The organism is Salinigranum marinum (genome assembly GCF_024228675.1).
GTDB classification, from domain to species: domain Archaea; phylum Halobacteriota; class Halobacteria; order Halobacteriales; family Haloferacaceae; genus Salinigranum; species Salinigranum marinum.
Genome location: NZ_CP100461.1, coordinates 1238789 through 1352237, shown reverse-complemented (window position 1 = coordinate 1352237; position 113449 = coordinate 1238789). Strand labels below are relative to the sequence as shown.

The following is a 113449-nucleotide window of genomic DNA, read 5'->3' as shown; positions in this document are numbered from 1 at the left end:
CGGGCCGGAGATGCTCGACGAGGAGCCCGACCCGACCGACGCCGAAGCGGCCGACACTGGCGGGACGGGCGGAGTCTCGTTCGACGATCTCAAAGCCGAGTACGAGGACGGCGACGGCTGGGAAGACACCGACGAGGACGCGGCGGACGACGCTGGCGAAGCCGACGATGCCGTCGACGGCCACGAGGACGACGGTGACGCGGTCACAACCGAGACGGCTGACGAGGAGAGCGACGCCGAGGCGACCGACGAGGAGGACGACCCCGATGACGGTGCCGGCGAGGTCGCTGACGGGACGGCCGCACCCGAGAGCGGTGCCGGTCGATCCGAGCTGGTCAGCGTTCAGTCGGACGACGAACCGGCTGATGCGGACGTGTCAGACGAACCCACCGACAGCGTGCACGACCCGGACGGCGACCGCGAGTCGGTCGAGGCGGCCGAAGCCGTGACCGACGACGAGATGTTTCACGACGCCGGGGCGGGCTCCGCGGACTCCGGGACCGACTCCGCGGACTCCGGGACCGACTCCGAGCGTGCCGACGAGGTCGGACGGGAGAAGCGGGGTGCCGCGAGAGCGGACGACTCGGCCGCCCACCTCTCGACGCTCCCGTCGACGTACGTCGCCGAGTCCGTCGCGATGGAGTGGGTGCGTTTCCTCGTCTCGGCCGGTGGCCCCCTCGGTGCGTCCCGCGCGCTTCGGCTCTACCAGGACTTCGGCTGGATCTCGGCCGACGTGCGATCGAAGCTCGACACGTACGTTCGCCTCGCCGCGAGCCCGCGGGACGACGAACAGCACGCGCAACTGGCCGTCGACCACCACGAGACGAGCCTCTCGTACGTGAGTCGACTCGGTGGCCACGAGCCCGATCCGGCCGCGCTAGAGGCGCTCGTCGCCGACGGGGGGAGTGACCGTGGGATTCGGCGTTAGCGGGGCGACGGCGATCGTCTTCCTCGGGCTGTTCATCGCCGCGGGGACGATGTTCACGACGACCGCGACGACGTTCGAGCAGGTCGACGAGGCCCGCGACGACCGCCAAGAGCAGTTGCTCGACCGCCGGAATACGGCGATTGCCGTGACGAGCGCCGTCTACAACAACACGACGAGCACGCTGAACCTCTCGGTGGTGAACGAGGGGTCGACGACGCTGTCGGTGAACGGGACGACCGTGCTCGTGGACAACGAGTACGACTCCACGGCGTCGGCACGGGTCGACGGAACCGCGGCGACCGACCTCTGGGAGCCCGGCGAGACGATGACGCTGAACGTCTCCACGTCGGAGCCCGCTCGGGTGAAAGTCGTCACCGAGTACGGCGTCGCCGAAACGAGCCAAGTCACGGTGACGTAACATGGCGGAGATATCCGTGCCGACGCTCATCCTGTTCATCGCGAGCATCGTCATCGCGGCTGGCGTCGCCGGGGTGCTCATCGACACGGTGAGCGGCATCTCGAACGCGGTCGACGATCGCGGTGGGGACGTCTCGAAATCGATCAAGACCGACGTGGAGATCATCTCCGATCCCGAGGCGGGCGTCTACGACGACGCGAACGGAACGATCACGCTCTACGTCAAGAACACCGGGGTCCGGACCCTCCCGGCCGACGCGGACGCCGTCGACCTCTTCGTCGACGGGCAGTACCAGACCGCCACGTCCCTGCAGGTGGTCGACGGCACCGAGTGGACGCCGAACGGGGTGGTCGAACTCACCGTCTCGGGCGTCTCGCTGTCGCCCGGTGACCACCGCGTGAAACTCGTCCTCGACAGCGACGAGGAGGTCTTTCGGTTCAGAACATCATGACAGACTCTACGCAATTCCCGATCGGGCTGGACGGACACGACCGCCTGAAGCAGGAACTCGGCGGGGGAATCCCGCGCGGCGCGATCGTCCTCATCGAGGGTGATTACGGCGCGGGCAAGAGCGTCATCTCCCAGCGACTGAGCTACGGCTTCACCGACGAGGACATCACCGTCACGTTCATCTCCACGGAGTTGAGCGTGCGGGGCTTTCTCGATCAGATGCACTCGCTGGAGTACAACATGGTCAGACCGCTGTTGAACGAGGAGATCCTCTATATCCACGCCGAACTCGACTCCGGCGGGGCCCTCAGCGGCCAAGAGCGCGACCGAAAGGAGCTGCTCCGGCGCCTGATGGAGGCCGAAGAGGTGTGGAACGGGGACGTCATCATCGTCGACACGTTCGACGCGATCCTCCGGAACGACCCGCAGTTCGAGGCGCTGGTCCGTCAGAACGAAGAGCGGCAGGCGGCCCTGGAGATCATCTCCTTCTTCCGGGAGGTCACCTCGCAGGGGAAGACGGTGATCCTCACCGTCGACCCGACGACCGTCGACGAGGAGACGATGGGACCGTTCCGCTCGATCGCGGACGTCTTCATCGAACTCGAGATGGTCGAGGTCGGCAACGACGTGCGCCGGAACATCTTCGTCAAGCGGTTCGCGGGGATGGGTGAGCAGGTCGGCGACCGCATCGGCTTCTCGGTTCGCTCGGGCATCGGAATTGTCATCGAATCGAGGAGTGTGGCCTGATGGCGACGGAGCACGGCTCGGCACGGATCTCGGAGGAACTCAAGCGGCACGCGTCCCGCTGGGACCACCTCAGGGATCACCTCAAGCGGTTCAAGCAGATCACCGGTGAGTTTCCACTCCTCGTGGACGAACCGTCCGACTACGAATCGCGCCGTCCGAACGTGCTCTACCACCTCGGCGGGCCAATCTACTGTCAGATATACGGTAACTTCGGCGAGACGACCAAGTACTATACGATCGAACCAGAGCTCGACGAGTCCGAACGCGCCGTGTTCGACGACGTCAAGGACAAGATCCTCGAGTACAGCGTCCGGAAGCCCGCCCCCGAGTCCGACGCCGAGTACGAACAGCGGATCGAGGAACTCCTCGAGGAAGTCGTGACCGTTCGTGAGCCGGTGCCTGAGGACGAACAGACCACGATCCAGCAACTGAAAGGGAAACTCGACATCGGGCGGGTCGCCGTCCCGGAGTCGACGTACGAGAAGATGCAGTACCGTCTCGTCCGCGACATCGTCGGGCTCGGGCCGCTCGAACCGATCATGCGCGACCCCGAGAACGAGGACATCCACGTCATCGGACCCAACCAGGTCGACGTCGATCACGGAACGTTCGGCCTGCTCGAGACGAGCGTCGAGTTCGACTCGGTCGAGCAGTTCGACAACTGGCTCCGGAACATGGGCGAGCGGATCGGCGACCCCGTCTCCGACGCCCACCCCATCGTCGACTCGACGCTCCCGGACGGCTCGCGTATCAACATCATCTACTCCGACGACATCTCGCTGAAGGGTTCCAGCCTGACGATCCGACAGGGCGACGACGTTCCGCTGTCGATTTACCAGATCACGAAGTGGGGGACGCTCTCCCCGGAACTCGCCGCGTACCTGTGGGTCGCCCTGGAGAACGAGCGGACAATCTTCGTCGTCGGCGAAACGGCGTCCGGGAAGACGACGACGCTGAACGCGATGCTGTCGTTCATCCCCCGCGACTCGAAGATCTACACCGCGGAGGACACTGCCGAGGTGCTCCCGCCGCACAACACTTGGCAGCAACTGCTCACCCGCGAGGGACGCGGGAGCGACTCCGAGGTCGACATGTTCGACCTCGTCGCCGCAGCGCTCCGGTCGCGCCCCGACTACATCATCGTGGGGGAGGTGCGTGGCGAGGAGGGGCGGATGGCGTTTCAGGCGGCGCAGACGGGTCACCCGGTCATCCTCACCTTCCACGCGTCCGACATCGTCTCCATGATCCAGCGCTTCACCGGCGACCCGATCAACGTCCCCGAGACGTTCATGGACAACGCCGACATCGCACTGTTCCAGAACCGCGTTCGGCGGGGGGACGACATCCTCCGCCGCGTGACGAGCGTCGTCGAGATCGAGGGCTACTCGAAGGAGATGGGCGGGGTCGTCACCCGCGAGGTGTTCTACTGGGATCCCGTCGACGACGAGATCGTCTTCCAGGGGATGAATAACTCCTACATCATGGAGGAGAAGGTCGCCCAACTGCTCGGCTACGCCGACACGCGCGACATCTACGACGACATCGAGTTCCGCGCGGAGATCATCAGACGCGCGATCCAAGAGAACGTCGTCGGCTACCACGACGTGAACGAACTGATCGAGGACTTCCAGCGTGACGGGGTGGAGGGCCTCCCCTTCGACATGGCCTCACTGAGACGATGACAGATGGGATCGAACACGAACGTCGCGACCGGCACCGCCCGCTTCAAGGAGTTCGCCGACTCCGTCTGGGAGTCGTACCAGCGGATGCCGATGCGCGTCGAGCGCTACCTCCTGCTCGTCGTCTCGCCGGCCGCGCTGTTCTTCCTGCTGTCGACGCTCGGGTCGGTCGTCCTCCCACTTCCGCTCCTCGTCCGGCTGCCGATCTTCTTCTTGGGCGTCCTCCTGGCCGCGACGGCGCTTCTGTACCCGCGCCTGCTCGTCGAACAGCAGCGCCGCGGCCTGGAGAACCAGCTCCACCTACTCATCACCCACATGACGGTGCTGTCGACGACGAACATCGACCGCGTCGAAGTGTTCCGCGCGCTCTCGCGCGAGGAGGAGTACGGCGAACTCGCGACCGAGATGAACCGGATCGTCCAGCTCGTCGACGCCTGGAACCAGTCGCTCGACGACGCGTGCAAACGGCGGGCCCGGGAGGTGCCATCGAAGCCGATGGCTGACTTCCTCGATCGGCTGGCGTACGCGTTGAACGCGGGTCAAGGAATCGACGACTTCCTCCTCGGCGAGCAGGAGGCGATGATCCAGTCGTACGTCACGGTGTACGAGGGTGCCCTGGAGAACCTCGAAGTGATGAAGGACCTCTACCTGTCGATGATCCTTTCGATGACGTTCGGGCTGATCAACGCGATCGTCCTCCCGATCCTCACGGGGACCGACGCGACGACGACCATCCTCGCGGTCATCATCCTGTTCGTCTTCGTCCAGCTCGGCTTTTACTTCGTCATGCGGACGATGTCGCCGTACGACCCTCTGTGGTACCTCCAGGAGGAGTACCGCACCCGGCCGGTCCGCCAGGTGGACATCAGCCTCTACGGCGCGGTCGGGCTGTCGTTCATCCTCATCTTCGCGCTCGCGCTCGGGACGTTCGGCCTCACGCCGGTCGGCCGGGCGATGCGCGGCGTGTTGGAGGGCGTCCCGATCCCGATCCTGATGTCGGCACCGCTCACACCGCTTGCGATCCCGGGGATCCTCGCGCGGCGACACGAGAACTCGATCAAGGGCCGCGACGAGGAGTTCCCCGGCTTCATCCGCGCGCTCGGCTCCTCCGAGAGCGCGAAGCAGGCGACCACCTCGGCGGTGCTCAAGACGCTCCGGAAGAAGGACTTCGGCACGCTCACGGCGGACGTCAACCGGCTGTACACCCGGCTGAAGATGCGGATCGAACCGACGAAGGCGTGGTTTTACTTCACCGCCGAGGCCAGCTCGTACCTCATCCAGAAGTTCTCCGAGATGTATCTCGTCGGCCGACAGATGGGCGGGAGCCCAAAGCAACTCGGCGAGCTCATCAGCCGGAACATGAACGAGGTGCTCCAGCTCCGTCGCCAGCGCCAACAGGCGACGATCACCCTCATCGGCGTCCTCTACGGGATCACTGCCTCGGCCGCCTTCGCCTTCTTCATCGGACTGGAAGTGGTCGAGATCCTCGTCGGGATCTCCGCACAGATGGACCTTACCGGGACGAACGTCGGCACGATCATCCACGCCGGTGTGTACGACGTGCCCACGATCGAGTACCTCCTGACGCTCATCATCCTGTTCAACGCCCTGTTGTCGTCGCTGATGATCCGCGTCGTCGACGGTGGCCACAAGGCCAACTCCTACCTCCACTTCGTCGCGCTCGCGTGGATCGGGAGTATCCTCGCCGTCGTGACCTCACACCTCGCCGGAGCGCTGATCTCCGCGTGAGCGACAGTTCGTCGACCTCGAACCCGGACGCGGATGCGGACACCGAAACGACCGAGGGGGAGCGAAAACAGCAAGCAGCGACCGAGGCCGCACGGGGTGAAGACGAGGCGAGACGGCGGCTCACCCGGACCAAATCGGGGGAGTCAATCGTCGTCGACTTCGTGGCGAACTTCGTCGCCGGGGGGTCGGGGACGTTCGACCCGCTCAAGGGCCGCGTGTTGATGAGCGAACAGCGGCTCATCCTGGCGACGTCGGACTCGAAGACGGTCGTGCCGCTCACGTCGATCTTCGACGTCGCCGTCGGACAGGTCCCGCCGGAGGTCGAGCAGTTCTTCGACCACACGGTGATGGTCGGCTACGTCGTCAACGGCGTCCAGCGGACGACCGTCGTCGGCGGTGACCGCGAGACCATCGAGAAGTTCTCGCTCATCCTCTACCGGGCGACGCTCCACGGGTCGACCGTGGCGCTCAAACACCCCGCGAAGATCGGAGGTCGGTTCCAAGAGGAGTCCATCCGCGAGGTCGGACTCCACCTCGACACCGACTGTGTCGCCTTCCCCGGGACGGAGGAGCTGACGATCGGCGATGGGGTGTTCGAGATCGACCTCGGTAGCGTCGTCTTCTTCGAGGTGCTCGAACGGACGATCGAGGACGAGCCACGGCTCGTGCTCTCCGTCCAGCACGTCACCCAGACCCAGACCGTCACGACCGAGGTGTCGATGTCGTCCCGACGCAAGATGAACATCCTCGGACGCTACCTCAGACAGATGTACCACTACCTCGCGTCGGACGTCCGCGACATCGACCTCTCCGACGACGCCCTCGAAGTGCTCGTCGGCCTCTACTCGGCGGGCACGGCGGCGAGCGGTGTCGACCTCGCCGCGTTGCTCGACGTGGACGAGTCGGTCCTGGACGACCACCTCGAAACCCTCGACGACAACGGGCTCATCGAGTCGATCGATCCGCCGCACGAACTCACACCCCAGGCGCAGTTCCTGATCAACGAGCGGTTCGAGGACATCAACTTCTGAGGAATCTTTCAAAGGACTTCTGCAGAACTTTCAACAGACCTCTACGGAACTCCCAAGAGACATCTGAGCGTCGAATCGACGATCGCCCGTCCTCGACCGTGGTTAGCCGGGGTTACTGGTCGGAGATGACGTCGCTCGCGATGCTCCGGCCACGGGCGTTCAGCGTCACCTCGTGTCGGACCCTGACCTCGTTGAGGACGTCGTGGTCGATGAGCCTGACGTACAGCTCCTCGACCTCGTCGACGTCGAGGCCGAGAAACGAGGGAATGTCGAACGGCGAGACGCCGGAGTACAGCGCCGTGAGCACCTGTTTGTCGGTTTTCGACAGCTCCAGCGACGTCTCGGACTGCTCTTCGCCCTTCCGGAGCACCGATTCGAGGAACGACATCTGGCGGTCGGTGCCGGAGATGTACGTCTGGACGCTCGTCTCCTCGTCGGAGTGTTCGACTTCGAGCACCAGGCGGTCGTCGTCGATGATGGTCCGTCGGCCCGTGGTGATATCGCCGATGTCGTCGAGGCGGATCTCGACGAACGTCCCGCTCACGGTCGCCATGCTCACCGCCTCCGCTTCGACCTTGAGCCGCGACCGCTCCCACTCCGTGTTCTGGACGACGCCGCCTTCGACCGCGGGATGCCGCGCGAGGAACGTCCCCTCGTTCAGGACGGCCCCGTAGAACTCCTGCTCGAACGTCTCGTACTCCGTCGGTGCGACCAGGACGACGCCGTTCGGGATCCGGAGCGAGAGGTAGTTCGAGACGCTCGCGACGTCCTGGTTGACGTCGTAGCGCCCCTCGACCCCCTCGATCGTCGAGAGGGGGAACGTCCGCTTGCCGCCCGATCCCGCGAGGATGAGCCGTCTGTTCGACAGGAGGATCCGTCCGCTCGTCCACGCCGCGTCCTGCAGTTCCCGGCCGTTCCGTTCGGCCCTGAGAAAGCGGCCGTGCGTGTCGGACAGCTTGTACTCACCCTGCTTCATGTCAGCGTGTGCTTCGGTAGATCCGGAGCCGCTTCTCCACCGGTTCGAACCAGGACCGACAGGCCGACGGGACGGTCTCTGTCATTCCGATCGTGAGGTAGCCGCCCGGCCGGAGCCCCGACCCGAGCGTCTCGAACACCGCGCGCTTGGCGTCGGCGTCGACGTAAATGAAGAGGTTCCGACACAAGACGAGGTCGAACTCGTGCGGTGGCGACTCCCTGATGAGGTCGTGCCGGCGGAACTCGACCATCCGTTTCACCGGACGCGAGACGCGGTAGCAGTCCTCGTCCCGCTCGACGTACCGCTCGTAGTCGCCGATCGGGGCGAGTTGGGACTCCAGATCGTTCGTCTCGGAGGCCAGGTACTCGCCGCGTTTCGCCGCCTGGAGGATGGATCGTTTGATGTCCGTCCCGACGATCCGGATCCGGTCCGCGCGGACCTCCGGATCGTCGTGTGCGAGCATCGCCAGCGAGTACGCCTCCCTGCCGTCCGAGCAGGCCGCACTCCACACCTTTGTCCGTCCCGCGGCCGTAAGCTCTCTGAGGACGGGACGGAGCGCCTCCCACACGTCGGCGTTCCGGAAGAAAGAGGTGACGTTGACGCTCAGCGCGTCGAGGAGGGCCTGCTGTTCCTCGTCGTCCGATTCGAGCCGCCGCTGGTACGCGCGGTAGCTGTCGGCGTCGTTTCGGCGCATCCGTGCGGAGATCCGCCGGTCGAGGTACGCGTTGTTGTACATCGACGTGGCGAACCCCAGCGACTCTTCGATGTAGTCGAGGAGTCGGTCGAACGCCCGACTCTCGGTCGTGGCCATCAGTCGGCGCTCCCCCCGTCGGCGGCCAGTCCACCGTACTCGCTCGCGGCGCTCCCGCCCGCGTCGGCCCCTTCGAGCGTCCCGATGTCGAGGATGGGGATGACGTTGCCGTCGCCGATGACCGCCGTTCCGGACAGCCCGTCCGCGCCCGACAGCGGGCCCTGCAACGGCGTGACGACGACCTCCTCCTGCCGCGTCACGCCGTCACACCGGAGCGCGACCTGCCGGTCCTGTGGGCGGATCCGGACGACCATCCCCGTCTCGGGACCGGGCTCGCCGACGCCGAGAGCGTCCCGGAGCCGGATGAGCGGGAACACCTGATCGTCGTGGACGACGACCTCGGCCCCGTTGATCGTGTCGATGCGCGTCTCGCGGCCGATCTCGTCGATGTACTTGATCGGGACGCCGAACTGGCGGTCGCCGACCGTGACGAACAGCACCTTGATGATCGCCACCGACACCGGCAGCCGGATCCTGAACGTCGTCCCCTCGCCGAGCGTCGAGGTGACGGACACCGACCCGTCGAGCGCCTCGACCGTCGTCTTCACCACGTCCATCCCGACGCCCCGGCCGGAGACGTCGGTGATCTCCTCGTTCGTCGAAAAGCCCGGGTGGAAGACGTAGTCGAACACTTCCTCGTCGGGGAGCGACGAGACCGCCTCGGTCGACGCGAGCCCCTTCGAGACGGCCTTCTCGCGGATCCGGTCGACGTCGAGCCCGCCGCCGTCGTCGGCGACTTCGATCACGACAGTGTCGTGCTCTCGGTGGGCCGACAGTTCCACGACACCCTGTTCGGGCTTGCCCGCCTCGGCTCGCTCTTCGGGCGGCTCGATCCCGTGGTCGACCGCGTTCCGGAGCACGTGCATCAGTGGATCGGAGATCTCGTCGAGGATCGTCCGGTCGAGCTCGATGTCTTGACCCTCGACGCGGAAGTCGACCCGCTTGTCCTGCTCGCGGGCGAGGTCACGAACGAGGCGCGGGAACTTGTCGAACACCTTCTTCAGCGGGATCAGCCGCATGTCCATCACCGTGCTCTGGAGGTTCGACGAGATCTTGTCCAGTTCGTCTAGCGTGTCGACGCCCCCGGTTTCGTCCTCGCCGATGGCCTGTCGGAGCTTGATGCGGGAGGTGACGAGCTGTTCGACCAGCTCGTGGAGTTCGTCGAGCTGGTCGACGTCCACCCGGACGGATTTCACCTCGGCGATGCTCCGCTCCGACCCCGTATCGCCACCACTCCCGCCGTCGCCGCCCGCGTCCTCCTCGACGTCGTCGGTCGCCGCCCCAGCCACAGTCGCGGCCGTCGACGCGTCGCCTTCGTCCCCGTCCGTCCCATCCGCGTCGCCGCTCCCCTCGCCCGCCGGTCCGCTAGCGGTGTCGGTCCCGCCGTCTCCGAGCCGCCCACCCGCCCGGGTGATCGCCGTCGAGACGTCCGTGACCTCGCAGTCGGTCACCCCCCAGAGCTCGCCGACCGTCCGCGCGACCGCGTCCGAGTCGGTGTCCGCCACGAACAGTTCGACGCCGTCGTCGAACGCGCCCGCTTCGATGTCGGTCAGCGGCGGGATCGCTCCCGGAATCGCCAGGTCCTCGGGGATCCCCTCGAGGAAGAGGCCCGCGTCGACGCTCTTCATCTCGCCCGTCGAGAGCGCGACCTCGACGTGGTAGAGGGCGTCGGAGCCGGCGAGCACATCCGTCGGAACGGTCTCGACCGCTGACTCGATCAGCGCCGCCCGGGACGCGGGGACGTCGTCGCCCTCTCCATCCCCGGCGTCGACGGTATCGACCGGCGCGGACGGCTCCGACCCGGCGGCGTCGGCCGCGTCCGGGTCGTCGACGTCTCCCTGGCTCTCGGCTCCGTCCGTCCCCTCGTCGCCCTCGGCGGCGGCCCGGAGGGCACTGACCGTCTCCTCGGGATCGATGGTCGTCTCGCCGTTCGCTTCGATGTCGTGGAGGATGTCGACGATGAGATCGACGCCCTCGAACACGAGATCCATCCGTTCGGGCGTCACGTCGAGTCCGCCCTGCCGCACCTCGTCGAGGAGGTCCTCGATGGCGTGGGCGACTGTCGCCGCCGCGTCGAAACCCATCGCGCCGAAGTTCCCCTTCAGCGTGTGAGCCCGGCGGAAGATGTCGTCGATCGCCTCGTCGTCTTCTGGGTTCGACTCCAGCGTCAACAACGAGTTGTTCAGTTGGGTGATGCTCTCCTCGCTTTCGGTGATGAAGGCCTGGTACAGTTCCTCGTCCATGTTAGTTCCTCAGTGTGGCGACAATGCCCTCGGCGATCTCCCCGGCGGGGAGCACCTCGTCGGCGTGTCCCGCCTGGATGGCCCGCTTCGGCATGCCGAAGATCGCCGACGTTCGCTCGTCCTGTGCGACCGTCGCACCGCCGGCCCGTTTGACCGCGCTCATCCCCTCGACGCCGTCGCGACCCATCCCCGTCAGGAGGACCGTCGTCAGCGGCCCGCGGACGGCCTCGGCGGCCGACGACATCGTGACATCGATCGCCGGCTTGACGCCGTGGATCCGGTCGCCGCCACGCAGTCTGAGCCGGAGTTGTCCGGCTCTGTCGTCGTCGACGACCAGGTGTGAACCGCCGGGGGCGACCCGGGCCTGACCGGCACCGATCCGCTCGCCGTCGCGCGCTTCGGCGACGTCGTAGCCGCTGCGGGCGTCGAGTCGCTTGGCGAAGCGCGCCGTGAAACCCTCCGGCATGTGCTGGACGATCAGCACGCGTAGGCCCGCCTCCGGCGGGAGCCCCCCGAGCACCCCCTCGACGACGGCCGGCCCGCCCGTCGACGCGCCGATGACGACCGTCGCGCCGTCGGCTGAAGCGGGCACGGCCGGTGCGATCGAGCCAGGGGTCGCCGCTTGCGGCCGCGCCGTCGGTGGCGAGGACCGCCGCCCGGCCACCGAGAGGTCGACGACGGCGGCCGACTGGACCTTGTCGACGAGTTCGCGTTTCACGCGCGGCATCTCCGAGGTCACCTCGCCGCCCGGCTTGGTCACGAAGTCGACGGCCCCGCGGTCGAGCGCCTCGAACGTCACGTCGGCGTTCTCCTCGGCGTGTGCCGACAGCATCAACACGGGCGTGGGACTGTCGGTCATGATCCGCTCGACGGCCTCGATGCCGTTCATCCGCGGCATCTCGATGTCCATCGTCACCACGTCGGGCATGTGCTCGGCGACCGTCTCGATCGCGGCCTCGCCGTCTGCCGCCTCGGCGACCACCTCGACCCCGCCCTCTTCGAGGAGGTTGCGGATGAGCGTCCGCATGAACCGCGAGTCGTCCACGACGACGGCCCTCGTCCCGCCGGCCGTCGTGCTCATCGCCACCTCCGGCTGAGGTCCACAGCCGGGTGGGTGCGGTTCGAACGGGGCCGAGCCAACGATCCGATTCGCATCTCTGTCCGTGCTTCGACAGTGTGATACATAAACGCATCTCGGCGATAATCAGGCGTGATAACGCGAGGAGTAAGTTTACGTACCGTTTGGCCGACCGCAGAAGTAACAGGCGTCACCGGGAGCCGAAAGACATGCACTCGCAGAAGACACCGAAGACCCCACAGCCCGTACCGCACGACGACGAGGAGAGCGAGGGCACCACCGAGATTCAGGTGCTCGAGTTCAAACTCGGCTCGGAGACGTATTGCGTCGACATCGACTACGTCTCGGAGATCGTCGACAAGGGCTCGCTCACGACGGTCCCGAACGCGCCGCACTACGTCGACGGCGTGATGGATCTCCGCGGCCGGACCACCTCGATCGTCAACCCGAAGAGCCTCCTGAACATCCGCGAGGAGAGCGAGCCCAAGCGGATCGTCATCTTCGACTCGGGTCGGTTCGCCGACGACGCCGCCATCGGGTGGGTCGTCGACGAGGTGTACCAGGTCGTCCGCGTGTCGATGGACGACGTGGAGAAACCACCCCTCGAAAACGACGAGTCCATCGAGGGCATCATCAAGCGCGACGGCGAACTCGTCATCTGGATCTCGCCGGTCGCGGCGCTGTCCTGATCCGATTCCGCCGACGATCCCCGGACACGCGTCGGTCGCCTAGCCGACTACGAGCCGCACGAGCGGCCGCGTCACGATCCGACCGAGCCCCACGGCCGCCACCGAGAGCCAGACGAGATACGCGAGACAGATCCCTCGCCGGCCGCGGCGGGCGGCCGCGTCGCGAACGTCGACGTAGACGTAGCCACCGAGCGCGACGACGAGGACGAACGCAGTCGTCGCGGCCACCGACACGGGATCGGTTCCGGGAAGCGTCAGCAGTGCGACCGACGTACCGACCCACTGGACCGCGAACGCGGCCGGTGGCGTGAGCCGATCGGAGACGGTCGGGAGCGTCGCGGCGACCCGCGGGAGACGGTGCAGCCACGGTGTCGCGAACGACGCCGCCAGGAGGAAGGCGGTCGCCGCGAGCGCCGGTCCCGGCCCCAGTCCGAGAGCCACCCCGAACCCGTCTGTCGGCCGCCCTCCCGGAGAGAGCGTCCCGAGCGCGGCGACGAGCAGGAACGCCTGCGGCACGAGGAGTCCGGCCGGACGGTCGTGCGCGGCCGTGTCGTTCGTGCGGAGTCCCCCCGTCCGTCGGTCCCGGTCCGCCGCGACGAACGCCGGGAGCCACCGAGCCGCTCGACACCAGAACTGGGTGACAGAGACGGTGTATCCGAGCAGGGCACCGGCGACGACCCACTCGGTGAGCACGCCGATCGGCGGAACGACGACGCCGTCGAGCGGCGTCCGGTGGGCGGCGGAGACGGCGACGGCGACGGCGAGGCCGCCGGCGCTGGCCCCGAGGAGGACCCCGGCCGTGACGAGGAGTGCCGACGTGGCCCCCCGGAGGTCGGTGAGCAGCCTGCGTGCGGTCCACAGCCGCCGGCGGGTTCGTCGCGTGGCCCGGGCGTACCGCAGCCGCCAGCGCGTCGGGAACGCGGGGAACAGGCGGTGACCGAGGCCGACCGCGAGCCCTCCGAGCGTGAGGAGTTCCAGCGCCGGGAACGCGAGCGTCGGCAGTGCCGACAGCGCACCCGTGACGAGGACGAACCCGACGGTGGCGACACCGAGCAGTGCCTGGCAGGCGACCCGGACTCGCGAATCGACCGTGCCACGCCGGAACAGCGCGGCGAAGCCGGGGACGCGGTCAGTCGGAACGAACGACGCGAGGACGGCGAACGCCGGGCTGACGTACGGCGTCGCGAAGCGCCAGCTGTCCGTCACCGAGGGGACGACGACGGCCACGGTCAGCGTCGCCGCGACCAGCACCAACAGCGCCGCCGGGGAGAACTGGCGCGTTATCGAGAAGAAGACGACGACCGAGGCGGCTGTCGTGAGTCCGGCGACGGCCACCCGGAACGGGAGCGCCGCCGTGAGCCGGCGCGCACGCGAGGGGTACAGCTCGGGGAGAGCGGCGAAGACGAGCGCCCAGACGAGCAGGAACTCCAGGGCCAGTCCGACCTGGGCCGTGGACGGAAGTCGGCCGAGTAACCACCCGACGGGTGCGTCACCCACCGGCACGTCGCCGGGGTCGACGCCGAACCGAACCCACGGGAGCCGTCCGACGAGCGCACCAACGGCGAGTCCGCCGAGGACCCAGGCACGCCTCCCCGTGACGACCCACCCCGGATGTTGCGCCATCGACTAGTCGGATCCGATGGAGTGACATGAAATTTTTTACGAAGTCTCGTGACTGTCAGAAACGCTGATATCGCCCCGCCCGTCGCCGGCTCAGGCGGTGACGCCGGCGCCCGGCGACGTCGAACCGTCGAGTCCGCGGGCCGCTGCGAACCCCTGCCCGACGACCCTCATCGCGACGATCAACGCGTAGAACAGCACGGCCTGCCCGAGGATCGGGATGCTGCCGACGACGCTGGCGACGATGAGCACTAAGACGCCGACCGCCCAGGGGATCGCGTACGCGCCGTCGGTCCCGACGTCGATGATGACGCCGACGTCGAACCCCGCGCCGATCGTTCCCTCCCGGGCGTAGTTGGCGACGCCGACCAGCCCGACGTAGCTGAACACCAGCGCGAGGACGACGCTCAGGGCGAGGCCACCGAAGAGCCCGGCCATCCCGACCCCGGCACCGACCCGACTCCCGGTGGCGATCGCGGCGAGCGATCCGCCGACGGTCACCGCGAACACGACGAGCGGGATCAGCTGGTAGACGAACAGGATCACCGTCGCGACCAGCCCCTCGACGAACAGCGATCCCCAGTCGCCGAACGCCGGCGGTTCGGGCGCGTCGTCCATCCCGGCGCGGAGCACCCGGACGAGATAGCCGTACACCAAGATGCCCGGGATGATAAAGACCGACAGCAGTGTCAACACGGTGCCGATGAGCACCGTCACGAGCCAGTCGTCCGACTCCATCGGATACGTCAGCAGTGCTTCGATGTCGAGCGCCATGACATCCCACAATCACTTGGGCGGTGGATAACTGTTTCTGCACACCCGCTCTCACCGGATCAGCCACGGAGGCGGCTCAGCGCGACGATGAACAGGTAGCCAACGACGCCGAGCCCGAACAGGACGGCAGGAATGAGGAACGGACCGAACGTGGAGACGAGCGCGTCGACGAACATACCGTCACTGTGGGTGGCCGCCTAACAGGCCTTGCGACTCGTTGTCGCGATTCGTTCGACGCTGGTTCCGGGAAAATAACTGTCTCCAGTGTCGATCCGCCGACGCGATGGACGAAGCACTCGAAGCCCTCGAACTCGTCGCGGAATCGGAGCTCGAAGGGGTCGTCACCTGGCTCCTGCGCGTCGTCGGAACCGTGGTCGTCCTCGCGGGCCTGGGGCTCTGGCTGTTCACCGACGCCGGGCTTTTGATGCTCCCGGCGCTTTTGATCGTCGTCGGAGTCGTCCTCGTGGCCGCCCCGAGTGTCCTGCTCGCGCTCGCGGATCTGGCCTAATCGCGGCCGCCGTCGGTCTCGCTCCGGACCGGTTCGGGCTCGCCGTCGAACGGGGGCTGATGCGCGGCCGTCTGATCGACCGCCTCCATCCCGTTCGTGACCGTGAGATCCCGTTTGGGGTACGGGATCTCGATCCCGCGTTCCGCGAGCGCCTTGTAGATCGCCCGGTTGAGCTCGTGGGTCGCGCGGGCGCGACGGGTCGGGCTCGCCACCCAGCAGAGGAGCTCGTACTCCAGGGCGCTGTCGCCGAACCGACGGAGCCGCATGCGTGGCTTCGGCGAGTCGAGCACGAGCGACTCCGCCTCGGCGACCTCGACGACGAGCTCCTCGAAGTCGTCGACGTCGGTGCCGTATGCGACCCCGATGGGGACGCGGATGCGGCGGCGGCGCTGGGGGGCTGACTCGTTGACGATCTTCGCGGCGTTCAGCGCCGAGTTCGGCACCGTCACCAGCACCTCGTCGCGCGTCAGGAGCGTCGTCGACCGGATGCCGACCGCGACGACCGTGCCGGCCTCGCCGGAGTCCAACACGATGTAGTCGCCGAGCTTGTAGGTGTCGTCGAAGTAGAGGGCGATCCCGCCGAAGAAGTTCGCGACCGTGTCCTTCGCGGCGAAGCCGACGGCGATTCCCGCGACCCCCGCCGCGCCCAGGAGTGGGGTGATGTCGATGTCGTACAGGCGGAGGAGCGCGGCGACGGTCCCCACCGCGACCACGAGCGTCCAGACGTTCGAGAAGACGGGGGCGAAGTCGAACCGACTACCCTTCTCTTTGACCACTTCGACGCTCTCGTTGACCAGGTTGTTGAGCGCCCACGCCCAGGCGACGATGATGATGGCCAACGACGGCTTGCCGAAGAACGTGTCCAACTGCGCGGCGGTGACGAGCGTGCTCTCGACGACCGCGGGCGTCCGCGTCAGGACGTAGATCCCCGCGAGCGCGACCGAGACGACGAGCGGCCACCGGACGTTTCGGACGGTGATGTTGTCGAACTCCGTGTCCGTCCGCCGCACCAGCCGGGACGCCCCGCGGATGACGACCATCTCGACGAGGAGGGCCGCACCCAGCGAGAGCACGACGACGACGAGCGTCGCTTGCCAGGCCGAAAGCCCGTCGAGCAATCCAGTCACCGCGTCTATCACGGGACCTATCGTTCGTGCAGAGGCTTAACCGTTTTCGACTGTCACGGAGTCCGTCAGCTACTCGTGGCCCGAGGTCCTCTCGCGACTGTGTACCGAAACGGCCACTACGGCGTCGCACTCCTCGCCTTCGCCCCGGTCGGCGTCGCGCTCGTCTCGGCTGGGGCCGTAGAACTCGCGCTCGTCGTCGGCGCGGGGACGCTCTGGCTGGCGATGCTGCCCGACGTCGACCACCGCGTCCCCGGCGTCACACACCGCGGCCCGACCCACACCGTCGGCTTCGCGCTCCTCGTCGCGGCCGTCCTCGGCGGAGTCGGTCTCCTCGTCGGTCGCGTGGGCGGTGCCGCACTGTCCGCTCCGGCGACGCTCGGCGCGGTCGGTGCCGCGGTCGGTCTCCTCTCGGTCGGCGCACACCTCCTCGCGGACGCGTTGACGCCGATGGGGATCAGGCCGTTTTGGCCGCTCTCGAACCGGAAGTTCACCCTCTCGGTGGTCACCGCCGACAGCACGCTCGGCAACTACGGCCTGCTCTCGCTGGGCGTCTTCGTCACGGTGGCGTGGGTCGCGCTGGTGGTCGGTCCCTGACCGGGGTCGCCGTTGCACCTTTTACCGCCGGCGGCGAACCGGGTGCTATGACAGACTCCCCGGCCGACGGCTCCGACCCCGACATCGAACTCGACGACGACGCCATGCGGCGGTTCCCCGTGCCCGACTACGACGACCTCCCCGCGGACCTCCGCGAGCGCGTCGCCGCCGAAACCGACCGCGCGGGCTTTACCCCCAACGTCTTCTCGGCGTTCGCGTACAAGCCCTCGCACTTCCGCGCCTTCTTCGCGTATCACGACGCGCTCGTCGAGGATACGGCCCTGGACCGGGAGGAAGTCGAGATGATCGTCGTCGCCGTCTCGGGCGTGAACCACTGCTACTACTGCAACGTCGCCCACGGCGCGCTCGCGCGGATCTACGCGAAGGACCCGCGTCTCGCCGATCAGTTGGTGGCCAACTACCGCACAGCCGACGTCTCCGACGAGCGAATGGCGATGCTCGACGTCGCCGTGAAGCTCACCGAACGGCCCGCCGAGGTCGGCGAGGACGACATCGCCCTGCTCGAAGACGCCGGCTACTCCGAGGAGGCCATCTGGGACATCGCCGCCGTGACCGCCTTCTTCAACCTCTCGAACCGGATGGCGATGTTCGCGGACATGCGGCCGAACGACGAGTTCCACGCGATGGGACGGTAACACTCGATCCAACAGACGAGGCCGACAGCCGAACGTGTGTCAGAGGAGTCTCACCGGCCAGTCGGCACTCATACGCCATCTCTCCTCGCTCCTGTGGTGGTTTCCATCGACGGTCGCTCTGTTGGGCCCACGCGCCGAACGTCCGCTCTCCCCTTCCCATCAGCACTCGCTCGTGTGGTCCGTTCGAGCTAAACGACCAGTTACTCGGAGATCTCGATCTCGAACTCGACCCGTGCCAAGTCGTTCGAGAAGTTTGTTGGAGCGTTGGCGTTGTGAAACACGACGTAGTTGCTTCCGGAATGTATCGGTCCGCTGATCGACCCTCCCCCGTCGTCCCACTGAGACAGCGAGTCGTACTGGAGGTAGTTCTCACCGGCCTCGAAATGTTCGAACTCCTGTGAAGAGAGGAAGATCACGTCTATGTCTGGCCCCTCGCGGACGACGTACTCCATCTCGACGTAGCCGTTCTGATCCAGAGAGAACGGATAGTAGTAGTAGTGATCCTCCTCGATGTTACGCGTATCCGAAGCCGACTCGACCAGCCTGGACCTGGCCGGGTCCGTCGGGTAGTCGTCGTACCCGTCGACGACTCCATCGCCGTCCGAGTCCGGGCGAGGCGTTCGTGTCGGCGTCGCGCGTCTCTCGGTCTCACCGCTCCCATCGGTGGTGTCAGTCGTCGCGCTTCCAAGGCAACCCGAAGACAGCAGAACTCCCACGGTGGCGATGCACCCCCGACGGGTAGTATTACTCATAGGCAGAATGTCAGCTCTAGGTGAATATATGTGTGGGACTCGTTATCAAATTCGGTATTTGAATCGCAACACTCGCCTGACAAGTGGGGCCGTCGCACGCTAACACGCGAGGCGCGCAGGTGGGGGAGCGTCGAACCGACCGATCGGCGTCCCAGAACGCTCTGCTCACAGCTCTCCCTCGCGCGCCTGCTCCCGGACCTCGCTCGCCCGCTCGCGGATCTCCCGCCACTCCTCGTCGTCTTTGTTGTCGACGTGCGAGTACATCAGCCCCATCCGGCCCGTTCCCCGGAGGGTCTCCTCTTTTTCCTTCAGGAAGTCCCAGTACAGCGCGTTGAACGGACAGGCACCCTCGCCGGTCGTCCGCGACACGGCGTACGGACAGTTGGAACAGAAGTCACTCATCTTGTTGATGTAGTTGCCCGACGAGGCGTACGGCTTCGACGAGAGCACGTCGGTCGCAAAGGAGCCCATCCCGACGACGTTCGGGGTCGTCACCCAGTGGTAGGCGTCGACGAAGCCGAGGTGGAACCAGCGGTTGAGTTCGTGCGGGTCGGCACCGTAGACGAGCGCGAAGTTCGACAGCACCATCAGCCGCTCGATGTGGTGGGCGTAGCCCCGCTCGTGGACGTGCGAGACCGCCTCCGAGAGGCAGTTCATGTCGGTGCCGCCGTCCCAGTACAGCGGCGGCAACTCCCGGGTCTGGTCCAACTGGTTCGCCTCGTTTAGCTCCGGCATCGCCCGCCGATAGACGTGGCGCATGAACTCCCGCCACCCGATGAGCTGACGAACGAACCCCTCTACGGAGTTCAGCGGGGCGTCGCCCGTCTCGTACGCCTCGACCGCGGCGTCGACGGCCTCCCGCGGGTGGAGGAGCCCGAGGTTGAGCGACGACGAGAGCAGCGAGTGCGAGAGCGCCCACTCTCCGTCGACCAGCGCGTCCTGGTAGTCGCCGAACTCGGGGAGCCGCGTCGCGACGAAGTGGTCGAGCGCCGACCGCGCCTCCTCGGCGGTGGTGGGCCAGACCATCGCCGCCAGCGAGTCGTCCCCCCAGTGGTCGTCGTACCGCTCGGTCACCCAGTCGTGGGCCTCCTTGGTGATCGCGTCGGGCTCGAACGTGGGTACGGGCGGCGGCGACCACTCCTCGTCGGGCGTCTCGCGGTTCTGGTCGTCGTAGTTCCACTCGCCGCCCGCGGGCTCGTCGCCGTCCATCAGGACGTCGAGCTCGCGGCGGACGAAGCGGTACCACCGCTCCTGCCGGAAGCCGTCGTCGACGGTCCGGTCCCCGGCCCACTCGTCGAACGTCTCGGGGCTGGTCAGGAATCGGTCGTTCTCGACGCGTGTCAGGCTCCCGCCGCGGGCGGCGACCAGTTCCTCGAAGCGGGCCCCCGCGCCGTGGCTCGCCGGCTCCATCATGAGGAGCGAATCGCCGGGAGCGGCCGCGAAGTACTCGTCGAGCCCGTCGCCGAACGTCTCGGCCTCGATGTACGTCACCTCGTACCCCCGGTCGCGGAGGGCGTCGCGGCAGTGACGCATCGCCGAGAAGACGAGCGTGAGCTTCGCCGGGTGGTACGGCAGCCGCTCGGCGAAGCCGTGGGCCTCGATCATGAGGACGTGATCGGTGCGCTCCAGCGGCCGGGCCGCGGGCGAGAGCTGGTCGCCGAGGAGCCAGACGGTCATGCGGCCCCCGCTCGATGGGGTGGTTCGGGCGGTAACACACCGATCGTTAGTAGCCGGTCGGGTAATCCGTTATGGCCACGGCCGCTCGCCCGGCCACTCCCGGCGGGACGCGTCGACGGACGCACGGCGAGGTGTGCGGCGCGCGGGCATCCGAGTCGTCGTACCGCACGCCGTCCAGCCGGGTCGCTCCAGCCGGGACACATCGATCCCGGGTGTGAACCCCGCGCGAGGGGACGGCCGCCCTCGATCGGACACCGCCGCCGGCGCAAACGCCGTCACCATGATATATGAGGAGCGAGAGAGTGTCACCGAAGACAGATGGTAGGCGAAGACAGCGACGGCCTGCCGGTCGTCCTGGTCGCAGACGACGAGGCCGAACTCGCGGAGCTGTACGCCCACTGGCTCGGCGAGTCGTACGAGGTGATCGTCGCGACGGGCGGCGAGGCGGCGCTCGATCTGGCGACCGAGGACATCGACGTGGCCCTCCTCGACCGCCGGATGCCCTCGATGACCGGGGACGAGGTCCTCTCGGCCCTCCGCGAACGCGACATCGACTGCCGAGTCGCGATGATCACCGCGGTCGAACCCGACGTCGACATCGTCGACATGCCGTTCGACGACTACCTGGTCAAGCCCGTCTCCCGCGAGGAACTCCACTCGGTCGTCGAGGTGCTCTTGTCGCGGGCGCAGTTCGACGACCGTACCCAGGAGTTCTTCGCGCTCGCCTCCAAGAAAGCGACCCTGGAGAGCACCGCCAAGGACGATCCCAGCGAGGAGTACGACCGACTCACGAGGCGGATGGGCGAGATCAGAGAGGAGCTCGACGAGACGCTCTCGCAGTACTCCAGCGAGGACTTCGAGGCCGCCTTCCGGGAACTGCCCGGCGAGGAGAGCTTCGACACGCTGGAGTGAGCCTTTTCGCGCCGTCGCCCGGTCGAGCCTTTCCTCGTCGACATCGGGACCGCCGGCGGCCTAGTCGCCGAACGTCGCCTGCTCCTGCTCGCGGAGTTCGATGCGTCGAATCTTGCCCGAGGAGGTCTTCGGGAGGTCGTCGACGAACTCGATTCGGCGGGGATACTTGTACGGGGCCGTCTCCTCTTTCATGAACGCCGTGATCTCGTCGGCGAGGTCGTCGGAGCCTTCGTACCCCGCCGCGAGCACGACGTACGCCTTGACGACGTTGCCGCGCTCGTCGTGGGGTGACGCCACCGCCGCGGCTTCGGTGACGGTGGGGTGAGAGACGAGCGCGTCCTCGACCTCGAACGGGCCGATGCGGTAGCCCGCCGAGATGATGATGTCGTCGGCCCGCCCCTCGAAGAAGAAGTAGCCGTCGTCGTCCCGGGAGGCGAGGTCGCCGGTCCGGTAGTACTCCCCGGAGAACGTCTTCTCGTCGAGGTTCGGTTTCTGGTAGTAGCCGTCGAAGATTCCGGGACAGTCCACGGGAACGGCGATCTCGCCGATCTCGCCGTCGTCGACCGCCGCTTCGTCCATCGTGTCGATGATCGTCGTTCCCATCCCCGGCGTCGGCTTGCCCATCGAGCCCTCTTTGACCTCGATACCGGGGTAGTTGGTCACGAGCGCGACCGTCTCGGTCTGCCCGTAGCCGTCGCGCGGTGTCACTCCCACCGCCTCCTCGAACGCCTCGATCGGTTCGCGGTTGAGCGGTTCCCCGGCCGAGAGCGCGTCGGTGAGCGCGAGATCCCACGTCGAGAGGTCCCGCTGTGCGAACAGGCGGTACTGGGTCGGGACGGCACACAGCCGGGTGACGCCCTCGTCGGCCATGACGTCGAGGAACGTCTCGGGGTCGAAGTCGCCGTCGTACAGCAACTGCGTCGCGCCCGTCGTGAGCCCTACGCCGACGGGGCTCCAGAACCACTTCGCCCACCCGGTCCCCGTCGTGGCCCACATCAGCTCGTCGGAGAGGTCCTCGTCGCCCGACAGGCCCCACCAGTACGGCCCGTTGACGAGCTCGAAACAGCGCATCCAGCGGTGCCTGTGGAGGACGGGCTTCGGCTGGCCCGTGGTGCCGGAGGTGTAGTTGATCGACATCGGGTCATCGGCACCGACCATGGGCCCGTCGTGGTCGGCGGCCCGGTCCGCGAGGAGTTCCGCGAAGGAGTGCCAGCCGTCGGGGTCGCCGTCGAGACAGATCGTGGTCGACAGCGGCGTCTCGTCGAGCACCGGCTCGACCATGTCGGTGAGCGACGCGTGGGCGACGACCGTCGACGCCTCGCAATCCGACGCGCGGAACGCGATGTCCTTCGGCTTCAGCATCGACGAACACGGGACCAAGAGCGCGCCGCGTTTCAGCGCGCCGAGTTGGATCGCGAACGCGTCGGGATGCCGCGGGAACAGATGCATCACCCGGTCGCCCGACCCGACCCCGAGATCGGCGAGCGCGTTCGCGAAGCGGTTCATGTCCCGCCGGAGGTCGTCGTACGTCCGCTCCGTGCGGTCGCCCGCCTGCGAGAGGAAGCGGACGGCGACCCGGTCACCGAAGGCGTCTGCGTGCGACTCGATCACGCTCGGGAGGTTGTACGCCTCGGGGATGTCCCACTCGAACGACTCACATGCCGTGTCGTACTCCAGTACCATACCCAACATATCGAAAACACGTCGAATAATAATTTGGGTCGACTGTCGGTCGATTCGGACCCGCGAGAGGCGGATCGAGTCGACCGAAGCAGCGTCCGGTGACGGGCGCTGACCGTCGACGATCAGGGCCGCTGCTCCAGACGAAGACCGTGGGGGTTCCGTCTCACGTCGCCGCGGACTCGTCCTCGCCGGTGCCGAAGACGAGGCCGCCCTCCTCGTCGCCGCGCGCGCCGCGCGCCGCGAGGACGAACGCCCCGAGCCCCATCAAGAGCACGAGGAAGCGGACGACGCCGCCGACGAACGAGACGGCCCCGACGAGCGAGACCGCGACGACGCCGACGAGGAGGACTGTGAGTAGCTTCGTGGACATCTGAATCACTGACGGAGACACCGCTCGCGTCGGATAGTCGTTGAACGGCTGACAGGGTAAACGTCGTCCGTGCTTCTCTCGGGGTGAGAACGTGCGGCTGTGATCGACGGCCTCTGTACGGCTGCCCGCTTCGAATCGGGCGCTTCCGCAGCCACCTCACTTTTGAGCCCTCGCCGAGAGCGGGTGAGCATGGAGTACACCACCCTCGGTGACACCGGCATGGAGGTCTCCCGCATCTGCCTCGGCTGTATGAGCTTCGGCACCTCGTCGTGGCGCGAGTGGGTGCTCGACGAGGAGGAGGGGATCGAACTCGTCGACCGCGCCATCGAGCTGGGGATCAACTTCTTCGACACCGCCAACATGTACTCGATGGGCGAGTCCGAGCGCGTCCTGGGGAAGGCGCTGGAGGGCCGCCGCGACCAGAACGTCGTCGCCACCAAGGTCTACTTCCAGATGGACGAGGACGATCCGAACTCGGGCGGACTCTCCCGCAAGGCGATCGAACAGGAGGTCGAAAACTCCCTCGACCGGCTGGGGATGGACACTGTCGATCTCCTGCAGACCCACCGCTGGGACGACGACACGCCCATCGAGACGACGATGCGAGCGCTCGACGACGTCGTCAGGCGGGGGCAGACGCGCTATCTCGGCGCGTCGTCGATGTGGGCCCACCAGTTCGCCGAGGCGCTGTCTACCTCGGCTGCGCTCGGTCTCGATCGCTTTCTCACGATGCAGAACCACTACAACCTCCTCTACCGCGAGGAGGAACGCGAGATGCTCCCGCTGTGTGCGAAGGAGAACGTCGCCGTCATGCCGTGGTCGCCGCTGGCGCGGGGCTATCTCGCCCGCCCCCACGAGGATTTCGAGGCGACGACCCGCGGGGCGACCGACGACTACGCCCGCCAGCACCCCTACTTCGAGAGCGGGGGCCGGGAGATCAACGAGCGGGTGGGAGAACTGGCGGCCGAGAAGGACGTGAAGATGGCGCAGATCGCCCTCTCGTGGCTGCTGCACAAGGAGTGGGTCGACGCGCCCATCGTCGGGACGACGAGCATCGAACACCTCGAAGACGCGGTCGAGGCGCTCGACATCTCGCTGTCGGAGTCGGACATCGAGTGGCTGGAGGAACCGTACCAGCCGGTGCGCGTGTCGGGCCACGAGTGAGGCGACCGACGCGGCGGGCGCGAGAGAGCGGGGCTACGGCTTCGTGAGTGCCGCGCGGTAGTACGACCCCTCGTCGGCTCGCCGGACGTCCGCGACCCGCCACCCGGTGCCGACGGTCGCCTCGCGCAGGCGGTCGGGGCTGAACAGCCGGAACTGAAGCGTCTCGCTCACCGCGCCCTCGTACGCGAAGTGGAAGGTGCGGTGGGCGAGCCCCGGCGTCGGGTCGGGTCGGTACCCGAGCAGTTCCGCCGCCGCCTCGTGGCCCGGATCGTAGCCGTCCACGACGGCTGTCGCGTCGGCGTCGGTCACGAACGCGAGGTCGCCGAGCAGCCCACGGAGGCCCTGCATCGATCCCGCGAGGCTCAGTTGGGTGCCGACGACCAGCGCCGACCCGAACCGGTCGCGGTCGAACCGCGACGGGAGCGAGAACATGTCGGCGACGCGGGCGTCCGCGACCCCGCGGTCGGTCATCACCGCCACCAGTGACTCGCTCACGTCGACCGCGACGGTCTCGACGCGGGCACCGAAGACGAGCGCGTGCCGGCCGGCCCCCGCCCCGACGTCGAGGAGTGGGGCGCGAACCCACGACGAGAGCCACCGACCCGCCTCGCTCTCGGGGTCGAACGGCTCGAAGTAGAACGCCTCGATCGGATGCTCCTGTGTCTCCGCGCCGTCTCGGACGAGGAGCGGCTCGTCCATGCGGTCGTGGTAGTGGTCGGCGACTGCGCGGCCGAACAGCTCGGTCATCGCTTGGGGGGAGCCGCTCGCGGGGCAAAAACCCTCGACCGACGGCCGCGCTCAGCCGTCGGCGGCGTGGACGCCCTGCTCGGGATCCGCGAACGGTTCGAGGCGACGGACCGCCCGGAGCGCGACGACCGCGATGGCGACCTCCAGCCCGCCGACGACGAGGAAGGACGGGAGATACCCCAGCGTGTCGGCGGCGAGGCCACCGACCAGAAAGCCCGCCAGGAAGCCGAGCGAGCCGGCGACGTTGAAGCCGCCGAGCGCGACGCCGCGTTCGTCGTCGGGGACGAGGTCCGTCGCGAGCGCCATCGTCGCGGGGGCGACGAGCGCGCCGAAGACCCCGACGACGGCCATCAGCCCCGCCGCGAGCCCGAGCGACGGCGCGAGACCGACCCCGACGATGGCGACGCCGTAACAGACCGACCCGACGACGACGGGGTAAAAACGGCCGACGCGGTCGGAGACGACACCGAGGGGGTACTGCAGCAGCGCGAACGGGAGGAAGAAGAGAGCGAGAACCACCCCGGCACCGGCGGCGTCGAGGCCGAACTGCGTGCGGAAGTAGAAGACGCCGACGAGCGCGAAGAAGCCGGCGGTGAGGCGGTCGACGAAGCCGAACGCGTACGGGACTGCGAGCGCCGGTCGCGTCTTCAGGCCCGTGACGACGGCCCGGAGCCCCATCTCCCGACACGTGGGGGCGCGCTCTGTGACCGTCGCGGCGAGGCCGGCGACGAGGAGGAGCAACCCCGCCGCGGCGACGACCGGCGCGAGCGGGTCGACCGTCGAGAGCCGTCCGCCGACGACCGCCCCGAGCGCCGCCCCGAGCCCGATCGCGAGCCCGGCGGCACCCATGTTCCGGCCGTTGCCCCCGCTCAGGTCGGCGAGCGTCGTCACCGCGAGCGAGAACGCGCCGATGGTAAAGGCCCCGCCCACGACGCGGACGGCGAGCGCGACGCCGAAGCCGACGCCGAGGGCGGGCAGTGCGGCGAGGAGGAGGTACGACGCGGCACCCCCGACCGCGCCGGCGACGATCCAGCGGAGCCGCCGACCGGTGGTGTCCGACAGCGCCCCCCAGACGGAGGCGAAGGCGACGAACGCGGCGACCTCCGCGACGAGGAATGCCGTGGCGGCGTCGATTCCCGACGCGCCGAGGGCGACGACGAGGTCGGCGAGGCCGGGGTACAGAAGCACCTGCGAGACGAGGACGCACCAGACGACGACCGCGAGCACGACCCGATCGCGGCGCTCCGAGCCCATGACTGGTGTAAAGACCCACTCGAACAAAGGGTTGCCGCGCCCGTCGGGGACGGGGGGTCAGCCCGTGAGGACGACCGTCCCGGTCTCGAGGAACGCCGTCTCGTACCCCTCGTGCCGGGCGACCTGCGGCGGGATCTCGACGGTGAGTTCCACCTCGTCGTCGCCGGCGAGTCGGGGGGCGGTCGCGCCGTAGTGAAAGCCGAGTTCGGGGTCGAGCGCGGGATCGAGCCGGCCTGCGAAGGCGGCCCGTCCGTCCCCCGGGACGCGAGCGGACAGCGCCATGCCGGGCACGACGAGGTCGTTGTACGGGGTGCCCGCGGTTACCACGAGGTAGGGGTCGTCGCCGAAGCGGTCGGCCTCGGCGGCGTACCCCCGGAGCACGAGGTCGCCGATGGTCGCTTGGCCGAGCGGCTCCCCGGCGACCGAGTCGGGGTTGGGGACGCGGCCGACCGGGGTCATCTCCATCGACATGGGCGGGATGGCGTCGCGCTGGCCCCGCCGTGACTCCTCGAACACCGTGTAGTCGATCTCGTTGCGCGCGGCCTCGCGGTAGTCGAAGGAGACGGTCGCCGCCGCGGGCTCCTCGAGCCGGTCCGACAGCGAGCCGAGTCGTTCGACCGAGGTCGCGCCGACGCTGACCCGGACGTCGTACACGTCGTTGCCGTCGAGCGGGAAGTTCGCGCCGTAGTGAAAGCCCATCTGCTGGGAGAGCATCGGGTAGACGACCTCCTCGCTGACGAGGCCCTCGTCGGTCGAGATCTCGATCGACAGCCCCGTGTTCGGGACGACGACGCCCGTCTCGGGCTCCCAGACGGTCGCCATCAGGTGCACTGTGTCGTCGCTACCGATGTCGACCTGCTGGGTCTCGAACGCCGTGCCGTCCTGCTCGACGGTCCAAAAGCGGTGGGGGTAGCTGTAGGAGACGGCCACCTTCGCGTCGCCCGCGTCGGCCATGCCGACCATCTCCATCCCCTCGACGTGCGAGGGAACGTACACCGCCGCCGGCGGGTCCTCGACCAGCGGTGGATCGGCGCTGTACGCCGTGGTCGAAAAGCCCGCACACCCGGCTACGAGCGTCGACGACGCACCGGCGGCGGCCGCCAGGAACGTGCGTCGGTTCATGTCTCTCTCACCCGCTGGAGGTCCGCGATCAGCTGTCCCTCGTCGGGCTGTTGGCCCCGGTAGGCGCGCTCGACGTAGCCGTCGGCGTTCACCAGCAGGATCAACCCGAGGTGGACGAACATGTCGGGACCGTCGTCCATCTCCTGTCGCTGGAAGACGATACCGAACTCGTCGGTGACCGTCGCCTTCGCGCGCGCTTCGTCCTCGGGCCGGAGGAACTGCCAGTTGCCCACCCCCGCGTCGACGTTGAACTGCTCCAGTTCAGCACGGAGGGCCGCCTCGTCGTCCCGTGCCGGGTCGAACGTGATCGGGTAGAAGTCGACGGCGTCGGCGTACCCCTCCTCGACCGAGTGGATCTGTACCTCCCGGAGCGCCGAGAGCAACACCGGACAGGTCGTCATGCAGTTCGTGAAGAAGAACGTGGTCAGGAAGGGTCGACCGACGTCGCGGAGGGAGACGGCTCGGTCAGCGAGCGGGGCGGGGAGGGTGACGTCGGGGACCCGCTGGCCCCACGCGGGGTACGGGAGGTCCTCGCTCGACACGTCGGCGGTCCGGTCGGGTTCGCCGAGGACGACGTTCGGGTTCTCGTCTCCGAGGCCGAGCGTCCCCAGACAGCCGGCGGCCGCCGTCGTCCCGAGCGCCGCGCCGCCGGCGAGGAACGTGCGTCTGTTCATCGGTTTCAGGTAGGGGTGCCAGATTAAATAGGCCTGTCCCGTTCTCACCGCGTCGAAAGCGGCGACAACTGTTTGTCGCTCCGTTTCGTAACCTCCGCGTGTTCGACCGCGACCTCTCCCGACGGGAGGCCATGAAGCTCGCGGTGGCGACGGGCGGTGCGACGGCGCTGTCGGCCTGTCTGAGCGAGGCCGACGAACCCGTCCCCCGTGGCACCGCCCCCGACGAACTCCCCGTCGGACAGCACCGCTGGAACGACTTCCTGGCGCGCGACGACGCCGGGAACCACGAACTCCCGCGGCACCACGTTTTCCTCTCGCTCGAACTCGACGACGGTGTCCCGACCGACGACGACCGCGCCGCGGTCGCGTCGGCGATGGCGACGCTCGACCGCGCCTACGAGTGGAGTCACCAGGGGCTGCTCTCGTCGCTCGCGTACACGCCGGCGTACTTCGCGCGGTTCGACGCCGACCTCAAGTATCCACTCCCCGAGCCGCGCCGGCTGTCGGCGTTCGAGACCCCCGAATTCGACCACCAGGACGCCCTCCTCCATCTGGCCTCGGACCGTCCTGACGCGCTGCTGGAAGCCGAGGAGGCGCTGTTCGGCGACCGCGAGACGATGAACGGCCGCGCGGTCGACGATCCCCTCGCGGGCGTGTTCTCGGTCGTGAACCGGCGGACCGGCTTCATCGGCGCGGGGATGCCCGCCGAACGCCAGGGCGAGGTGAAAGGGATCCCGTCCGGCGGCCCGGTCCCCGAGGATTCGCCGCTGTTCATGGGGTTCATGGCCGGCTTCCGGCGAAACCAGGCGACAGAGTCGGCGGTCACCATCGACGAGGGGTCCTTTGCGGGCGGGACGACCAAACACCTCGCGACGATCCGCCAGCGACTCGACGACTGGTACGGCGAACAGGGGTTCGACGAGCGTGTGATGGAGATGTTCTCCCCGCGGCACGCCGAGCGCGGCCTCGTCGAGGGCGCGGGCGCGAACCTGGGCGACTTCAGCGGCGTCGACGACGAGATCGTCGACACGATCCGCGAGCAGGCGCGCGACTACGGCCGCGTGGGCCACGCGCAGAAGGCCGCGCGAGCCAACCGCGATTCCGAGGGAGCGCCGCTGTTGCTCCGGCGACACGTCGAGTCGACTGACGACGGCGAGGCGAGCCTCCACTTCCCCACCCTCCAGACCAGGATCGAGTCGTTCGAGGCGGTCCGCGAGGCGATGAACGGCGCGGACCTGACTGACATCCCGACGATCCGCCAGCGGGTCAACAACGGCATCCTGGAGTACATCTTCGTCAAGCGCCGGGGGAACTACCTCGTCCCGCCACGGCCGCTGCGGGCGTTGCCGACGCCGACCGGGGACGCCGACTGAGACGGTCCGGTCGACGCTCAGAAGTCCAGCGCCACGACCGTCCCGTCGGCGTAGACCACGACCGCGTCGTCGTCGCCGTCGCCGTCGAGGTCACTGAGCGTCGCCCGCGCGAAGATCCGGTCGCCGCCACGGTCGTTCGCCGCCCCCATTGGCGCGTAGCGCGCGACGACGTGGCCGTCGGCGGGGTCGAGTTTCGAGACGCGTCCGTCGTGGGCGGGGACGACCAGGTCGGCCGCGCCGTCGCCGTCGGTGTCGCCGAGCGACGGTGGGGGCATCATCTGGACCGGACCGTCCGTGACGCGCGTCACCCACTCGTCGTCGCCCGTGGCGGCGTCGAGCGCACGGACCTGGCCGGTGTGGTCGGCGACGTACACCTCGCTGTCGCCGTCGGCGTCGCCGTCACCGAAGCCGCCGACGGCGGCGAGCGACCCGACCTGCCGGCTCCACTCCACCTCGCCCGTGGCCCCGTCGACGGCGTAGACGCCGCCGTCGACCGTGGCGACCACGAGTTCGCGCGCGGGGTCGCCGTCGGCCTCGCCGGCGGCGAGCCACGAGATATCGGGGCTGTCCCCGACGGCCGTCGACCACTCGACGGCCGGGCCGGCCGTGCCCGCGTCGTCGGCCGCGTCGTTCCCGCTCGTAGCCGCTCCTGACAGGAGCGTGAGCGTGCCGTCGCGCGGGGCGACGAACACCTCGCCGGAGCCGTCACCGTCGACGTCGCCGACGACCGGCCGCGCCCAGACGTAGTCGTCGAGCGCGTACTGCCACACCTGCTCCCCCGCGGCGTCGAACACGACGACGCTCCCCCGGACGTCGACGACGACCGTCTCCGGCCCGTCGCTGCCACCGAGATCGGCGACCGCCGGGCGGGTGTAGCCGTAGTCCGAGAGGGTGCTCCGCCGGAGGAGGTCGCCGTCGCGGCTGTACGTCCGGAGGTCGTCTTCGGTGGTGGCGACGAGCACTTCCGCGACGCCGTCGCCGTCGCTGTCGGCGACCGCGGGATCAGCCACCGCGTGGATCGTACAGTTGGTCTCGACGGGGGCTCGCCACACCACGCCGCCGTCCGTTCCGTGGAGGGAGACGAGCTCACAGCCCGCGGAGGTACCCGGACCGCTCAGCGGGGCGTACACCCGGCCGTCGGCGACCGCCGCCGCGTGGTGGTTCCCGCCGATGTCGCGACCGGTTTCGCTCACCCAGAGGGGCGTCTCGGTCGAGGGGCCACCGGGGAGGCCGACGCCGGTCGCGCCCACGACGGCGACGAGCAGGCTCCCGGCGAGGAGGACGACCGCGACACCGCCGACGGCCCGGGTCGCCCGTCCGAGGCCGCGCCCGACGGCCGCGACGCCGAGCGCCACGAGGGCGAGCCCCAGAGCGACTCCGGCCCACGTCGGCACCTGATCGACCGGTGAGGACGGAGCCGCGGCCGCCCCGCCGTGTGCTGCCGCGGGTCCGACGGCACCCGCGAGCACGCCAGAGAGCACCACGCCGAGGCCGACGAGGCGTCGACGAGCACGCGGGGACGGTCGACCGCAGTTCATACGCTCGGTGCGGGAGTCCGCGGTAAAACGAGGTCGGTTCACGGCTCAGACCACGCCGAGATACGACAGCGAGACGCCGACCTGTGCGACGCCAGCGACGATCATCACGAGGGCAGCGAGGCGCTGAACGGAGCCGACGTGACGGGAGAGCCCCCGGAGCGCGTCGCTCCCGACCGCCGAGAGGAGCGTCACGCCCAACAGCGGCAGTGAGACGGCCGCGGCGTAGACGCCGACGACCGCGGCCGCCTGCTCCGTCGGCAGGGTGAGTGCCTGCGTCACGACGCCGAGGACGATCGGAACGACGCAGCCGGCGGCCGCGACGGCGTAGACGCCGCCGAAGAGCGCGAAGCCGCCGACAGACGAGCGGTACTGAGGGAGGAGCAGGTGGACACTCGGCGTCCGCCCCGAGAGGACGACGAGGCCGAGCGCGACGAGGCCGACGCCGACGACCGGTTCGAGGACGGTGAGCGTCGAGACGACCCGGGTGCCGACCGAGACGAGCACCCAGCCGACGAGCGTGAGCACGGCGAGGGCACCGGCGGTCGCGGCCCCACCGCGGACGACCGCACCACCGAGGTCGGCCTCGTCCCGGCTGAGGTAGTAGCCGACGTATCCCGGCAGGAGTGGGTACGCACAGGGGGCGAAGAACGTGGCGACGCCGGCACTGAGCGCGAAGGCGAGGGTGCCCGTGAACGCCGCGTCCACCGACACCATCAGACGACGGCTCCGAGTTCCGCGCGGAGCGTCGAGGCGTCCGCTACCCCGCGGTGCGTCCAGACGATCTCGCCCGAGGCGTCAGCCAGCGCGAGGAACGGCAGACCGCCCGCACCGAGTTCGCTCATCAGCCGGCTCTCGGGGTCGTGCCCGACGGTCCAGCGGCCGTCGTGATCGGCCCACCACTGCCGGACGTCGTCGAGCGTGAGGCCGCCGCCGACCCGTTCGTTCGTCACGGAAGCGAACGCGACGCGCTCCCCGAACTCGCCGTGGGCCTCGCGGAGGCTCCGCATCTGTGCCTCGCAGGGGACGCACCAGGTCGCGAAGAGGTCGATGAGCGTCGGTCGGTCCGGTACCGGGAGGCGTCGGCGACCCGCCGTCGACCCCGGAGCGTCGATGGTGTCGACCGTGACGGCGGTGCTGTTGCCGCCCAGTCCGTTGAACGCGACGTATCCCCCGCCGGCGGTCATCGCGAACCCGCCGAGCGCGGCGAGCGCCCGTCTGCGGTTCACGCGCGCGACCCTCCCGTGACGGCGTCGTTCATCGCCGTGTGTGTTCCCGTGCGGGCGATAAAACCAACGTGGTGTTGTGCGCCGCGGATGCGCATGACCGGCTACCGTTCGCTCTCGACGGCCGCGCTGATCTCGTCGAGCGTCGCGCCGACTTCGCGACCGTTCACGAACACGGTCGGCGTCCCCTGGACGCCCATGTCGATCCCGCGCTGTCGGTCGGCCTCCAGGACGGGCCGGTAGCGGTCGTTCGTCGCGGCGGCGCGGACCTCGCAGCCGTCCGCACCCACCTCGTTCGCCTGGGACTCCACGAGCGACATCGAGTAGGAGTTCTGGTTCTCGAAGAGCGCCTTCGCGTAGTCGAAGAAGGTCGCGTCGTCGGTGGCGTCCTGCACCGCGCGTGCGGCTCCCGCGGCGGCCCACGACCACTGCTCGCTCACCGGGATGGGCAGATCGTGGTGCTCGTACCGGACGTCGTCGCCGACGAGTTCCGACTCGATCGACGGGAACGCTTCGAGGTGGTACGTCCGGCAGTGCGGACAGGCGAAGTCCTCGAACGCCATCACGGTCACCGCGGCGTCGTCGGGGCCCAGCGACGGCGCGGGGAGCGACTGGATCGGCTCCCGCGCCGAGAGGTCGCAGTCGGTGTCACCGCCGCCGGCGCCGCTGCTCCCGCCGGTGAGCGAACCGAGACAGCCGGCCGTGCCGGCAACGGCGACGCCGGCACCCGCGAGGAGGGCACGTCGGGTCGTCTGCATGGTCGACTTGTAGGGACTCGACTACTTAGGGGCCGTGGTCGTGATCGGGGGCCAGCACCGATTTACTGCGCCCGTTCCTTCGATCAGATATGCCGACAGTTCGCTTCCGTGACCGAGAGATCGACTGTGACGCCGGTGCGGTGCTGCGGGACGTCCTCCTCGCCGCCGACGAGACGCCACACAACGGTCGGGCCCGACTGGCGAACTGCCGGGGGCTCGGCTCCTGTGGAACCTGTGCGGTCGCCGTTTCGGGTGATGTGTCGGGGCGGACGCGACGCGAGCGGCTCAGGCTAGCCGTCCCCCCGCACGACCCCGACGGGGGGCTCAGACTAGCCTGTCAGGTCCGCGTCAACGGCGACGTCACGGTCGAGAAGTTCGACGGGTTCTGGGGACAGCACGTTCCCGAGGGCGGGGTCGACGATGCGACCGGCGACGAAGGCTAGCGCCGTGGCGCGTGAACCACCGGGAACCCCGTCTCGCAGGCGTCGCAGGTCGCGTCCATCGTCTCTCGGACTCCTCGCTCGGGGTCGTCTCCGTCGCCGGGTTCGGCGGTGACGAACCGGTGTCCGGTCGGGAGCGAGACGTACGTCGCGGCACCGCAGGCGGGACAGGTGATGGAGATCAGCGGCACGGTTGCGGGAGGGACGCGGGGCGGTTATACGCGTCGGTCAGACTGGGGTCTGGATCCGGCCCTGTCGTCCGCCGGAGTCAGGGTCGGCGCTCGGAACGGACCCACTCTTCCAGCGTGAATCCCTCGTACTCGGTCTCCGAGGCGAGCGTCCACGCCGACTCGTCGAACGCCGGGTAGTAGGAGTCGCCCTCGTACTCGCCCGGGACGCGGCTCAGGAGCATCCGGTCGAGGTGCGGCTGGAACAGCTCGTAGATCCCGGCCCCGCCGATGACGTACGCCGTGTCGGCACCGCGGTCGGCCGCGATCTCGACCGACTCGTCGACGCCCGCGGCGTGGACCGCGGTGTCAACCTCGAACGTCCTGTCGGAGCGACTGAGGACGATCTGAGCCGCTCCGGGGAGGTCGTCGAGCATCGATTCGAACGTCCGCCGACCGAGGATCACCGGGGCGTCGGCGATTCGGGCGCGATACTGTTCCTTGTCTGCCGGGATCGACGGCCACGGCAACTCGCCGTCGTCGCCGATGACGTGGTCGGCGGTGAGCGCGGCGACTGAAACCAGTTCCATACACGGCGTTCGACCGCCGTGTGAAAAGCCGTTCGCTCGCCCGTGACCGGGCGTGAGCGTATCACGGAGTTTTTATTCGGCCCCCGCCGATGACCCGACATGAGCTTCGAGAAAGACGACGCCGTCGTCCTGCACGACAAACACAGCGAGTTCGACGGCGAGGTCGGCACCGTGACGCAGGTGATGGAGACGATGTTCGGCGATGCGACCTACACCGTGAGCTTCGAGGAGGGCCAGGAGACGGGCGTCCCCGAGGACCAGCTCGAAGCGAGCGACGAAGCGGACGAGTAAGCGTGGCTCGCGTCCCGTTCCACTACGTCGACCTGCGGGCATTCTCCTACGAGACGGAGGACGAAAAGCGGGTCGAGGCGGCGCTCCGGACGTTCCTCCCGGAGGAGTTCGAGGTGGAGCGGAGCGAGAGCCGCGGGCACCACGGCGACCGGATCGTCGTCCGCTCGGCGCGGGTCGAGCGGGCGGATGATCTCCGGCACGTGCTCGCACGGATCGGGGCGGCTCCCGACTACGACCGCGTCTTCGACGAACTCGACGATCGCATCACCGACAACTGCGAACTGTTCTTGCGGTTCGACAAACAGGTCGCCTTCAGGGGGGAGGTTCGACTCGGCGACGGGATCACGTTCCGCGCGAAGGTCGAGGCTTACCCGGCGAAACGCGAGGCGGCCGTCGAGAACGCTCGCGAGGCGCTCGACGCCGCCCACGAGGAGACGGAGCGCCCGGACTGACGCGCCGTTTCTCCTGTCGAGGCTGGCAGGTGGCTCTCACACTGCGGCGAGACGACGAGCCACGCGACCACGACACGTCCCGCCGTATCGGTCACCGCACGCGTCTCGCAGGCCGCGCTTTCGTATTTCAACGTTCGTGTGGCGTGGCCGAACTCCGCGGAGAGCCCGGACGTCTCGGTCCGCTCGCCTGCCGTGGCTCGACCACACGCGTCGCCGGGAGGGACAGATGATTACGTGGGCACGCCGTACAAGGCGGCATGGTTGCGATGGAAAGCGGACACGTTCTGGACGAGGGCGACGAGGCACCGGACTTCGAACTCACCGGGACCGACGGGGAGACGTACTCGCTCGCGGCGTTCGACGGGTACGACGCGCTGTTGCTCGTCTTTACCTGTAACCACTGCCCGTACGCGAAGGCCAAAGAGGCGACGTTGAACGACATCGCCGCCGCGTACGACGACGTGGCCGTGGTCGGGATCAACCCGAACGACGAGGAGCAGTACCCCGACGACTCCTTCGACAAGATGGTCGAGTACGTCGAGTCGGGCCGGATCGGCTACGACGCGTACCTCCACGACGAATCGCAGGCGGTGGCGGCGGCGTACGGCGCGGTCTGCACGCCCGACCCGTTCCTCTTCGAGAACGACGACGGGGCGTTCCGACTGGCGTACCACGGCCGCCTCGACGACGCACTGAACCCCGACGACGACCCGTCCGGCGAGCCGGGGTTCGAGGTCCGACAGGCGATCGACGAGGTGCTCGCGGGCGAGGCCGTGACGGTCGAGGAGAACCCCTCGCGCGGCTGTTCGATCAAGTGGGCGGCCGGAAACGAACCCGACTACTGGGACGAGGTGTGAGGGGCGGCTCCGGCCGGCGGGTTCGGACCGCCGACCTCAGGGCGGGGTAATGACCGCGCGACCGTCGATCTCGCCGTGTTCGAGCCGCTCGGCGACGGTGTTGATGTCGCCGAGGTCGTACCGTTCGGTGTGGAGGTGGACGTCGCCGCGGTCGACCAGCGCGACGAGTTCCTGGAGTTCGGTGTAGCGGCCGACGAGCGTCCCCCGGAAGGCGAACTCACCGTTGACGAGCGCCTGGGCCGGCTCGTGGATGTGTCCGCCGTAGCCGATGATGTGGTGGTCGCCGCCGGCGGCCGTGATGTCGGGGGCGAGCGCCGTCGTCTCGTCCCGGCCGACGAAGTCGAGCACCTGCTGTGCGCCGACGCCGCCCGAGAACCCCTCGATCGCGGCGGCGACGTCCTCGGCCCCGGGGTCGATGGTGTCGTCGGCTCCCAACTCCGACGCGAGGTCGCGCGCCGACTCTTTGAGGTCGATCGCGACGATGTCGGCGGCGGACATCGCCCGGAGACACTGCAGGCCGATGTGGCCGAGACCGCCGACGCCGATGACGACCGCCGTGTCGCCCGGGTTGAGTTCGTGTACGGCCTTCTTCGCTGCGTGGTAAGCCGTGATGCCGGCGTCGGCGTGCGGCGCGATGTCGGTCGGGTCCACGCCGTCGGGGAGCGGGATGACCGCCCGGTCGGAGGTCTGGAGATACTCGGCGAAGCCGCCGTCGTGTGTGAGTCCCCTGAACTTCGAGTCCTCGCAGTACATGTCCTCGCCGAGCCGGCACGGCCGGCAGGTGCCGCAGGTCTGGACCGGATGGCAGATGACGGGGTCGCCGACCTCAACGGTCGTGACCTCGTCGCCCACCTCGGCGACGATGCCCGCGTTCTCGTGGCCGAGCGTCAGGGGAAGCTCCTGTGGGACGTACTCGGTCCACATCCCTTCGATGATGTGATTGTCCGTTTGACACCATCCCGCCCCCTTGACCTCGACGATGACGTCGCTCGGTCCCTCGACGGTCGGGCGGTCGATCTCGTCGATCGACAGCGCCTCCGTCATGTCGTCGGTGTACTCGTGCAGACGCGCTGCTTGCATAGTGATTAATAGTGATGGTCCCCGGACAAAAGTCCTCGCATCGAGGAGAACTGCCCGCCGGCTCCGGCCGCCGGACCGCGACGCCGTTCGACGACGCTCACCCGAGAGTCACGTCCGATGCGTACAATATTCGCCCCGTGAGTCGTGAACAAATATGTTAATTATTTATTCAACAAATACGCAGGGCAACTCGCATGTACACACACGAAGGCGAGGACGTGTTCGTCATCGACGGACACACCCACATGTGGGACGCGACGGAGGAGAACATCAAACACGAAGGTGGCGAGCAGTTCATCCAGTGTTTCTACGACTACCACACCGGCTTTACGCCCGAGGAGCGCGTCCGCGACATGGACGACTACCGGAAGTTCACGCCCCAGGAGATGAAAGAGGATCTCTTCACGAACCACGTCGACATGGCGGTGTACCAGCCGACGCACCTCCACGAGTTCTACACGGAGGGGTTCAACACCGTCGACGACCTCGGGCAGACCCTGTATCAAGAGCACCCCGACCGGTTCGTCCTCAACGGCCGGTGGGACCCGCGTGACGGCGAGGCGGGGCTGAAGGAACTCGAACGACAGAAGGAGGAGTACGACGTCAGGGGCGCGAAAGTGTATACCGCGGAGTGGAAGGGCGACTCGAAGGGGTGGCGGCTCGACAGCGAGGAGTCGTACGAGTTCCTCGAGAAGTGCGTCGAACTGGGGATCGAGAACATCCACCCGCACAAGGGGCCGACCATCCGGCCGCTCAACAAAGACGCGTTCGACGTGGGCGACGTGGACGACGCCGCGACGAACTTCCCCGAACTCAACTTCATCGTCGAACACGTCGGCCTTCCCCGACTCGACGACTTCTGCTGGATCGGCACCCAGGAGCCGAACGTCTACGGCGGCATCGCCGTGGCCGCGCCGATGGCGCTCGGCCGGCCCAAGAAGTTCTCCGAGATCATGGGCGAACTGCTCTTTTGGCTCGGCGAGGACCGGATCACGTTCGGCTCCGACTACGGCATCTGGGACCCAGACTGGCTCATCGAGGCGGTGATGAACACCGAACTCTCCGACGAACAGGTCGAGGAGTTCGGCGTCCAGTTCGACCTCCAGGCGAAAAAGAAGGTGATGGGCGAGAACATCGCCGAACTGTACGACATCGACATCGAAGAACGCAAGAAGCAGTTCCGCGACGACGCCATCAGCCAGGAGTTCGGCCTCGGCGACTCGTACGGCGCGCCGGCCTCCGCGGACGACTGATGTCGACGACGCCCACCGAGGTCCGTACCCGTCTCGACCGGGTGACAGACCCCGAACTCGACGAGTCGATCGTCGAACTCGACTACGTCGACGAGATAGAGATCGGTTCCGACGAGGTGACCGTCCGATTCACGCTCCCGACCGCGTGGTGCTCGCCCGCGTTCGCCTGGATGATGGCGACCGATGCGCGCGACGAACTGGAATCGCTCCCGGACGTCGAGACGGCCCACGTCTACCTTCGCGACCACATGCACGAGACGGAGATCAACGAGGGCGTCAACGAACGACGCTCGTTCGGCGAGTCGTTCCCCGACGCCGACGGCGGCGTCGCCTCCGTCCGCGCGACGCTCGACGACAAGGCCCGGCTCTCCCGACAGTACGCCGCCGTCGAGACGCTCCTCGACGCCGGCGTCTCGGCCGAACAGCTCTGTGGGCTCACCCCGGGGGACCTGGAGATCGACGCCGAACCGCGGGCCGACGGCGCGCGGGCCGCGGTCTACCTGGCCGGCGACGCGTTCGCGGTCACGGTGGCCGCTCGACCCCTCGACCGCTATCTGGTCAAGGCCCGCGAGGTGGGTGCGATCGAGGCCAACGACGACCCGCTGTTCCGTACGCCCGAGGGCGGGCCGATCGATCCGGACCAGTTCGAACTCGTCCACCGGCGCGGACGGCTGGCGCGGACGAACATGACCGGCCAGGGCGGCGTCTGCGACGCGCTCAACGAGAGCCGCCGGCGGAAACTGGACCGCGAGAGCACGGAAGTCGTCGACGCCGACTGAGCCGAGTCGACCCCACCTGCCGGGGCGAGGGACCCCTCTTTCCGGGCCGAGGGCGTGTGCAAGGCTACACATTGAAAGTTAGATCGACAATTACCCTATCCGATCGAGTGAAGAGTTATACACACAGTAAGAGTAAAAATTATTACTTATACCGTATGTTCAGCAACAAAAACAGCGAGATAAGTTATCGAACGACACTCCTATCGAGGGAATCGAACTCACTGTATCCAAATATATCTATCGCAGAGGTGCCGATTGGCTGATCGACTCCACTGACACCCGTCAGAGCCGAGTGGTGGTGAGTACCGGCCGAATTACACCGATATGCGTGTAATCCCGGGCGTCCTCAGAGGTAGGTGATGTTGAGTTCGATCACGTTGGCAGCGCTCCGCAGTTGTTCGGGGAGCGCCGACCGGAACCGCTCGCCGCGCATACGACTCGTCGGTCCGGCAACGCTGATGGCACCGAGCACCTCCCCGTCGTCGGTACGGAGCGGGACCGCGACGCTTCGGAGCCCGTTGATCCGCTCCTCGTCGTCGAACGCGACGCCCTCTTCGCGGATCCGGTCGAGTTCGTCCCGTAGCACGTCCTCGTCGGTGATCGTGTGGTCGGTCAGCGCGGGGAGCCCCCGGCGGTCGATGACCTCGCGGACGCGCTCGTCCGGGGCGAACGCGAGCATCGCCTTGCCCAGCGCGGCCCCGTGGAGGTGGATCCGCTTGCCGACGTGGGTGTCGACCCGGACCGCCTGGTCGCCCTTCGCGCGGTGGAGGAACACGCCGTAGCAGTGCTCTTCGACGATCAGGCCCGACAGCTCCCCCGTCTCCTCGGCGAGTTTCGTCACCTCGTCGCGCGCGATGCGGTAGACGGGCTGTCGATCCCGCGTCATCGAGCCGAGTTCCAGAAACCGACAGGCCAGTCGGTACTCGTCGTCCGCTTTGACGACGTAGCCGCGCCGCCTGAGCGTGTCGAGGTGGTTGTACACCGTGCTCTTCGGCTGATCGAGCGTCCGGGCGAGTTCGGTCACCCCGGTCGCCCCGGCGTCGTTCAGCGTCTCGACGATGCGAAGGCTGGTGTCCACCGCCCGGATGAGCCCGTCGTCCGGTTCGTCTCGTTCCATGTGTACGACTATCACAGTCGTCCCCCATCAAAAAACGATCGTTCTGTTGGTCTGAACATACTGTCGATATCCTCCCGCGTCGATTTATACTGACACGACACTCGTTCGGGAGTAGTGAACATGTAGTCAGCGACACGCCGGGCCGAACGACCGGCTCGGTCGCCCGTACGGAGCGGGGTTCGCGCTCGCCAACAGCACCAGAGCCCGGCACCCGCTCGCTCGGGACCGACCCACGGCACCCGAGAGAATCGGCGCTCGCTGTCGTTCATCTCTGTGGAACACTCTCGCACGTCGCCGGAACGACGTGAGCCGGACCTGGCAAGGTGGCGAGAACAACACTTATCATGCTCCTGTGGGAGGACCAGGTGTATGCTTGACGGATACGAGATGCACGAGCTCACACAGCCGTGGTGTTCCGACACGCCCGCGTGGCCGACGTACGACAACCCGAAGATCTGGTACGAGAAGTCCCTCGACACGGAGAAGGTAAACGGGCAGAAGATCGAGTTCATGAACCACACGGGGACGCACCTCGACGGCGAGAAACACTTCATCGCTCACGGGCGCGACATCGAGTCGATGCCGTTCGACGAACTCGTCGGCGACGCCGTCGTCGCCGACATCTCCGACCACGTCGGCGAGTACGACGTCTACACGTCCGAGATGATCGAGGAGGTCTGTGACGTCCGCGAGGGCGACATCCTCTTCATCCACACGGGCTTCCAGAAGTACGCGTGGCACCGTGAGGAGGCCGACCCACACGCCTTCTTCTGCAAACACCCCGGCCCGAACCTGGAGTTCGCCGAGTGGTGCCGCGAGATGGATATCAACTACATCCTCGTCGACTGCGGGAGCGCGGACCACCCGATGAACACGGTCATCCGCGACGTCCGCCCCGAACTCGCCGCCGAGGCAGCCGACCACCTCGGCGTCGACGACCTTGACGAGATATTCCCGCCCGAGGGCTACCAGCTCATGCACACGGAGCTGTTCCCCCACGGCATCGTCCACGTCGAGAACGCGCAGGTCCCCGAGGAACTCCTGAACGAGCGCGTCCAGATCGGCACGTTCCCGTGGCGGTTCCGCGGCGGGGAGTCGTCGGTCTGCCGCTGTGTCGCGTTCACCGAGGCGTAGGCGCACCCGCCAGCGCCCTCGCGCGCCCTCCGGCGACGATCAGCGGTGGAAGTCCACTCGGCGTTTTTCGCCCGACCGGTGGACCACTGTTTCCCGCGGTTCGGTCTCCGCGACGACGCGGCCCTCCCTCACCACGACTGTTCGTGCGGCCCGGGTCCGGAGCGCGTTGAACGGATCCGGGCTGTCGTAGACGACGAGCGATCCTTCGTTTCCTTCGGCGAGTCCGTAGTCGTCGGCTCCGAACACCTCGGCGTTCGACTCAGTGAGCATCCGCCAGAGCGTGCCGACATCCCCCCGGCCGCTCATGTGCGCGTAGTGCAGGAGGACGAACGCGGCGTCGAGTTGGTCGCCGACGCCGTAGTGGTACCACGGGTCCATGACCGAGTCGTGGCCGATGGCGACCGTGACGCCCGCGTCGTGCAACTGATCGATCCGCGTGTGTCCCCGCCGTCGGGGGTAGTCGTCGTACCGCCCCTGCAGGACGCTGTTGTCCGGCGGGTTCGTGACGATGCTCACGCCGCTTTCTCTCAACAGGGAGAGCAACTTGTCGGCGTAGGCGTTTGGGTACGAGTGCATCGCCGTGGTGTGGCTCGCCGTCGTCCGACCGCCGAGGCCGCGCTTCAGCGCCTCGCTCGCCAGCACCTCGGTGAAGCGGGAGCCGGGGTCGTCCGTCTCGTCGATGTGGAGGTCGGCGGGAGCGCCGTACCGCTCGGCGAGGTCCATCGCCACCTCGACGGAAGAAACGCCGTCCTCCCGGGTGTGTTCGTTGTGCGGGATCCCGCCGACGAGATCACAGCCCATCGACATCGCCTCTCGCAGGAGCTCCTCGTGTCCCGGTCGGGTGAACACCCCGTCCTGCGGGAACGCGACCACCTGGAGGTCAACGACGTCGGAAACCTCCTCGCGCAGTTCGAGCAACGCTTCGACGCCGGTCAGCGTCTCCTCCGTCGTGTCGGCGTGGGTGCGCACTCGGGTGATCCCGTTCGCGGCCATCCACTCGATCGCCTGCGTCGCCCGGGCTTTCACGTCCGCCGCGTCGAGCGACTCCTTGTGCTCGGCCCAGACGCGGATCCCCTCCGCGAGCGTGCCCGTCTCGTTCCAGCGTGGGTCCCCCGCGGTGAGCGTCGCGTCCAGATGGAGATGCGGCTCGACGAGCGGGGGCGTGACGAGACGCCCCCCGGCGTCGGAGTGTCGGTCGCGGTCGAACGCCTCGGGGTCGCCCTCGCCGGCCGGGACGATCCGGTCGATGCGGCCCGAGCGGATCTCGATATCGATCCGATCCCCGGCGAGCGTGGTCGCGTCGGTGACGACGTAGTCCATGTCGGGGAGGGTTCGAGGAGCGACATAACTGTTCCCCGGCCGGCGGGCGACCGTCGATACGGAATTAAATAATCGAAGGACTGCGGTGGTGTCCACGGGTGTATTATGACAAGAATTATGTCTGGATCCCGGACACGTCGAGCCATGGCAACACGAGATACGGAGTCCGGCTGGCGAACGTTCGTCTTCGGCGACGAGGACCTCCCCGATCCGGACTGGCCGGTCGACCACGTCCCGAAATCCGAGCGCAAGGGCCTGGTGAGCATCTCGGCGGTCCTCTTGGGGTTCGTCTTCTTCGCCGGCACGCTGTGGGCCGGTGCCGAAGTCGGGGCCGCGATGGGGTTCGTGCCGATGCTGACCGCCATGGCCGTCGGGTACGCCATCCTCGGCGTCTACGTCGCCCTCCTGTGTGCGATCGCGGCGAAAGCCGGACTGACCACCGTGTTGCTCTCTCGGTACACGTTCGGTCGCACCGGCGCGAAGTGGGCCGATCTCCTGCTCGGCGGAACGCAGGTCGGCTGGTTCGGCGTCACGATCCCCCTCATCGCCGTCCCGACCGCGACGTTCCTCGGCGTGGACACGCCGATGTTCGTCTCCGCGCTCGTCGTCGTCTGGGGCGTGCTCCACCTCGCGACGGCGTACTTCGGCTACGAGGGGATGGAGCGTCTCTCGTACGTCGCCGTCCCAGCGCTCGTCGTAGTGGGCCTCCTCTCGATGGGAATCGCCGTCGCCGACACCGGAGGCATCGGGGGTCTCGTATCACAGGTCGGCGGCGGTGAGATGGCGTTCGGCGCCGCCGTCACCATCGTGGTCGGGACGTTCATCAGCGGCGGGACGCAGGCCCCGAACTGGGCGCGGTTCGCCGCGAACAAGCGCGTCGCGTTCTGGGCCGGTCTCGTCGCGTTCCTCGTCGGCAACGGCTTCCTCTTCCTCTCGGGTGCCGTCGGCGGCGCGGTGTACGACGTGACGCCCGCGGGCGACCTCTACGCCGTCCTCTCCGCGCAGGGACTCGCGTTCGTCGGCCTCGTGGCGCTCGTGTTCAACATCTGGACGACGAACGACAACGCAGCCTACGCCTTCGGCGTCGCCGGGAGCGAGGCGTTCGACTTCGACCGCAAACGGCCGTTCGTTCTCGCCGGCGGGCCGTCGGGATCGTCCTCGCGTTGGCCGGTGTCGACAGCCTCCTCCTCCCCTGGCTGGCCACGCTCGGGCAGTACATCCCGCCGATCGGCGGCGTCATCATCGCGGACTTCGTCGTCGTGTGGGGACTGACCCGCCTCCCCCGGATGGACGACGTCGCGTTCGCCAGCGTGCGGTGGGTCGCGGTCGTCGCGTACGTCGGCGGCTGCGCCGTCGCGGTCCTCACCGCCGGATCGCTCGTTCCCGGGGTCGACGCGCCCCAACTGCTCCCCGGCATCACGTCGCTCAACGGCATCGTGGCGGCCGCGTTGATCCACGCGGTCGGCTACTACACGCTCGAACGAACCAGGATCGTCGCCGGCCACGCGGTTGACGACGACGCAGAGTACGTGTAACCGTCTCTCCCGTCCTGCTCGCTCGCTCAGTCGTCCGCGCTCTCTTCGGCCCCGACGGCCGCGACCGCGGAGACCGACTCCCCGTCGGACGGCAACACGACGTTCAAGACGAGCGCGGTCACGCCCCCGGCGATCAGCCCCGACCCCGCGAGCAACCGGAGATCCTCCGGCAGACTCGACAGGACGTCGGGTCGAACCTCGACGCCCACCCCGAGAACGATCGACGTGGCGATGATCGTCAGGTTCCGCTGGGTGAGCCGTGCGCCCCGGGCGAGGATGCGGACACCGACGGAGAAGATCATACCGAAGAGGACGATCGCGGCACCGCCGAGCACGGGGTTCGGCATCGCGGCGACGGCGGCGGCGACCTTGGGGACGAACCCGAGGACGACCAGGAAGACGCCGCAGATGGCGACGACGTACCGGCTCGCCACTCCGGTAAAGGAGATGAGGCCGACGTTCTGCGAGAACGACGTGTTCGGGAACGCGCCGAAGACGCCGGCGACGGCGCTCATGACGCCGTCGGCGACGAGACCACCCTTCAGCTCGTCACTCGTCGCGTCCCGCCCGACCGATTCGGTCGTCCCCGAGACGTCGCCGATCGTCTCGATGGCCGTGATGACGTACGCGAAGGCGACGACAACGACCGCACTCGGGTGGAACTCGACGCCGTACCGCAACGGAACGGGAACCGACACCCAGGCCGCGCTCGCCACGCCACTCAGATCGAGGAGTCCGAGGGGGATCGCCGCGAGGTAGCCGACGACGACCGCGACGAGCACACTCGTCATCCGCAGGAAGCCGTCGAAGAACTGGTTGATGCCGAGGGCGACGAGGAACACCAGCGCCGCGAGGCCGACGTTCGCGGCGTTGCCGTACGTCGGCGCGCCCGGGCCACCGGCGGCGTAGTCCATCGCGACCGGGATGAGGGTGAGTCCGACCAGCATCACGACGATCCCCGTCACCAGCGGGGGGAACAGTCCTCGGATGTCGTCGATAAAGTAGCCCAGAGCGATCTCGATCGGGGCGGCGAGGATCACCGCGCCGAAGATCGCCGCGAGACCGAACTGGGTCCCCACGTCGATCAGCGGCGCGACGAAGATGGCACTCGTCCCCATGACGACCGGAAGACGGGCACCGACCGGCCCGATCGGGTACGCCTGGACGATCGTCGCGAGTCCGGCGACGAGAAGCGCCATCTGGAGCAAGAACGTCGTGTCCGCCTGTCCGACACCGATCGCGCCCGCGATGACGATCGGGAGCGCAACCGTCGAGAGGAACATCGCCAGCAAGTGCTGGATGCCGAGCGGGATCGCCTCGCCCGCCGGCGGCTTGTCGTCGATGTCGTACTCGACGATATCGCTCGCCGACGAGTCGTCCGTCGATTCACGGGTATCACTGACTGTCATACACCGCTCCATCGACGACAGCGAGGTAAAGAATATCCGCTTGGTGGCAATATTCGTCGTACTCCTGCGATAACAAATGGTTTTATCCGATATAACCGTCGAAAACGCCAACGAATGGGTTCGATTTGTTTGTCGCGTCCGTTCGACTCGGTTCCGTCGGTCCACGACAACACTTATCAAATCTCACGCCGCAGGTGGTCGCGTGACCGATATGAACGCCGTCGTGCTCGACGAGTGGGGCGGCGAACTCGCCGTCGAGGAGGTCGACCGACCCGACCCGGGCCCCGGTGAGGTCCGCGTCGACGTCCGCGCCTGTGCCGTGACCCGAACGATCGAAAACGCCGTCCAGGGCGGACTCTCCGACGACCCGGCGCTCACGCCGCGGATCCCTGGCCACGAGTTCACCGGCGTCGTCGACGCCGTCGGCGACGGCGTCTCGCTCGACGTGGGCGACCGCGTCCTGGCGTACTTCTACCTCGTCTGCGGCACGTGCGACCACTGCCGCCGCGGCGAGGCGAACCGCTGTACCGGGTTCGAAGGCTGGTACGGCGTGAACTGCGACGGTGCGTACGCGGAGTACGCGATCCTCCCCGCGGGGAACGCGCTTCCTCTCGGTGAGACGGGGTTCGCCGCGGGTGCCGTCGCCGCCGACGGCCTCGCCACGCCGCTGCACGTCTGCGAGCGGGTCGGCGTCGACGACACCGACACCGTCCTCGTCGTCGGTGCCGCGGGGCGAATCGGCGTCCACCTCTCTCAGTTGGCGGCGCTCCGGGGGGCACACGTCGTCGCCGCCGACGTCGCGCCCGACCGTCTGGCTCACGTCGACGACGTCACGCCCGACGCGGTCGTTCCCGTCGACGCCTCCTCGGACGAGTTCGTCGCGCGGGTCCGCGAGGCGACGCCGGCCGACGAGGGCCCCACGGTCGTCGTCGACACGGTCGGCGACGTCGACACGCTCCACAACGCCTTCGCGGCGCTGGCGATGGGCGGGCAGGTCGTCTCGCTCACGACGCACCACGACCGGGTGTTCGACGCCCCGATGAAGGAGTACGTGGTGAAGGAGGCGTCGTTCGTGGGGTCGCGGTACGCGACGAAGGACCAGGTCGTCCGCGCGGCGCGGCTGTTCGCCGACGGTCGGATCCAGCCGGTCGTCCGCCGGCGGGTCGGCCTGGACGAGGTGCCGGCGGTCCACCGGGAGCTTCGACGGAACGAGACGTTCGGGACGACCGTGGTCGAACCCTGACGGCGGGCGACCCCTCTCCGTGCGACGACTCACGCGACAGTAACGCTTTTCGTCCGTCCGGGACGCTGTACGCCGCATGGACGTGGACACGGACATGGGCGACGCACGCATCCTCGACGGCGTGACAGTGGTCGATCTCTCGACGTTCGTCACGGGCGGGTTCTGCTCGCTGATGCTGGCGAACCAGGGCGCGGACGTGATCAAGGTCGAACGCCCCGACGTCGGCGACGATATCCGCCACTCGGGGCCGCCGTTCGTCGACGGCGAGTCCCCCTACTACTGGACGCTCAACTACGACAAGCGCTCGGTGGAGTTGAACCTCAAGACCGACGCGGGCACGGAGGCGCTGTACGACCTCGTCGCCGACGCGGACGTGTTCGTCCAGAACTACCGTCCGGGCGTCGCCGACCGCCTCGGCGTCGACTACGACACCCTCTCGGCGGTGAACGAGGGCCTCGTCTACTGTTCGATCTCCGCGTACGGCGACTCGGGCCCGTGGAGCCAACAGCCCGGCTACGACCTCCTCATCCAGGGCATGAGCGGCATCATGAGCGTCACGGGCGAGCCGGACCCCGAGGGACGCCCGGTGAAGGTCGGCCTCCCCCAGACGGACCTCATCACGGGAATGTGGGCCGCCTTCGGGATCGTGAACGGCCTGCTCAAGCGTGAGATGACCGGCGAGGGCGAGTTCGTCGAACTCGGGATGCTCGACGCGACGCTCCCCTGGCTGACGAAGCAGGCGGGCAAAGTGTTCGCGGGCGAGGAACCCTCGCGCATGGGGACGAAAGACCCCGTGCTCGCGCCGTACCAGACCTTTCGAACCCAGGACGGCCACCTCAACGTCGCCTGTCTCAACCAGAAGCTCTGGGGGGGCTTCTGCGAGGCGGTCGACCGGCCCGAGTTGGCCGACGACGAGCGGTTCGAGACGAACGCCGACCGCGTCGAGCACATGTCGGCGCTGGAGTCGGAGGTCGAAGAAGCGCTCGCGGCGAAGACCACGGCGGAGTGGATGGACGTCCTCGTCGAGGCGGGTATCCCTGCGGGTCCCGTCCAGTCGGTCGAGGAGGCGCTGTACAACGAACAGACCGAGGCTCGAGGCGTGGTCGGCGAGGTGTCGGACGACGACGGCGAGCGCACGATCCCGACGATCGAACACCCGCTGAACTTCCGCCACGCAGAGAGCGGCTTCCGCTCGCCGCCGCCGCGCCTGGGCGAACACAACCGCGAGGTCTTCTCGGAGGTCGGCTACTCCGAGGAGCGCCTGGACGAGCTCGAAGCGGCGGGCGCGTTCGGCGATCGGGAGGAGTGAGAGTCGCGGCATAGCCGCCGCGGTGCTCCCCGGTTCGATCGAAACAGCGCCGAGTTCGATCGGGTTCGGGTGGCGGAGATGGACGAGACAAGCCAGTGGCCGGTGCGCGGTTACGCCTCGTCACCGAAGCCTGCCGCTCCGGTGGCGTGGCCACACCGCCCTGGCGGCTCCCATTGCGTTCGACGAGCCGCGGCGCTGACTGCCAGCGACCCCCGGTGTTCGTGCCGCCGGAAACGGTCGAACCGACCGTCCGATCCGACGCAACAATTATCACGCGAGAACCGGTATGAACGGTCATGAGTACGGGTACCACAGAGAGAGATGAGGCTCGCCCGACGGAGTCAGTCACCGTGACGATCAACGGCGAGGAGGTCTCCCGCGAGGTCGAACCCCGGCTGAAGCTCTCCGACTTCCTGCGCGACGAGGCGGGCCTGCGAGGCGTGCGCGTCGGCTGCGAGCACGGCGTCTGCGGCGCGTGCACGGTGCTGATGGAAGGCGACGCGGTGAAGTCCTGTCTCACCTACGCCGTCCAGGCCGACGGCTTCGAGATCGAGACCGTCGAAGGGCTCGCCACTGACGGCGAACTCCACCCCCTCCAGGAGGCGTTCCACGAGGAGCACGCCCTCCAGTGTGGCTTCTGCACCAGCGGGTTCGTGATGTCCTCGGTCGAACTGCTCCGTGAGACGCCCGACCCCTCGCGCGACGAGGTGAAGACCGCGCTGTCGGACAACATCTGTCGCTGCACGGGCTATCACAACATCTACCGCGCGGTCGAGCGGGCCGCCGCCGAACTGGACGTGCGCGCGGGCCCGGAGGGTGAGTGAATGTCCCGAGCGGAACCCCAGGGCGACGCGGGCACCGCGGCGGAGTCCGAGGGCGAGTCGTACACCGGACAGCCGGTCAAGCGCGTCGAGGACTACGACATCCTCACGGGGCGCGCGGAGTACATCCACGACATCACCCCTCCGGGCTGTCTCCACATGGCGCTCGTCCGGAGCGTCCACCCCCACGCCCGGATCGAGGCGGTCGACGCCTCCCGCGCGCTCGACCACCCCGACTGCGAACTCGTTATCACCGGCGAGGACCTCAAGCGCGACTACAACCCGATGCCCTCGGGCCTGCCGGGGTTCGAGGAGTGGTCGCTCGCCACGGAGAAAGTCACCTACGCGGGCGAGCCCGTCGCGGCCGTGATCGCCTCCGACCGCTACGCCGCCGAGGACATCGCCGACCGCGTCCAGGTGTCGTACGACAAACTCCCGGCGGTCGCCGACGCGACGGACGCCCGCGCGGACGGGACGATCATCCACGAGGACGTCGGGACGAACGTTCCCGACGGCGAACGGTTCGAGTTCGGCTCCCCCTCGGAGGCGTTCGCCGAGGCCGACCACGTGATCGAAGGCGAGTACTCGTGGGGCCGGATCTCGGGCGTCGCCCTGGAGACGGCGGGCGTCGTCGCCCAGTACGACACCGACGCCGACGCGTTCGACATCGACTGCAACATCCAACTACACACGCTCGTCGACGACACCGTCTACGACACGCTCGGCTACCCGCCCGAGAAGGTCCGGCTGAACGTCCCGGCCGACGTCGGTGGCAGCTACGGCACGAAGATCGCCATCCACCGCTACTGCTGTCTGGCGGCGATGGCGTCGCAGTACCTCGACGGCACACCCGTAAAGTTCGTCGAGGACCGCGTCGAGAACCTCCAGGGCGGCGATATGCACTCGACCGAACGCGACTACAGAGTGAAGCTGGCGGTCGACGACGACGGCTCGATCCGAGGGCTGGACGTCTGGTTCGTCGACGACTTCGGTGCCTACCCGCGCTACCCGGTCAATCAGGTGCTCAAGCCGCTCTCGGTGCTCACGAACGCGTATCACATCGAGGACGTCGTCTACGAGTACGAACTGGCGCTGACGAACAAGACGTGCCAGACGGCGTACAGAGGGTTCGGCGTGCCCGCTCACCTCTACGCGCTGGAGTCGATCGTCGACGAAGCGGCCCGCGAACTGGGGATGGACCCCGCCGATTTCAGGCGGCGGAACCTCATCTCGCCCGAGGAGATGCCCTACCGCCTGCCCTCGAAGAACATCTACGACTCGGGTGATTTCCCCGCGGCGTTCGACCGGATCGTCGACATCGTCGACGAGAACGAGCGGGTCGAAGGGGGTCTGCTCGACCCCGCGATCGTCGAACAGCGCCGCGAGGAGGGGTACATCCGGGCGGTCTCCCCCTCGATCCACGTCGAACCGGGCGTGTCGGGGTCGGACTGGACCGACCGTCAGCGGACCGACCGCTCGACCCTCGCCGACCGCGACCGCGACGACGTGGCCGAACTCCCCGAACACCTTCGCGGGAGCGTCCGGGAGGACGGGTCGATCGAGGCGTTCCTGGCGGCGGACTCGCAGGGGCAGGGCCACCGGACCATCGTCGCGCAACTGCTCGCCGACGCGCTCGATCTCACCCCCGACGACGTCGAGGTGTCGTACCTCGACAGCGTCGAGGCACCGACGGAGTACGGCACCGCCGCCTCGCGGATGGCCGTGATGCTCTCCGGGGCGGCCGACGGACTCGGGGCGGCGCTGAAAGCCCAACTCCGCGAACTGGGCGCTCGGGAGTTCGACGCCACGGTGGACGACGTGGTCTACCGCGACGGGGTCGTCGAACACGTCGAGACGCGCGAGCGGCTCACGCTTGCCGACCTCGCCGCGCGTGATTCCGACGGCGAGTACACGGTCGCTTCCTATGACTACCAGCACCCCGCCTCGGTGCGCGAGGAGTTCGACGAGGTGCTCACGGACAAACTGCCGGTGTACCCGACGGCGGCGTTCGCGGCCAACGCGCCGATCGTCGAGATCGACACGCAGACCGGCGCGGTCGAGATCCTGTCGTTCTACACGCTCCGGGACTGCGGCACCAGACTCAACCCGATGATCGTCGACGGGCAGGCGATGGGCGGGCTCGCACAGGGGATCGGTGCCGCCCTGTACGAGGAGTTCGGCTACGCGGACGACGGCCAGCCCCAGGCCATCACGCTGTTCGACTACCTGCTTCCCTCGGTGAAGAACATGCCCGACCTCGAACTCTACCACCAGGAGACGCCCTCGCCGTACACGGTGACGGGGGCGAAAGGCACGGGAGAAGGCGGGATGATCGATGGCCCCGCCTCGATCGCCTCGTCGATCAACGCCGCGCTCGCGGAGTTCGACATCGTCGTCGACCAGATACCCGCCACCGGCCATCGGGTCCGGCGGTGGCTCCGCGAGGCCGGCGTCGACCCGCGGGGGCACGACCACGACCAGGAGGCGGACCGATGAAGCCCACCCAGTTCGCGTACGACCGCCCCGAGACGGTCGACGAGGCGCTCGAACTCCTCGACGAGCACCACGACGCGGAACTGCTGGCCGGGAACCAGTCGCTGGGGATCATCATGGCGAACCGGTTCGCCTCGCCTGAGCGACTCGTCGACATCAACCGCCTCGACGGCCTCGCGTTCGTCGACATCTCGGACGACGAGATCGAGATCGGGGCGATGACGCGCCACCGGACGCTGGAGCGCCACGACGACCTCCGTTCCGTCCTCGAACTCGTCCCCGAGTCGGCCGAGCAGATCGCCGGGCCCGCCGTCCGAAACCGCGGAACGATGGGCGGGAGCATCGCCGAGGCCGATCCCGCGGGCAACTACCCGGCGGTGCTCGCGGCGCTCGGCGGCGAGCTCCACGTCGCCTCCGTCGACGGCGAGCGAACCATCCCCGCCGACGACTACTTCGTCGGCTACATGTTCACCGATTTAGAGGAACACGAACTCATCACGAGCGTCTCCTTCCCGCGCGAGCCGTTTCCCCAGGAACGGACGGGCAGCGCGTTCGTCGAACTCAAGCGGGGCTCACAGACGTGGCCGACCGTGAGCGCCGCGACGGCGGTCCGAGTCGACGACCCCTCCCGCGAGACACCGCTTGTCGAGGAGTCCCGGCTCGCGGTGGGCAACGCCGCCGGTATCCCGCTCCGGATCGACGACGCCCTGGCCGAGCTGGCGGGCGAACCTCTCTCCGAAGACGCGCTCGATTCGGTCGCCGAGGCGGTCCGCGAGGCCGCCGACCCCACGGACGAGATGCACGCCGACCGTGAGTACAAGTCCGAGATGGCCGGCGAGTACGCGATCCGCTCGCTCCGGAAGTCGTACGAGCGGGCCTGCGGGAACTGAACTGACACTCGGCTTCTCGGTGCCGTGACTCTCCGGATGTGCGGTGCGGCCCGGCGCGCGGGAGCGAGTTCACGAGCGACTCGCGCGAGTCGGCCGGGGAGGCGAGGGTGACACCGCCCTAGCGACCCCGCTCGGCTCCGCCACTGTGGGTCCCGGGGCGTTCTGCCTGTCGACTCATCACGACCACGGACGCCGATCGTCGATGTTCTCGATAAAAAGCGACCGCCCAACCGATCAGCGCGGCTGGAGCGGCAGTTCGACCTGCGTCGGATGCGTCGCGCTGTGGTGGACCGTGTTCGTCGCGACGACCGGCTCCGCGTCGTCCGCGCCGCCGTAGAGGGCCCCGCCCGTGTTGTGGTTGACGTCGTACCGCGGGAAGTTCGACGAGGAGACGTCGAGCCGGATGCGGTGGCCTTGCTTGAAGACGTTCGCGGTCGGGTACGGCTCCATGTAGTACTCGTGCACCTCGCCCGGCGTGATCGGGTCCGGTTCGTCGCGGTAGCCGCGGTAGCGACCCCGGCAGATCGAGTCACAGAGGTTGAGCGCGTAGCCGTCGGGGTGCTCCCCGCTCGCGGGGTACTCGTCGATCAGCTTGGCCGTGAAGTCCGTGTCCTGCGCGTCCGTTTCGCCGTAAACCCGGACGCGGATGGGGCCGGCGATCTCGACGGCTTCCTCCAGCGGTTCGGTTCGGAAGGTGAGCACGTCGTCCCTGGCTTCGAGGGGCTCGCCGTCCCCATCTCCCCACACCCAGTCGTGCTCGCGCTGGTCGAACGGGCCGCGCCCGACGAAGTCGATGAGCTTGCGGTCCCCGAGCGGGTACGCACGCACCGACTCCTCGCGGGGCTCGTAGGTGAGGTACGACGAGGAGTTGCCGCCCACGGAGGGGACGGGGTCGAGGGGATCGAACTCGTAGCTCGTCGACGACTCATTTTGACCAGGCTCCTCGGGCGCGAGCGTCCCGTCGGCGTGGGCGTAGTAGCGCGTGAACTCGGTGTCGGCGGGCGGCCACTCCTCGGCGGAGCGCCACTCGCCGCCGTGAAACAGCAGGCCCTCGTCCGTTCGGTGGCCGTCGCCCGTCCCCATCAGGAAGTACTGGACCGGCGGCTGGTCCTCGAACGCGGAGTCGCCTTTGAGGTACTGGTCGAAGAAGCGCAGGCGCGTCTCGCGGTACTGCTTGATCGCATCTTCTCCGAAAGCGAGGTCGCCGGCGGTCGGAACCTCCCACGTCAGCGGCGGATAGAGGAGGGTGTCGGAGTGGTCGTGCCCGCCGGGGAGGCGCGCGAGGTGGGTCCAGGGCCCGACGACGAGGTAGTGGTCTTCTTCCTTTCGTTCGCTGAGTCCGACGTAGTTGTCGCAGGTCGCCTTGGTGTACGAGTCGTACCACCCACCGGCGTACACCGTCGGGACGTCCGCCGACTCGTCGTAGTAGCGCTCGAAGTTGACGCCGGGGTTCTGCCAGAGGTCGTCGCTGGCGGCTCCGGACTCCATGATGTCGAACGCCCACTCGTCGTAGCCGGGGAGCGCCGCGAGGGCGGTCTCGCCCCGGCGCGGCGGCCAGTCTTCGATGACGTCGCGGACGTCGATGTCGGCGAACACCTGCTGGACCTCGGGATCCGCCAGCGACTCGTGGGCGAAGCCCGCGCCGAGGGTAAACGCCCAACAGAGCCACCGGAGTTCGAACGCGCCGTTGTGTCGGAACGTGGCCTTCCGCGCGTTGGCCGCGCCCATGTTGACGAACATCCCCGCCAGCCCCTCGGGGTCCTGGGTGGCGAGGGCGTTCTGGACCCACGCGCCGTAGGAGGTGCCGAGCGTGGCGACCTGGCCGTCGCAGAACGCCTGGTCAGAAAGCCACTCGACCGTATCCGCGCCGTCCTCGGCCTCGGTGGCGCAGATGTAGAACTCCCCTTCGCTGTCGAATCTCCCTCTCACGTCCTGGATCGCGACGACGTACCCTCGGGAGGCGTACCACTCGCCGTGCCGACCCTGTGCGCCACGCTTGCCGTAGGGCGTGCGGTCGAGGAGGACGGGCAGGGGCTCGTCGATGGGCTCGCGGCTCTCGGGGTCGGCCGGGCGGTAGATGTCCGTCGCGAGCCGCGTGCCGTCGCGCGTCTCGATCATCACGTCGAGGTCGGCGTGGACGCGGTAGCGTGGCTCTGAGACCATACGCCGAGCGCGGCCCCCGGAGACAAATACTTTGCCACGCTCCCGCCGTGTCGACCCATAGCTTTATAAATTGTTTGGCGGTAACGTACTGTCGAGGTATAACATATGACGTACCACATTGGAGCCATCCACGCAACGAGACGAAAAGCATGAGTGAGGAGACCAGTCACCAGGAGGTTCGGACGGACGGCGGGACCCACAGCATGGTCGAGTACGGCATCGACGACAAGCCGCCACTGGGTCAGTCGGTTCTGCTCGGCGTCCAGCACTGGCTGACGATGATCGGGTCGACGATCGCCATCCCGCTCGTCCTCTCGGGCGCACTGGGGTTCGACGCCGGACAGACGGCACAGCTCATCGGGACGTTCTTTGTCGTCTCCGGCATCGCGACGCTGGCGCAGACGACCATCGGGAACCGGTACCCCATCGTCCAGGGAGGGACGTTCTCGATGCTGGGGCCGGCACTGGCGATCATCGGCGTGCTCGCGGCGAGCAACGCCGCCCCGACGGTGATGATGCGCGAGCTACAGGGGGCGATCATCGTCGCCGGTCTCGTCGAGGTGGGCATCGGCTACCTCGGCATCTTCGGGCGCTTGAAGCGCTACATCGGCCCGCTCGTCATCGCGGTGGTCATCGCGCTGATCGGGCTCGCACTCATCAGTGTCCCGCAGATCATCAGCGCGTCGCAGAACTGGTATCTCGCGGGGCTCACGCTCGTGCTCATCGTGCTCTTCTCGCAGTATCTCGACGACTACTCGCGGGTGTTCAAACTGTTCCCCGTCCTCCTCGGACTCGGCGGGGCGTACCTGCTCGCACTCGTGCTCTCGCTCGCCGGGGTCGCCACCCTCGTCGATCTGAGCCCGGTCGCGAGCGCGCCCGCGTTCCGCCCCATCGTGCCGTTCCAGTGGGGGATGCCGCTTTTCACCGGCTCGTTCATCGTCGGGATGTTCGCCGGTATGCTCGCGTCGGTCATCGAGAGCTTCGGCGACTACCACTCGGTCGCCCGCATGGCCGGCCAGGGCGCGCCCAACTCCAAGCGGGTGAACCACGGCCTCGGCATGGAGGGGCTCGGCAACGTCTTCGCGGGCATCATGGGCACCGGTAACGGCTCCACCTCCTACACCGAGAACATCGGCGCCATCGGGATCACCGGCGTCGCCTCCCGGTACGTCGTGCAGGTCGGGGCCGCCGTGATGATTATCGTCGGCTTCGTCGGCTACTTCGGTGCCCTGGTGACGACGATCCCCAACGCCATCGTCGGCGGGCTCTTCCTGGCGATGTTCGCACAGATCGTCGGCGTCGGTCTCTCCCAGCTCCAGCACGTCGATCTCAACCAGAACCGGAACGTGTTCGTGCTCGGCTTCGGGCTGTTCGCCGGGCTGTCGATCCCGCAGTACATCTCGAACGTCCAGAGCGCCGACGCGACGCTCGAAGCCGGCCTCGCGTCCGTCCCCGTCCTGGGCGCGGTGCTGGGTATCCCCAGCGTGGCACAGACGCTCGGCATCATCTTGGGAACGCCCATCGCCGTCGGGGGCATCGCGGCGTTCGTCCTCGACAACACGATTCCCGGCAGTCGTGACGAGCGCGGACTGACCGCGTGGGAGGACATCACCGAGGACGAGGACGCGTTCCAGCCGTTCCACCAGCGACTACTCGGCGGCGAGCCGACCGATCCGGACATCGCGAACGACTGATCCCCGGTCGATCGGCGCTGCCGGCTGTCTTTCGCCGTCGTCACAACTGGCAAGTGGGTACGCACCAATCCCGTGGCATGGACGACCCTGCCGGCGGCCGAACCGAGACGACGATCTCCCGGATGTCGCTCCGGTTCGGCGGCTGGATCGGCTACGACGACGACGCCATCTTCGTCCAGCGGGACGACGAGCAGGGGTTCCGGATCGCGCTCGACGACGTCGGCCGGATCACGCTCACGACGTTCGAGTGGGACCTCGTCGTCATGAGCCTCCTGCTCGTCGGCATCGGCGCGTTCGTCGGCACGACCCGGAACGTCCTCGTCGGCGTCGGCTTCGCCGCGGTGGGCTGTTGGAGCCTCTACCGGACGTACCGCAAGCGCTACCAGCTGGTCATCCACGTTCGTGACCAACCCAAACCCGTCGGGGTGCATCCGGTTCACCCGACAGAGTGCCACGAGCGGCTTGGGAGCCTCATCCGCGCCGCCGATGCGGACGCCGAGGCCGACACCGATCCCGACGCAACTCCCGACCCCTCCTGATCGTGGGTTGCGGCCGCTCGGTGGGACCGCCCGGGGCCACCCGCCGCAGCCCACACGCAAATATTTATACTAGACCGCAGAACTGCGAACCACATGACAGCCGACGCTGCAGACCTACGTGTCGTCAACGCCCGAGTCGTCACGCCGAGCGGCACCGTCGACGGCGGTGTCGCCGCGCGGGACGGGACCATCGTCGCGGTCGGGACGGAGTCGAACCTCCCGCCGGCGGACGAAGAGATCGACGCCGCGGGGAACTACCTCGTCCCCGGCTTCATCGACCCCCACGTCCACTGGGGCCTCTCCAGATACGAGTACGACTACCACGAGGGGCTCGCCCACGACTTCGAGACCGAAACCAGAGGCGCAGTCCACGGTGGGGTCACGACCGTCGTAAACTTCCTGCTCCAGCCCGACCCCTACGTCCCCGACATGGACTTCTTCCGTTCCGTGGGGGCGGAGAACTCCTACATCGACTTCGCGTACCACGCGATCGTCCACCAAGACCACCACGTCGAGGAGATCGAGGCCCTCGCCGAAGAGGGAGTCCGCTCGTTCAAGGTGTTCTTCAACTGGTACAAACACGCCTCGCCGGAGCTCGGAATCGACCACTCCGACGCCGGCCGGACGTACCGCGTCCTGGACAAGATCTCGGAGATGAACAACGGGATCGTGATGTTCCACGCCGAGAACGAGGACCTCGCGTACGAGTTGCGACAGGACCTCATGGAGGAAGGTCGGAACGACCTCGAAGCGTGGACCGAGGCCTCACCGAACGTCGCGGAGGCGATGCAGATCGAACAGATCGCCATGCTCACCGAGTACACCGACTCGCGGTCGTACATCGTCCACATGAGCACGGGCGAGGGCGTCGACATCTGCGAGCGCTACCAGGACAAGGGCGTAAACGTCCACGCCGAGACGCTCCCGGCGTTCCTCTCGCACACCAAACACGACACCGAGTTGGGAACGTGGGGGAAGATCTCGCCGCCGCTCCGAGGAGACGCGAGCGTCAAGCGCCTCTGGGAGGGCATCCGAACGGGTGTCGTCGACTACGTCGGCACCGACCACTGCCCGCACAAGATCGAGTTCAAGGAGAAAGGCGAGGGCAAACACGGCGACATGTGGGAGGCCATCCCCGGCGACAACAACGGCATCGAGTACCTCCTCCCGGTGATGATGTCCGAGGGCGTGAACAAGAACCGCATCTCGATGGAGCGCTGTGTGGAGGTGTGCTCGACGAACAACGCCAAGCGGTGGGGGCTGTACCCCAGAAAGGGCGCGATCGCCGAGGGCTCCGACGCCGACATGGTGATCGTCGACCTCGACAAGAGTGCGGTCGTCGACGACGACTTCTACCACACGATGGAGCCGCGCTACTCGACGTTCCACGGCCAGGAGCTCACGGGCCTGCCGACCCACACGATCATCGGCGGCGAGGTCGTCGTCGAAGAAGGCGAACTCCTCGTCGAGAAGGGCGGCCGCGAGTACCTGCCCAGGTACGACGAGGGCGTCCCGAGTCGGTGAGAAGAGCGGTCCGGAGTCGGTGAGTACAACCACTTATATCTTATTCGTGGCTCCCCGTCCGGCCGGATGGGTGGGACGGTTCCGAGCGGCTGAAAACGAGGGCAACGATTATGATGATCTAATATTACCTATCTGATGTGTAGTGGCGCAACCAGTGCGGGCGGATCCGGAGTCCACCAATGTACGACGACGTACTCTATCCGACCGACGGAAGCGACGGAGCGGAGGCAGCGCTCGCCAGTGCGCGCGACCTCGCGGAGACGTATGACGCCACCGTCCACGTGCTCTACGTGGCCGAGCGGCTGACACCCCACGGACTCGCCAGCGACGTCGAAGTGGTCGAGGGCGGCGGGATGATCGGCGACCCGGAGGGCGGTGACGGGGGGATGATGGCCGACCGGACGAAGGACGACGAGATCGACGCGGAGGTCAGGAGACGGGGGATGGAACTCGTCGAGTCGGTGGCGGACCGCCTGGGTGACGTGCGGACACGGACGGAAGTGCGTGGCGGCACCCCGTACGAGGTCATCCTCGACTACGTCGACGAGCACGACATCGACCTCATCCTGATGGGGACCCACGGGCGGACGGGTCTCGACCGGTACCTGCTCGGGAGCGTCACCGAGAAAGTCGTCCGGACGGCCGACGTGCCGGTCCTGACGGTCCGCGGCAGGAACGAGGCGTAGAGACGACTGTCGGATGTCGTCTCTCCTCTCGCCGCCGGCGGACTGTTCCCGGTACCCGTCTCCGCGGACGAGCGGTCGTCGGTGTCATACGGCCAGTCGCACCTACCAGCCAGCGGTCGAGCTACCGTCTCGTGTCTCCGAAGAACAGTTTTATTTGGACACCGAGACGCCGATCCACGGTGTGGCCGGTGGCGGGTCGCGTGTAGGGTCCGCAGTGTGCGACCGCGACCGTCCCGACCACCGGGGAGAGACGAGCGCGGACGGTCGGTCGTCGCAGGGGTGAGAGTCGGGTCCGCGTTCGGCGCTCAGCCCACCCATAGCGACGCGAAGGAGTCGAAGAACTCGTCGCCCGTGCTGACGAGCGCGTGCGTCGCCCGGAGGTCCTCGGCGCGGGCGGAGACCTCGCCGGTGAACGCATCGAGCCGCTGGTGGTACTGCTGGGCGAGCCGCCCGCCGAAGTACGTCCGGAGTTCGGCGTCGGTCTCGGGCTCTTCGAACACCGTGTCGCCCAGCGCGTCGGGGTCGAGTTCGTCCGGCGAGAGCACCTGCGCGGTCACGAGTTCGTTCCGGGCGAGCGACGCCAGTCCCTCCTCGACCTCGTCGATGTCGCCCAGGAAGTCCGAGAGCACGACGATGAGCGAGCGACTGGAGATGCTCGCGGCGTAGCCGTCGAGCGCGTTCCGGAAGTCGGTCCGGCCGCCGAGTTCCTGATCGTTCAGCAGATCGATGAGCCGGAGGAGTTCTCCCCTGTTGGAGCGCCCCGAGTCGAGCCGTTCGTACTCGTCGCCGAAGGTCGAAAACCGAAAGTCGTTGTTCTCCTCGGCGGTGAGATAACAGAACCCCAGGCCGAGTTTGGCGGCGTACTCGAACTTGTGTTCGGCCCCCACCCCGAAGTCCATCGACGCCGAGGAGTCGAGGAGGACGTGGACCGTGAGGTTCCGCTCTTCCTCGTACTGTTTGATGAAGTACTCCTCCGTTCTCGCGTAGAGCTTCCAGTCGATGAGCCGGGTGTCGTCGCCGGGGGCGTACCGTCGGTAGTCGGCGAACGTGAGCCCCTCACCCATATCGGGCGACTCCTGTTCGCCCTGGTGGAGCGAGGTGGTCTCGCGCTTCAGCGACGAGTCAAAGCGGTCGAGTTCGTCGAGGAACTCGGGATCGATGGTCATGGCGTGTCAGCGCGAGTCGGCGAGGATCGACTCGATCACGTCGTCGGCGTCTAGCCCCTCGCGCTCGGCGCGGAAGTCGACGATGATCCGGTGTCGCAACACCGGGAGCGCCATCGCCTCGATGTCCTCCCACTTGACGTGGCTTCTCCCTCTCAGGAAGGCCCGTGCCTTCCCTGTGAGGACGAGCGCCATGCTCGCCCGTGGGCTCGCCCCGTACTCGATCTGTTCGTGCTCGCGGGTCGCCCGCGCCAACTCGACGGCGCTGTCGCGGAGGTCGTCGGCGATCGGCACCTCACGGACGAGCTGTTGGATCTGCTGGAGCTCCTCGCGCGCGAGCACCCGCTCGACGTCCGGCACCCGCTCGCCCTCGGTGTACAGCTGGACGATACGGCGCTCCTCCTCGAAGTTCGGGTAGTCGACGAGGATCTTCAGCAGGAAGCGGTCCGTCTGTGCCTCCGGGAGGGCGTACGTCCCGCCCTGGTCGATGGGGTTCTGCGTGGCGAGGATGAAGAAGGGTCGGGGGAGGTCGTACGTCTCGCCCGCCGCGGTCACCTGCTTCTCCTGCATCGCTTCCAACAGCGCCGCCTGCGTCTTCGGGGTGGCGCGGTTGATCTCGTCGGCGAGGACGATGTTCGCGAACACCGGACCCTTCTCGAAGACGAACTCCCGTTCGCCCTCGCTCTCGCGGATGATCTCGGTGCCGGTGATGTCCGACGGCATCAGGTCCGGCGTGTTCTGGATGCGCGAGAACTGCAGATCCGTCACCTCCGAGAGGGTGCGGATCATCGAGGTCTTGCCGAGCCCGGGGTTCGATTCGAGCAGGGCGTTGCCGTCGGCGAGCACACAGACGAGGATCTGTTCGATGACGTCCGTCTGGCCCACGATCTTCTTTCCGACTTCCTCGCGGACGCGGCTCAGTTTCGACTGGAGCTGTTCGATCTCACTCATGGCTGGCGGGGTTGGCTGTCACTCATGTGTCACTGTCGTCTTCCGACCGGATCCGCAGGTTGTACTCCCGAATGAGCTCCGCGTCTTCGAGCTGTTCGCGCTCGGCGAAGCCCGCCTCCTGTCCCTCGACGTCGGTCGAACCGGAGAAGCCGCTCGAGTCGTACGCCGCCCCCGACGAGGCGCTCCCGTCGTCACCGCCGCCCTCCGTCGCGAGCGTCGTGTTGAGCGTCTCCTCACCCGCGGAGACGTCCTCCGGCTCGCCCAGCACGCCGCTCGCGTCCTGGAGGCCCTCGTACTCCGAGGTCCGGTTGTCGAGGCTGTCGTCCGCCTGCTCGTCGCCGAGGTCGCCGATGTCGAGGTCGACGACGGCCACCTGAATGCTCGCGACGCTCACCACCGACAGCACGATCACTGTCAGGAAGACGCGCTTGAGGTTCACGAGGCCGACGCTGGACGTCCGTTGGAGCCCGGTCAGTACGTCCTCGTAGAGGGCGGTCGCCATCCGGGAGTCCGTGCCCGACCGGACGGCGTCGCGGGCGGTCCGGAGCGCCTCGTGGACCTCCGGGTTCGCGCCCTCGAACTGCTCGACGAACGGACGACGCGTCCGGAGCACGAACTCGCCGACGAGGACGACGACACCGGCGACGAGTCCGACCACGATCGACGTCTGCAACGGGGCCGGCGGTGCTCCCGTCGATCGGACGACGGCGTTGACGACGACCCCTGGCCACGGGAGCGTCACCGGGAGCTCCTGGGGCTTGAGCACCTGCAGAAGGAGGTTCACGACGAGCGCCGCGAGGGCCGCGTCGACCGCGGCGTAGATGAGTGCCACCTTGTACCCCTCGCGGCGGACGGCCGTGATCGCCTGCCGCATCCGCTCGCCGGCGGGGGTGTCCGTGTCGGCGGGCGCTTTCTCGGCGTCCGGGTCCGTGGGGGACGGCTCGGCGTCGGGTTCGGTCGACCGGCGTGGTTCCTCGTCCGAGGAGTCGTCCGTTCCCATCAACTGCACCCCTGCGCCTGGGGGTTGTTGCTACAGATGGTCTGGATCCTGCTCTCCAGCCGGTCGACCTCGTCTTGGAGCGAGCTGATCTCGGTCTCCAGGCTGCTCACTTCCGACCGGAGCGAACTCACTGTCGATTCGAGCTCCTCGTTCTCCTCCGCGAGGTTTTCGTTCTGGTTCTCGAGCTCGTTGACCGATTCCTGGAGTTCCTCGCGGTCCTCTTCGAGCGAGGAGACCTCCGACCGGAGCGAGTCGACGCGGCTCCGTGTCTCCGAGAGGTCCTCCCTGGTGCTCGACAGCTCGCCTTCGGTCTGCGAGAGTTCGCTCTGGGTGGACTCCAGCTGTGACTCGGTCTGGTCGAGGTTCTCGGAGACCTGGCTCACGTCCCCCCGCGTCGTCTGGAGGCTCTGGTTCAGTTCGCTCAACCGGGTCTGTGCGGTGTCGAGCTGTTGACGCGTCGTCTGGAGCTCCCCGCGCAACTCGTCGTTGCGTTCGCGGAGCTCCGTGTTCTGCGTGTCGAGCTGTTCGACGGAGTGCTGGTAGTACATGGTCGCACCCGCCGTTCCGACGACGCTCGTGACGACGAGGACGACGAGGGCAAGGTTGATCGAGGAGCCGAGGACGCTCATGTCAGACCACTCTCGGTGCGGCTTCGCCCCCGGTACACTTGAAGACGACGGACGACGACCTCGGCGAAGTAACCGAGGAGCGCCAACAGGAGCGCCAGCCACGTCCACGACTGTTCGACGTCGCGGACGCGCGTCGACTCCTCCCGAGCGAACTGTGCGATCTCGGCCGCGTCGTTCGGCGAGAACTGCCGGCCGCCGGTCGTCTGGACCACCGAGCGGAGCTCCGCGGTGGGGCCGAACGCGCCGTACTCCCGCCGGTAGTTCACGGCGTACGACGCGTCGAGTACCTCCTCGAAGCCCTGTTCGTCCGGGGTGATCGTCGCCTCGTAGACGCCCGTCGAGACCTGTCGGAACTCCACGTTCTCGGCGTCCGGGCGGTTCCCCCCCCGGTAGACGGCCGTCGTCGACTCGCCGAGCCGCGTGTCCGCGACGTCGGTGACGTCCTGGTTCTTGCGCTCGGGATCGCCGATGGCGTAGTTCACGGTCTTCGTCAGGACGAGCGAGTCCGGCTGCTGGAGGAGCCCGTCGAGCGTGCCGTCGGAGCCGTAGGCGGTGACGGTCGCGACGCGCCCCAGCCCGTAGCGCCACGAGGCGATGGCGGGCGTCCCGTCACCCGTGGCGACGAGGAAGTCGGCCCCGCGACGGATCGAGACATCGTTGGCCGCCGGCGGGTTCGACTCCAGCGTGACGCCGGCCGTGATGAACGTGTTCGGATCGACGACGGTGAGCCCCTCGCCGTCGAACTGTCGCGACGCGCCGCCAAAGAACAGCCGCAGGCGGTCGGTCTCCGTGGCGCGGAAGTACGTCCCTCCCGACTGGGAGGCGATGCGCTGGAGAGTGCCCTCGTTGATCGACCGGCCGGCCCCGATGGTGATGACGCGGGTCCCGCGGGAGCCGAGCTGGTTGGCGACCGTCGCGGCCTCGCCCACGCGGTCCTGGCCGTCGGAGAGCAGGATGACCGTCCCCTGTTCGTCGCCGAGCATCTCCTCCGCGCCGCGCAAGCCCGCGGCGATGGTCGTCGCCCCGCCGCTGTTGAGCCGCCGGATGCGATCCTCGATGAAGCTGCGGTTCTCCGACAGCGGCTGCGGTTCGGCGACCGAGTACGCCCGGAAGTTGAAGGCGACGACGCCGACCGTGTTCTCGTCGCCCAACTGGTTGAGCGCGTCGAGCGCGATGGACTTCTGGAGCCGCATCCCCGACTCCGCGCTCCCGGAGATGTCGATCGCCATGACGATGTTCGCGCTCCCGGCAGAGCCCTCGCCGAACGATACCGGGAGCATCGACGCGACCGCCGAGCCGTCGTAGCCACCGTTCTCGAAGGAGTTGTCCCCGCCGACGACGACGAGCCCGTTGCCGTCGATGACGAACCGCTGGAGCGCGTCGACGTTGCCGATGTCGTCGGCCGCGACGTCCTGGACGACGACCGCGTAGTACTCGTCGAGGTTCTCGGGCACCGACTGCGACCGGTCGACGTCGTACAGTTCCGAGAGGTAGCTCTCGAACGGGTACCGCCCGCGCGAGACGTACAGCACCTTCGGCCGCGGGACGACCCGGACGGTCTTCCGGAAGACGTTGTTCTCACCGACCGTGTCGGGGCCGGAGACGGTCGCGGTGACGCGGTGTGAGCCGGTCGAGTCGAACGTGCGCGTGAACTCGATCGCGCCACCGCGGTCTTCGAGCGTCTCGGAGCGGATCTCCTCGCCGTCGACGGTGATGGTCAGCTGCGAGGCCCCCTCGTCGAGCTCCGTGCCGTCGACGCGGGCGAGGAACGTGCTCTCGACGCCGACGCTCGTCTTCGACGGACCCGACACCGAGACGACCCGTTCGGGGTCGACCGCGTCGATCTCGACGGTGCTCACGGTCGCGTTCAGCGACGTGGCCAGATCCGCGGCCGATCCGAGGCTCCGCCCGCTCGTCACCCGACCGTCGGAGACGAGGACCACGCTCCCGTTCCGCTGGAGGTTCGCGGCGATGCCGTCGCCGATCGGTGACTGCGTGCCGTCACCGACCGTCGCGACCGTCACGGGGACGCCCTCCTCCTCTTCGATCCGCGTGGCGAGCCGGTCGGTGACGTTCTCGGTGACCTGCATGCTCTCGGAGCGGTCGGCGAGCAGCGTCACGCGCGGATCGCCGGTCGTCTCGCGGGTCACCACGGTGAACGGCCCCGCCGCGGCCGTCACGAGCAAGAGCGCGACCACGACCCTGGCGGCGAACAGCAGCCGGCGGTTCCGCGCCGATGCGGTGCCGTCGCCGCGGAGGACGAGCCACCAGAGCGCGACGATGGCGGCTGGGAGCGCGACAAGTGCCAGCGGGCGTTCGAGCCCGACGGTCGTGCCGCCGAGGGTGACCTCCGTCTGGAGCTGTGCGAGCGTCACGCCGAGGGCCATCGGGACGCCGGACATCAGAGATCACCCCGCCGGCGGAGGTAGACGAGTTCGACGAGCGTCACGAGGAGTGCCGCCCCCGCGAAGAACTCCGTCACCGGCCGCGGGACGAGCCGTGTCTCCTCCCGCGCCGGGACGCTCACGCTGTCCGGTCGCTCGTCGAGCGGGGTCGCCCGGACGGCCGACTCGGGTTCGCTCAACAGCGACACGCCGATCCGGCGGTTCCCGACCCGGTAGTAGCCCGTTCGATCGAGCGCGACCTCCCGCCGGGTCACCACGCCGTCGGGCGTCTCGACCCTGGTTTCGGTGTCGAACTGGAGGCTGTCGCCCGCCGGACGGTTCAGTTCGGGGAGCGTGTCCCGGCCGGCCAGGTGAAAGACCGCGCGCTTCCAGAAGACGGGGTACTGGAAGTTGAACTTGAACGCCGACGACTCCTCGATGTAGCCGTAGTACAGGATCCGTCCCGTGCCGCGGTCCGCGGTGGCGATCAGCGGCGAGCCGTCGCCCGTCTCGACGAGGCTCCGGCCCTCCCTGAGCGACCCGGCGACGTACGCCTCCGGCGGCGAGAACGTGATGTCGCGGACGAGCGGGTCGTCGGCGGGGCGATCGATCGCCGGTGCCTGACCGATGCTCGACGGCTCGACGAGCAGCAGGTCGCCGTACCGATCGGGCAGGTCAGACTGCGCCTGGATCGCGACCCCGCCGCCGGATTCGAGGACGTCGCGGCCCGCCTCGACGTTGCCCTGCAGGAGTCGCGAGGGGTTGAGGTTGCTGTAGATGATGACGTCGTAGTCGGCGCTGTCGATCGTCGTCGGGGGCTCGTCGATCGTCAACTCGACCTCCGGGATGACCGACAGCGCCGTCGAGAGGTATTTGTTGCGGTCGTTGGTCAACAGGAGCACGTCGATGGTCGCGTCCTCCGGCGCGGCGAGGTAGACGGTGTTGTCGAGGCCGAACGAGTCGCCGGGCGTCAGCTGGAGGGGTGCCCCGCCCGGCGGGACGGTGAACGTCGCGGTGGTGACGTCGTCGGGTGCGAGCGTGAGTTCGGCCCGTTGGTTCCCCACCGTGAGCGCGCGCTGGACCTGGCTGTCGCCGTAGTTCTTGACCGAGACGGTCACCTCCCGGCCGGTGAACGTCGCGCCGATGATGCCGACGTTGTCGTCGCCGCCGTTGGCGAACTGTCGGAGTTCGACCCGGAGCCCCTGGGCGCGGGCCGCCTGGACCGCGTCGGGCCAGTCGGACTCGTCGGCGAAGTCGCTCAGGACGACGATCTGCGCGTTCTCGCCGGCGATGGCGGCCGCCGTCGACACCGCGGTCCGGAGGTCGCCGTTCGCCGCCGTCACCCGGAGGTCGTCGAGCGTCGACTGCGCCTCGTCGGGCGGGACCGCACGGGTCGCCACCCGGGCTTCACTGGCGGCGTAGACGACGGACGTCGTCCCCGTGATCTCCTCGCGCGCGGCGGCGCGGGCCTGCTCGAAGCGCGTCGTTCCGCCGTCGGTGGTCGTCATCGACCCACTCCCGTCGACGACGAGCACGGTCTCTTCGACCGTCGTCTCCTCGGAGACCGTGATGTACGGCGTGGCGAGCGAGGTGGCGAGCAACACCAGCGCGACGAGCTGGAGGAGCAACAGCAGGCTTCGGAGGAGCCGTTCGAGGAGCGGGCTCGACGCCGACTGTCCCAGCTCCTCGGTCAGGAACTGCAGCGTCGGGAGTTCGACTCGCTCCGGTTCGGGCTTGACGAGATACAGCACGATCAGCGGCACCACAGTCAGGAGGGCGGCGAGCCCGAGCGGACTGAGAAAGACGTCCGAGAGGACCATTGCAAGCGTGCATGAGCGCGGGACGTATTGGCTTTGTGTTGCGGCCGCAGCCCCCTCGACGGGGCCGATTCTTCCGCGAATATCAAAATGTATACACGAATTCGGGTCCGTGACTTTCCTCAGGACGTGTCGGTACATCATCACCGATTCTCACCCGCTACTGTTCCTCGCATTACACGCACTTTCACCAAAATTATACACTCAATGATTATCTGAATAAAATATATGTTTCGACCGGTGGAGACAACGGTATATGAATCGACCCTCCAATTCACACGTAACTAGGACGTATTCGGCGCTGGCGGCCGATGCGCGTCTGGCCGACGAATCGGCCACGGATCCCCGCGACGCGCTCCCCCGCACCGGACCGCGGTCCGTGTCGATCATCGTCCCGACGTTCAACGAGGCCGAGAACGTCGAAACCGTGATCAGTCGCTGCCGCGGCGCGATGGACGGGCGCGACTACGAGGTGCTCGTCGTAGACGACGACTCACCCGACGGGACCTGGCGTGTCGCCGAGCGCGTGAGCGCCGACACGGACCGTGTGAGCGTGTTCAGGCGGCAGTCCGAACGCGGGCTCGGCTCGGCGGTCGCGTTCGGCTTCGAGCGAGCCACCAAGGAGTTCTGTGTCGTCATCGACGCAGACCTCCAACACCCGCCCGAATTCATCCCCGAACTGCTGAACCACGCGACGGAGTACGTCGACGTCGTCATCGGGAGCCGGTACCGCAAGGGGGGGCACGTGGAGAACTGGCCGCTCTCACGACAGGTCATCAGCCGCGGCGCGATCGCGATCGCGAAGCTCTGGGTCCCCGACGCACGCGGGCTCAATGATCCGCTCAGCGGCTTCTTCCTCGTCCGCCGGTCGGTCGTCGAGGAGGCCGCCCTCGAACCGAAAGGGTACAAGATCCTCCTCGAGATCCTCGTCAACTGTGAGTACTCGCACGTGGTCGAGGTGCCGTACCAGTTTCACCAGCGGCGACACGGCTCCTCGAAGCTCACTCTCGACGCGTGTGGACAGTTCCTCGCCCATCTCCTCGCGCTGCGGAGTCGAGCATGAACGGCCGGGTCGCGCTCTGTTCGCACTTCGCCGTCGAGCACTTCCGCGGCGGCGAGAAGTGGGTCGTCGACGTCGCCAACCGACTCGCGGCCGACGGGATCGACGTCGACGTCCGCTCGCTGCCGTACGCGCCGGACGGCGAGCGGCGCGTCGACGCCGACGACGTCCTCGACGGCGCTGTCGGCTACACCGAGGGCTGGCGACACGACGTCTCGGGGTACGACACCGCCTACGCGATGTACACGCCGGGGATGCGACTCGCCTTCACCGCCGGCCCCGACACGCGGACGGTCGCGGGGATCCACTCGTGGGCGTTCGTCACCGATCGGCTGTTCGAGCCGCACTACGGCGCGGTGCCAACCGCCGCGAAGCTCTGTTACCGGGCGATCGGTCCGCGCGAACTCCGCGGGTACGACGCGGTCCACACGGTCACGCCCGCGTTCGACTCGCCCCACCCGGAGACGACGTACGTGCCCAACTTCGTCGACACCACCCGCTTCCGGCCCGACCGCCGTGAGCTCGCCGACGACTTCACCGTGCTCGCGACCGCCGCACACATCCGCGAGAAGGGGTGGGACGTCGTCCGGTCGGTCGCTGACCGGCTCCCGCCCGCGGTCCGCCTCGCCGCGACCGGCGAGTGTGACCACCCGCGGATCGACACGCTCGGCTTCCTCGACGAGGCGGCGCTGGCCGACGCGTACGCGGCCGCCCACCTCGTGCTCCACCCGACGCGAGTCGACACGGACAGCATGGTGATCAACGAGGCGCTCGCGTCCGGCACGCCCGTGGTCACGACGCCGCTTCCGACCCACACGCGGTACGACGAGGCCGCGATGCGGGCCAACTCGACGGCCGAGATCGTCGACCGGATCGCCGCGCTCGCCGAGGAGTGCTCGACCGACCAGGAGCGGTACGCCGCCCGTTGTGCCCTGGCGCGCCACCACGGGTTGACACGCGACACGGAACTGGTGTACCGTCGACTGCGGCGGCTCCTGCTGCCCGGCTGGCAAGACCCCGACGATCGCGTCGACGCCGACCCGGCCACCGCCGTCGACGTGTACACGCCGACCGACTCCGGTGGGGCGGCGTCGAGCGGGGTCGATCCCGGTCTCCACGAGGAGGGGGTTCCGAGTCGATGAGGGGAACGTCGCTCTTCAAGGAGTACGTCCCCTCGGGGTCGCGCAACCGGCGGCTCCTCCAGTACGTCCTCGTCGGGGCGCTCGGGCTCGGCATCAACCAGGGGGTCCTCTTTCTCGCGACCGGGATCGTCGGGCTGTCGTACGTCGTCGGCGGGACGCTCAGTCGCGTCGTCAGCGTGCTCGCCAACTACGGCATCAACGACGCGTGGACGTGGCGGAACCGCGGCGGTGCGGGCGCCCGCGAGTACGTCGTCCGCGGCGGCAAGTACGTCGTCACGCGGATCGTCGGGATCGCGATCGGCCTCGCCGCGCTCGTGGTGTTCGTCGAACTCCTCGGGCTGCACTACCTGATCGCGAACGTGCTCGCCGTCGGCGTCGGCGTCGCCTGGGGCTTCGGCGCGAGCGAACGGTGGGTCTGGCGGTCCGAGGAGGCGACGGAGCTCCGTCCCCGCCGCACGGCCGCCCGCGTCGGTGGCCGGCTCGCCTCGCACGGCCTCGACGCCGACGGCATCCGGCGTCGCCTCCGGCGGCTCCGGTTCCGCGGGGAAGAGCCCGCCGAAGCCACATCTGACGAGGACGCCACGGCGGCGTTCGACGGGGGGCAGCTCCACCAGCGCGTCCCGCGGCTCGACGGCCACAAACTCCGCGAACGACTCGCCGCGACCGACCGGGCGACGCTCCTCGTGTTCGCGCTCGCCGGCGCGCTCTTCGTCGGCTTTACCGTTTACACCTCGCTCCTCTATCGCGGCTACTATCTCACCGGTGCCGACTACGGCTCGTACCTCCACATGTTCTGGACGACGGTCAACGGCCACGGCTTCCTCCAACAGGGGAAGTTCCGCGTCAGCCACCCCAGCATGGTCTACTGGGGCGGGCACTTCTCGCTCACGCTGTTGGTGTTCCTCCCGTTCTTCGCCATCTGGCAGTCGCCGTACGCGCTCTTGGTGATGAAGTCGTTCCTGCTCGCCGGCAGCGTCCCGCTTCTGTGGTTCGTCGCTCGCCAGCACATCGAGAGCCGGCGACTCGCCGGGTTGGTCGTGCTCTCGTACGCGTTCAACCCGTTCCTCTGGTCGGCGTGGGCGTTCGACTTCCAGGAGCAGTCGTTACTGCCGGTGCTCGTGCTCGGCGGCTACCTGCTGTACGCCCGCGGGAGACGGGTCGGCTTCCTCGTCCTGTTGACGCTGGCGATGTTCACCAACGAGTTCGTGATCCCCCTCGCGTTCGGATTCCTCCTCGGTCTCACGGCGAGCGAGTTCACTCACGGGGAGTTCCCGTCGGCCGACCGCCGGACGATCCTCGCCGGCTTCGGGCTGGTCGTGGTCGCACACGTCGTCGCCGGGTTCGTCATCTCCTACTTCAGCACCGTCAGCGGCGTCCCGGTTGGCGTGCTCGCGACGCCGTTCCAGCCGCTGGTCGAGGGGCATCGGATCTCGTTCGGCAGCCTGCTCCCGATCGCCCTGCTCAACCCCGACGCCGTCTTCCAGGCGCTGACGATCAACATCCGTGGGAAGATCATCTACCTCGTCTTCTTCTCGCTCCCGTTCCTGTTCGTGGCGTACGCCGACGAGGTGACGCTCGGGTCGCTCGCGCCGTTCGTCGCGTTCGCCTGGCTCGCCTCCAACCGGCCGGCGTACGTCGAGTTCAGGGCCCACTACCCCCTGTACCTGCTCCCGTTCGTCTACATCGGCGCGGTTCGTGCGGTCGGCCGGTGGGGGCATCTCGTGCCTCGCGTGTCGGACATCCAGCCGCCGGAGATCCCCTGGCGACCGATCGCGAAGGTCGGCGTGGCGATCCTCCTGGTCAACGCCGGGGTGTTCATCGTGATCGGCGGCGGAAACATGAAGCCGACCACGCCGAAGGCGACCCACCACGAAGTCATCGACCAGGGACTGGCCTCCATTCCGCAGGACGCGTCGGTCATCACGCAGAACGATCTCTACCCGCACATCGCCCGTCATCCCCAGTCGGCGTTCGTCGTGGCACAGGGGCCGTTCGCGGCCTACGAGCGGGAGGTCGGCCCCGTCACGCCGGATTACATCGTCTACGATACCGAACTCCACAAGCCCTGGGTCGACGTCCTGTTCGACTCGCTGGGGGATCGAATCGAAACCGACTACGGCCTCTACAAGTACGAAGACGGTTTCTGGATGTTCAAGCGTGGCTTCGAGGGAACGCCGACGGCGGTAACGTCGGACACGCCGCTTACGTGGGTGTCGGACGAACACCAGTTCGACGCCGAGGCGTTCGTCACGGGGACGACCAGCTACGAGAGGAACTACGTCGTCAGCAGGACCGGATCGGCCGGCGATCGGCTCTGGTACGGGCCGTACGCCCTGCTGGCACCGGGGACGTACACGGCGACGTTCGACGTGTTCGCGACGGGTACCGGCGACCAGCCGGCCGCGACGCTCGACATCGCCGTCGGGAAGAACCACCAGGTCGTCGCCAGCCGACAGATCGGCTCGCAGCCGGGGTGGCAGGAGGTCACGCTCCGTTTCACCCTCGACCGGCCGCAGGACAAAGTCGAGTTCCGCGGCGCGCGCGCGTCCGACGCGGGTCTCGTCGCCCTCCGCGGTGTCGCCGTCGAGAAGCAGTCGCCCTCGGAGGCCGCCGCCGACCGCGACCCGCCCGCAGCAGTCGGCGTTCCCGATCCCGTCGCGGTTGACTTCTCGACCGATCCTGTGGTCGACCGCTCGAGCGACACCGGGGCCGACGACGGGACGACCGCCGCGGTCGCCGGTGAGGGGACCGAACCGGTCAGAGCGACGGCAGAGAACCACGCCGCGGCCGCAGAGCGGACGCACAGCCACCGACCGACGATCGACCTCGTCGTCGATCCAGCGACCCACACGGAGACCGCCCAGTCATGAAGATCCTCCTCGTCACCGTCGACGCGTGGCGTGCCTCGCACGCCTCGTTCGCGTCGACCGCGTCGGACGCACCGGCACCGTACACACCGAACCTGGCGGCCCTCGCGGAGTCCGGCACCGCCTTCACGCAGGCGATCAGCCACGGCCCCGCGACGCCGTACGCCTTCCCGGCGATCCACACCTCGTCGCTCCCGCTGTCGCACGGCGGCTACGAACGGCTCGGCGAAGGGCGGACACTCACCAGCGAGGCGCTCTCGGGGACGGACTGGCACTGCGTCGGGATCCACGCGAACCCGTGGCTCGGCGAGCGGTACGGCTACGCCCGCGGCTACGACGACTACCGCGACGTCGGGGAGTTCTCCCTGCCGCTGCTCGACAGGCTCAGGGAAGGGCTCATCGGCCGGTTCGGCCTTGACCACCCCGTCTACCGGGCCGCGCAGTACGGCTACCGGTACGCGCAGAAACCGCTCGCGTCGCTCGGCGGCGGCGGGAGCGACGAGGTGGCGACCGCCCGACGCGCGCTTGCGGGAGCCACCGACCGGACGTTCGTCTGGGTCCACCTGCTCACGCCGCACGCGCCGTACACGCCCGATGAGCGGTACCGCGAGCTGATGGACGTCCCCCGGTTCGAGGGGTCGGCTACGCGGCTGACGACGCGCGCACAGCACGACCCCGCGTCGCTCACGGCGACGGAGCGGGAGGCGGTCAGGCGGCTGTACGCCGCCGCCGTCCGCCAGGCCGACGACGAGGTGGCACGGATCGTCGACGCCGCGGACGACGACACGCTCGTCGTCGTCTCCGCCGACCACGGCGAGGCGCTGTTCGAGCACGGCCAGGTCGGCCACGAGCCCTCCCTCCACGACGAACTCCTCCGGGTTCCGCTCGTGATCCGTCCGCCGGCCGGCCATCCGCCTGCCGTCCGGCGGGTCGACGCACAGGTGGGACACGTCGACCTCGGCCCGACGATCCTCGACTACGCGGGCGTCGACGCGCCCGACGGCTGGGTCGGGCGATCGCTCCGGCCGGCCGTCAACGGCGTGGAGATCGGCGACGAACTCGCCGTGTCGGAGGTCGCCTCGACGGCGACGACGCCGGGGCGGATCGATCCCGACGCGCTGCAGGTCGCCGTCAGGACGCCTCGCCGGAAGGTGGTCGCCGCCCCTGACGGGGCGGTCACCGGCTTCGACCTCGCGGCCGACCCCGGTGAGACCGACCCGATCCGGGAGCCGACCGGCGCGGACTGGAGCCGTCTCCGGGACGCGCTCGCGGCGCGGCTCGACGAGATCGACGTCGGCGGGGCGTCACGGGTCGACCGCGACGACGCGACGGAACGCCGACTTCGCGACCTCGGGTATCTGGAGTGAACCGCATGGTCGACGGGCGAGCAGGCGGCGGGTCTGGTTGCCGACCGGGGGGAGCCACCGGTGTCTGACGAGTCCGGACACCGCTACACGGTCGCCGACGAACTCCTGCCGGTGGTGGCGGTCGTCGCGCTCGGCATCGTCTTCGCAACCGTCGCCGTGCTCGTGAACCCCCGCGGCGTGCCGTACGTCGTCGCGGCCGTCCTCGTCGGGCTCAGCGGCGTCCTCGCCGAGGACCTCTTCGCCGGGCGCTACCGGCCGGTCGGGAGCGGGGTCGGGTTCGCGGCGGTCCCCCGCTGGGCCGCCGCCGTCGCGGTGACGGGCGTGGCCGTCCTCGTGTCGCTTCTCGTCGCCGTCGAGTCCGGCCTCGGGTCGACGCTCCTCCCGGTCGTCTGCGCCGTCTGTGGCTTCGCGTGGCTCGGCGGGGTCGGACTGCGTCGGGCCGTCCGTCCCCCGGTGACGCCGGCGCGCCTCCGGGCGACTTTCGCCAACGTCGACCGGCCGACGTGGTACGTCCTCGCCTTCGCCACGACCCTGTTCGTCGCCTTCACCGCGTACACGACGTGGCTCTACACGGCGTACTGGATGGGTGGCTCCGACTTCGGCGCGTACGTCCACATGTTCGCCACCACGGTCGACGGCGAGGGGCTGTTGCTCCACGGTAAGTACCGGGTGAGCCAGCCGCAGGGGTCGTACTGGGGCGGGCACTTCTCGCTCACGCTGTTGGCGTTCCTCCCGCTGTACGCGCTCGTCCCCTCGCCCGTGACGCTCCTCGTCGCGAAGTCGGCGGTCGTCGCGGCGAGCATCCCGCTCGTGTGGACCCTCGCCCGCGAGCACGTCGGTGACGACGCCGTCGCGGGGCTCGTGACCGTCTCGTACGGCCTGAACCCCTTCCTCTGGTCGGCGTGGGTGTTCGACTTCCAGGAGCAGGCGCTGTTGCCCGTCCTCGTCTTCGGCGCGTACCTGGCCTCGCGCCGCGATCGCCGGGGCGTGTTCGTCGCGCTGGCGACGCTCGCCTTTCTCACCAACGAGTTCGCGATCATCGTCTTCGGCGGCGCGCTGGTCGGGACGGTCGTCGCCGCCGCGCGCGCGGGCGAGTTGCGCGAGCGCGCACCGATGCTCGGCGCGACCGCGCTGGCCGCAGTGGTCGTCTTCGCCGTCGCCGTCGCGGTCACCGCGCGGTTCAGCGTCGAAGCGGGCATCCCGTACGCCTCGTTCGCCGCCCCGCTCAAACCGTCGCTCGGCACCCGCACCGGGATGGGAGAACTCCTCGCGGTGGTCCTCGCGGATCCGGGGGTGCTGGTCGAGACGTTCACGTTCCGGCTCACAGACAAACTGCTGTACTTCATCGCGCTGTTCGCGCCGGTGCTGTTTCTCGGCCTGAACGACGAGGTCTCCGTCGGGGCCGTCGCCCCGTATCTCGGGTTCGCGTGGCTGTTCGCCGGCCGGGAGATCTACTACATGTTCGGGGCGCACTACCCGTTCTATCTCCTGCCGTTCCTCTACGTGGGCGCCGTCCGCGTCCTCGGCCGGATCGAACTCGGCGTGCCCTCGAAGGCGCTCCTCCGGCGGCTGTTCGTCACGATCATCCTCGTCAACGTCTTCGCCGGCTTCGCCGTCGGTGCCGACCACGGCGTCTTCCCCGTCCGGAACGATCCGGCGCACAACCGGGTGGTCGAGGCCGCGATCGAGGACGTGCCCGAGGACGCCTCGCTCCTGACGCAGAACGACCTCTACCCGCACGTCGCCACCCGGCCGCACGCGACGTACGTCGGCCGCCCGGACATGTTCGAGCAGTATCAGGCGGCCCACGGGCCCGTCACGCCGACGTATGTCCTCCTGGACAGGGGGTTGATCGCCCGACAGAACGACTGGTCGCGGCCCGTCCGCGAGGCGTTCGGCGACCGATTCGGAACCGAGTACGGCCTCTACCGGTGCCAGGACGGCGTCGCCGTCTACAAGCGGGGGTACGACGGCGCGACCACGGGGATCACGCGCGAGGCCGCCGGTGAGTGCTGACGGCGGTCGGGACGTCTCTCACGGCTCCGGCTCCGGATCGCCGCCGTCGGTGACAGCCGCCGTGACCGCCCGGTAGATCGGCCGGGCGACGAGGATCACCGCGACCGCACCGGCCAGGAGCAGGTAGCGGTAGTCGAGGTCGGCGTCGTACGCGACCCGCGAGAGCGCACTGCCGAGGAAGACGTAGCCGGTCGCCCAGGGGAGTTCGCCGACGAGCGTGCCGGCGACGAACTGTCGGAACGACACGCCGGAGACGCCCGCGCCGTACGAGACGACGTCGGCGGGGGCCGGCGAGAGGCGCGCGGCGACCGTCCCGCGAAACCCCCCGACGTGGTCGAGCGTCCGCGCGCCCCAGTCGCCCACTCGGTCGAACCAGCCGTCGCCGCGGAACCACGCCGCGACGGCGTACGGCGGCACGCAGGTGAGGATCGTCGCGGCGAGCGCGAGCGGCACCCCGAGCGGAAAGCCGAACCGGTAGCCGACGAACACCGTCACGAGCGTCACCGGTACGAGAAGGAACGCCCGGACGAGCAGCAGGGGGACGAAGATCATGGCGAGCAGGCGGACGTCGACGGTCGCCAGACTCACGAACACCGTCCGCGGGGAGACGACGACGAGGCCGACCGCCGCCGCGACCCCCAGGACGGCGAGGGCACCGAGCCGACGGTGCGACACGTTCACGCCCCCGGCTACGCGGTGGGACGGTTCAAACGTGTCGGGTCGTCGCCGGGGCTACCGCCGTCCCCGCGACGAGGCCGCCGCCGGCCACGCACCGAGTGCCGGCGCGGACCGCTCGGTGCCGCCCGGCTCCCCGCCGGGGTCGGCCTCCGCGAGGCGTCTCGCGGTTCGCCTCGCGCCGACGACGACGCCACCGAGACACGCGGAGAGCACCACGCCCGCGAGCGGGTTCGACACGGCCCAGAGCGCGAGCGGCACCGCCGCGAGGGCGAGGATGGCGGCGGCGAGTCCGTTCCAGGTCGGCGTTCGCGCGGGCTGGCGGGTCGCGTCGTCAGTGGGTGTGGATGGGTACATTCGGAGCGGTGGGCTGTGTGATCTGTTCGGCGGGACGATGCGGGTCGGGTCGAACCGACGGGGGCGTTCGGCTCATACGTCTCCCTCGGACCCCCACGAACCAGGCCGTTCCGTGTACGCACGTCGTGTCGCCCGTCTCACCGGGGCTATACAGCTAGCCACCGGGTCGGTCAGGGCCCTCTCTGCCCTCGATCTCTCGGATACCCACTGGCTCGCGAGGTGGAATCGGGGTGGTCGCTCCGTCGGAACCGTCGCCTCGTCGGTCGGAGACCTGTCTGAGACGGCCGCTACGTCGGTCGGTGACGGCAGGTCGTGCCGCCGCGCGGGCCGCCCTCGAACCGGGCGTGGGGGCCGTGACCCCGACAATACTTACCGGTCCACCGGATACGTGGGGTATGCCCGATCTGTCCGGCGACAGGATCCGGGAACTCAGGCGGACCGAAGAGCGGTTCCGCCTGGTTGCCGAGAACGTCGACGCGGTCATTCTCATCGCCGCGGCGGATCGCTCGACGGTTGAGTATGTCAATCCGGCGTACGAGACGGTGTACGGCCAGTCGGTCGAGCGTCTGTACGACGACCCCCGGTCGACGCTCGACACCGTCCACCCGGCCGATCGAGACCGGTACGAGGCGGACCTCGACCGGATGCTCGACGCCTTCGACCGTGACGACGCCGAGGAGACGTACGAGGGCGAGTACCGGCTCTCCGTCGACGGAGGGATCCGCTGGATCCGCGTCCAGCGGTACCCCGTCGTCGAAGAGGGCTCTGTCGAGCGATTCGTGAGCGTCACCGAGGACGTCACCGATCGGCGGGAGCTCGAACAGACGTACACGGAGCTGTTCGAGCGCACGTCGGACGGGCTCGTCCTCCACGACCCCGAGACGGGCGAGATCGTCGACGCCAACGAGCGGTTCTGCGACATGAACGGCTACGAGCGGGCGGAGCTCGTCGGGGAGCACATCGACGTCGTCACCCCGTCGACCGACGGCCGCTCGTACGATGACGCCCGCGAGCGGATCAGGCGCGCGCGCGAGGAGGGGCCGCAGCTGTTCGAGTGGGACAACCGGCGGAAGGACGGGACGACGTTCCCGGTCGAGGTCCACCTCACGGTCGTCGACGTCCGCGGCGAGGAACGGGTGCTGGCGAGCGTCCGCGACATCACCGACCGCAAGCGCCGCGAACGCACGCGGGAGGAGGAGCGGCGGAAGTACACGACGCTCGTCGAGGGGAGCAACGACGGCGTCGTCATCGTGCAGGCGGGGACGTACGCGTTCGTCAACGACCGCTTCTGCGAGATCACCGGCCGGAGTCGCGCGGAGCTGCTCGACACATCGTTCGACGAGGTGTTCGCCGAGGACGACCGCGAGGTCGTCCGCGAGCGGTACGAGCGACGGATCGCGGGGGAGGAGCCGCAGTCGAGCTACGACGTCGAACTCCTGACGGCGACGGGCGACCGGGTCGCCGCCGAACTCACGGTCTCGCGGATCACCCACGAGGGCGAGCCGGCGACGATGGCGACGGTCCGTGACATCACCGAGCGCAAGCGGCGGGAGGTGGAGCTCAGAACGCTCAAACAGGAGTACGAGACCGTCTACGAGAACGCACAGGACTCGCTGTTCCTCGTCGACGTCGAACGGGGAGCGGAAGGAGAGGGGGGTGGCGAACCCACGTTCGTCTACCGCCGGCTCAACGACACGCACGGGGAAACGACGGGCATCGAGGACGAGGAACTCCGTGGGCGGTCGCCGCGGGAGGCGTTCGGCGCGGACCCCGGGGCCGAGATCGAGGCGAACTACCGGCGGTGTCTCGCCGAGCGCGAGACGATCACCTACGAGGAGGAACTGGCGTTTCCGGCGGGCGAGCGGACGTGGCAGACCAAGCTCTCCCCGGTGATCATCGACGGGGAGGTGCGACAGATCGTCGGGATCGCTCGCGACATCACGGAGCGCAAACGCCTCGAAGAGGAGCTCAGAGGACGGGAGCGCCGCCTGCGGCTGATCGCCGACCACATCGACGAGGTGATCTACCTCGCGTCGGCCGACCTCTCCGAGATCCGGTACGTCAACCCGGCGTACGAAGAGATCTACGGCGAATCGGTCGCGGAGCTCTCCGAGGACCCGCGGTCGTTCGTCGAGGCCGCTCACCCCGACGACCGCGATCGGTACGAACGCGACGTCGAGCGCATGATCGACGACATCGACGCCGGCGACCCCGACGAGGTGTACGAGGGCGAGTACCGGCTCCGCGTCGACGGCGAGACCCGGTGGGTGCGGGTGACGCGCTCGCCCATCGAGAACGACGATGGCGTCGTCGACCGCGTCGTCGGCACCGTCAGCGACGTGACCGACCAGCGGGAACTGGAGCGGACCTACCGCGAACTGTTCGAGAGTGTGAGCGACGGGCTCGTCGTCCACGACCCCGAGACGGGCGAGATCCTCGACGTCAACGACCGGTACTGCGAACTGACCGGCTACGGCCACGACGAACTCGTTGGGGCGGACATCGGGATCGTCATGACGGCGGACCCCGACTACTCGGAGGCGGCGGCCAAGCGGCTGATCGACGCGGCGCGCGAGGAGGGGCCACAGCTGTTCGAGTGGCGGGGCGCGCGGAAGGACGGCGGGACGTTCGCGGCGGAGATCAGCCTCACGATCGTCGAGCTCGAGGGGCGAGAGCGCGTCCTCGCGAGCGTCCGCGACGTCACAGAGCGCAAGCGGAGACAGCGCGAGTACCAGCAGATCTTCGACGGCGTCAACGACCTCATCAGCGTCCACGACCCCGAGACGGGCGAGATCCTCGACGTCAACGACAGCTACGTCCAGGCGTCGGGGTACGACGAGTCGACCATCCTCGACCTCGATGTCGAGGGGCTGACCCCCGACGTGGCGGGGTACTCCGAGGAACGCTCCCGTGAGATCATCCAGGAGGTCGCCGAGACGGGCGATCCCGTGACCGTCGAGTGGCCCGTCGAGACCGCCGACGGCGAGCGTCGCTGGTACGAGGTCGACACGACGCCGGCGCGGATCGGCGGCGAACTCCGGATACTGGGTATCTCCCGGGACGTCACCGACCGGAAGCGCCACCAGCGGATCATGAGTGCGCTCCACGAGTCGACCGCGCGCATCCAAGACGCGGCGACGACCGACGAGGTCTGCGAGGCGACGGTGGCGGCCATGGAGGAGGTGCTCGGCCTGTCGCTCCCGGTCTGCTGGCTCCAGCGGGACGACGGCGGCGGGGCGGGAGCCGAAGACGGCGAGGGCGACGGGGCGGGCGGCCGGACGGTCCTCGAACCGGTCGCCGCGAGCGACGCCGCCAGGGAGTTCGCCGGCGGGCCCGGCCCGCTCGAACCGGGGACCTTCGAGTACGAGCTGTACGAGCGTGGTGAGTCGGCGGTCTACGACCCTAGCGCGCGCTGGGACCGGACGTCGTTGAACCACGCGCTCATGGTCCCGGTCGGTGACCACGGCGTCATCGGCGCGGCCGACCCCGGCGTCGAGGAGTTCGACGAGGTGGTCCTCGACGCCGCCCGGATCCTGGCACGGCACACGACGACCGCGCTCGACCGCGTCGCACGCGCCCGGGAGCGTCGGGAGAGCGAGCGCCGCATGAGCGCGATCCTCGACCGGATCGACGAGGCGATCTTCCTCACCGACAGCGCCAGACTGCTCGGCGACGGGACGGGGGACGTCTACGTGAGCGCCGGCTACGAGGACGTCTTCGGTCGGTCGTACGACGAGTTCGGGGGCGACGACTCGATGGAGTTCATCGAGATCGTCCACCCCGACGACAGGCAGGAGTACCAGACCGCCATGCGCGAGTGGGTTCGGGAAGTCGAGCGGGGCGAGCACGACGACCGGTACACCGGTGAGTACCGCATCGAGCGGCCGGACGGGGAGCGTCGGTGGATCCGTTCTGACTTCTACCCGATCGGGTGGGCCGACGACACCGACCGGTTCGTCGTCGTCAGTCGCGACGTGACCGAGCGCAAGGAACGCGAGGACACCCTCGAGACGTTCCACGGGGCGACGCGCGAACTGACCGAGGCCGGCTCCCGGAAGGAGGCGAGCCAGGTCGCCGTCGACGCGGCCGACGGGGTCCTCGGCTTCTCGCACGTCAGCATCCACCTCTACGACGAGTCCGAGGGGGCGCTTCGGCCGGTCAGCGAGACCGACCGACTCCGCGAGACGCTCGACTTCCTGCCGTCGTTCGAGCCCGGCACGAGCCTGCCGTGGCAGGTGTTCGTCGACGGCGAGACGGTCCGAGGCTCCGAGATCGAGTCGGAGACCGGCCTGTACGGAGCCGGCGTCTCGGATCCGGACCTCCTCCTCCCCCTCGGCTCGCACGGCGTGATGCTGGTCGGCGCGCCAGACCGGGAGTTCGACGCCGAAACCGTCGAACTGGCGCAGATCCTCGCGGCCACGCTCGAAGGCGCGCTCAACCACGTCCGCGGACAGCACGAACTCGAACAGCGGGAGGCGGAGCTCCGCGAGCACCGCGCCCGGGCCGAGCGGCTCGAACGGCTCAACACCGTCATCAGGGAGATCGAACAGGCGACCGTCGAGGAGTCGACGCGCGAGGCGATCGAGGCGGTCGTCTGCGAACAGCTCGTCACGGTCGACCCCTACCAGGTCGCGTGGATCGCCGAGCCGAACCGCCGAAGCGACGCGCTCGTCTCCCGCGCGACGCGCGGCGCAGACGGGGGGCTCGTGGACACGGACGCGGTCGAGCTCGACGGCGCGGGCGTCGACCGCCATCCCGCGGCGGCGGCGTTTTCGAGCGGTGAGACGCGGACGGTCCGGAACCTCGCGACGCAGACCGCCCGCGGGGAGTGGCGGAAGCCGATCCTCCGCGCGGGCTTCCAGTCGGTGGCGGCCGTCCCGGTGGCCCACTCGGAGACCGTCTACGGCGTGTTGACCATCATCGCGGCCGATCCGACCGCGTTCGACGAGCGGGCGGAGGCGATCCTGACCGAGCTCGGGCGGTCGGTGGGCTACGCCATCTCGGTGCTCGAGCGGCGGGCGGCGCTGGAGTCCGACACCACGACCGAACTGGAGTTCGCGGGCCGCGACGACGACCTCCTGTTCGCCCGGGCGGCCCGCCAAGCCGAAGCCGACGTGGCGCTCGAACGGACCGTGCGGCGGTCGAGCGGGGCCTTCGGGGCATTCTACACCGTCGAGGGGGCCGCCCCCGAGCAGGTGGTCGACGAGATCGCCTCGCTCGGCGGCGTCGCGGACGTCACGCTCGTCAGCGCCGACGCGTCCGCGGAGACGTGTCTGGTCGAGGTCGAGACGTCGTCGTGGTTTGGAACCGTCTTCGCGGAGCACGGTGCCGTCGTTCGGACGGCGGAAGCGGTCGACGAGGCGGGTGGCACCCACGGCGACGACGGGGACGGCGACGGTGGCGCCCGCCTCGTCGTCGAAGCGCCGCAGGCGGCCGACATCCGGGCGCTCGTCACCTCGTTCAAAGAGCGGTACCCCGGCACCGAACTGGTCGCCCAGCGGACCCGCGAGCGGTCGGTCCAGACGCTCCTCGAACTGCAGGATCTGCTGGGCGAGCAGCTGACCGAGCGGCAGTTGGAGACCCTCGAAACCGCCTACTCGGCGGGCTACTTCGACTGGCCGCGCGAGTCGAGCGGGCAGGAGATCGCCGCGTTGCTCGACATAACCCAGCCGACGTTCAACAAACACCTCCGCACGGCCGAGCGCAAGACGTTCTCGATGCTGTTGAACCGGGAGTATCCAGACTGACCGCGCGGCTCGCCCGCGCCCGCCGACCGCCCACGGACCGTTCGCGTCCCGTCGGTCGCGGCCACGTCTGACGTGTATAGCCCTCGTTTCGCCGCCGGGGCTACACATGTAGACAGTACAGCCGTGGGGGTAGCCGTCCACCGTACGAGTACATGTCACTGAACGCTGGGATGTTTCCGCACCGTCCGCCGGTCGACGAACCGGAGCGCGAGACGCGGACCGTCACGCTCGGAACCGAACAGGCCGCGGCCCTCTGTGGTGCGCTCGCCTCCGAGACCGCCACCAGTATCCTCGCCCGGCTGTTCGAGGAGCCGATGACCGCCTCCGACCTCGCCGACCGGGTCGACACGTCGCTGCAGAACGCTCACTACCACCTCGAACGCCTGCGGGAGTCGGACCTGATCCACGTCGTCGACACGTGGTACTCCTCTCGCGGGGTCGAGATGAACGTCTACGCGCCGACCTGCGACGAGCTCGTCATCGCCCCGTCGGGCGCTGACGCCGACGCCGAAGACGAGACCGAGACGGGAGAGAAAGAGCCCGAAACGACGCCGCTGATCGCCGGCCACCCCTCCTGAACGCGCCATGCACGGGCAGTCCGGTCCGCCGACCCCTGCCGCCGAGCGGCAGGTCCTGGTCGTCGGCGGGAGCCTCGCGGGGCTCGCCACGGCCGCGTTCCTCCAGACCGGCGGCCTCTCGCCGGTCGTCGTCACGGCGAGAGAGCGGGACGACGAGCCCCCCCGCGACGTCGTCCTCTGGAGCAGCGCGCGCTCGCTCCTCGCCGAACTGGATCCCGACGGACGCCTCCCGGCGTCTCCCACGGTCGTTCGGGAGTGGCTCCTGCGGCGTCCCGACGGGGTGTCGGAGCGACTGACGAGCGCGCACGACGGCCGGTGGCCGGTCGCCACGACCGATCGGGCGCGGCTCAGACGACAGCTCCGCACGCGGCTCCCGCCCGGCGGCATCCGTATGTCGAAGACGCCGAGCCGTCTCGAACCGACCGACGCCGGACTGCTCGTCGAGTTCGAAGACGGGGTCCGCGAGCGGTTCGACGTCGTCGTCGGCGGCGAGGGCCCCCGCTCGTGGGTCAGGCAGGCACGGTTCGACGACGCTCGACCCACGCGTCGGGGGACCGCGAGGGTGACGCTCCGGACCGACGGGCGACTCGGGTCGCCCGGGAGGATCACGGAGCTGTGGACGGCCGAGGGGACGTTCACCTACGGACCACCCGGAACCGGTCGCGCCCAGTTCGTGACGACGGCGGTCGACGGCTCCGACCACACCTTCGAGCCCGCCGTCGACGCGGTGAGCCGACTGTCGGCGGCGGCCGACCGCGCGGAGTGCCTGCCCGACCACCGTCCCCTCGCCGGCCTCGATGTCGTCGACGGGGACGTCGACTTCGGCGTGCCGTCCGACCGCTGGATCGCCGGCCGGGCCGCACTGGTCGGTGACGCGGCCCGGCCGCTTCCGCCGACGCTCCCCCTGGGGCCGTCGCTGGCCATCGAAGACGCGTACGTACTCGCCGAGGAACTCACGCGGCGGGCGTCGGTGACGGCCGCACTCCAGCGGTACGCACGTCGACGACGGGGGCGACAGCGGCTGCTCGGGCGGGAACTCACCGCTGACGACTCGTGTCCGACGACGTTACACGCCAGCCGTGACCTGCGGGCGGCACTGCTGCGCGCCTTCTTCGCCCGCCGCCCGCCGGCGATGTCGCCCGACGTCGCGGACCACCTCTGAGCGGCGGCACGGGTCGGCGCGAGCGGGAGGACGGTCGAACCCGGGCGCGGTCGCGGCGTCGCGCCGTCGGGGCCGGGTTCTCACCCGGGTCGTGGTTGCGTGGTTCGCAAACGCTTTACTCCATGCGGGCCCGCGAAGCGGTATGGACGAGAAGCGGGAACTGCTCGACCTGCTGCGGCACAGCGCGCGCGAGAGCACCGCCGACATCGCTCGGCAGCTCGGCATCGAGGAAGCGCGGGTCGAAGCACTCGTCGCGGAGCTGGAGGACGAAGGGGCCATCAGGGGGTACCAGGCCATCGTCGACTGGGACGCGGTGGACGAGGAACGCGTCACGGCGATGGTCGAACTCAACGTCGAACTCGACCGCGAGACGAAGTACACCGACATCTCCGCGCGCATCGCGAAGTTCCCCGAGGTCTCGGACCTGAAGCTCGTCTCGGGCGACTACGACTTCGCCGTCGAGGTGTCCGGCGACTCGATGCACGACGTCTCGATGTTCGTCTCCGAGCGCATCGCGCCCATTCCAGAGGTGACCCAGACGGTGACGCACTTCGTCATGGACACCTACAAGGAGCGCGGCATCGAGTTCGGCGACCACACGGACGACGACCGCCTGACCTATTCGCCATGAAGCGCGCCGAGCGCGTGCAGGCGATTCCGCCGTCGGGCATCAGACGCTTCTTCGAGATCGCCGAGGAGATGGACGACGTCATCTCGCTGGGCGTCGGGGAACCGGATTTCACCGCCCCGTGGGCCGCCCGCACCGCCGCGATCGACTCGCTCGAACGTGGGCGCACGTCCTACACCGCGAACCGCGGGATGCGCGAGCTCCGCGAGGAGATCTCGACGTACGTCCGCCGGTGGGATCTCGACTACGATCCCGACGAAGAGGTCCTGGTGACGACGGGCGCGAGCGAGGCCGTCGACCTCGCCGTTCGGTCGATCGTCGACCCCGGCGACGTCGTCGCCGTCCCGCAGCCGTCGTACATCTCGTACGTTCCCACGGTCACGTTCGCCGGTGGCGAGGCGCTCGGCGTGCCGACGTCGCAGGCCGACGACTTCGCGCTCACCCCCGAGGCCCTCCGCGAGGCCGGAGCCGCCGACGCCGACGTCCTGATGCTCTGTTATCCGAACAACCCGACCGGCGCGGTGATGACCCGCGAGGAGCTCGCCGAGGTCGCCGCGTTCTGTCGCGAACACGACCTGATCGTGCTCTCCGACGAGATCTACGCCGGCCTCCGGTACGACGGCGAGCACACCTCGATCGCGACGCTCCCGGGGATGCGCGAGCGAACGGTGGTGTTCAACGGCTTCTCGAAGACCCACGCGATGACCGGGCTCAGACTCGGCTTCGCGCTCGCGCCCGCCGACGCCGTGACGGCGATGAACCGGGTTCACCAGTACACGATGCTCTCGTCGCCGACGACGGCCCAGCACGCCGCCATCGAGGCGCTGCGGAGCTGTGACGACGCCGTCGAGGAGATGCGGACCCAGTTCGACCGGCGCCGCCGCTTCGTCATCTCGCGGTTCAACGAGATGGGGCTGGACTGTTTCGAGGCGAAGGGTGCCTTCTACGCGTTCCCCCGCTGTGGGGGCGACGACGAACGGTTCGCGGAGGAACTGCTCCGCGAACGGAACGTTGCGCTCGTCCCGGGCAGCGTCTTCGGGTCGGGCGGGGACGGACACCTCCGCGTGTCGTACGCGACGGGAATGGCTGAGCTGAAGACGGCGATGGACCGCATCGAGGCGTTCGTCGCCGATCAGTGGTCCGTCGCGTGAGTCGCGCGGGGCGACCGCCACGGAAGTGACACGCGAACGTTCCTTCTGTCAACACGTAAAATATTAAGTCCGAGGGTAGAATACTCAGAGAGGAATGGGAACCGGAGGCGACAGCTGGCCAGGCGACGGGGAGACCGAGTCGTTCGTGGACGCACTCGCGGCGCTCAAGCAGCGGGGGAGCGCACTCCTCGTCGTCGGTGCGGTCCCCGAGGACTCGTACCACACGGCTTCGCGCGCGATGCTCGGCGACGGCGGCGCGACCCCGCCCCGTCGCAGACTGCTCGTGACCCCGGGCGCGCGCGGTCACGACGTCGTCGGTCGGGTCCGACGAACCGGTCCGGTCGCGCCGGAGACGGCGCACGTCGTCGCGTGTGCCGACGGGGCGCGGAGCGTCTCGTCGGCGTCCGCCGACTCCATCGAGACGCCGGGTGCCACGCCCTCGCCGACGGCCGGCATCGACGCGACGACCACACACGTCGACGGAGGGATCGGCGAACTCGGGGAGGCGATCAGCCGCGCGGTCGACAGCTTCGTCGCCGTCTCCGGCGGCCTCGACCCCGCGGAGCTCCGCGTCGCGTTCGACTGTCTCCCGTCGCTGGCCGAACGGTTCGGCGAGGAGACGCTGTTCCGCTTCCTCCACCTGTTGACCGCACAGATCCGGTCCGTCTCGGGAATGACCCACGTGTGGCTCCCCCAGCCGCGCACTGCCCGGCTGGTCCGTCTGTTCGAGCCGCTGTTCGACGCGGTGGTCGAACTCAGGGTCAACGGTCTGCTCACCCAGCGCTGGGAGTTCCGCGACTCGGACGCTACCTCGGACTGGTTCGAGTTCGATCTCGACTGAACCAGTCACCCCGCTCGTGGGGGTGGGTCTTTCCCAGTAGTTTTTACCCGTACCGCGTGTTCGTAGGGGTATGTCCCATCCGGGCGAGCGTTCCCCCACGTGCGACGGGTTCGGGGTCTCGTTCTCGCCACTGACGGACGACGCCGGCGTGCTCGTGGTCGATCCGATCGAACGCCACCAGTTCCGGCTGTTCACGCCCACGACCCCCGCGCTCGAACCGGCCGACCCGGCCGGACTCCGGTTCCCCGTCGACGACGCCGTCCGGTTCGTCACCGAGCGCATCGAGCTGTCGTCGGTCGTCGCGGTGTACGTCCGCGACGGCGAGGGTCAGATGCTCGCCGAGGCGGCCCACTTCGCCGACGAGTCGTTCGAGCCGGGGACGTACGGACTCGAACTCTGTGCGCCGATGAAGCTCTACCTCCGCGTCGAGGGAGCCGTCTCCGTCACCGCCGACGCCACCCGGACGAGGCTCGCCTTCGACGGCCCGACCGAGGTCGTCGTGGGTGGGCGCTCACACCACGAACAGCCCGCGGCCACCCTGACGACGACCGACGACCCGGCCGACGTGATGCGTGCGCTCTCGACGTTCTCCTCGGCGCTGAAGACGACCTCCGTGGAGCGGTCGTATCCGACGCTCCGGGGTCACCCGCCTCTCGTCGAGCGCGGGGACGTGCTGTCGATCCCCGACGGGCTGTCGGCGCCGAAGACCGGGATCCGCATCGAACTCCCGCGGTCGCTCGAACACGCGTACGTGGCCGCCCCGCTCGCGTACTACCTCGGGGGCGAACTCGTTCCCGGCGACCGCCCCCGGATCGTCACCGACACGGGCTTCGAACACCGGCTGGATACCCCCCGCGGCTTCGAGCGCGAGGTCGAACGCGTGCTGAAACAGACGTTCTTCTTCGACTGTCTCGTCCGGACCGAGGGCTACTACAAGGTCGACTTACACGAACGCGCGGCGGTCGAACCAGCCGTCGACCTCGACTTCGCCGCCCTCTACGACGCCACGCCCGCCGAGCGACTCGCGGCCACCCTCTCGGTGCCGAACGAGGTGATCCGCGACCAGACCCCCGAGTGGAAACTGACGACGCACGTCGCGCCGACGCCGGACAACGTCGAACTCCTCCCGTTCGTGGTGAACGACCTCGCGGTGGTCCGGACGCCGACTGCGACCTCGCTGTCGGCCTCCGAGGTGCAGGCGACCGCCGCCGGGGAGTTCTTCCGCGCCGGCGACGGCGGTCCTGTCCGGAGCGCGGCGGCCGACGCCGGGCGGGCGTACGTCCAGCCGGAGTCGGCCGACTCGCTCGAACAGGCGTGGATGGGCGACGGCACGCCCCTGGGTGCGTCGAAGACGACGAAACAGGCGTTTCGAAACCGACTCGACCGGTCGCCCACGGCGGGAACGATCGACATCGTCGTGGTGTGTAACGACGAGCGGATGATCGACGAGCGCGACGTCGTCGACGGGGTGTACGGCTCCCGCGAGGAACTCCCGTTCGACGTCACCGTCCAGTACGGTCGGACGGTCGCGGAGCTCCGCGAGACGCTCACGACGGACGTCGAGTTCCTCCACTACATCGGCCACATCGACGCCGCGGGCTTCGAGTGCGCCGACGGTCGCCTCGACGCCACCACTCTCGACGAGGTCGGCCCCGACGCGTTCCTCCTGAACGCCTGTCAGTCGTACGAACAGGGGGTCGGCCTCATCGACGCCGGGGCCATCGGCGGCATCGTCACGCTCAGCGACGTGATCAACAGCGGGGCCGTCGAGATGGGCAAGACGCTCGCGCGCCTCCTCAACCGCGGCTTCCCGCTCGGGAGCGCGCTCGACGTCGCCGGCGACGACAACGCCCTCGGGAGCCAGTACGTCGTCGTCGGCGACGGTGGCTTCGCCATCGCGCAGTCCGAAAGTGGCGTGCCGAACGCCTGTTACGTGCACGAACTCGACGGGGACCGCTTCGAGCTCGAGTACAAGGCGTTCCCCACCAGGGAGCGGGGCATGGGGACGCTCATCATCCCGCATCTGAAGGACAACGAGACCCACTACCTCTCCTCGGGCTTCGTCGATAGTTTCGATCTCACGCGTGAGGAACTGGCGGATTTCCTGTCGCTGGCGGACGTCCCGGTCGTCTTCGAAAACAGGCTGTGCTGGAGCAGCGAACTCGACTTCGACTCGCTCTGATTACGGCCCGGCGGTCGTGCTCGCGTTACTGGCGAGCGCGCCTCCGGCTTGCGACAGCAGCAGGACGATCGTGAACAGTGCACCCATCATGCGCGGGTTGTCCGTGAGGTAGGACACCAGCGCGGAGTTGTCATCCGACATGATACACGTTGACAATCGCCCGGCGATTAAATAAATATTTTCTTACAGTTCTGATACTAAATTAATTTAATTAACAGATTATTATATGTCACTAAACGCTCAGGCAGAATCCCAGCGGCTCTCAGGGTCGGTGCGTGTTCGAGGCGCTCTCTGTCGGTTCTATGATCAGCTCACGGATAGGTCTCGCCTCCGAAGGCGGTGAAAAAGTGCCGGTCGGCCGAACGCCGTCGAACGCGGGCCGTGGAGTCGGCGCGTCGGTCAGAACGGGTCGGAGGTGCCGTCTTCGTCCTCGACGCCCCGACCGATGTCGTGGTAGAGCGCGGAGATCTCGTCGCCCTCGTCGAACTGCCCGAGCGTCTCGTCGAGTTCCTGGCGGAGCTCCGCGAGCTGTTCGTCGAGCTCCTGGTACTCCTCGCTATCGCTGAGCGCGGTCGGCCCCTTCTCGGCCTCCAACAGCGCCTTCTTCGAGGCCAAGGAGAACAGCTCCTGCACGCCGGAGTCGTACGCGTTGCGGAGCAGGAGGTTCGAGACGGTCTGGTGGAGGGCGTCTTTCGAGACGGGCTTGACGAGGTAGTCGTCGAAGCCCATCGCGACGATGTCGAAGTCGGGTTCGACGGCCGTCACCATCGCGACGCGACAGTCGAACCCGCGGGAGCGGATCTCCGCGAGGGCCTCGTCGCCCGACAGATCCGGCATGCGCCGGTCCAAGAGTACGACCGAGACGTCCTCGTCGAGTTCCTCGAGTGCCTCCCGACCCCCGTACGCGACACGGACCTGGTACTCGCCGTCGAGCCACGTCGCGTACAGATCCGCGAGATCAGGCTCGTCTTCGACGATGAGAACGACGGGTGTTTCGTCATTCATGGGTTGGGTTCGTGGTGGCGTCCGAGTGGTCGAGAGGTTCGATCGTGCCGGGACGGTACGACTGTACCACCCGGTTCGGGGGTTGGATTGTCACCTCGGACCCCGGAGACGGCGTTCGCATCAGTGTCGTATTTCGTGGAGGGGACCACATATAGCTACCCATCGCTCAACTGACTCCTGTTACCTCTCTAACGGTTATTCGCGTCGCTTCGACGTCTTCGAGCACCGCACCCCACCCGCCGACGCGGTACACTCGCCCGCCCGAGATGACCGACAGACTGACCTGCCCCGCGAGCTGTGACAGCGCCGGCGCGCCGTTCGACGACGTCCCCCCGGAGTACTGGACGTCCGTGACGTCGCCCACGAACGAGATCGACTTGCCCGTCTCCGTGTCGAACCCCTCGACCGCGACGCGGACCCGCCCGCCGTCGCTCAACAGCGGCTCGATCTCGCGGACGCAGTGGCGGATGTCGGCGTAGTCCAGGGGCAGCGACGCCGACCGCGACGAGTAGACGGTGTCCCACACCTCCCAGAGGCAGGTGAGGAAGTACCAGTGGAAGACGTAGGTGAGCGTGTAGTCGTTGACCAGCACGCCGTACTGGTTCAGCGAGTGGGCGTGGGGTGCGAAACACGTGTCGGTCCGGTCGACCAGCGCGACGAACGGGGTCGGCAGCGTCCGGTGGCGGACCTCGGTCACGATCCCGTCGAACGACGCCCCATTGGGGATCGTCCTGCTCTCTTCGTCCGTGTGTAGCGACAGCTTGATGATCGCACCGTTGTCGTACGCTCGCCGGAGCGCGGGACGGAGTTCCTCGAACTGCGACGGCGTCACCGCGAGCTGCACCTCGTTTTGCGCCTCGCTGATGAGCGCCGCCGCCCGGTCGAAGACCGTGTCGAACCGCTTGACGATGCTCACCTTGTGGGTGTCGACCGCCGGCTCCTCCCACCGTTCTTCGATCTCCTCCGCGGCGTCGGTCAGGAGCGTCGCACGCTCCCTGAGGTCGTCAAGCACCTCGTCGGGATTCCGCGCCCGCGCGTGCAAGCTGTCCTGCTCGTACGTCTCGATGTACCCTTTCGACTCGAGATCGCGAAGCACGTCGTAGATGCGAGCGGTCGGAACCGCACAGGCGTCGGCGATCTCGGTCGCGCTCGCGGCACCGAGCTGAAGAAGCGTGTTGTACGCCTCCGCTTGGTACTGCGAGAGACCAGCCTCTTCGAGTGCCGCGCGGAGTTCGGCCGTGTTCATCGAACGTATACCACCACGGAACCAGATATTAATAATCTTCCTTACTCGTTTACGACCTATCAGAACCGCAGGACGGGGTCGCTAGGGCGCCGTGGGCTCGGACTGTTCGTTCACGCGATCCGTGAGGTTCCGTGTCTGCAATGGCCGAGCGAGGGATCTGCCGTCGGCCTCCCACAGCCCTACCGCCGCGCACGACCACCCCGCGGCGGCGGTCGGAGTACGATTAGCCCGCTGCCCCGGCCCCGTCGCCGCCGTCACCCCATACGGGGGTGACCGATCGAATTCGCGTTACTGATCGGGGCTGTAGTTGGGGGCCTCGTCGGTGATCATCACGTCGTGGGGGTGACCCTCGGTCTGGCCCGCCGCGGAGACCCGGACGAACCGCGCCCGCTCCTTGAAGCCGGAGAGGCTCTCCGCACCGACGTAGCCCATCCCCGACTTCATTCCTCCCACTAACTGGTGGAGCTCGGACGCGAGCGTCCCCTTGTACGGCGTGGCAGCTTCGACGCCTTCCGGGACGAACCCCTCGTCCTCGTCGGCGTCCTTGAGGTAGCGGTCGCCGCCGCCCGAGCGCATCGCACCGACCGAGCCCATCCCGCGGTACTGTTTGTACTTCTTGCCGTTCATCGTGATCACGCGGCCGGGTGCCTCCTCGGTGCCCGCGAAGTACGACCCCAGCATGACGGCGTCCGCGCCGGCGGCGACCGCCTTGATCGCGTCTCCCGAGTATCGGATACCGCCGTCGGCGATGACCGGGACGCCGGCCGCCGAGGCGACGTCTGCCACCTCGGAGACGGCCGTGATCTGCGGCATGCCCGCACCGGTGACGACGCGCGTGGTACAGATCGAGCCGGGGCCGATCCCCACCTTGACGCCGTCGGCGAAGTCGACGCACGCTTCTGCGGCCTCCCGGGTGCCGATGTTGCCGACGACGACGTCGGCGTCGACCTCGCCCTTGATGGCTCGCGCCGAGTCGAGGACGTTCATGTTGTGGGCGTGCGCGCAGTCGATGAACAGCACGTCCGCGTCGGCCTCGTCCGCGGCGACGGCGCGCTCTTCCTCGAAGGGGCCGACGGCGACGCCGACCCGGAGCCGCCCCTCGTCGTCGCGAGCGGCCTCCTCGTGCTCGCGGCGCTGGAGGATCCCCTGCATGGTGACGAGCCCCACGAGCCCGTCGGCGTCGTCGACGATGGGGACACGTTCGATCTTGTGGTCGTACATCAGTTCGAGCGCCTCGCGGGCGGTGACGTCCGTCGTCGCCGTGATGACCTCGTCCGTCATCGCCTCGCGGACCTGGTCGGACTCGCCGACCTCGAGGAACGGGCGGATGTCGGTCCCCGAGATGATTCCCAACACTTTGTCGGCGTCGTCGACGACGGGGGCACCGGAGACGCCGGCGCGCTCCATCATCTCGTCCACCTCGCGGACGGTCTGCGTCGGCGAGGCCGTGACGACGTCCTCACGCCGGATGAACAGCTCGTCCGCGCGCTTGACGGCCTTGACCTGCGCCGCCGTCTCCTCGACGCTCATGTTGCGGTGGAGCACGCCGAGGCCGCCGTTGCGAGCCATCCCGATGGCCATCTCGGCCTCGGTGACGGTGTCCATCGCGGCCGACAGCACTGGGATGTTCAGCGAGACGTGCTTCGAGACGCGGGTCGCGACGTCGGCGTCGTCCGGTTCGACCCGCGACTCCATCGGCCGGAGGAGGACGTCGTCGAACGTCAACGCCTCCGGCTCGCGGAGTTTCTCCGAGAAGGGTCCAAGGTTAGCGTCCTTCGCCATATAAACCGTCGACGAGCGGGCGACAAAAGCGTTGCGAGAAGGCACGTGTATGGGTAGCCGTGCCACTCACTCACCGGCGAATATGCACTCGTGTGGACAGTCGCTCCGACGGCGGTCGCGTCGGCGACCGAACGCTGCCGCTGTCGCTCCCCCGGGCCGTGACGGCGGCAGCGGGCGGGTCGCTCCTCTGAGCCGACGGCTCACGGTCGGAGCAATTCTTGCGGAGCCGTCGGCCCCGAACCGAGAGTTCGTCGGACCGCACGGCCGTTCGGTGACGATCGTTCGGTCGAGCGCAGATGTGCCGACGGTTCTACTGCTAGGTGCGGACGTCTCCCACACAACGTTTAATATGCCAGTCCGGCTTCTTTCGCACATGGACTCCGAGCGTTCCATCGCGACGCGCAGTGCCGGTCAGTCGACCCAGGTCTCCGGCAGCCGTTTCTTTACAGCGATGGAGCGCACATTTAAACACGCCAACGGCCAGAACTCGTGGCAGGTCCCGCGGGAGTCCGGGTCGGGCTTGCGCCCGCATCGCCGTTCGGCCGTTGGTGACGGCCGCTGACGTGAGATGAGCGTCTCTCGGCACCCGATCGCCCTCACCATCGAGCGGCAGGTCGGTAGTGCGACCCGCCTGCTCGCGACGGTGATGGCGTTGCCCCTCATCGACGGCATCTTCCCCGCGCTCGTCCTCGCGGGTGCGCTGACGTACCCCTTCGGTATCCTCGAGACCGGTCTCTTGGTGTTCGGCGGCTCCGCGACCGTTGCGGTGATCCTCGCGGAGATGGACGACTCGCCGCGGGAGATCGTCCCGTCCATCCTCCTGCTGGGGCTCGTGCTCATCCCGATCGCGGCGCTGGAAGCCGCGCTCGCACCCACGATCGCGAGCATGCTCGATATGCCGACGTTCCAGCGCTTCGCCGGCCTGGTCATCGTCGCCGTGGCGGCGAAGACCGCGTCCGCGAGGGTCGGGGAGTACCTCCCGCGCCCGGCAGTCATCATCGGGCTGGGTCTCGTCGCCAGCTTCCAGCCCGGGGGCCTCGACGTAGCGGTCACGACCGATCCCGTGCTGGTGGCGAAGGCCGCGGCGACCGCCGGCGTCGGCGTCGGGTTCGCGCTCGCTGTCGCCCTCGCGGGCCCGCAGCTCCGCGGTGCGGTCGACATCGATCGGTTCCGCTTCGGCTCCTCGGTCGCGCTGGGGATGCTCGCGCTGTCGGTCCTGGAGCTCATGCCGACCGAAGCGCCGGTCGCCCTCGGCGTCCTCGTCGTCACGGCGGTGTTCTCGTTCGATCCCGACGGCTCGACCGCGCCGGTGAAGGCAAACGACGTCGACGACGACGAGGCTCCGGCAGTCGACGGCGATTCGGCCGATTCGACGCCCTCCTCGGGGTCGGCGACCTCGCCCGCCGCGTCGGTCGTCGCCGACGGCGGTGACGGGGACTCGGCTCACGACGCCGACGGGGACGCCTACCGCTACCCCAGCAGCGAGGACTCCCGGCTCCCGTGGCTCTGAGCGCCGACTGGCGGCCCCCGACCCTCTGCGGCTGGCGGTGACAAGAGACATTCGCTCGGGGGGCCTACACCGATCATGACCCGACTGACCGTCTCGACCGACGCCCGGTTGACCGTCGTCGACGTGACCGACGCGGTTCGCGAGGCCGTCGCCGACGCCGGCGTCGACGGCGGCGAGCGCGTCTGTACCGTCTTCGTCGACCACACCACGGCCGGTCTCGTGGTCAACGAGGCCGAATCACGGCTCCTCGGCGACGTCGAATCCTTCCTCGGCGACCTCGTCCCCGACGAGGGCTGGGACCACGACACCCTCGACGGCAACGCCGACTCCCACCTCCGGGCGCTCCTGCTCGGCAACAGCGTCTCGGTCCCGGTCGTCGACGGCGACCTCGCACTCGGGCGGTGGCAGTCGGTGCTCCTCGTGGAGTGCGACGGCCCGCGCGACCGGACGCTTCGGGTCGTCGTCGGCTGAACCGATTCCCGGTCCGACGAGGACGAAGGCTTACTTACGCGGCTCTCCTTCTCGAGATATGAGCAATCGCGTCGTGCAGGGTCGGATGGTCACGCCGGACAAACTCGCGGAACTCGTCGAGGGGTCGCGCCCGATGGAGACCGACGGGATCGAAGACGCCGATCGCGACTGCCCCGACTGCGGCGGGAACGTCCTCTCGGTCGGTTACATGCCCTCCGTCACGGAGTTCGTCACGGGCTACAAGTGCCAGGACTGCGACTGGAAAGAGGCGGACCGAACCTAACCGAACCGAAAGTCCTTTTAACCGAATCGGCTTACGGGAGAGCGCAGGGGTCGTGGCCAAGCCCGGCATGGCGACTGACTCCAGAGGCTACCGCCCGGTGACGACACTCCAGACTGATATACCGAGCGACCGACTGATCATCGGTCGTGTTGACGACCCTCTGGAGGACCGAGGCGCGACCGGAGATATCAGTCGATCGGGGGTTCAAATCCCTCCGACCCCACTCCCTTTTCACGCGAACCACACGGCGAGCACCGCATAGCGTGCGCTCGCTCACCGTGAGCGCGCTCAGTCGTTGACGAAGAGGATTTGAACCCAGCGGGCGAGCGACGCGAAGTCCTCGCGGTTCACGATCCCTCCGACCCCACGTCTCTGTAACGTACCGACAGCCAGCGACGCACCGTTCACTCGGCCCACTGCCCGCTTCGGCCCGCGTCGGTTCGCCGGATGATCGCGTCGACCCACCAGATCTTGAGTCCCATCGCGGCCACACACGCCACGAGAGCTCCGAGGGGTCTCCGTCGCCAGGCGGCCCAGAGCGCGACCAGCGTCGCCGGGACGTTCAGGAGGTTGAGCACGTTGGGGTAGTCCAGACCCATCGTTCCCCTCTCGTCGCCGAGCCACTCGCGCTCGGCGAGGACGATCCGGGAGAGCCACGAGTCGGTCCGTTCGGGGCGCGGGAAGAGAACGGGGTTGACGACGGTGAACGCGACGACGGCGGCGAACAGGCGGCGGTCACGCGTGTAGATCGCGTACAGCAACGCGGGCATCGTGAGAAAGCGGGTGCCGGCGCTCCAGGGGTTCGCGTGGCGTTCCCAGAAGGTGGCTTCGAGGCGGTCGCGGAGGGACGCGGGTGGGTCGGAGACCATGCGTTGCTCTCGTCGGAGATCGCGAATAAGCTATCGGGGCGCGATCGGCGGAGGGGTTCCACGGCGGTCGAAGCGCTCCCGCGCCCACCGTGGTCGGCGTCCACCGCGAATTCCGCACGGTTGAAATGCCTACCCTTCTCACACTCTGGTAATGAACGGGAACCGATTCGGTCGTCTCTTCCAGGTGACGACCTACGGCGAGTCTCACGGCGAGGCGATGGGCGTCACCGTCTCCGGCTGTCCAGCGGGGTTAGAACTCTCCGAGGAAGACGTCCAGCGGGAACTCGACCGGCGCAAGCCCGGCCAGTCGATGATCACCACGTCCAGAGGGGAGCCCGACGAGGTGGTCATCAACTCCGGCGTTCAGGACGGCTACACGACGGGGACGCCCATCGGCATGGTCATCCAGAACAAGGACGCCCGCTCGGGCAAGTACGAACCCTACGTAACGGCACCGCGACCGAGCCACGGCGACTTCACCTACTCGGCGAAGTTCGGCACGCGGAACTGGGGCGGTGGCGGCCGCTCGTCGGCGCGGGAGACGGTCAACTGGGTCGCGGCGGGTGCGATCGCGGGGAAGATCCTCGCTAGCCAGGGCATCGAGGTGAAGGCACACGTCAACCAGATCGGCGACATCGAGGCCCCGCCGGTGAGCTTCGAGGAGATGCTCGAACACACGGAGGAGAACGAGGTCCGGTGTGCCCACCCCGAAACGGCGGAGAAGATGCGCGAGCGCATCGACCAGTACCAGACGGAGGGCGACTCCATCGGCGGCTCGATCTACTTCGAGGCGCGCGGCGTTCCGCGCGGACTGGGCGCGCCGCGCTTCGACTCCTTCCCGGCACGCCTCGGCAAGGCGATGTTCGCTATCCCCGCGACGACTGGCGTCGAGTACGGACTCGGGCGCGAGGCCCGGGAGTGGACGGGGCTCGACAGGAACGAGGACTGGGCGTTCGACGACGAGGGCGACCCCGTCCCCGAGGGGAACAAACACGGCGGCCTCCAGGGCGGGATCACGACCGGTCAGCCCATCTACGGCGAGGCGACGTGGCACGCGCCGACCTCGATCCCCAAACAGCAGAAGACGGTCGACTGGGAAACGGGGGACGAAAAGGAGATCCAGGTCGTCGGCCGGCACGACCCCGTGCTTCCCCCGCGAGCGGTTCCGGTCGTCGAGGCGATGCTGTCGCTCACGATCCTCGACTTCATGTTGCTCGGCGGGCGGATCAACCCCGACAGACTCGACGGCGACGTCGGCGAGTACGACACCGAGTACCACCCCTCCTCGCCGCGAAACGAGTAACGGTCACGGCGGCGGCCGACCGACGCCGGTCTCACAGACATTCGAGGAGGAATCCACGGCCTCAGCCGTGGGGGGCTGACTCCCGTCTTCGAAGCGTGTGACCGCAGAATCCGTTACGTTTGGGGGGATCGACCATACAATATTAGGTCCTTCATCATCTTTCCTTGTCAATGTATAGCAAAGTCTTTAATCGGTACCTCGCCAACAAGTCCCCTAGGGCCCACGGGGCCGTGACCACAACATGACTGATGACGAACTCATCTGGCGAATCGCTGGGGGGTCCGGTGACGGGATCGCCTCGACGAGCCAGAACTTCGCGAAGGCCCTGATGCGGTCGGGGCTGCACGTATTCACACATCGACATTACCCATCGCGCATCCGTGGTGGCCACACGTACACGGAGATCCGCGCCTCCGCGGACCCGGTCGAGTCGCGCGGGGACGGTTACAACTTCCTCCTGACGCTGGGTGACTCGTTCGCGCGCAACCCCTCGGAAGGAGCGTACTACGGCGACGAGGAACAGAAGCCGCTGTACGAGAACCTCGACGAACTCCGCGAGGGCGGTGTGATCGTCGTCGACGAGGGGCTCGTCGACACCTCGGTCGTCGAGGACTTCGACGAACGCGTCGAGGAGAACAACTGGCACGTCTACGAGTTCGATCTGCGCTCGCTCGCACGCGAGTACGGGCGCGAGGTCATGCGTAACACCGCCGGCGTCGGCGTGACGTGTGCGCTCGCCGGGATCGACCGCGAGTGGATCGTCGAGCTGATGACCGACGCAATGCCGGAGAAGATCCTCGAGCCGAACCTCGAGATCCTCGACGAGGCGTACGAGATGGCGATGGACGTCGAGCACACCCACGACGTCTCCGTCCCCGAGGGCGAACACGACGAGGAGCAGGTCCTTCTGTCGGGCTCCGATGCCATCGCCTACGGCGCGCTCGACGAGGGCTGCCGGTTCATCGCGGGCTACCCGATGACGCCGTGGACGGAAGTGTTCACCATCATGTCGCAGAACCTCCCCGAGGTGGGCGGCATCTCCGAGCAGGTCGAAGACGAGATCGCCGCCGCGGCGCTGGCGCTCGGTGCCTCCCACGCGGGCGTGAAAGCCATGTCCGGCTCTTCTGGAGGCGGGTTCGCCCTGATGTCCGAGCCGCTCGGCCTCGCAGAGATGACGGAGACGCCCGTCGTCCTCGTCGAGGCGATGCGCGCCGGTCCCTCGACCGGCCTGCCGACGAAGCCCGAACAGGGCGACCTCGAACACGTCCTCTACACCTCGCAGGGCGACTCCAACCGCGTCGTGTTCGCGCCCTCGACGGTGTCGGAGGCGTACACCCAGACGCGAACCGCGTTCTCGCTCGCCTACGAGTACCAGATCCCCGCCATCGTCATTTACGACCAGAAACTCGGCGGCGAGCTCGTGAACGTGCCCGCGAGCCACTTCGACGAGGAGCCGAACCCCGACCTGGGGTCGGTGCTCACCGAGGCCGAACTAGCCGAGGCACCGCACGACGCCTCTGGCAAGTACAACCGCTTCCAGCACAACGTCGAGAAGGGGATCAGCCCTCGATCGATCCCCGGACAGAAAGACGGTCACTTCCTGGCGACCGGCAACGAGCACATGCCCGCGGGTCACATCAGCGAGGACCCCGAGAACCGCGTCTTCCAGATGGATCGCCGCATGTCGCGGGTTGAGAACATCCGTGCAGATCTCGACGCCGCCGAGGGGAGCAACCAGACCCCACACGGTCCCGAGGAAGCCGAGTACGGTATCCTGACGTGGGGCTCGAACCAGGGGACCGTCTTCGAGGCGATCGACCGCCTCAACGACGACGGCTACTCGGTGAAGGCGCTGTCGGTGTCCGACATGATGCCGTACCCAGTCGACGAAGTTGAAGCGTTCATCGAGAGCGTCGATGAGGTGCTCGTCGTCGAAATGAACGCCTCCGCACAGTTCCGCGGGCTCACTCAGAAAGAGCTGGGACGGTACGGCGAGCAACTCTCGTCGCTCCTCAAGTACAACGGTAACCCGTTCGAGCCCGCCGAGATCGTCGACGGCTTCGTCACGACGATCGTCGAGAACGACACGCTCCCGGGGACCGAGACCAAGTTCGTCCCCGCCGCAGGTGATTAATCATGAGTGCATTCAGCGCAATCGGAGAAGAGACGGAACACGACCAGAACGAGTTCACGCCCGGCCTTGAACCCCAGCCGACGTGGTGTCCTGGCTGTGGTGACTTCGGCGTCCTGAAGGCGCTGAAGGGTGCCGCCGCCGAACTCGGGCTTAGCCCCGACGAGATGCTCCTCTGTACGGGCATCGGCTGCTCGGGCAAGCTCAACAGCTACTTCGAGAGCTACGGCTTCCACACCATCCACGGCCGATCGCTGCCCATCGCTCGGGCGGCCAAACTCGCCAACCCAGGCCTTACCGTCGTCGCCGCCGGTGGCGACGGTGACGGCTACGGAATCGGCGGGAACCACTTCATGCACTCGGCTCGTGAGAACCACGACATGACGTACATCGTGTTCAACAACGAGATCTTCGGCCTGACGAAGGGGCAGACCTCGCCCACGTCGCCGATGGGTCACAAGTCGAAGACCCAGCCCCACGGGTCGGCGAAGCAGCCGATTCGCCCGCTGTCGCTGTCGCTCACCTCGGGTGCGTCGTACATCGCCCGCACTGCGGCAGTGAACCCGAACCAAGCCAAGGAGATCATCGTCGAGGCCATCGAGCACGACGGGTTCTCGCACGTCGACTTCCTCACCCAGTGTCCGACCTGGAACAAGGACGCTCGGCAGTACGTCCCGTACATCGACATCCAGGACTCCGACGACTACGACTTCGACACCAACGACCGGCGCGAGGCCGCGGACATGATGGCCGAGACCGAGGACGCCCTCCACGAGGGGACCGTCCTCACCGGCCGCTACTACGTCGACGGCGACCGCCCCTCCTACGGCCAGGAGAAGCGTGCCATCGGCGAGATGCCCGAGGAACCGCTCGCAGAGCGGTACTTCGACGACGACTACGAGTGGGAACGGTCGTACGACCTGTTCCTCGAAAAGCACCGCTGAGGTCACGTCGCGGTTCCGTCTCTGATCTTTTTCGTGTTCCACCAAGCCCGACCCACGTAGCCGTGGGGCCCCGATCGACAACGCGTGTCCCGCCCCCACCACTCGCGTGTCTCGTCGCGTTCGCCCCCGGAGTCCGGTCCGCGGCTGGACGTGCGACCCGCCGCACGACGTGGGCCGCGCCGGCGTGACCCTCGACGTGTCCGCGGACCGCGCCGGCGTGACCCTCGACGTGTCCGCGGACCGCGTCGTGCCGTGGTACCGCTGTCGGACGCCGTCGTCGGGTGCCGTCACCGGGGAGGCGAGTCTGGTTTTTCGATTCGCAACATATTTTTTCTACGGCCAAAAACGTCACGACATGGGAGTCACCTCCACGGAGGAGCGGATTCTCCGGGTGCTCGAAGACGATGCACAGGCGTCTTACGCCGACATCGCCGAGCGCGCGGAGGTCTCGAAACCGACGGTTCGCAAGTACATCCAGCAGTTAGAGAACGACGGTGTCATCGTCGGCTACTCCGCGGACGTCGACCCGAAGAAGCTCTCCGGGCAGTCCATCGCCATGGTGGGGATCGACGTCGCCTCAGAGCGGTACGTCGAAGCGACCCGGGCGCTGAAACGACTGGAGGCGGTCGAGTCGCTCTACTCGTCGTCGGGCGACCACATGCTGATGGCCGAGGTCCGTGCCGCCGACGGCAACGCCCTCGGCGAGGTCATCGCCGAGGAGATCCTCGCCGTCGACGGCGTCACGGCCGCCCATCCGTCGTTCCTCCAAGAACGGCTGAAGTGACATAGCGTACCGAACCGCGCGAGGGGTTCGGCGTCGTCCCGGCGCACTCTCCTCCCTGGTTTCACTTCCGCTCCGCTTTGCGAACGCTCAGTAGCCTCCGGCACCGACTGGGAACCGATGCGGGATCCGGAGGCTCCGTTCGCCGCCGCCGCGCGTCCGCCCGACGACACCGACGACGCACGCGTCGTCCTCCACGTCGACATGGACTGCTTCTACGCGTCCTGCGAACGACGCCGCGATCCGACGCTGGCGGGCGAGCCGGTCGTCGTCGGCATGGGGTTCGAGCCCGGCGAGAGCCACGGTGCGGTGGCGACTGCGAGCTACGAAGCGCGCGCGCATGGCGTCGAGAGCGCCCAACCCATCTCGCAGGCGCTCGATGCGCTCCCCCGGGTCGAAGACGGCGGGGGCGGACGGTATCTGCCGGTGGATCTCGACTACTACCGCGAGATCGCGGCGCTGGTCAAGGAGGTGTTGCACGACTGCGCCGACGTGGTGCGCGAGGTGAGCATCGACGAGGCGTACCTCGACGTGACCGAGCGGACCTCCTGGGCACGGGTCGCCGGCGACGGCGACGAGCGGACGCTCGCGGAGGGGTACGGCCGGTACGTCAAACAACGGATCGCACGGGAGGTCGGCGTACCGGCCAGCGTCGGCGTCGCCCCGAACATGGCCACCGCGAAGGTCGCCTCGGACCACGACAAGCCCGACGGGCTCGTCGCGGTGCCACCCGATCGGGTCCGCGAGTTCCTCGCGCCGCTCCCGGTCGACGAGATTCACGGCGTCGGCCCGGTCACCGCCCGAAAGCTGCGAGGGATGGGTATCGAGACGGCCGGCGACCTCGGTGCGGCGGATCCGACCGTCCTGCGCGAGCGGTTCGGCGACCGCGGCGTGGCGTTGCACCGTCGAGCGCGCGGCGACGACGACCGGATCGTCGAGCCGACGGGGCGACCGAAGAGCCTCTCGCGAGAGTCGGCATTTACCGACGCGACCGACGAGACGGAGCGCGTACGCGAGAAGGTTCGCGCGCTCGCGGGCGACGTCGCCGCCCGCGCGACCGACCGCGAGGCGACCTACCGCACCATCGGCGTGAAGGTCGTCCGCCCCCCGTTCGACGTCAACACGCGCGAACAGTCGCTCTCGGGGCCGGTCGACGACCCGGCGCTCGTCGAACGGGTCGCGCTCGAACTCCTCTCCGAGTTCGCGAGCGAGACCGTCCGCAAGGTCGGCGTTCGCGTCTCGAACCTCACGTTCGGTGCCGGCGAGCAGGTCCGACTCGACGGCTACGATTCGGCGGTGCCACCGGACCGCGAAGGGGGAGACGACACCGACCCAGAGTCGGCGACCGATCCGGCGGACGACCGACGCTCGCGCCGGGGACAGGTGTCCCTTTCGGCGTTCGACGGCGACGACGAGCGCTGACCGCGGCCGTCAGTCGTCCGTCTGACGTACACCTTTGTGCGCGGCCGGCCACCTATCGACAGACCGCATGACCGATAGGGAGACCATCACAGTCGCTGACGTGAGCGCCGGCCCGGGGGGCGACGGGACGGACCCGGGGACGACCGTCTCGTTGCCCGCCGTCGAGATCCTCACGGGGAGAGGGTTCATCACCGGGAAGTCGGGGTCGGGCAAGTCGAACACGGCGTCTGTCGTCGTCGAGAAACTGCTCTCGGCGAACTTTCCCGTCCTGGTCGTCGACACCGACGGCGAGTACTACGGCCTCAAAGAGCAGTTCGAGATCCTCCACGTCGGGGCCGACGAGGAGTGCGACATCCAGGTCAACCCCGAGCACGCCGAGAAGATCGCGTCGCTCGCGCTCGAACAGAACGTCCCGATCATCCTCGACGTCTCGGGCTACCTCGACGAGTCGGAGGCGAAGTCGCTCCTCCTGCAGACGACGCGGCACCTGTTCGCGAAGGAGAAGAAGCTGAAGAAGCCGTTCCTGATGCTCGTCGAGGAGTGCCACGAGTACATCCCCGAAGGGGGCGGGATGGACGAGACGGGCAAGATGCTGATCAAGGTCGGCAAGCGCGGCCGGAAACACGGCCTCGGGATCGTCGGCATCTCCCAGCGGCCCGCGGACGTGAAGAAGGACTTCATCACCCAGTGCGACTGGCTCGTCTGGCACCGGCTCACCTGGCGGAACGACACGAAAGTCGTCAAGCGGATACTCGGCAAGGAGTTCTCCGACGCCATCGAGGACATGGGCGACGGCGAGGGATTTTTAGTTACGGACTGGTCGGAATCGATCCGGCGGGTGCAGTTCCGCCGGAAGACGACGTTCGACGCGGGCGCGACCCCTGGCCTCGACGACTTCGAGCGCCCGGACCTCAAGTCGGTGAGCGGAGACCTCGTCGACGAACTCCGCGACATCTCCGACGAGAAGGAGCGCCGCGAGTCCGAACTCGCCGATCTGCGACAGGAGCTAGAGAAGAAAGAACACCGCATCGCGGAACTCGAGACGGAGTTAGAAGAGGCGCGCGACCTGCGGCGGTTCGCCGACCAGATGGCCCAGGCGATGTTCCAGAAGGCCGAAGCCCCGTATCGCGATGGCAGCGGCCGCAACCTCTCCCGGCCCGACGGGTACCAGCGGGCACTCCGTGAGTACGAAGCCGGGACAGCCCCGGAGGGCGACCCGCAGGCCGCCGAAGCCGCGAGCGAGAACGGCGACACCGAGGCCACAGAGCCGCCGAACGAGGCGCTTCCGGCTGCCGCGGCGGCAGACGAGGAGACGGTAGTCAACGCCGCCGCGAGCGCCGACCCGGACGCCGACAGCCCGTTCCCGCTGGCGACCGACCCCGAGATGACGGCCGGTGCGGACGGGGCGACCGACGGCGGCGCGACCGCGACGGCCGCCAGCGCGACGCTCGCGGCGGCGCTCGATGAGTCCGCGGAGGAGTCACCCCAGGGGACGACGCCACCGCTGCCCGACGGAGCCGTCGGCGACGTCGCGACCGACCTCAGAGCGCAACTCGCGGATTTCGACGCGGTGACGCGTCGAATGCTCGCCCACTACCGCTCACAGGGCATCGCGGATCCGGTCACCGCACAGGTCGCCGCGGGCGGCCCCGGCGATCACAAGGTCGCGTACGCGCGGAACCGGACGCTCAGGAAGGCGGGCTTCGTCCGGCACGCCGGTCGTGGGAAGTACGCCTACGCGCTCCCCGACCACGTCCGGACGGAGTACGCCCATCGACTACATCCCGACGCGTTCGACGAGGCCGTGGCGGCGGTGGAGGCGGTCTTCGTCGACGAGCCGTCTGACGGGAGCGACGAATCCGACGCCGAGACCGAGACCGGGGCCGGGGCCGAGGCCGAACGCGCTGAGGACACCAACACGTAGCTCGCGGGCGGCGGACGGAGCGAACGAGAGCGGAGAACGGAGTGCGCTACAGCCCCGCGACGAGGTCTTCCAGCGCCGCCCGCGGGTCGTCGGCCTTGGCGACGCCCGAGGCGAGGAGGATGCCCGTCGCGCCGAGATCGCCGGCGGCGACGACGTCGTCGCCGGTCGAGACGCCCGCGCCGCAGTACACCTCGACGTCCTCGTCGACGGCCGCGGCTGCCTCGACGGCGTCGACGACGATGTCGGGATCGGCGGTGGAGACCGAGATGTCGCCGCCGATGAGTTCCGGCGGTTCGACCGCGACGGAGTCGGGGCCGAGTGCCGATACGGCACCGATCTGTTCGGGGTTGTTCCCACAGACGCACGTTTCGAGGCCGGCGCGCTCGGCGGCCGCGAGCGAGGCGTCGATGTCGGCGAGCTTCAGTCGGTTCTCCGAGTGGTTGAGGAGTGTCCCCACTGCACCGGCCTCGGCGACGGCCTCGGCGAGCGTGCTCCCCGTGTGCGAGCCGTGGTCGTTCGGCGAGACGTGCTGGGCCCACGTTTCGACACCCGTCTCGGCGACGCGCTCGATGTGTGCGGCCTGCGGCGAGACGGCGATTCGAACGCCCGACTCCTCGGCGACGTCACGGGCGGCCTCCGCGACCGCGACCGGGTCGCAGGGGTACGCCTTGAGGTTCACCAGAATGAACATGCGGGTGAGTCTTCACTCCGGATCGGATAAATAGCTTCACCTCCGCGGTGCGTCTCCTGGGCTCCGGGGCTGACAGCCGGTACCGGACCGCTCGCGCACGGCGGGGTACCGGACGACCGTGGGTCGCCGTGCGACAGTCGCTACGTCACGCGCCGAGGTGGCTCCGTTCCGGTATTTGAATCCTCGCTCCCGACCGGGCGACGGTCGACGCGTTCGCCAGGTGAGCCGGGTCAGGGTGATCGACGAGCCGGCGACGGCCGAAACGTCGGGAGGGGGTCGTCACTCGAGGGTGGCTCACATGAACGTGGCCTACACGTCGAACCCGGTCGACGCTCAGTCCTTGCGCTTGACCACGTCGCCGAGCGTCGTCGTGGTAGACGACCCCGAGGACCACTCGCTGTCGTCGTCGCCGCTCGACCCCTCGGTCAGCGAGATGCCGAGTTCGCGTTCGAGTTTCTTTCGGACGTCGTCGCTGGGGAGGACGTCACCGCGCTCGATCTTCCGGATGAGGCTCGTCTTCTCGTTGAGTTCGCCGGCGAGCTCCTGTTGGCTCTGGCCGCGGCTCTCACGGGCCTCGCGGACGCGCTTGTCGTAGTCGGTCGCGATCTCGTCCATCGTGTCGAACATGTCCCGTCGGCGTCGCGTCGACGACGAAGAGGACGACGAGGACGACGTGGACGACGAAGAGGACGACTTCCCGGACGAGGACGACGTCGAGTATTTGCTCGTGGAACTCGACGACGACTCAGTGCGGACCTCGGTGCCGAAGTCCTTGCACTCGTCGCAGAGTTCCAGTTCGGCACCCTCGACCTTGACGGTGGTGAGCGACGACTTGGAGGCGCCGCACATCTCGCACTGGGGCATACCGCTCTCTAACAGAGCCCACTGCATAAAAGATGCGCCGCCGATCCCGAGTCGACCGGCCGAGCGCGGCGGAACGGGTCGCGTCGCCCGACGGGCCGATTCGTCTCCGTCACGTAAGATCGGACCACGCGCCCCAGAAGCGTTGGAGGGCAGTGAGGTGGCCGACGACGGCGAAGAAGGCCAAGAGCAGCCCGATCACGGAGAGCCCCGCGACCAGCGGGCCGGGAACGACCGCGCCGACGACGGTCGCGAGTCCCACGAGCGCGAGGCGGTCCGCCCGGCCGACAAGCCCGCCGTAGGCGCGACCGAGCCCGACCGCCTGGATCTGCGTCCCCAGGTACGAGGTCATGACGACGCCGGTGACGGCCGCGAAGCCGAGTCCGTATCGGCCGACGCCGGCGGCGAGCCCGGCGATGATGACGATGTCGGCGTAGCGGTCGAGCACGTGGTCGAGGAAGTCGCCGGCGTCGCTCGCGACCTCCTGCTCGCGGGCAAGGGCGCCGTCGACGAGATCGAGCCAGCCGTTCAGGAAGACGCAGACCGCGCCGACGACGTACGCGAGCGACGAGGCCGCGTAGAACGCCCCGCCGGCGAGGACGGCGACGACGAATGCGATGACGCTCACGCCGTTCGGGCTGAGCCCGACCGCGTCGGCCGCCGTGACGAACGGGCCGAGCGCGCGGTCGGCGAGCGGCCGAAACCGGTCGAGCGTCATGAGTGGAGGTAGTCGAGGAAGTCCACGTCGCCCGCGGAGGGGTCGCGGTCGCCCGCGACGACGGCCTCGACCTCGGCGGCGACCGCGTCGGGCGAGCGGTCGGTCGTGTCGATCTCGTACACGCGCTCGGAGCCGTGAGCGTCGACGGCCTCGGTGAGGATTACGTCGAGCGCCTCGCTCTCGGCGTTCTCGCGGGCTTTCTCCGCCGACTCACCCCGTTCTCGAAGGCGGGATTCGAGCACGTCGGGGCGACACCGAAGGACGACCACGCGGTCGGCGTCGAGCAGGTGAGCGAGGTGTGATTCGAGGACGACGACTCCCTCGTCGTCCGTGGATCCGACGGCGTCGTCGACCCACGCGCGGAGACCGTCGAGGTCGACGACGAGCGAGTCCCGTCCCTCGTCGCGTTCGGTCCACAGTCCCTCACGTTCGATCACCGCGTTGAGGTGGACCACCTCGTGCGGGAGGCGGTCGGACGCTGTCGTCTTGCCCGTCCCGGGCGTCCCGGTCAGGACGACTCTCACGCCTCGGCCACCTCGCGCGCGACGCGGTTCAGCACCTCGACGGCGCGTTTCGTCCCCTCGCGCGTCCCTGTCGACACGCGGAGACAGGCGGGGAGGCCGAACGAGGAACAGTCCCGAACGATGACGCCCGCGCGCTGGCTGGCGTCGGCCACGGCGGAGGCGTCGCCGACGTCGCAGAGCACGAAGTTGCCCGCGCTCTCCCACGTCGGCGCGTCGAGGTGGTCGTACATGTACTCGCGGGCCCAGCGGGCGGTCTCGACCGTCTTCTCCAGATGGGCGTCGTCGTCGAGCGCCGCTCGGGCGGCCCGACAGGCGAGTTCGTTCGCCGCGAATGGCGTGTTCACACGGGCGTAGGTATCGGCCCACGCCGTCGGGACGAGCGCGTAGCCGATCCGCAGGCCAGCGAGGCCGTACGCCTTCGAGAACGTCCGCGTAACGGCGAGGTTGTCGAACTCGTCGAGGAGCGTCGCCGCGCTCTCGCGCTCCGAGTACTCGCCGTAGGCCTCGTCGCAGACGACGAGCGTGTGGTCGTCGACGCGGCCGAGGAGGTCGACGAGTTCCGCGCGCGCCATCTCGCTGCCGGTGGGGTTGTGCGGCGTCGTGACGTAGACGATCCGTTCGCCGTCGTACGCCTCCATGATCCGGTCGGCGGTCTGTGAGAAGCCGTCGGCCTTCGGGAGCGGGTAGGAGGAGACGGTGCCGTGGTGGTAGCGAGCGGTCATCCCGTAGTACGAGAAGCCCGGGTCGGGGACGAGGACGCGGTCGCCGGGATCGAGCATGGCGCGGGAGAGGTAGTCGAGCGAGCCGTCGGCACCCGCGGAGACCCACACCTGCTCGGGCGAGAGGTCCCACTCGGTCGCGAGTCGGTCCGTCAGATCGGTGTGTGACGCCTTCGGGTAGACGTGGACCTGTGCGGCGTACTCCCGAAGGACGTCGACGGCGGCGGGGCTCGGGCCGTGGGGGTTCTCGTTCGACGAGAGCTTCGTCAACTCCTCGGGCTCCATGCCGAGGTCGCGGGCGACCTCCTCGACGCCCCGTCCGGGGACGTACGGGGAGTGTGCGGAGAGGTCCCGTGGCTGCATGGTCGAACGATGCGGTGCCCGGTTCTTAAGGGTGCTTATACCGCCGGTGGCGTTCGCCCCCGTGGGGAGGGCGGACCGAACGGATGCCTCCCCGGAGTGGCATGAATATGCATCCCGTCACGCTAAGATCCCCGGCGGGAAACCTAGCGGTGCCGGTCGGTGCCTCGAGGGGGGAACCTGGGGAAGCACGGATCCGGTGACCGGAACGCGTCGCCGAGGGGGAGCGACGGACCGGCCGTCCGAACCGAGCACTCGGAGCGACGCCGTCGCGTCGCCCGAGGGCTGAAGTCACTCGCTGTCGTACGGGGAGGCGAGCAGGTGGGCCGGCCAGACGCCGCCCTCCGATCGGCCCTTCACCATGATCGTAGAATTCGACATCGACTCGGACGTCCTCTCACACGCGCTGCGGCAGGCTCCCGACATCGCAGTCGTCGTCGATCAGCTCGACGCGTCGGACGCGGTCCCGCTCCGGAACCTCTTCTGGGCGAGCGGCGGCGACTTCGAGACGTTCGAGACCGCGCTCGCGGACGACCCGACGATCACGGCGTTCGAGGGCATCGCCGACGAGAACGGCTCGCGGCTCTACCGCGTCCAGTACGCCGAGGAGGTACCCGAGGTCGAGGCGTACCGCGCCTCGGTCGACCTCGACGGCGTCGTCCTCCGCGCGGAGAACGACGGCGACGGCTGGCTCGTCAGGATGCGCTTTCCGAGCCGCGAAGCGATCGCCGCGTTCTGTGAGCGGTGCTGGGCGGCCGACTTCGACCTCCACATCCGCGCGGTGTACGATCAACACGAACAGAGCCCCGAGCGGCGGTTCGGTCTCACGCCACCCCAGTACGAGACGCTCCTGACGGCGCTCCGCAACGGCTACTTCTCCATCCCACGCGGGGCGTCACTCCAGGACGTCGCCGACGAACTCGGCGTGTCGAGCCAGGCCGCCTCCGAACGGCTCCGACGGGGCATGAAGACGCTCGTCCGCGCCACGCTGGCCGACCTCGCAGCCGACGAGCGCCCGGACGGGGAGTCGATCGAAGCCAACCCCAACCGCTGACGGGGTGAGAACGCGGTCTCGGGCCCGGCGACGGTGACGACGCGGGCGTCAGAGGTCCGCGTCGATCCGCTCGCTCGCCCGGAGCGAAAGCGCCGCGATGGTGAGTGTCGGGTTCATCGCGCCGCCGGTGGGGAAGGTGCTCGACCCGACGAGCCACAGGTTCGCGAGGTCGTGCGTCCTGAGCGAGGCGTCGACCACGCTCTCGTCAGGGTCGGTTCCCATCCGCGTCGTTCCCATGTGGTGAAACGCCGGCCCGGTGTTCGCCGGCCCGACGCGCCACTCGATGGTCGCACCGAGTTCGTCGAGGACGCGGGCCTGCAGGTCGTTCGCGCGTCGCAACGCCGCCTTCGTCCTCCCGTCGAGCGACCACCGAACGTCCGGGACGGGGTTGCCGTGGTCGTCTCTCGTCGACGGATCGAGCGTCACGCGGTTCTCCGCTCGCGGGAGCTGCTCGACGAGCGCCCCCATCCCGACGTGGGTGCCGTACGTCTCGTCCAGTCGCGTCCGGAGGTCGTCGCCCCAGGTGTCCGCCGACAGCGCCGCGCCGACGACGGTCGGGCCGGCGTAGTTGAGGAACTCCAGTTTGAGCCCGTTGACCGGGTCGGTGCCGTCGTAGAACTGGTGTGACTCGCTGGTGTTGAACCCGACGTGGTGCTGGCGGGTGTCAACGTCGAGCCGCCCGCCCATCCCGGCGAAGAGGTGGTCCATGAAGTACCGGCCCACGGCACCCGAGGAGTTGGCGAGGCCGTCGGGGTACGCCGACGAGCGCGACAGCAAGAGGAGCCGGGGGGTCTCGATCCCGCCGGCGGCGACGACGAACCGGCGGGCTTCCTGTTCGTGTTCGGTGCCGTCGGGCGTGGCGTACACCGCCGCCTCGACCCGGTCGCCCGCGGCGTCGTGAACGAGGCGCTGGACCGGCGCGCGGTCGACGACGCGCGCACCGGCGTCGACCGCGCGGGCGACGTGGACCTCGGCGGTGTACTTCGCGCCCGAGGGACAGACGGGTTTGCAGGTGCCGTAGCCGACGCAGGCACCCCTGTCGTCGTAGGGCTCGGAGTTGCGCGCGTTCGGCACCGAGTGCATGTCGATCCCCAGCACCTCGCAGGCGGGCGCGAAGAGCGAGTCGGCGTACGAGGGCGGAAACGCCGGCAGGGGGAACGGCTCCTCGCGGGGCGGCGCGTACGGGTTGTCGACCGCGCCCGCGACGCCGAGTTCGCGCTCCGCGCCGTGGTAGAAGGGGCGGAGGTCGTCGTACGAGATCGGCCAGTCGACGCCGATGCCGTGTCTGGTTCGGAGTTCGAAGTCCCGCTCGTGGAGCCGCATCACCATCCCGTGCCAGTGGAGCGACGACCCGCCGACGCCCTTGACGCGCGCGGCGTTCAGCGGGTAGTGTCGCTCGCCCGACGAGGCGTACGCGTCGCGGGGGCCACCCATCTCCCATGGGTTCGACCGGTCGGGTCTGAGATGCGTCTCCATCCGGGTTTTCCGGTCGCCGTCGAACCGCGGCCCAGCCTCGAGGATCACGACGTCGTGGCCCGCCTCGGCGAGCCGACAGGCGACGAGCGCTCCCGCGGGCCCGGAGCCGATCACGCAGACGTCCGTCCGCGGCGAGGGTGTCCGGTCCCGGCGGCCGGCGTCGGACTCAGCCATCGTCGAGCGCCTCCGGGCCGCGCTGGTACGATTCGGTCCCGCCGGGGTAGCCCGTCGGGTTCTCGGTTCCGACGAGCCGCCCGCCCGTGGGCGAGGTGTAGAAGGCGTACAGCAGGTCGTTGACGACGTACCACCGGAGCCGAGAGGAGATCGGACCCTCGGGGTTGGGGTCGGCCACGTCCACACCCAGGTCGCGCAGGAGTCGGTCGCGCGTCTCGCGGGCGAGCTCCGGGTAGGCGTCGCTGTGCCAGTCACGGGCGATCGCGTCCAGTTCGGCGACCGCCGAGAGCAGCCCCGCACGGTGGTCCGGGTCGCCCCTGACCCGACCGTTCACGTACGTGTCGACGAACGCCTCGTGACCCGTCACCGCCGAGGGGTAGAGCACCTCGGCGGTGGCGACGAGGACCGCCCGGGCGTCCTCGTCCAAGCCTGCGGACGCGGGGCCGTCCGGAGTCGCGTCGACAGTACCCGCGTCGTCGCCGGCGACCGGCGGGCCGCGCGCCGCGAGTTCGACGATCCCCGCGCCACCGCCGACGGCACCGATGCCGGCGAGCGCGGCGAGCGCGTCGCGTCGCGACAGTCTCATCGGTCTGATTTTGGCCGACCTAAACTTATGCGTTGTCATCCCGTTCGGGACGCGAGCGCCGCGGTGGCCGAAGCCGACGGCCGCAGGATGGCGACGCCCGTCGAGGAAACGGGCGAGGGAGCCGCCGCTCCCGACGGCTCACTCGGGGATGCGGACGGCGTGTTCGAGGGTCCCGACGCCGTCGATCTCGATCTCGACGTGGTCACCGTCGGCGAGCGGGCCCACGCCCGCGGGCGTCCCCGTCGAGATCACGTCGCCGGGTTCGAGCGTCAGGTACGAGGTGATCTCCGCGACGAGTTCGGGAACCGAGAAGATGAGGTGCGCGCGCGAACCGTCCTGTCGTGTCTCGCCGTTGACCCGCGCCTGCACCCGTGCGTCGTCGGGGACGTCCTCGGGAGCCGCGAGCACGGGCCCGATGGGCGCGGCACCGTCGAACGCCTTCCCGCGGACCCAGTTTTGCTCTTGGCGCTGATCGTCTCGGTTGGAGAGATCGTTCACGCAGGTGAAGCCGGCGACGTGGTCCATCGCCTCGTCGGTCGAGACGTTCCGGGCCTGCGAGCCCACGACGACGCCCAGTTCGGCCTCGTGGTCGATGCGGTCCTTCCCGGCCGGGAGCGTCACCGTCGAGCCGTGGCTGGCGAGGGTGTTCGGCGGCTTCAAGAAGAGCAGCGGTCGGTCGGGGACAGCGTTGTCCATCTCCGCGGCGTGGTCGGCGTAGTTGCGCCCGATACAGACGAGCTTCGTCGGCTCGCACGGCGGGAGGAGGTCGACTTCGTCGAGCCCGTACTCGTCGCCGGCGAAGGCGACGCCGTCGTCGAGCCACTCGCCGGTTCGCACTGCGCCTGCGGGGTCGGTGAATCTGACGTGACGCATACGCTCCCGTACGAGCGGAGCGAGGAAGAGGTTGGGAAAAGAGAAATCGGGGCGCGGTGCGGCGGGAGCGTGGCTCGGCTCAGAAGGTGATGACCTCGTAGCCGTCGGCGACGAGCTGGCGGACCGAGGGGTGGCCGTCGTACTCGGCGAGCGCGTCCGCCGAGGAGTTCTCGACGGCCTCGGTCACGCCGAACGCGCCGGCGCAGTGGTCACAGACGTAGACGTGCTCCGAAAGCGCCTCGTACAGCGGCGACGCGTCGTGGTCGCCCTCGGAGAGCTCCGGGATCCACTGCGTGCCCGCGCCGTCGAAGATCACCTTCAGTTCGTCGTCGTGGTCCTGAAACTCCTTTGCGGCCTCCAGTCCGTTGACCAGGTAGCCGAGGTTCTCGTGCGATTCCGTGCTGGCCAGGATTACGATCGCTGCCTTCGTCATCTGCAGTTGAGCGTGTGGACCCCGCGGGATAGTAAGACACGGGCGTGTGCGTCCGACGCACCAGCCTGTCACGCTGTGGCGTCCCACACGGCGTCGGTGGCCCCACCGACCCCGGGGCCGTCCTGCCGCCGCGACATCTTTTATGTGGTTCTCGGTACAACTCCGTGACGTACCATGGAACTCACCTGGCACGGACACTCCTGTTGGCACGTACAGGTCGGCGACACCTCGCTCCTGATCGATCCGTTCTTCGACAACCCCCACACGTCGCTCGAACCGGCGGACGTCGACACGCCCGACTACGTGCTCTTGACACACGGGCACGCCGACCACATCGCCCACGCGGGCGAGTTCTCCGAGGCGACGCTCGTCGCCACGCCCGAGCTCGTCGAGTACGCCACGGAGGAGCTGGGCTTCGAGGAGGCCGTCGGCGGCATGGGGATGAACATCGGCGGGACGGTCGAGTGCGGCGACGCCTACG

Annotated in this window: 104 protein-coding genes and 1 tRNA gene (2 of these 105 cut by a window edge); 57 read left to right on the top strand and 48 right to left on the bottom strand. The window is 68.4% G+C overall.

The genetic code is table 11. The features are described from left to right. From NKJ07_RS06575 to NKJ07_RS06545, 7 genes are all read left to right on the top strand, one after another. On the top strand, nucleotides 1-928 hold the 3' portion of the coding sequence (locus NKJ07_RS06575) for a flagella accessory protein C (RefSeq protein WP_318569786.1). 650 nt of this gene lie to the left of the window's left edge; the window shows 928 of its 1578 coding nt (coding positions 651-1578); the start codon falls outside the window, past its left edge; its stop codon occupies nucleotides 926-928. Continuing rightward, entirely contained in the window at nucleotides 912-1346 is a 435-nt protein-coding gene (gene arlF, locus NKJ07_RS06570; protein WP_318569785.1) for an archaellum stator protein ArlF, read from the top strand. Before NKJ07_RS06575 ends, arlF begins: the two co-directional genes overlap by 17 nt. 1 nt (nucleotide 1347) lies before the next feature. Further along, entirely contained in the window at nucleotides 1348-1797 is a 450-nt protein-coding gene (gene arlG, locus NKJ07_RS06565) for an archaellum stator protein ArlG (RefSeq protein ID WP_318569784.1), read from the top strand. Further along, on the top strand, nucleotides 1794-2543 hold the full coding sequence (arlH, locus tag NKJ07_RS06560) for an archaellum protein ArlH (RefSeq protein ID WP_318569783.1): 750 nt from the start codon (nucleotides 1794-1796) through the stop codon (nucleotides 2541-2543). Before arlG ends, arlH begins: the two co-directional genes overlap by 4 nt. Next, entirely contained in the window at nucleotides 2543-4225 is a 1683-nt protein-coding gene (locus NKJ07_RS06555; protein ID WP_318569782.1) for a type II/IV secretion system ATPase subunit, read from the top strand. Before arlH ends, NKJ07_RS06555 begins: the two co-directional genes overlap by 1 nt. Before the next feature lie 84 nt (nucleotides 4226-4309). Continuing rightward, nucleotides 4310-5971: an archaellar assembly protein FlaJ gene (gene flaJ / locus NKJ07_RS06550; RefSeq protein ID WP_425504745.1), complete on the top strand. Its 1662-nt coding sequence runs from the start codon at nucleotides 4310-4312 to the stop codon at nucleotides 5969-5971. Beyond that, entirely contained in the window at nucleotides 5968-7002 is a 1035-nt protein-coding gene (locus NKJ07_RS06545; RefSeq protein WP_318569780.1) for a CheF family chemotaxis protein, read from the top strand. Before flaJ ends, NKJ07_RS06545 begins: the two co-directional genes overlap by 4 nt. A 112-nt stretch (nucleotides 7003-7114) precedes the next feature. On the opposite strand, the gene NKJ07_RS06540 is transcribed toward NKJ07_RS06545, so the two are convergent. Genes NKJ07_RS06540 through cheB form a run of 4 tightly spaced genes read right to left on the bottom strand, consistent with a single transcriptional unit; the run spans nucleotide 7115 to nucleotide 12113 of the window. Continuing rightward, nucleotides 7115-7978 carry a CheF family chemotaxis protein gene (locus NKJ07_RS06540; protein ID WP_318569779.1) on the bottom strand — a complete coding sequence of 288 codons (864 nt, stop codon included), beginning with the start codon at nucleotides 7976-7978 and terminating at the stop codon, nucleotides 7115-7117. A 1-nt stretch (nucleotide 7979) separates the two neighbouring features. Continuing rightward, nucleotides 7980-8789, bottom strand: coding sequence for a CheR family methyltransferase (locus NKJ07_RS06535; protein WP_318569778.1), 810 nt, complete (start codon nucleotides 8787-8789; stop codon nucleotides 7980-7982). Continuing rightward, nucleotides 8789-11032, bottom strand: coding sequence for a chemotaxis protein CheA (locus tag NKJ07_RS06530; RefSeq protein WP_318569777.1), 2244 nt, complete (start codon nucleotides 11030-11032; stop codon nucleotides 8789-8791). Before NKJ07_RS06530 ends, NKJ07_RS06535 begins: the two co-directional genes overlap by 1 nt. A gap of 1 nt (nucleotide 11033) precedes the next feature. Further along, a complete protein-coding gene (gene cheB / locus NKJ07_RS06525) occupies nucleotides 11034-12113 on the bottom strand; it encodes a chemotaxis-specific protein-glutamate methyltransferase CheB (protein ID WP_318569776.1) in 1080 nt (359 codons plus the stop codon). Nucleotides 12114-12319: 206 nt separating this feature from the next. On the opposite strand from cheB, the gene NKJ07_RS06520 reads away from it, so the two are divergent. Continuing rightward, the gene (locus tag NKJ07_RS06520) at nucleotides 12320-12799 is read left to right on the top strand and encodes a chemotaxis protein CheW (RefSeq protein ID WP_318569775.1); all 480 of its coding nucleotides are present in this window, start codon (nucleotides 12320-12322) and stop codon (nucleotides 12797-12799) included. A 39-nt stretch (nucleotides 12800-12838) separates the two neighbouring features. Here the strand turns inward: NKJ07_RS06520 and NKJ07_RS06515 are convergent, their stop codons facing one another. Then, nucleotides 12839-14422, bottom strand: coding sequence for a hypothetical protein (locus NKJ07_RS06515; protein WP_318569774.1), 1584 nt, complete (start codon nucleotides 14420-14422; stop codon nucleotides 12839-12841). Between the two features lie 90 nt (nucleotides 14423-14512). Continuing rightward, entirely contained in the window at nucleotides 14513-15193 is a 681-nt protein-coding gene (locus NKJ07_RS06510; RefSeq protein WP_318569773.1) for a DUF4013 domain-containing protein, read from the bottom strand. A gap of 283 nt (nucleotides 15194-15476) precedes the next feature. Here NKJ07_RS06510 and NKJ07_RS06505 point away from each other — a divergent pair, with 283 nt between their 5' ends. Beyond that, a complete protein-coding gene (locus NKJ07_RS06505; protein ID WP_318569772.1) occupies nucleotides 15477-15701 on the top strand; it encodes a hypothetical protein in 225 nt (74 codons plus the stop codon). On the opposite strand, the gene NKJ07_RS06500 is transcribed toward NKJ07_RS06505, so the two are convergent. Beyond that, nucleotides 15698-16840 (bottom strand): mechanosensitive ion channel family protein, encoded by a 1143-nt coding sequence (locus NKJ07_RS06500; RefSeq protein WP_318569771.1) that lies wholly within the window; start codon nucleotides 16838-16840, stop codon nucleotides 15698-15700. The two genes, NKJ07_RS06505 and NKJ07_RS06500, sit on opposite strands and share 4 nt — an antisense overlap. 87 nt (nucleotides 16841-16927) lie before the next feature. Here NKJ07_RS06500 and NKJ07_RS06495 point away from each other — a divergent pair, with 87 nt between their 5' ends. Continuing rightward, nucleotides 16928-17422, top strand: coding sequence for a metal-dependent hydrolase (locus tag NKJ07_RS06495; protein ID WP_318569770.1), 495 nt, complete (start codon nucleotides 16928-16930; stop codon nucleotides 17420-17422). A gap of 47 nt (nucleotides 17423-17469) precedes the next feature. Further along, nucleotides 17470-18078: a peroxidase-related enzyme gene (locus tag NKJ07_RS06490; RefSeq protein WP_318569769.1), complete on the top strand. Its 609-nt coding sequence runs from the start codon at nucleotides 17470-17472 to the stop codon at nucleotides 18076-18078. A 200-nt stretch (nucleotides 18079-18278) separates the two neighbouring features. Here the strand turns inward: NKJ07_RS06490 and NKJ07_RS06485 are convergent, their stop codons facing one another. Both NKJ07_RS06485 and NKJ07_RS06480 read right to left on the bottom strand, forming a co-directional pair. Beyond that, the gene (locus NKJ07_RS06485) at nucleotides 18279-18830 is read right to left on the bottom strand and encodes a hypothetical protein (RefSeq protein WP_318569768.1); all 552 of its coding nucleotides are present in this window, start codon (nucleotides 18828-18830) and stop codon (nucleotides 18279-18281) included. Nucleotides 18831-18995: 165 nt separating this feature from the next. After that, nucleotides 18996-20507 carry a cryptochrome/photolyase family protein gene (locus NKJ07_RS06480; RefSeq protein ID WP_318569767.1) on the bottom strand — a complete coding sequence of 504 codons (1512 nt, stop codon included), beginning with the start codon at nucleotides 20505-20507 and terminating at the stop codon, nucleotides 18996-18998. Nucleotides 20508-20825: 318 nt separating this feature from the next. Between NKJ07_RS06480 and NKJ07_RS06475 the strand changes: the two genes are divergently transcribed. Next, on the top strand, nucleotides 20826-21419 hold the full coding sequence (locus NKJ07_RS06475; protein ID WP_318569766.1) for a response regulator transcription factor: 594 nt from the start codon (nucleotides 20826-20828) through the stop codon (nucleotides 21417-21419). A 60-nt stretch (nucleotides 21420-21479) separates the two neighbouring features. Here the strand turns inward: NKJ07_RS06475 and NKJ07_RS06470 are convergent, their stop codons facing one another. Then, on the bottom strand, nucleotides 21480-23102 hold the full coding sequence (locus tag NKJ07_RS06470) for an acetate--CoA ligase (protein WP_318569765.1): 1623 nt from the start codon (nucleotides 23100-23102) through the stop codon (nucleotides 21480-21482). A 163-nt stretch (nucleotides 23103-23265) separates the two neighbouring features. After that, complete coding sequence (locus tag NKJ07_RS06465; RefSeq protein ID WP_318569764.1) at nucleotides 23266-23472, bottom strand: hypothetical protein; 207 nt, start codon at nucleotides 23470-23472, stop codon at nucleotides 23266-23268. A 189-nt stretch (nucleotides 23473-23661) separates the two neighbouring features. On the opposite strand from NKJ07_RS06465, the gene NKJ07_RS06460 reads away from it, so the two are divergent. Then, nucleotides 23662-24636: an aldo/keto reductase gene (locus NKJ07_RS06460; RefSeq protein WP_318569763.1), complete on the top strand. Its 975-nt coding sequence runs from the start codon at nucleotides 23662-23664 to the stop codon at nucleotides 24634-24636. A gap of 33 nt (nucleotides 24637-24669) precedes the next feature. On the opposite strand, the gene NKJ07_RS06455 is transcribed toward NKJ07_RS06460, so the two are convergent. The 4 genes from NKJ07_RS06455 to NKJ07_RS06440 are packed head-to-tail and all read right to left on the bottom strand — an operon-like array spanning nucleotide 24670 to nucleotide 28433. Continuing rightward, nucleotides 24670-25383 carry a class I SAM-dependent methyltransferase gene (locus tag NKJ07_RS06455; RefSeq protein WP_318569762.1) on the bottom strand — a complete coding sequence of 238 codons (714 nt, stop codon included), beginning with the start codon at nucleotides 25381-25383 and terminating at the stop codon, nucleotides 24670-24672. 51 nt (nucleotides 25384-25434) lie between these two features. Next, nucleotides 25435-26637 (bottom strand): MFS transporter, encoded by a 1203-nt coding sequence (locus tag NKJ07_RS06450; protein WP_318569761.1) that lies wholly within the window; start codon nucleotides 26635-26637, stop codon nucleotides 25435-25437. A gap of 57 nt (nucleotides 26638-26694) precedes the next feature. Next, on the bottom strand, nucleotides 26695-27759 hold the full coding sequence (locus NKJ07_RS06445) for a DUF7350 domain-containing protein (RefSeq protein WP_318569760.1): 1065 nt from the start codon (nucleotides 27757-27759) through the stop codon (nucleotides 26695-26697). Continuing rightward, nucleotides 27756-28433, bottom strand: a complete 678-nt coding sequence (locus NKJ07_RS06440) for an SCO family protein (protein WP_318569759.1) — start codon at nucleotides 28431-28433, stop codon at nucleotides 27756-27758. Before NKJ07_RS06440 ends, NKJ07_RS06445 begins: the two co-directional genes overlap by 4 nt. Nucleotides 28434-28531: 98 nt before the next feature. Here NKJ07_RS06440 and NKJ07_RS06435 point away from each other — a divergent pair, with 98 nt between their 5' ends. Then, nucleotides 28532-29806, top strand: a complete 1275-nt coding sequence (locus NKJ07_RS06435) for a DUF7405 family protein (protein WP_318569758.1) — start codon at nucleotides 28532-28534, stop codon at nucleotides 29804-29806. Nucleotides 29807-29823: 17 nt separating this feature from the next. Here NKJ07_RS06435 and NKJ07_RS06430 read toward each other — a convergent pair whose 3' ends face one another. The 4 genes from NKJ07_RS06430 to NKJ07_RS06415 form a co-directional block, all read right to left on the bottom strand. After that, nucleotides 29824-31344 (bottom strand): outer membrane protein assembly factor BamB family protein, encoded by a 1521-nt coding sequence (locus NKJ07_RS06430; protein ID WP_318569757.1) that lies wholly within the window; start codon nucleotides 31342-31344, stop codon nucleotides 29824-29826. A 45-nt stretch (nucleotides 31345-31389) separates the two neighbouring features. Beyond that, nucleotides 31390-32058 carry a cytochrome c biogenesis CcdA family protein gene (locus NKJ07_RS06425; RefSeq protein WP_318569756.1) on the bottom strand — a complete coding sequence of 223 codons (669 nt, stop codon included), beginning with the start codon at nucleotides 32056-32058 and terminating at the stop codon, nucleotides 31390-31392. Next, entirely contained in the window at nucleotides 32058-32570 is a 513-nt protein-coding gene (locus NKJ07_RS06420; RefSeq protein ID WP_318569755.1) for a TlpA family protein disulfide reductase, read from the bottom strand. Before NKJ07_RS06420 ends, NKJ07_RS06425 begins: the two co-directional genes overlap by 1 nt. Before the next feature lie 101 nt (nucleotides 32571-32671). Next, on the bottom strand, nucleotides 32672-33325 hold the full coding sequence (locus NKJ07_RS06415) for a DsbA family protein (RefSeq protein WP_318569754.1): 654 nt from the start codon (nucleotides 33323-33325) through the stop codon (nucleotides 32672-32674). A gap of 89 nt (nucleotides 33326-33414) precedes the next feature. On the opposite strand from NKJ07_RS06415, the gene NKJ07_RS06410 reads away from it, so the two are divergent. After that, nucleotides 33415-33768, top strand: a complete 354-nt coding sequence (locus tag NKJ07_RS06410) for a 2Fe-2S iron-sulfur cluster-binding protein (RefSeq protein ID WP_318569753.1) — start codon at nucleotides 33415-33417, stop codon at nucleotides 33766-33768. Here the strand turns inward: NKJ07_RS06410 and NKJ07_RS06405 are convergent. Together NKJ07_RS06405 and NKJ07_RS06400 are read right to left on the bottom strand one after the other, a co-directional pair. After that, nucleotides 33765-33956: a hypothetical protein gene (locus tag NKJ07_RS06405; protein ID WP_318569752.1), complete on the bottom strand. Its 192-nt coding sequence runs from the start codon at nucleotides 33954-33956 to the stop codon at nucleotides 33765-33767. The two genes, NKJ07_RS06410 and NKJ07_RS06405, sit on opposite strands and share 4 nt — an antisense overlap. A 77-nt stretch (nucleotides 33957-34033) precedes the next feature. Beyond that, nucleotides 34034-34522 carry a dihydrofolate reductase gene (locus tag NKJ07_RS06400; RefSeq protein ID WP_318569751.1) on the bottom strand — a complete coding sequence of 163 codons (489 nt, stop codon included), beginning with the start codon at nucleotides 34520-34522 and terminating at the stop codon, nucleotides 34034-34036. A 99-nt stretch (nucleotides 34523-34621) separates the two neighbouring features. Here NKJ07_RS06400 and NKJ07_RS06395 point away from each other — a divergent pair, with 99 nt between their 5' ends. The 3 genes from NKJ07_RS06395 to NKJ07_RS06385 all read left to right on the top strand — a co-directional run bounded on the left by NKJ07_RS06395 (nucleotide 34622) and on the right by NKJ07_RS06385 (nucleotide 36122). Then, nucleotides 34622-34813: a DUF1918 domain-containing protein gene (locus tag NKJ07_RS06395; protein WP_318569750.1), complete on the top strand. Its 192-nt coding sequence runs from the start codon at nucleotides 34622-34624 to the stop codon at nucleotides 34811-34813. A gap of 2 nt (nucleotides 34814-34815) precedes the next feature. Continuing rightward, nucleotides 34816-35265 carry an RNA-binding protein gene (locus NKJ07_RS06390; RefSeq protein ID WP_318569749.1) on the top strand — a complete coding sequence of 150 codons (450 nt, stop codon included), beginning with the start codon at nucleotides 34816-34818 and terminating at the stop codon, nucleotides 35263-35265. A 257-nt stretch (nucleotides 35266-35522) separates the two neighbouring features. Then, nucleotides 35523-36122, top strand: a complete 600-nt coding sequence (locus NKJ07_RS06385; protein ID WP_318569748.1) for a thioredoxin family protein — start codon at nucleotides 35523-35525, stop codon at nucleotides 36120-36122. A gap of 36 nt (nucleotides 36123-36158) precedes the next feature. Here NKJ07_RS06385 and NKJ07_RS06380 read toward each other — a convergent pair whose 3' ends face one another. Beyond that, complete coding sequence (locus NKJ07_RS06380) at nucleotides 36159-37202, bottom strand: NAD(P)-dependent alcohol dehydrogenase (RefSeq protein ID WP_318569747.1); 1044 nt, start codon at nucleotides 37200-37202, stop codon at nucleotides 36159-36161. A 194-nt stretch (nucleotides 37203-37396) separates the two neighbouring features. On the opposite strand from NKJ07_RS06380, the gene NKJ07_RS06375 reads away from it, so the two are divergent. Further along, entirely contained in the window at nucleotides 37397-38455 is a 1059-nt protein-coding gene (locus NKJ07_RS06375; RefSeq protein WP_318569746.1) for an amidohydrolase family protein, read from the top strand. After that, nucleotides 38455-39234, top strand: coding sequence for an iron-sulfur cluster assembly protein (locus tag NKJ07_RS06370; protein ID WP_318569745.1), 780 nt, complete (start codon nucleotides 38455-38457; stop codon nucleotides 39232-39234). The genes NKJ07_RS06375 and NKJ07_RS06370 overlap by 1 nt, the downstream gene beginning before the upstream one ends. A 346-nt stretch (nucleotides 39235-39580) precedes the next feature. Here the strand turns inward: NKJ07_RS06370 and NKJ07_RS06365 are convergent, their stop codons facing one another. Further along, nucleotides 39581-40351 (bottom strand): IclR family transcriptional regulator, encoded by a 771-nt coding sequence (locus NKJ07_RS06365; protein ID WP_318569744.1) that lies wholly within the window; start codon nucleotides 40349-40351, stop codon nucleotides 39581-39583. A 369-nt stretch (nucleotides 40352-40720) separates the two neighbouring features. On the opposite strand from NKJ07_RS06365, the gene NKJ07_RS06360 reads away from it, so the two are divergent. After that, the gene (locus NKJ07_RS06360) at nucleotides 40721-41485 is read left to right on the top strand and encodes a cyclase family protein (protein WP_318569743.1); all 765 of its coding nucleotides are present in this window, start codon (nucleotides 40721-40723) and stop codon (nucleotides 41483-41485) included. A gap of 39 nt (nucleotides 41486-41524) precedes the next feature. Here NKJ07_RS06360 and NKJ07_RS06355 read toward each other — a convergent pair whose 3' ends face one another. Then, entirely contained in the window at nucleotides 41525-42805 is a 1281-nt protein-coding gene (locus NKJ07_RS06355) for a cytosine deaminase (RefSeq protein WP_318569742.1), read from the bottom strand. 144 nt (nucleotides 42806-42949) lie between these two features. Between NKJ07_RS06355 and NKJ07_RS06350 the strand changes: the two genes are divergently transcribed. Together NKJ07_RS06350 and NKJ07_RS06345 are read left to right on the top strand one after the other, a co-directional pair. Further along, nucleotides 42950-44077 carry a cytosine permease gene (locus NKJ07_RS06350; protein ID WP_318569741.1) on the top strand — a complete coding sequence of 376 codons (1128 nt, stop codon included), beginning with the start codon at nucleotides 42950-42952 and terminating at the stop codon, nucleotides 44075-44077. After that, nucleotides 44065-44340: a hypothetical protein gene (locus NKJ07_RS06345; protein ID WP_318569740.1), complete on the top strand. Its 276-nt coding sequence runs from the start codon at nucleotides 44065-44067 to the stop codon at nucleotides 44338-44340. The genes NKJ07_RS06350 and NKJ07_RS06345 overlap by 13 nt, the downstream gene beginning before the upstream one ends. A gap of 26 nt (nucleotides 44341-44366) precedes the next feature. On the opposite strand, the gene NKJ07_RS06340 is transcribed toward NKJ07_RS06345, so the two are convergent. Continuing rightward, complete coding sequence (locus tag NKJ07_RS06340) at nucleotides 44367-45749, bottom strand: uracil-xanthine permease family protein (RefSeq protein ID WP_318569739.1); 1383 nt, start codon at nucleotides 45747-45749, stop codon at nucleotides 44367-44369. A gap of 211 nt (nucleotides 45750-45960) precedes the next feature. Between NKJ07_RS06340 and NKJ07_RS06335 the strand changes: the two genes are divergently transcribed. The 5 genes from NKJ07_RS06335 to NKJ07_RS06315 all read left to right on the top strand — a co-directional run bounded on the left by NKJ07_RS06335 (nucleotide 45961) and on the right by NKJ07_RS06315 (nucleotide 52505). Continuing rightward, on the top strand, nucleotides 45961-46992 hold the full coding sequence (locus NKJ07_RS06335) for an alcohol dehydrogenase catalytic domain-containing protein (RefSeq protein ID WP_318570421.1): 1032 nt from the start codon (nucleotides 45961-45963) through the stop codon (nucleotides 46990-46992). A 76-nt stretch (nucleotides 46993-47068) separates the two neighbouring features. Next, nucleotides 47069-48301 (top strand): CaiB/BaiF CoA transferase family protein, encoded by a 1233-nt coding sequence (locus NKJ07_RS06330; protein ID WP_318569738.1) that lies wholly within the window; start codon nucleotides 47069-47071, stop codon nucleotides 48299-48301. Between the two features lie 296 nt (nucleotides 48302-48597). Then, nucleotides 48598-49125 (top strand): (2Fe-2S)-binding protein, encoded by a 528-nt coding sequence (locus NKJ07_RS06325; RefSeq protein WP_318569737.1) that lies wholly within the window; start codon nucleotides 48598-48600, stop codon nucleotides 49123-49125. Then, the gene (locus NKJ07_RS06320) at nucleotides 49126-51618 is read left to right on the top strand and encodes a xanthine dehydrogenase family protein molybdopterin-binding subunit (protein ID WP_318569736.1); all 2493 of its coding nucleotides are present in this window, start codon (nucleotides 49126-49128) and stop codon (nucleotides 51616-51618) included. Further along, entirely contained in the window at nucleotides 51615-52505 is an 891-nt protein-coding gene (locus NKJ07_RS06315; RefSeq protein ID WP_318569735.1) for an FAD binding domain-containing protein, read from the top strand. Before NKJ07_RS06320 ends, NKJ07_RS06315 begins: the two co-directional genes overlap by 4 nt. Nucleotides 52506-52739: 234 nt before the next feature. Here the strand turns inward: NKJ07_RS06315 and NKJ07_RS06310 are convergent, their stop codons facing one another. Next, on the bottom strand, nucleotides 52740-54668 hold the full coding sequence (locus tag NKJ07_RS06310; protein WP_318569734.1) for a CocE/NonD family hydrolase: 1929 nt from the start codon (nucleotides 54666-54668) through the stop codon (nucleotides 52740-52742). Nucleotides 54669-54817: 149 nt separating this feature from the next. On the opposite strand from NKJ07_RS06310, the gene NKJ07_RS06305 reads away from it, so the two are divergent. The 4 genes from NKJ07_RS06305 (at nucleotide 54818) to NKJ07_RS06290 (ending at nucleotide 59111) form a co-directional block, all read left to right on the top strand. Next, on the top strand, nucleotides 54818-56362 hold the full coding sequence (locus tag NKJ07_RS06305) for a uracil-xanthine permease family protein (protein ID WP_318569733.1): 1545 nt from the start codon (nucleotides 54818-54820) through the stop codon (nucleotides 56360-56362). 77 nt (nucleotides 56363-56439) lie between these two features. Continuing rightward, nucleotides 56440-56901, top strand: coding sequence for a hypothetical protein (locus NKJ07_RS06300; RefSeq protein WP_318569732.1), 462 nt, complete (start codon nucleotides 56440-56442; stop codon nucleotides 56899-56901). Between the two features lie 93 nt (nucleotides 56902-56994). Continuing rightward, the gene (locus NKJ07_RS06295; protein WP_318569731.1) at nucleotides 56995-58425 is read left to right on the top strand and encodes a dihydroorotase; all 1431 of its coding nucleotides are present in this window, start codon (nucleotides 56995-56997) and stop codon (nucleotides 58423-58425) included. A gap of 179 nt (nucleotides 58426-58604) precedes the next feature. Continuing rightward, entirely contained in the window at nucleotides 58605-59111 is a 507-nt protein-coding gene (locus NKJ07_RS06290; RefSeq protein WP_318569730.1) for a universal stress protein, read from the top strand. Nucleotides 59112-59416: 305 nt separating this feature from the next. Here the strand turns inward: NKJ07_RS06290 and NKJ07_RS06285 are convergent, their stop codons facing one another. Genes NKJ07_RS06285 through NKJ07_RS06260 form a run of 6 tightly spaced genes read right to left on the bottom strand, consistent with a single transcriptional unit; the run spans nucleotide 59417 to nucleotide 67058 of the window. Next, on the bottom strand, nucleotides 59417-60277 hold the full coding sequence (locus NKJ07_RS06285) for a DUF58 domain-containing protein (protein WP_318569729.1): 861 nt from the start codon (nucleotides 60275-60277) through the stop codon (nucleotides 59417-59419). 6 nt (nucleotides 60278-60283) lie between these two features. Continuing rightward, a complete protein-coding gene (locus NKJ07_RS06280) occupies nucleotides 60284-61225 on the bottom strand; it encodes an AAA family ATPase (protein ID WP_318569728.1) in 942 nt (313 codons plus the stop codon). A gap of 22 nt (nucleotides 61226-61247) precedes the next feature. Continuing rightward, the gene (locus NKJ07_RS06275; RefSeq protein ID WP_318569727.1) at nucleotides 61248-62225 is read right to left on the bottom strand and encodes a DUF7502 family protein; all 978 of its coding nucleotides are present in this window, start codon (nucleotides 62223-62225) and stop codon (nucleotides 61248-61250) included. Continuing rightward, nucleotides 62225-62854 (bottom strand): chromosome partitioning protein, encoded by a 630-nt coding sequence (locus NKJ07_RS06270; RefSeq protein WP_318569726.1) that lies wholly within the window; start codon nucleotides 62852-62854, stop codon nucleotides 62225-62227. Before NKJ07_RS06270 ends, NKJ07_RS06275 begins: the two co-directional genes overlap by 1 nt. Then, the gene (locus tag NKJ07_RS06265; RefSeq protein ID WP_425504733.1) at nucleotides 62851-65256 is read right to left on the bottom strand and encodes a VWA domain-containing protein; all 2406 of its coding nucleotides are present in this window, start codon (nucleotides 65254-65256) and stop codon (nucleotides 62851-62853) included. Before NKJ07_RS06265 ends, NKJ07_RS06270 begins: the two co-directional genes overlap by 4 nt. Beyond that, nucleotides 65256-67058, bottom strand: coding sequence for a vWA domain-containing protein (locus NKJ07_RS06260; protein WP_318569725.1), 1803 nt, complete (start codon nucleotides 67056-67058; stop codon nucleotides 65256-65258). The genes NKJ07_RS06265 and NKJ07_RS06260 overlap by 1 nt, the downstream gene beginning before the upstream one ends. 376 nt (nucleotides 67059-67434) lie before the next feature. Here NKJ07_RS06260 and NKJ07_RS06255 point away from each other — a divergent pair, with 376 nt between their 5' ends. From NKJ07_RS06255 to NKJ07_RS06235, 5 genes are read left to right on the top strand one after another with little or no spacing between them, the layout of a single operon-like run. Then, nucleotides 67435-68118 (top strand): polyprenol monophosphomannose synthase, encoded by a 684-nt coding sequence (locus NKJ07_RS06255; RefSeq protein ID WP_318569724.1) that lies wholly within the window; start codon nucleotides 67435-67437, stop codon nucleotides 68116-68118. Beyond that, complete coding sequence (locus NKJ07_RS06250; RefSeq protein WP_318569723.1) at nucleotides 68115-69257, top strand: glycosyltransferase family 4 protein; 1143 nt, start codon at nucleotides 68115-68117, stop codon at nucleotides 69255-69257. The genes NKJ07_RS06255 and NKJ07_RS06250 overlap by 4 nt, the downstream gene beginning before the upstream one ends. Beyond that, nucleotides 69254-72127, top strand: a complete 2874-nt coding sequence (locus NKJ07_RS06245; protein ID WP_318569722.1) for a GtrA family protein — start codon at nucleotides 69254-69256, stop codon at nucleotides 72125-72127. The genes NKJ07_RS06250 and NKJ07_RS06245 overlap by 4 nt, the downstream gene beginning before the upstream one ends. Further along, entirely contained in the window at nucleotides 72124-73491 is a 1368-nt protein-coding gene (locus NKJ07_RS06240) for a sulfatase family protein (RefSeq protein ID WP_318569721.1), read from the top strand. Before NKJ07_RS06245 ends, NKJ07_RS06240 begins: the two co-directional genes overlap by 4 nt. 60 nt (nucleotides 73492-73551) lie before the next feature. Further along, on the top strand, nucleotides 73552-75507 hold the full coding sequence (locus tag NKJ07_RS06235; RefSeq protein ID WP_318569720.1) for a DUF2079 domain-containing protein: 1956 nt from the start codon (nucleotides 73552-73554) through the stop codon (nucleotides 75505-75507). An 18-nt stretch (nucleotides 75508-75525) separates the two neighbouring features. Here the strand turns inward: NKJ07_RS06235 and NKJ07_RS06230 are convergent, their stop codons facing one another. Then, complete coding sequence (locus NKJ07_RS06230) at nucleotides 75526-76188, bottom strand: TVP38/TMEM64 family protein (RefSeq protein WP_318569719.1); 663 nt, start codon at nucleotides 76186-76188, stop codon at nucleotides 75526-75528. Nucleotides 76189-76239: 51 nt separating this feature from the next. Beyond that, complete coding sequence (locus NKJ07_RS06225) at nucleotides 76240-76539, bottom strand: hypothetical protein (protein ID WP_318569718.1); 300 nt, start codon at nucleotides 76537-76539, stop codon at nucleotides 76240-76242. A 395-nt stretch (nucleotides 76540-76934) separates the two neighbouring features. Between NKJ07_RS06225 and NKJ07_RS06220 the strand changes: the two genes are divergently transcribed. The 7 genes from NKJ07_RS06220 (at nucleotide 76935) to NKJ07_RS06190 (ending at nucleotide 88828) form a co-directional block, all read left to right on the top strand. Continuing rightward, on the top strand, nucleotides 76935-82286 hold the full coding sequence (locus tag NKJ07_RS06220) for a PAS domain S-box protein (RefSeq protein ID WP_318569717.1): 5352 nt from the start codon (nucleotides 76935-76937) through the stop codon (nucleotides 82284-82286). Between the two features lie 152 nt (nucleotides 82287-82438). After that, nucleotides 82439-82864 carry an ArsR/SmtB family transcription factor gene (locus NKJ07_RS06215; RefSeq protein ID WP_318569716.1) on the top strand — a complete coding sequence of 142 codons (426 nt, stop codon included), beginning with the start codon at nucleotides 82439-82441 and terminating at the stop codon, nucleotides 82862-82864. A gap of 7 nt (nucleotides 82865-82871) precedes the next feature. Next, nucleotides 82872-84026, top strand: a complete 1155-nt coding sequence (locus tag NKJ07_RS06210) for an FAD-dependent oxidoreductase (RefSeq protein WP_318569715.1) — start codon at nucleotides 82872-82874, stop codon at nucleotides 84024-84026. 142 nt (nucleotides 84027-84168) lie between these two features. After that, nucleotides 84169-84657 (top strand): Lrp/AsnC family transcriptional regulator, encoded by a 489-nt coding sequence (locus NKJ07_RS06205; protein ID WP_318569714.1) that lies wholly within the window; start codon nucleotides 84169-84171, stop codon nucleotides 84655-84657. After that, nucleotides 84654-85805, top strand: a complete 1152-nt coding sequence (locus NKJ07_RS06200) for a pyridoxal phosphate-dependent aminotransferase (RefSeq protein WP_318569713.1) — start codon at nucleotides 84654-84656, stop codon at nucleotides 85803-85805. Before NKJ07_RS06205 ends, NKJ07_RS06200 begins: the two co-directional genes overlap by 4 nt. A gap of 94 nt (nucleotides 85806-85899) precedes the next feature. Further along, on the top strand, nucleotides 85900-86646 hold the full coding sequence (locus NKJ07_RS06195) for a DUF7504 family protein (protein ID WP_318569712.1): 747 nt from the start codon (nucleotides 85900-85902) through the stop codon (nucleotides 86644-86646). A 70-nt stretch (nucleotides 86647-86716) separates the two neighbouring features. Next, complete coding sequence (locus NKJ07_RS06190) at nucleotides 86717-88828, top strand: hypothetical protein (protein ID WP_318569711.1); 2112 nt, start codon at nucleotides 86717-86719, stop codon at nucleotides 88826-88828. Here the strand turns inward: NKJ07_RS06190 and NKJ07_RS24395 are convergent, their stop codons facing one another. The 4 genes from NKJ07_RS24395 to guaB form a co-directional block, all read right to left on the bottom strand. After that, nucleotides 88829-88945: a DUF7503 family protein gene (locus NKJ07_RS24395; RefSeq protein ID WP_425504732.1), complete on the bottom strand. Its 117-nt coding sequence runs from the start codon at nucleotides 88943-88945 to the stop codon at nucleotides 88829-88831. A gap of 282 nt (nucleotides 88946-89227) precedes the next feature. Beyond that, nucleotides 89228-89833, bottom strand: coding sequence for a response regulator transcription factor (locus tag NKJ07_RS06185; protein ID WP_318569710.1), 606 nt, complete (start codon nucleotides 89831-89833; stop codon nucleotides 89228-89230). 166 nt (nucleotides 89834-89999) lie between these two features. Beyond that, on the bottom strand, nucleotides 90000-91079 hold the full coding sequence (locus NKJ07_RS06180; protein WP_318569709.1) for a TrmB family transcriptional regulator: 1080 nt from the start codon (nucleotides 91077-91079) through the stop codon (nucleotides 90000-90002). Nucleotides 91080-91367: 288 nt separating this feature from the next. Beyond that, a complete protein-coding gene (guaB, locus tag NKJ07_RS06175; RefSeq protein ID WP_318569708.1) occupies nucleotides 91368-92861 on the bottom strand; it encodes an IMP dehydrogenase in 1494 nt (497 codons plus the stop codon). 373 nt (nucleotides 92862-93234) lie between these two features. Between guaB and NKJ07_RS06170 the strand changes: the two genes are divergently transcribed. From NKJ07_RS06170 to NKJ07_RS06150, 5 genes are all read left to right on the top strand, one after another. Beyond that, on the top strand, nucleotides 93235-93423 hold the full coding sequence (locus tag NKJ07_RS06170) for a DUF8099 family protein (protein ID WP_318569707.1): 189 nt from the start codon (nucleotides 93235-93237) through the stop codon (nucleotides 93421-93423). A 6-nt stretch (nucleotides 93424-93429) separates the two neighbouring features. Further along, nucleotides 93430-94371 (top strand): DUF5794 domain-containing protein, encoded by a 942-nt coding sequence (locus NKJ07_RS06165; RefSeq protein WP_318569706.1) that lies wholly within the window; start codon nucleotides 93430-93432, stop codon nucleotides 94369-94371. Between the two features lie 75 nt (nucleotides 94372-94446). Then, nucleotides 94447-94842, top strand: a complete 396-nt coding sequence (locus tag NKJ07_RS06160; RefSeq protein WP_318569705.1) for a secondary thiamine-phosphate synthase enzyme YjbQ — start codon at nucleotides 94447-94449, stop codon at nucleotides 94840-94842. Nucleotides 94843-94900: 58 nt separating this feature from the next. Next, the gene (locus NKJ07_RS06155) at nucleotides 94901-95125 is read left to right on the top strand and encodes a DUF5795 family protein (protein ID WP_318569704.1); all 225 of its coding nucleotides are present in this window, start codon (nucleotides 94901-94903) and stop codon (nucleotides 95123-95125) included. A gap of 46 nt (nucleotides 95126-95171) precedes the next feature. After that, nucleotides 95172-95348 (top strand) — tRNA-Trp (locus NKJ07_RS06150). A gap of 181 nt (nucleotides 95349-95529) precedes the next feature. Here NKJ07_RS06150 and NKJ07_RS06145 read toward each other — a convergent pair. Next, nucleotides 95530-95994 (bottom strand): DUF6653 family protein, encoded by a 465-nt coding sequence (locus NKJ07_RS06145; RefSeq protein ID WP_318569703.1) that lies wholly within the window; start codon nucleotides 95992-95994, stop codon nucleotides 95530-95532. Nucleotides 95995-96145: 151 nt separating this feature from the next. Between NKJ07_RS06145 and aroC the strand changes: the two genes are divergently transcribed. From aroC to NKJ07_RS06115, 6 genes are all read left to right on the top strand, one after another. Then, the gene (gene aroC, locus NKJ07_RS06140; protein WP_318569702.1) at nucleotides 96146-97297 is read left to right on the top strand and encodes a chorismate synthase; all 1152 of its coding nucleotides are present in this window, start codon (nucleotides 96146-96148) and stop codon (nucleotides 97295-97297) included. 241 nt (nucleotides 97298-97538) lie between these two features. After that, a complete protein-coding gene (locus NKJ07_RS06135) occupies nucleotides 97539-99431 on the top strand; it encodes a 2-oxoacid:acceptor oxidoreductase subunit alpha (RefSeq protein ID WP_318569701.1) in 1893 nt (630 codons plus the stop codon). A 2-nt stretch (nucleotides 99432-99433) separates the two neighbouring features. Next, nucleotides 99434-100372 carry a thiamine pyrophosphate-dependent enzyme gene (locus NKJ07_RS06130; protein WP_318569700.1) on the top strand — a complete coding sequence of 313 codons (939 nt, stop codon included), beginning with the start codon at nucleotides 99434-99436 and terminating at the stop codon, nucleotides 100370-100372. A gap of 355 nt (nucleotides 100373-100727) precedes the next feature. Next, a complete protein-coding gene (lrpA1, locus tag NKJ07_RS06125; RefSeq protein ID WP_318569699.1) occupies nucleotides 100728-101156 on the top strand; it encodes an HTH-type transcriptional regulator LrpA1 in 429 nt (142 codons plus the stop codon). Between the two features lie 117 nt (nucleotides 101157-101273). Next, nucleotides 101274-102575, top strand: a complete 1302-nt coding sequence (gene dinB / locus NKJ07_RS06120; RefSeq protein ID WP_425504731.1) for a DNA polymerase IV — start codon at nucleotides 101274-101276, stop codon at nucleotides 102573-102575. A 67-nt stretch (nucleotides 102576-102642) separates the two neighbouring features. After that, nucleotides 102643-104499, top strand: a complete 1857-nt coding sequence (locus NKJ07_RS06115) for an ATP-binding protein (RefSeq protein ID WP_318569698.1) — start codon at nucleotides 102643-102645, stop codon at nucleotides 104497-104499. 46 nt (nucleotides 104500-104545) lie between these two features. Here NKJ07_RS06115 and tpiA read toward each other — a convergent pair whose 3' ends face one another. The 5 genes from tpiA to hisC all read right to left on the bottom strand — a co-directional run bounded on the left by tpiA (nucleotide 104546) and on the right by hisC (nucleotide 108375). After that, the gene (gene tpiA / locus NKJ07_RS06110; RefSeq protein WP_318569697.1) at nucleotides 104546-105190 is read right to left on the bottom strand and encodes a triose-phosphate isomerase; all 645 of its coding nucleotides are present in this window, start codon (nucleotides 105188-105190) and stop codon (nucleotides 104546-104548) included. A gap of 333 nt (nucleotides 105191-105523) precedes the next feature. Continuing rightward, nucleotides 105524-106054, bottom strand: coding sequence for a multiprotein bridging factor aMBF1 (locus tag NKJ07_RS06105; protein ID WP_318569696.1), 531 nt, complete (start codon nucleotides 106052-106054; stop codon nucleotides 105524-105526). Between the two features lie 109 nt (nucleotides 106055-106163). Beyond that, nucleotides 106164-106769, bottom strand: coding sequence for a CDP-alcohol phosphatidyltransferase family protein (locus tag NKJ07_RS06100; protein WP_318569695.1), 606 nt, complete (start codon nucleotides 106767-106769; stop codon nucleotides 106164-106166). Further along, nucleotides 106766-107293 (bottom strand): adenylate kinase family protein, encoded by a 528-nt coding sequence (locus tag NKJ07_RS06095; RefSeq protein WP_318569694.1) that lies wholly within the window; start codon nucleotides 107291-107293, stop codon nucleotides 106766-106768. The genes NKJ07_RS06100 and NKJ07_RS06095 overlap by 4 nt, the downstream gene beginning before the upstream one ends. Further along, complete coding sequence (gene hisC / locus NKJ07_RS06090) at nucleotides 107290-108375, bottom strand: histidinol-phosphate transaminase (protein WP_318569693.1); 1086 nt, start codon at nucleotides 108373-108375, stop codon at nucleotides 107290-107292. Before hisC ends, NKJ07_RS06095 begins: the two co-directional genes overlap by 4 nt. 358 nt (nucleotides 108376-108733) lie before the next feature. Here hisC and NKJ07_RS06085 point away from each other — a divergent pair, with 358 nt between their 5' ends. Beyond that, on the top strand, nucleotides 108734-109426 hold the full coding sequence (locus tag NKJ07_RS06085; RefSeq protein WP_318569692.1) for a helix-turn-helix domain-containing protein: 693 nt from the start codon (nucleotides 108734-108736) through the stop codon (nucleotides 109424-109426). Nucleotides 109427-109474: 48 nt separating this feature from the next. Here the strand turns inward: NKJ07_RS06085 and NKJ07_RS06080 are convergent, their stop codons facing one another. The 4 genes from NKJ07_RS06080 to NKJ07_RS06065 form a co-directional block, all read right to left on the bottom strand. Further along, nucleotides 109475-111076, bottom strand: coding sequence for a GMC family oxidoreductase (locus tag NKJ07_RS06080; protein ID WP_318569691.1), 1602 nt, complete (start codon nucleotides 111074-111076; stop codon nucleotides 109475-109477). Then, nucleotides 111069-111662 carry a gluconate 2-dehydrogenase subunit 3 family protein gene (locus NKJ07_RS06075; RefSeq protein ID WP_318569690.1) on the bottom strand — a complete coding sequence of 198 codons (594 nt, stop codon included), beginning with the start codon at nucleotides 111660-111662 and terminating at the stop codon, nucleotides 111069-111071. The genes NKJ07_RS06080 and NKJ07_RS06075 overlap by 8 nt, the downstream gene beginning before the upstream one ends. A gap of 138 nt (nucleotides 111663-111800) precedes the next feature. After that, nucleotides 111801-112535 (bottom strand): fumarylacetoacetate hydrolase family protein, encoded by a 735-nt coding sequence (locus tag NKJ07_RS06070; RefSeq protein ID WP_318569689.1) that lies wholly within the window; start codon nucleotides 112533-112535, stop codon nucleotides 111801-111803. A 79-nt stretch (nucleotides 112536-112614) separates the two neighbouring features. Beyond that, a complete protein-coding gene (locus NKJ07_RS06065; RefSeq protein ID WP_318569688.1) occupies nucleotides 112615-112968 on the bottom strand; it encodes a DsrE family protein in 354 nt (117 codons plus the stop codon). Nucleotides 112969-113142: 174 nt separating this feature from the next. On the opposite strand from NKJ07_RS06065, the gene NKJ07_RS06060 reads away from it, so the two are divergent. Then, on the top strand, nucleotides 113143-113449 hold the start of the coding sequence (locus NKJ07_RS06060; protein ID WP_318569687.1) for a metal-dependent hydrolase. The gene runs 416 nt beyond the window's last position; 307 of the gene's 723 nt are visible here — the first part of the coding sequence; it begins with the start codon at nucleotides 113143-113145; its stop codon lies off the right edge, out of view.

Excerpts from the sequence above, each read along its gene's own strand:
- NKJ07_RS06245 (WP_318569722.1), top strand. The coding sequence starts at position 69,254 with ATGAGGGGAACGTCGCTCTTCAAGGAGTACGTCCCCTCGGGGTCGCGC.
- NKJ07_RS06315 (WP_318569735.1), top strand. The coding sequence starts at position 51,615 with ATGAAGCCCACCCAGTTCGCGTACGACCGCCCCGAGACGGTCGACGAG.
- NKJ07_RS06450 (WP_318569761.1), bottom strand. The coding sequence starts at position 26,637 with ATGGGCTCGGAGCGCCGCGATCGGGTCGTGCTCGCGGTCGTCGTCTGG.
- NKJ07_RS06280 (WP_318569728.1), bottom strand. The coding sequence starts at position 61,225 with ATGAGTGAGATCGAACAGCTCCAGTCGAAACTGAGCCGCGTCCGCGAG.
- NKJ07_RS06065 (WP_318569688.1), bottom strand. The coding sequence starts at position 112,968 with ATGACGAAGGCAGCGATCGTAATCCTGGCCAGCACGGAATCGCACGAG.
- NKJ07_RS06430 (WP_318569757.1), bottom strand. The coding sequence starts at position 31,344 with ATGAACTGCGGTCGACCGTCCCCGCGTGCTCGTCGACGCCTCGTCGGC.
- cheB (WP_318569776.1), bottom strand. The coding sequence starts at position 12,113 with ATGAGCACGACGGCCGGCGGGACGAGGGCCGTCGTCGTGGACGACTCG.
- NKJ07_RS06225 (WP_318569718.1), bottom strand. The coding sequence starts at position 76,539 with ATGTACCCATCCACACCCACTGACGACGCGACCCGCCAGCCCGCGCGA.
- NKJ07_RS06145 (WP_318569703.1), bottom strand. The coding sequence starts at position 95,994 with ATGGTCTCCGACCCACCCGCGTCCCTCCGCGACCGCCTCGAAGCCACC.
- NKJ07_RS06330 (WP_318569738.1), top strand. The coding sequence starts at position 47,069 with ATGGACGTGGACACGGACATGGGCGACGCACGCATCCTCGACGGCGTG.
- NKJ07_RS06080 (WP_318569691.1), bottom strand. The coding sequence starts at position 111,076 with ATGGCTGAGTCCGACGCCGGCCGCCGGGACCGGACACCCTCGCCGCGG.
- NKJ07_RS06360 (WP_318569743.1), top strand. The coding sequence starts at position 40,721 with ATGCTTGACGGATACGAGATGCACGAGCTCACACAGCCGTGGTGTTCC.
- NKJ07_RS06155 (WP_318569704.1), top strand. The coding sequence starts at position 94,901 with ATGAGCAATCGCGTCGTGCAGGGTCGGATGGTCACGCCGGACAAACTC.
- NKJ07_RS06285 (WP_318569729.1), bottom strand. The coding sequence starts at position 60,277 with ATGACCATCGATCCCGAGTTCCTCGACGAACTCGACCGCTTTGACTCG.
- NKJ07_RS06425 (WP_318569756.1), bottom strand. The coding sequence starts at position 32,058 with ATGGTGTCGGTGGACGCGGCGTTCACGGGCACCCTCGCCTTCGCGCTC.
- NKJ07_RS06375 (WP_318569746.1), top strand. The coding sequence starts at position 37,397 with ATGTACACACACGAAGGCGAGGACGTGTTCGTCATCGACGGACACACC.
- NKJ07_RS06540 (WP_318569779.1), bottom strand. The coding sequence starts at position 7,978 with ATGAAGCAGGGTGAGTACAAGCTGTCCGACACGCACGGCCGCTTTCTC.
- NKJ07_RS06455 (WP_318569762.1), bottom strand. The coding sequence starts at position 25,383 with ATGACCGAGCTGTTCGGCCGCGCAGTCGCCGACCACTACCACGACCGC.
- NKJ07_RS06195 (WP_318569712.1), top strand. The coding sequence starts at position 85,900 with ATGGGAACCGGAGGCGACAGCTGGCCAGGCGACGGGGAGACCGAGTCG.
- NKJ07_RS06215 (WP_318569716.1), top strand. The coding sequence starts at position 82,439 with ATGTCACTGAACGCTGGGATGTTTCCGCACCGTCCGCCGGTCGACGAA.
- guaB (WP_318569708.1), bottom strand. The coding sequence starts at position 92,861 with ATGGCGAAGGACGCTAACCTTGGACCCTTCTCGGAGAAACTCCGCGAG.
- aroC (WP_318569702.1), top strand. The coding sequence starts at position 96,146 with ATGAACGGGAACCGATTCGGTCGTCTCTTCCAGGTGACGACCTACGGC.
- NKJ07_RS06205 (WP_318569714.1), top strand. The coding sequence starts at position 84,169 with ATGGACGAGAAGCGGGAACTGCTCGACCTGCTGCGGCACAGCGCGCGC.
- NKJ07_RS06410 (WP_318569753.1), top strand. The coding sequence starts at position 33,415 with ATGCCGACAGTTCGCTTCCGTGACCGAGAGATCGACTGTGACGCCGGT.
- NKJ07_RS06190 (WP_318569711.1), top strand. The coding sequence starts at position 86,717 with ATGTCCCATCCGGGCGAGCGTTCCCCCACGTGCGACGGGTTCGGGGTC.
- NKJ07_RS06395 (WP_318569750.1), top strand. The coding sequence starts at position 34,622 with ATGAGCTTCGAGAAAGACGACGCCGTCGTCCTGCACGACAAACACAGC.
- NKJ07_RS06250 (WP_318569723.1), top strand. The coding sequence starts at position 68,115 with ATGAACGGCCGGGTCGCGCTCTGTTCGCACTTCGCCGTCGAGCACTTC.
- NKJ07_RS06335 (WP_318570421.1), top strand. The coding sequence starts at position 45,961 with ATGAACGCCGTCGTGCTCGACGAGTGGGGCGGCGAACTCGCCGTCGAG.
- NKJ07_RS06075 (WP_318569690.1), bottom strand. The coding sequence starts at position 111,662 with ATGAGACTGTCGCGACGCGACGCGCTCGCCGCGCTCGCCGGCATCGGT.
- NKJ07_RS06440 (WP_318569759.1), bottom strand. The coding sequence starts at position 28,433 with ATGAACAGACGCACGTTCCTCGCCGGCGGCGCGGCGCTCGGGACGACG.
- NKJ07_RS06485 (WP_318569768.1), bottom strand. The coding sequence starts at position 18,830 with ATGAGTAATACTACCCGTCGGGGGTGCATCGCCACCGTGGGAGTTCTG.
- NKJ07_RS06310 (WP_318569734.1), bottom strand. The coding sequence starts at position 54,668 with ATGGTCTCAGAGCCACGCTACCGCGTCCACGCCGACCTCGACGTGATG.
- NKJ07_RS06085 (WP_318569692.1), top strand. The coding sequence starts at position 108,734 with ATGATCGTAGAATTCGACATCGACTCGGACGTCCTCTCACACGCGCTG.
- NKJ07_RS06350 (WP_318569741.1), top strand. The coding sequence starts at position 42,950 with ATGGCAACACGAGATACGGAGTCCGGCTGGCGAACGTTCGTCTTCGGC.
- NKJ07_RS06270 (WP_318569726.1), bottom strand. The coding sequence starts at position 62,854 with ATGAGCGTCCTCGGCTCCTCGATCAACCTTGCCCTCGTCGTCCTCGTC.
- NKJ07_RS06535 (WP_318569778.1), bottom strand. The coding sequence starts at position 8,789 with ATGGCCACGACCGAGAGTCGGGCGTTCGACCGACTCCTCGACTACATC.
- NKJ07_RS06490 (WP_318569769.1), top strand. The coding sequence starts at position 17,470 with ATGACAGACTCCCCGGCCGACGGCTCCGACCCCGACATCGAACTCGAC.
- NKJ07_RS06170 (WP_318569707.1), top strand. The coding sequence starts at position 93,235 with ATGGACTCCGAGCGTTCCATCGCGACGCGCAGTGCCGGTCAGTCGACC.
- NKJ07_RS06240 (WP_318569721.1), top strand. The coding sequence starts at position 72,124 with ATGAAGATCCTCCTCGTCACCGTCGACGCGTGGCGTGCCTCGCACGCC.
- NKJ07_RS06365 (WP_318569744.1), bottom strand. The coding sequence starts at position 40,351 with ATGGAACGAGACGAACCGGACGACGGGCTCATCCGGGCGGTGGACACC.
- NKJ07_RS06265 (WP_425504733.1), bottom strand. The coding sequence starts at position 65,256 with ATGTCCGGCGTCCCGATGGCCCTCGGCGTGACGCTCGCACAGCTCCAG.
- NKJ07_RS06470 (WP_318569765.1), bottom strand. The coding sequence starts at position 23,102 with ATGGTACTGGAGTACGACACGGCATGTGAGTCGTTCGAGTGGGACATC.
- NKJ07_RS06340 (WP_318569739.1), bottom strand. The coding sequence starts at position 45,749 with ATGACAGTCAGTGATACCCGTGAATCGACGGACGACTCGTCGGCGAGC.
- NKJ07_RS06320 (WP_318569736.1), top strand. The coding sequence starts at position 49,126 with ATGTCCCGAGCGGAACCCCAGGGCGACGCGGGCACCGCGGCGGAGTCC.
- lrpA1 (WP_318569699.1), top strand. The coding sequence starts at position 100,728 with ATGGGAGTCACCTCCACGGAGGAGCGGATTCTCCGGGTGCTCGAAGAC.
- NKJ07_RS06355 (WP_318569742.1), bottom strand. The coding sequence starts at position 42,805 with ATGGACTACGTCGTCACCGACGCGACCACGCTCGCCGGGGATCGGATC.
- dinB (WP_425504731.1), top strand. The coding sequence starts at position 101,274 with ATGCGGGATCCGGAGGCTCCGTTCGCCGCCGCCGCGCGTCCGCCCGAC.
- NKJ07_RS06295 (WP_318569731.1), top strand. The coding sequence starts at position 56,995 with ATGACAGCCGACGCTGCAGACCTACGTGTCGTCAACGCCCGAGTCGTC.
- NKJ07_RS06415 (WP_318569754.1), bottom strand. The coding sequence starts at position 33,325 with ATGCAGACGACCCGACGTGCCCTCCTCGCGGGTGCCGGCGTCGCCGTT.
- NKJ07_RS06510 (WP_318569773.1), bottom strand. The coding sequence starts at position 15,193 with ATGGCGCTCGACATCGAAGCACTGCTGACGTATCCGATGGAGTCGGAC.
- NKJ07_RS06505 (WP_318569772.1), top strand. The coding sequence starts at position 15,477 with ATGGACGAAGCACTCGAAGCCCTCGAACTCGTCGCGGAATCGGAGCTC.
- NKJ07_RS06380 (WP_318569747.1), bottom strand. The coding sequence starts at position 37,202 with ATGCAAGCAGCGCGTCTGCACGAGTACACCGACGACATGACGGAGGCG.
- NKJ07_RS06260 (WP_318569725.1), bottom strand. The coding sequence starts at position 67,058 with ATGGTCCTCTCGGACGTCTTTCTCAGTCCGCTCGGGCTCGCCGCCCTC.
- NKJ07_RS06300 (WP_318569732.1), top strand. The coding sequence starts at position 56,440 with ATGGACGACCCTGCCGGCGGCCGAACCGAGACGACGATCTCCCGGATG.
- hisC (WP_318569693.1), bottom strand. The coding sequence starts at position 108,375 with ATGCAGCCACGGGACCTCTCCGCACACTCCCCGTACGTCCCCGGACGG.
- NKJ07_RS06210 (WP_318569715.1), top strand. The coding sequence starts at position 82,872 with ATGCACGGGCAGTCCGGTCCGCCGACCCCTGCCGCCGAGCGGCAGGTC.
- NKJ07_RS06100 (WP_318569695.1), bottom strand. The coding sequence starts at position 106,769 with ATGACGCTCGACCGGTTTCGGCCGCTCGCCGACCGCGCGCTCGGCCCG.
- flaJ (WP_425504745.1), top strand. The coding sequence starts at position 4,310 with ATGCCGATGCGCGTCGAGCGCTACCTCCTGCTCGTCGTCTCGCCGGCC.
- NKJ07_RS06275 (WP_318569727.1), bottom strand. The coding sequence starts at position 62,225 with ATGGGAACGGACGACTCCTCGGACGAGGAACCACGCCGGTCGACCGAA.
- NKJ07_RS06135 (WP_318569701.1), top strand. The coding sequence starts at position 97,539 with ATGACTGATGACGAACTCATCTGGCGAATCGCTGGGGGGTCCGGTGAC.
- NKJ07_RS06305 (WP_318569733.1), top strand. The coding sequence starts at position 54,818 with ATGAGTGAGGAGACCAGTCACCAGGAGGTTCGGACGGACGGCGGGACC.
- arlH (WP_318569783.1), top strand. The coding sequence starts at position 1,794 with ATGACAGACTCTACGCAATTCCCGATCGGGCTGGACGGACACGACCGC.
- NKJ07_RS06475 (WP_318569766.1), top strand. The coding sequence starts at position 20,826 with ATGGTAGGCGAAGACAGCGACGGCCTGCCGGTCGTCCTGGTCGCAGAC.
- NKJ07_RS06515 (WP_318569774.1), bottom strand. The coding sequence starts at position 14,422 with ATGGCGCAACATCCGGGGTGGGTCGTCACGGGGAGGCGTGCCTGGGTC.
- NKJ07_RS06555 (WP_318569782.1), top strand. The coding sequence starts at position 2,543 with ATGGCGACGGAGCACGGCTCGGCACGGATCTCGGAGGAACTCAAGCGG.
- NKJ07_RS06160 (WP_318569705.1), top strand. The coding sequence starts at position 94,447 with ATGACCCGACTGACCGTCTCGACCGACGCCCGGTTGACCGTCGTCGAC.
- NKJ07_RS06520 (WP_318569775.1), top strand. The coding sequence starts at position 12,320 with ATGCACTCGCAGAAGACACCGAAGACCCCACAGCCCGTACCGCACGAC.
- NKJ07_RS06530 (WP_318569777.1), bottom strand. The coding sequence starts at position 11,032 with ATGGACGAGGAACTGTACCAGGCCTTCATCACCGAAAGCGAGGAGAGC.
- NKJ07_RS06465 (WP_318569764.1), bottom strand. The coding sequence starts at position 23,472 with ATGTCCACGAAGCTACTCACAGTCCTCCTCGTCGGCGTCGTCGCGGTC.
- NKJ07_RS06200 (WP_318569713.1), top strand. The coding sequence starts at position 84,654 with ATGAAGCGCGCCGAGCGCGTGCAGGCGATTCCGCCGTCGGGCATCAGA.
- NKJ07_RS06220 (WP_318569717.1), top strand. The coding sequence starts at position 76,935 with ATGCCCGATCTGTCCGGCGACAGGATCCGGGAACTCAGGCGGACCGAA.
- arlG (WP_318569784.1), top strand. The coding sequence starts at position 1,348 with ATGGCGGAGATATCCGTGCCGACGCTCATCCTGTTCATCGCGAGCATC.
- NKJ07_RS06400 (WP_318569751.1), bottom strand. The coding sequence starts at position 34,522 with ATGGAACTGGTTTCAGTCGCCGCGCTCACCGCCGACCACGTCATCGGC.
- tpiA (WP_318569697.1), bottom strand. The coding sequence starts at position 105,190 with ATGTTCATTCTGGTGAACCTCAAGGCGTACCCCTGCGACCCGGTCGCG.
- NKJ07_RS06115 (WP_318569698.1), top strand. The coding sequence starts at position 102,643 with ATGACCGATAGGGAGACCATCACAGTCGCTGACGTGAGCGCCGGCCCG.
- NKJ07_RS06370 (WP_318569745.1), top strand. The coding sequence starts at position 38,455 with ATGTCGACGACGCCCACCGAGGTCCGTACCCGTCTCGACCGGGTGACA.
- NKJ07_RS06445 (WP_318569760.1), bottom strand. The coding sequence starts at position 27,759 with ATGAACCGACGCACGTTCCTGGCGGCCGCCGCCGGTGCGTCGTCGACG.
- NKJ07_RS06460 (WP_318569763.1), top strand. The coding sequence starts at position 23,662 with ATGGAGTACACCACCCTCGGTGACACCGGCATGGAGGTCTCCCGCATC.
- NKJ07_RS06480 (WP_318569767.1), bottom strand. The coding sequence starts at position 20,507 with ATGACCGTCTGGCTCCTCGGCGACCAGCTCTCGCCCGCGGCCCGGCCG.
- NKJ07_RS06165 (WP_318569706.1), top strand. The coding sequence starts at position 93,430 with ATGAGCGTCTCTCGGCACCCGATCGCCCTCACCATCGAGCGGCAGGTC.
- NKJ07_RS06290 (WP_318569730.1), top strand. The coding sequence starts at position 58,605 with ATGTACGACGACGTACTCTATCCGACCGACGGAAGCGACGGAGCGGAG.
- NKJ07_RS06385 (WP_318569748.1), top strand. The coding sequence starts at position 35,523 with ATGGTTGCGATGGAAAGCGGACACGTTCTGGACGAGGGCGACGAGGCA.
- NKJ07_RS06180 (WP_318569709.1), bottom strand. The coding sequence starts at position 91,079 with ATGAACACGGCCGAACTCCGCGCGGCACTCGAAGAGGCTGGTCTCTCG.
- NKJ07_RS06070 (WP_318569689.1), bottom strand. The coding sequence starts at position 112,535 with ATGCGTCACGTCAGATTCACCGACCCCGCAGGCGCAGTGCGAACCGGC.
- NKJ07_RS06325 (WP_318569737.1), top strand. The coding sequence starts at position 48,598 with ATGAGTACGGGTACCACAGAGAGAGATGAGGCTCGCCCGACGGAGTCA.
- NKJ07_RS06130 (WP_318569700.1), top strand. The coding sequence starts at position 99,434 with ATGAGTGCATTCAGCGCAATCGGAGAAGAGACGGAACACGACCAGAAC.
- NKJ07_RS06105 (WP_318569696.1), bottom strand. The coding sequence starts at position 106,054 with ATGCCCCAGTGCGAGATGTGCGGCGCCTCCAAGTCGTCGCTCACCACC.
- NKJ07_RS06185 (WP_318569710.1), bottom strand. The coding sequence starts at position 89,833 with ATGAATGACGAAACACCCGTCGTTCTCATCGTCGAAGACGAGCCTGAT.